The organism is Prevotella herbatica, from assembly GCF_017347605.1.
GTDB classification, from domain to species: Bacteria; Bacteroidota; Bacteroidia; order Bacteroidales; family Bacteroidaceae; genus Prevotella; species Prevotella herbatica.
Genome location: NZ_AP024484.1, coordinates 57,672 through 173,014 on the forward strand (window position 1 = coordinate 57,672; position 115,343 = coordinate 173,014).

Annotated in this window: 87 protein-coding genes and 1 pseudogene (2 of these 88 cut by a window edge); 21 read left to right on the plus strand and 67 right to left on the minus strand. The window is 37.2% G+C overall.

Annotated elements, in window-relative coordinates; genetic code table 11:
* From prwr041_RS00245 to prwr041_RS00270, 6 genes are all read left to right on the plus strand, one after another.
* On the plus strand, positions 1–279 hold the 3' portion of the coding sequence (locus tag prwr041_RS00245; protein ID WP_207154356.1) for a DUF3078 domain-containing protein. Its footprint begins 1,026 nt before the window's first position; the window shows 279 of its 1,305 coding nt (coding positions 1,027–1,305); its start codon lies off the left edge, out of view; it ends in the stop codon at positions 277–279.
* Between the two features lie 68 nt (positions 280–347).
* Positions 348–1,952 carry a CTP synthase gene (locus prwr041_RS00250; RefSeq protein WP_207154357.1) on the plus strand — a complete coding sequence of 535 codons (1,605 nt, stop codon included), beginning with the start codon at positions 348–350 and terminating at the stop codon, positions 1,950–1,952.
* Between the two features lie 3 nt (positions 1,953–1,955).
* Positions 1,956–3,893, plus strand: a complete 1,938-nt coding sequence (yidC, locus tag prwr041_RS00255; protein WP_207154358.1) for a membrane protein insertase YidC — start codon at positions 1,956–1,958, stop codon at positions 3,891–3,893.
* Between the two features lie 118 nt (positions 3,894–4,011).
* On the plus strand, positions 4,012–6,168 hold the full coding sequence (locus prwr041_RS00260; RefSeq protein WP_207154359.1) for a S9 family peptidase: 2,157 nt from the start codon (positions 4,012–4,014) through the stop codon (positions 6,166–6,168).
* A gap of 15 nt (positions 6,169–6,183) precedes the next feature.
* Entirely contained in the window at positions 6,184–7,569 is a 1,386-nt protein-coding gene (locus prwr041_RS00265; RefSeq protein WP_207154360.1) for an MFS transporter, read from the plus strand.
* Positions 7,570–7,583: 14 nt separating this feature from the next.
* Complete coding sequence (locus prwr041_RS00270) at positions 7,584–8,897, plus strand: MFS transporter (protein WP_207154361.1); 1,314 nt, start codon at positions 7,584–7,586, stop codon at positions 8,895–8,897.
* A 499-nt stretch (positions 8,898–9,396) separates the two neighbouring features.
* Here the strand turns inward: prwr041_RS00270 and prwr041_RS00275 are convergent, their stop codons facing one another.
* From prwr041_RS00275 to prwr041_RS00285, 3 genes are read right to left on the minus strand one after another with little or no spacing between them, the layout of a single operon-like run.
* The gene (locus tag prwr041_RS00275; protein WP_207154362.1) at positions 9,397–10,905 is read right to left on the minus strand and encodes a peptide MFS transporter; all 1,509 of its coding nucleotides are present in this window, start codon (positions 10,903–10,905) and stop codon (positions 9,397–9,399) included.
* A gap of 7 nt (positions 10,906–10,912) precedes the next feature.
* Positions 10,913–11,683, minus strand: coding sequence for a porin family protein (locus prwr041_RS00280; RefSeq protein WP_207154363.1), 771 nt, complete (start codon positions 11,681–11,683; stop codon positions 10,913–10,915).
* 37 nt (positions 11,684–11,720) lie between these two features.
* Positions 11,721–12,872 (minus strand): peptidoglycan-binding protein LysM, encoded by a 1,152-nt coding sequence (locus prwr041_RS00285; protein WP_207154364.1) that lies wholly within the window; start codon positions 12,870–12,872, stop codon positions 11,721–11,723.
* Positions 12,873–12,980: 108 nt separating this feature from the next.
* On the opposite strand from prwr041_RS00285, the gene prwr041_RS00290 reads away from it, so the two are divergent.
* The gene (locus tag prwr041_RS00290; RefSeq protein ID WP_207154365.1) at positions 12,981–13,679 is read left to right on the plus strand and encodes a gliding motility-associated C-terminal domain-containing protein; all 699 of its coding nucleotides are present in this window, start codon (positions 12,981–12,983) and stop codon (positions 13,677–13,679) included.
* Between the two features lie 25 nt (positions 13,680–13,704).
* Positions 13,705–16,542 (plus strand): excinuclease ABC subunit UvrA, encoded by a 2,838-nt coding sequence (gene uvrA, locus prwr041_RS00295; RefSeq protein WP_207154366.1) that lies wholly within the window; start codon positions 13,705–13,707, stop codon positions 16,540–16,542.
* A gap of 341 nt (positions 16,543–16,883) precedes the next feature.
* On the opposite strand, the gene prwr041_RS00300 is transcribed toward uvrA, so the two are convergent.
* The 27 genes and pseudogenes from prwr041_RS00300 to uxaC form a co-directional block, all read right to left on the minus strand.
* On the minus strand, positions 16,884–17,306 hold the full coding sequence (locus tag prwr041_RS00300; RefSeq protein WP_207154367.1) for a GNAT family N-acetyltransferase: 423 nt from the start codon (positions 17,304–17,306) through the stop codon (positions 16,884–16,886).
* Positions 17,307–17,387: 81 nt separating this feature from the next.
* Positions 17,388–17,915: an STM3941 family protein gene (locus prwr041_RS00305; RefSeq protein WP_207154368.1), complete on the minus strand. Its 528-nt coding sequence runs from the start codon at positions 17,913–17,915 to the stop codon at positions 17,388–17,390.
* 55 nt (positions 17,916–17,970) lie between these two features.
* Positions 17,971–18,486 (minus strand): very short patch repair endonuclease, encoded by a 516-nt coding sequence (locus prwr041_RS00310; protein WP_207154369.1) that lies wholly within the window; start codon positions 18,484–18,486, stop codon positions 17,971–17,973.
* Positions 18,483–20,855, minus strand: coding sequence for a restriction endonuclease (locus prwr041_RS00315; protein ID WP_207154370.1), 2,373 nt, complete (start codon positions 20,853–20,855; stop codon positions 18,483–18,485). The genes prwr041_RS00310 and prwr041_RS00315 overlap by 4 nt, the downstream gene beginning before the upstream one ends.
* Before the next feature lie 8 nt (positions 20,856–20,863).
* Positions 20,864–22,573 carry a hypothetical protein gene (locus tag prwr041_RS00320; protein WP_207154371.1) on the minus strand — a complete coding sequence of 570 codons (1,710 nt, stop codon included), beginning with the start codon at positions 22,571–22,573 and terminating at the stop codon, positions 20,864–20,866.
* Between the two features lie 2 nt (positions 22,574–22,575).
* Complete coding sequence (gene dcm, locus prwr041_RS00325) at positions 22,576–23,685, minus strand: DNA (cytosine-5-)-methyltransferase (protein WP_207154372.1); 1,110 nt, start codon at positions 23,683–23,685, stop codon at positions 22,576–22,578.
* Positions 23,685–23,960: a hypothetical protein gene (locus tag prwr041_RS00330; RefSeq protein WP_207154373.1), complete on the minus strand. Its 276-nt coding sequence runs from the start codon at positions 23,958–23,960 to the stop codon at positions 23,685–23,687. Before prwr041_RS00330 ends, dcm begins: the two co-directional genes overlap by 1 nt.
* A gap of 251 nt (positions 23,961–24,211) precedes the next feature.
* Positions 24,212–24,784, minus strand: a complete 573-nt coding sequence (locus prwr041_RS00335) for a hypothetical protein (protein WP_207154374.1) — start codon at positions 24,782–24,784, stop codon at positions 24,212–24,214.
* Between the two features lie 70 nt (positions 24,785–24,854).
* A complete protein-coding gene (locus prwr041_RS00340; RefSeq protein WP_207154375.1) occupies positions 24,855–26,735 on the minus strand; it encodes a hypothetical protein in 1,881 nt (626 codons plus the stop codon).
* Between the two features lie 443 nt (positions 26,736–27,178).
* Positions 27,179–27,484 carry a HigA family addiction module antitoxin gene (locus prwr041_RS00345; RefSeq protein ID WP_207154376.1) on the minus strand — a complete coding sequence of 102 codons (306 nt, stop codon included), beginning with the start codon at positions 27,482–27,484 and terminating at the stop codon, positions 27,179–27,181.
* Between the two features lie 13 nt (positions 27,485–27,497).
* Positions 27,498–27,674, minus strand: a complete 177-nt coding sequence (locus prwr041_RS13590) for a hypothetical protein (RefSeq protein WP_237072262.1) — start codon at positions 27,672–27,674, stop codon at positions 27,498–27,500.
* A 2,037-nt stretch (positions 27,675–29,711) separates the two neighbouring features.
* Complete coding sequence (locus prwr041_RS00355; RefSeq protein ID WP_207154377.1) at positions 29,712–30,950, minus strand: RNA-directed DNA polymerase; 1,239 nt, start codon at positions 30,948–30,950, stop codon at positions 29,712–29,714.
* A gap of 329 nt (positions 30,951–31,279) precedes the next feature.
* Complete coding sequence (locus tag prwr041_RS00360) at positions 31,280–31,726, minus strand: MutS N-terminal domain-containing protein (RefSeq protein WP_207154378.1); 447 nt, start codon at positions 31,724–31,726, stop codon at positions 31,280–31,282.
* Positions 31,727–31,747: 21 nt separating this feature from the next.
* Positions 31,748–32,107, minus strand: a complete 360-nt coding sequence (locus tag prwr041_RS00365) for a four helix bundle protein (RefSeq protein WP_207154379.1) — start codon at positions 32,105–32,107, stop codon at positions 31,748–31,750.
* A gap of 108 nt (positions 32,108–32,215) precedes the next feature.
* Positions 32,216–34,015, minus strand: coding sequence for a DUF4906 domain-containing protein (locus tag prwr041_RS00370; RefSeq protein ID WP_237072263.1), 1,800 nt, complete (start codon positions 34,013–34,015; stop codon positions 32,216–32,218).
* A 49-nt stretch (positions 34,016–34,064) separates the two neighbouring features.
* The gene (locus prwr041_RS00375) at positions 34,065–34,970 is read right to left on the minus strand and encodes a FimB/Mfa2 family fimbrial subunit (RefSeq protein ID WP_237072264.1); all 906 of its coding nucleotides are present in this window, start codon (positions 34,968–34,970) and stop codon (positions 34,065–34,067) included.
* 69 nt (positions 34,971–35,039) lie between these two features.
* Positions 35,040–36,209 (minus strand): hypothetical protein, encoded by a 1,170-nt coding sequence (locus prwr041_RS00380; RefSeq protein WP_237072265.1) that lies wholly within the window; start codon positions 36,207–36,209, stop codon positions 35,040–35,042.
* A 46-nt stretch (positions 36,210–36,255) separates the two neighbouring features.
* Complete coding sequence (locus prwr041_RS00385) at positions 36,256–37,725, minus strand: tetratricopeptide repeat protein (RefSeq protein ID WP_207154380.1); 1,470 nt, start codon at positions 37,723–37,725, stop codon at positions 36,256–36,258.
* A 41-nt stretch (positions 37,726–37,766) separates the two neighbouring features.
* Positions 37,767–38,366, minus strand: coding sequence for a DUF3575 domain-containing protein (locus tag prwr041_RS00390; RefSeq protein ID WP_207154381.1), 600 nt, complete (start codon positions 38,364–38,366; stop codon positions 37,767–37,769).
* 382 nt (positions 38,367–38,748) lie between these two features.
* Entirely contained in the window at positions 38,749–39,399 is a 651-nt protein-coding gene (locus prwr041_RS00395; RefSeq protein ID WP_237072350.1) for a tyrosine-type recombinase/integrase, read from the minus strand.
* Positions 39,400–39,417: 18 nt separating this feature from the next.
* A pseudogene (locus tag prwr041_RS13595) lies at positions 39,418–39,627 on the minus strand (phage integrase SAM-like domain-containing protein); the annotation flags it as partial.
* Between the two features lie 592 nt (positions 39,628–40,219).
* Positions 40,220–43,444, minus strand: coding sequence for a carbamoyl-phosphate synthase (glutamine-hydrolyzing) large subunit (gene carB / locus prwr041_RS00400; RefSeq protein ID WP_207154383.1), 3,225 nt, complete (start codon positions 43,442–43,444; stop codon positions 40,220–40,222).
* A 7-nt stretch (positions 43,445–43,451) separates the two neighbouring features.
* On the minus strand, positions 43,452–44,528 hold the full coding sequence (gene carA, locus prwr041_RS00405; protein WP_207155535.1) for a glutamine-hydrolyzing carbamoyl-phosphate synthase small subunit: 1,077 nt from the start codon (positions 44,526–44,528) through the stop codon (positions 43,452–43,454).
* A 65-nt stretch (positions 44,529–44,593) separates the two neighbouring features.
* Positions 44,594–46,474 (minus strand): amidophosphoribosyltransferase, encoded by a 1,881-nt coding sequence (locus prwr041_RS00410; RefSeq protein ID WP_207154384.1) that lies wholly within the window; start codon positions 46,472–46,474, stop codon positions 44,594–44,596.
* Between the two features lie 13 nt (positions 46,475–46,487).
* A complete protein-coding gene (gene glmS / locus prwr041_RS00415) occupies positions 46,488–48,329 on the minus strand; it encodes a glutamine--fructose-6-phosphate transaminase (isomerizing) (protein WP_207154385.1) in 1,842 nt (613 codons plus the stop codon).
* Between the two features lie 99 nt (positions 48,330–48,428).
* Positions 48,429–48,707 (minus strand): outer membrane protein assembly factor BamD, encoded by a 279-nt coding sequence (locus prwr041_RS00420; protein ID WP_207154386.1) that lies wholly within the window; start codon positions 48,705–48,707, stop codon positions 48,429–48,431.
* A 157-nt stretch (positions 48,708–48,864) separates the two neighbouring features.
* On the minus strand, positions 48,865–50,268 hold the full coding sequence (uxaC, locus tag prwr041_RS00425; protein ID WP_207154387.1) for a glucuronate isomerase: 1,404 nt from the start codon (positions 50,266–50,268) through the stop codon (positions 48,865–48,867).
* Positions 50,269–50,399: 131 nt separating this feature from the next.
* Here uxaC and prwr041_RS00430 point away from each other — a divergent pair, with 131 nt between their 5' ends.
* On the plus strand, positions 50,400–51,452 hold the full coding sequence (locus prwr041_RS00430; RefSeq protein WP_207154388.1) for an asparaginase: 1,053 nt from the start codon (positions 50,400–50,402) through the stop codon (positions 51,450–51,452).
* A gap of 4 nt (positions 51,453–51,456) precedes the next feature.
* On the opposite strand, the gene prwr041_RS00435 is transcribed toward prwr041_RS00430, so the two are convergent.
* The 12 genes from prwr041_RS00435 to mazG all read right to left on the minus strand — a co-directional run bounded on the left by prwr041_RS00435 (position 51,457) and on the right by mazG (position 60,948).
* Positions 51,457–52,344 (minus strand): AraC family transcriptional regulator, encoded by an 888-nt coding sequence (locus prwr041_RS00435; RefSeq protein ID WP_207154389.1) that lies wholly within the window; start codon positions 52,342–52,344, stop codon positions 51,457–51,459.
* 19 nt (positions 52,345–52,363) lie between these two features.
* Positions 52,364–53,251, minus strand: a complete 888-nt coding sequence (gene dapA, locus prwr041_RS00440; protein WP_207154390.1) for a 4-hydroxy-tetrahydrodipicolinate synthase — start codon at positions 53,249–53,251, stop codon at positions 52,364–52,366.
* Between the two features lie 110 nt (positions 53,252–53,361).
* Complete coding sequence (locus prwr041_RS00445; protein WP_207154391.1) at positions 53,362–54,279, minus strand: DMT family transporter; 918 nt, start codon at positions 54,277–54,279, stop codon at positions 53,362–53,364.
* 44 nt (positions 54,280–54,323) lie between these two features.
* The gene (truA, locus tag prwr041_RS00450; protein WP_207154392.1) at positions 54,324–55,055 is read right to left on the minus strand and encodes a tRNA pseudouridine(38-40) synthase TruA; all 732 of its coding nucleotides are present in this window, start codon (positions 55,053–55,055) and stop codon (positions 54,324–54,326) included.
* Positions 55,056–55,060: 5 nt separating this feature from the next.
* A complete protein-coding gene (locus tag prwr041_RS00455; RefSeq protein WP_207154393.1) occupies positions 55,061–55,501 on the minus strand; it encodes a hypothetical protein in 441 nt (146 codons plus the stop codon).
* Positions 55,502–55,518: 17 nt separating this feature from the next.
* A complete protein-coding gene (locus tag prwr041_RS00460; protein ID WP_207154394.1) occupies positions 55,519–55,902 on the minus strand; it encodes a hypothetical protein in 384 nt (127 codons plus the stop codon).
* Between the two features lie 51 nt (positions 55,903–55,953).
* Positions 55,954–56,499, minus strand: coding sequence for an RNA polymerase sigma factor (locus prwr041_RS00465; RefSeq protein WP_207154395.1), 546 nt, complete (start codon positions 56,497–56,499; stop codon positions 55,954–55,956).
* Between the two features lie 4 nt (positions 56,500–56,503).
* On the minus strand, positions 56,504–58,036 hold the full coding sequence (locus prwr041_RS00470) for a L,D-transpeptidase family protein (RefSeq protein ID WP_207154396.1): 1,533 nt from the start codon (positions 58,034–58,036) through the stop codon (positions 56,504–56,506).
* A 78-nt stretch (positions 58,037–58,114) separates the two neighbouring features.
* Positions 58,115–58,426: a T9SS type A sorting domain-containing protein gene (locus prwr041_RS00475; RefSeq protein WP_207154397.1), complete on the minus strand. Its 312-nt coding sequence runs from the start codon at positions 58,424–58,426 to the stop codon at positions 58,115–58,117.
* Between the two features lie 178 nt (positions 58,427–58,604).
* Positions 58,605–59,519, minus strand: coding sequence for a ribonuclease Z (locus prwr041_RS00480; protein WP_207154398.1), 915 nt, complete (start codon positions 59,517–59,519; stop codon positions 58,605–58,607).
* 14 nt (positions 59,520–59,533) lie between these two features.
* Positions 59,534–60,097 (minus strand): lipocalin-like domain-containing protein, encoded by a 564-nt coding sequence (locus prwr041_RS00485; protein WP_207154399.1) that lies wholly within the window; start codon positions 60,095–60,097, stop codon positions 59,534–59,536.
* 17 nt (positions 60,098–60,114) lie between these two features.
* Entirely contained in the window at positions 60,115–60,948 is an 834-nt protein-coding gene (mazG, locus tag prwr041_RS00490; protein WP_207154400.1) for a nucleoside triphosphate pyrophosphohydrolase, read from the minus strand.
* A gap of 809 nt (positions 60,949–61,757) precedes the next feature.
* Between mazG and prwr041_RS00495 the strand changes: the two genes are divergently transcribed.
* The 3 genes from prwr041_RS00495 (at position 61,758) to nudC (ending at position 64,752) form a co-directional block, all read left to right on the plus strand.
* Positions 61,758–62,090 (plus strand): RNA recognition motif domain-containing protein, encoded by a 333-nt coding sequence (locus tag prwr041_RS00495; protein WP_018464751.1) that lies wholly within the window; start codon positions 61,758–61,760, stop codon positions 62,088–62,090.
* A 136-nt stretch (positions 62,091–62,226) separates the two neighbouring features.
* Positions 62,227–63,972, plus strand: a complete 1,746-nt coding sequence (locus prwr041_RS00500) for a bifunctional metallophosphatase/5'-nucleotidase (RefSeq protein WP_207154401.1) — start codon at positions 62,227–62,229, stop codon at positions 63,970–63,972.
* A 3-nt stretch (positions 63,973–63,975) separates the two neighbouring features.
* Positions 63,976–64,752, plus strand: a complete 777-nt coding sequence (gene nudC, locus prwr041_RS00505) for an NAD(+) diphosphatase (RefSeq protein ID WP_207154402.1) — start codon at positions 63,976–63,978, stop codon at positions 64,750–64,752.
* A gap of 65 nt (positions 64,753–64,817) precedes the next feature.
* Here nudC and prwr041_RS00510 read toward each other — a convergent pair whose 3' ends face one another.
* Genes prwr041_RS00510 through prwr041_RS00520 form a run of 3 tightly spaced genes read right to left on the minus strand, consistent with a single transcriptional unit; the run spans position 64,818 to position 67,716 of the window.
* A complete protein-coding gene (locus tag prwr041_RS00510; RefSeq protein WP_207154403.1) occupies positions 64,818–65,453 on the minus strand; it encodes a trimeric intracellular cation channel family protein in 636 nt (211 codons plus the stop codon).
* Positions 65,453–66,415, minus strand: a complete 963-nt coding sequence (locus prwr041_RS00515; protein WP_207154404.1) for a D-2-hydroxyacid dehydrogenase — start codon at positions 66,413–66,415, stop codon at positions 65,453–65,455. The genes prwr041_RS00510 and prwr041_RS00515 overlap by 1 nt, the downstream gene beginning before the upstream one ends.
* Before the next feature lie 29 nt (positions 66,416–66,444).
* Positions 66,445–67,716, minus strand: coding sequence for a replication-associated recombination protein A (locus tag prwr041_RS00520; protein ID WP_207154405.1), 1,272 nt, complete (start codon positions 67,714–67,716; stop codon positions 66,445–66,447).
* 110 nt (positions 67,717–67,826) lie between these two features.
* On the opposite strand from prwr041_RS00520, the gene prwr041_RS00525 reads away from it, so the two are divergent.
* Positions 67,827–68,651 carry a hypothetical protein gene (locus prwr041_RS00525; protein ID WP_207154406.1) on the plus strand — a complete coding sequence of 275 codons (825 nt, stop codon included), beginning with the start codon at positions 67,827–67,829 and terminating at the stop codon, positions 68,649–68,651.
* Positions 68,652–69,844: 1,193 nt separating this feature from the next.
* On the opposite strand, the gene prwr041_RS00530 is transcribed toward prwr041_RS00525, so the two are convergent.
* The 4 genes from prwr041_RS00530 to prwr041_RS00545 form a co-directional block, all read right to left on the minus strand.
* Positions 69,845–71,986, minus strand: coding sequence for a peptidylprolyl isomerase (locus tag prwr041_RS00530; RefSeq protein WP_207154407.1), 2,142 nt, complete (start codon positions 71,984–71,986; stop codon positions 69,845–69,847).
* A gap of 138 nt (positions 71,987–72,124) precedes the next feature.
* The gene (locus prwr041_RS00535; RefSeq protein WP_207154408.1) at positions 72,125–73,399 is read right to left on the minus strand and encodes a hemolysin family protein; all 1,275 of its coding nucleotides are present in this window, start codon (positions 73,397–73,399) and stop codon (positions 72,125–72,127) included.
* Positions 73,400–73,402: 3 nt separating this feature from the next.
* A complete protein-coding gene (locus tag prwr041_RS00540) occupies positions 73,403–74,080 on the minus strand; it encodes an LptA/OstA family protein (RefSeq protein WP_237072266.1) in 678 nt (225 codons plus the stop codon).
* 16 nt (positions 74,081–74,096) lie between these two features.
* Positions 74,097–75,398, minus strand: a complete 1,302-nt coding sequence (locus prwr041_RS00545) for a hypothetical protein (RefSeq protein WP_207154409.1) — start codon at positions 75,396–75,398, stop codon at positions 74,097–74,099.
* A 119-nt stretch (positions 75,399–75,517) separates the two neighbouring features.
* Here prwr041_RS00545 and prwr041_RS00550 point away from each other — a divergent pair, with 119 nt between their 5' ends.
* The 3 genes from prwr041_RS00550 to secA all read left to right on the plus strand — a co-directional run bounded on the left by prwr041_RS00550 (position 75,518) and on the right by secA (position 81,534).
* On the plus strand, positions 75,518–76,693 hold the full coding sequence (locus prwr041_RS00550) for an Lnb N-terminal periplasmic domain-containing protein (protein ID WP_317194517.1): 1,176 nt from the start codon (positions 75,518–75,520) through the stop codon (positions 76,691–76,693).
* 47 nt (positions 76,694–76,740) lie between these two features.
* A complete protein-coding gene (locus prwr041_RS00555; RefSeq protein ID WP_207155537.1) occupies positions 76,741–78,078 on the plus strand; it encodes an alkaline phosphatase family protein in 1,338 nt (445 codons plus the stop codon).
* Between the two features lie 123 nt (positions 78,079–78,201).
* Positions 78,202–81,534 carry a preprotein translocase subunit SecA gene (secA, locus tag prwr041_RS00560; RefSeq protein ID WP_207154411.1) on the plus strand — a complete coding sequence of 1,111 codons (3,333 nt, stop codon included), beginning with the start codon at positions 78,202–78,204 and terminating at the stop codon, positions 81,532–81,534.
* Positions 81,535–81,640: 106 nt separating this feature from the next.
* Here secA and prwr041_RS00565 read toward each other — a convergent pair whose 3' ends face one another.
* The 3 genes from prwr041_RS00565 to aspS form a co-directional block, all read right to left on the minus strand.
* Positions 81,641–81,976 (minus strand): hypothetical protein, encoded by a 336-nt coding sequence (locus prwr041_RS00565; protein ID WP_207154412.1) that lies wholly within the window; start codon positions 81,974–81,976, stop codon positions 81,641–81,643.
* Positions 81,977–82,058: 82 nt separating this feature from the next.
* Entirely contained in the window at positions 82,059–82,340 is a 282-nt protein-coding gene (locus prwr041_RS00570; RefSeq protein ID WP_207154413.1) for a winged helix-turn-helix domain-containing protein, read from the minus strand.
* Between the two features lie 154 nt (positions 82,341–82,494).
* The gene (gene aspS, locus prwr041_RS00575; protein ID WP_207154414.1) at positions 82,495–84,252 is read right to left on the minus strand and encodes an aspartate--tRNA ligase; all 1,758 of its coding nucleotides are present in this window, start codon (positions 84,250–84,252) and stop codon (positions 82,495–82,497) included.
* Positions 84,253–84,490: 238 nt separating this feature from the next.
* Here aspS and prwr041_RS00580 point away from each other — a divergent pair, with 238 nt between their 5' ends.
* Positions 84,491–87,493, plus strand: a complete 3,003-nt coding sequence (locus prwr041_RS00580) for an AraC family transcriptional regulator (protein ID WP_207154415.1) — start codon at positions 84,491–84,493, stop codon at positions 87,491–87,493.
* A 23-nt stretch (positions 87,494–87,516) separates the two neighbouring features.
* On the opposite strand, the gene prwr041_RS00585 is transcribed toward prwr041_RS00580, so the two are convergent.
* The 3 genes from prwr041_RS00585 to prwr041_RS00595 form a co-directional block, all read right to left on the minus strand.
* Positions 87,517–89,820, minus strand: a complete 2,304-nt coding sequence (locus tag prwr041_RS00585; RefSeq protein WP_207154416.1) for an ATP-dependent helicase — start codon at positions 89,818–89,820, stop codon at positions 87,517–87,519.
* Positions 89,821–89,841: 21 nt separating this feature from the next.
* The gene (gene mtgA / locus prwr041_RS00590; RefSeq protein WP_207154417.1) at positions 89,842–90,576 is read right to left on the minus strand and encodes a monofunctional biosynthetic peptidoglycan transglycosylase; all 735 of its coding nucleotides are present in this window, start codon (positions 90,574–90,576) and stop codon (positions 89,842–89,844) included.
* 66 nt (positions 90,577–90,642) lie between these two features.
* The gene (locus prwr041_RS00595) at positions 90,643–91,320 is read right to left on the minus strand and encodes an OmpA family protein (RefSeq protein ID WP_207154418.1); all 678 of its coding nucleotides are present in this window, start codon (positions 91,318–91,320) and stop codon (positions 90,643–90,645) included.
* 236 nt (positions 91,321–91,556) lie between these two features.
* Here prwr041_RS00595 and proS point away from each other — a divergent pair, with 236 nt between their 5' ends.
* Together proS and prwr041_RS00605 are read left to right on the plus strand one after the other, a co-directional pair.
* A complete protein-coding gene (gene proS / locus prwr041_RS00600) occupies positions 91,557–93,038 on the plus strand; it encodes a proline--tRNA ligase (protein ID WP_207154419.1) in 1,482 nt (493 codons plus the stop codon).
* A gap of 212 nt (positions 93,039–93,250) precedes the next feature.
* Complete coding sequence (locus tag prwr041_RS00605) at positions 93,251–93,640, plus strand: DUF1573 domain-containing protein (protein ID WP_207154420.1); 390 nt, start codon at positions 93,251–93,253, stop codon at positions 93,638–93,640.
* Between the two features lie 364 nt (positions 93,641–94,004).
* Here prwr041_RS00605 and prwr041_RS00610 read toward each other — a convergent pair whose 3' ends face one another.
* The 5 genes from prwr041_RS00610 to prwr041_RS00630 all read right to left on the minus strand — a co-directional run bounded on the left by prwr041_RS00610 (position 94,005) and on the right by prwr041_RS00630 (position 100,431).
* Complete coding sequence (locus prwr041_RS00610) at positions 94,005–95,213, minus strand: GDP-L-fucose synthase family protein (protein ID WP_207154421.1); 1,209 nt, start codon at positions 95,211–95,213, stop codon at positions 94,005–94,007.
* A gap of 5 nt (positions 95,214–95,218) precedes the next feature.
* Complete coding sequence (gene gmd / locus prwr041_RS00615; RefSeq protein ID WP_207154422.1) at positions 95,219–96,313, minus strand: GDP-mannose 4,6-dehydratase; 1,095 nt, start codon at positions 96,311–96,313, stop codon at positions 95,219–95,221.
* A 49-nt stretch (positions 96,314–96,362) separates the two neighbouring features.
* Positions 96,363–97,436 (minus strand): mannose-1-phosphate guanylyltransferase, encoded by a 1,074-nt coding sequence (locus prwr041_RS00620; protein WP_207154423.1) that lies wholly within the window; start codon positions 97,434–97,436, stop codon positions 96,363–96,365.
* 133 nt (positions 97,437–97,569) lie between these two features.
* Complete coding sequence (xylA, locus tag prwr041_RS00625; protein ID WP_207155538.1) at positions 97,570–98,892, minus strand: xylose isomerase; 1,323 nt, start codon at positions 98,890–98,892, stop codon at positions 97,570–97,572.
* Between the two features lie 42 nt (positions 98,893–98,934).
* Positions 98,935–100,431: a xylulokinase gene (locus prwr041_RS00630; RefSeq protein WP_207154424.1), complete on the minus strand. Its 1,497-nt coding sequence runs from the start codon at positions 100,429–100,431 to the stop codon at positions 98,935–98,937.
* A 1,243-nt stretch (positions 100,432–101,674) separates the two neighbouring features.
* Between prwr041_RS00630 and prwr041_RS00635 the strand changes: the two genes are divergently transcribed.
* Positions 101,675–101,869, plus strand: coding sequence for a hypothetical protein (locus tag prwr041_RS00635; RefSeq protein WP_207154425.1), 195 nt, complete (start codon positions 101,675–101,677; stop codon positions 101,867–101,869).
* Positions 101,870–102,182: 313 nt separating this feature from the next.
* On the opposite strand, the gene prwr041_RS00640 is transcribed toward prwr041_RS00635, so the two are convergent.
* From prwr041_RS00640 to prwr041_RS00670, 7 genes are all read right to left on the minus strand, one after another.
* A complete protein-coding gene (locus tag prwr041_RS00640) occupies positions 102,183–103,499 on the minus strand; it encodes a DUF1593 domain-containing protein (RefSeq protein ID WP_237072267.1) in 1,317 nt (438 codons plus the stop codon).
* 274 nt (positions 103,500–103,773) lie between these two features.
* Positions 103,774–106,107: a TonB-dependent receptor gene (locus prwr041_RS00645; protein WP_394370825.1), complete on the minus strand. Its 2,334-nt coding sequence runs from the start codon at positions 106,105–106,107 to the stop codon at positions 103,774–103,776.
* A gap of 123 nt (positions 106,108–106,230) precedes the next feature.
* Positions 106,231–107,250: a zinc ribbon domain-containing protein gene (locus prwr041_RS00650; RefSeq protein ID WP_207154427.1), complete on the minus strand. Its 1,020-nt coding sequence runs from the start codon at positions 107,248–107,250 to the stop codon at positions 106,231–106,233.
* Complete coding sequence (locus prwr041_RS00655; RefSeq protein WP_207154428.1) at positions 107,234–109,099, minus strand: peptidase U32 family protein; 1,866 nt, start codon at positions 109,097–109,099, stop codon at positions 107,234–107,236. The genes prwr041_RS00650 and prwr041_RS00655 overlap by 17 nt, the downstream gene beginning before the upstream one ends.
* 31 nt (positions 109,100–109,130) lie before the next feature.
* A complete protein-coding gene (gene metA / locus prwr041_RS00660; RefSeq protein ID WP_207154429.1) occupies positions 109,131–110,048 on the minus strand; it encodes a homoserine O-acetyltransferase MetA in 918 nt (305 codons plus the stop codon).
* Between the two features lie 239 nt (positions 110,049–110,287).
* Positions 110,288–112,321: a M13 family metallopeptidase gene (locus prwr041_RS00665; protein ID WP_207155540.1), complete on the minus strand. Its 2,034-nt coding sequence runs from the start codon at positions 112,319–112,321 to the stop codon at positions 110,288–110,290.
* A gap of 29 nt (positions 112,322–112,350) precedes the next feature.
* Positions 112,351–114,285, minus strand: coding sequence for an ABC-F family ATP-binding cassette domain-containing protein (locus prwr041_RS00670; RefSeq protein WP_207154430.1), 1,935 nt, complete (start codon positions 114,283–114,285; stop codon positions 112,351–112,353).
* Between the two features lie 122 nt (positions 114,286–114,407).
* Between prwr041_RS00670 and prwr041_RS00675 the strand changes: the two genes are divergently transcribed.
* Positions 114,408–115,343, plus strand: partial view of a Tex family protein gene (locus prwr041_RS00675; RefSeq protein WP_207154431.1) — the start only. Its footprint extends 1,179 nt past the window's final position; only the first 936 of its 2,115 coding nucleotides appear in the window; the start codon lies at positions 114,408–114,410; the stop codon falls past the right edge of the window.

Genomic DNA, 115,343 nt, shown 5'->3' on the forward strand with positions numbered 1-115,343 from the left:
GGTCATCACACGTTAAATGACATTGGTTCTGAATGTACATTGGATTTAACATGGACATTCAGCGACATGATGAAATGGAAGACTCGCCTATACGGATACACAACATATAAACGTGCTGAAATAGAATGGGAAAACACCATAACATTCCAGTTTAACAAATATATCAGCAGTAACATATTCATATATCCACGCTTTGACGACGGAACTAAACGCGATGGTAAGTATGGGTATTGGCAATACAAGGAATATGCCAGTATTGGATTTTCATATTCTTTGTGAGAAAACGTTTGCTGATATCGGAATTTTATCGTAAATTTGCAATTTGAATTTTATAAAATTACATTATCGTGGCTGAAACAAAGTATATCTTCGTAACCGGAGGTGTGGTTTCCTCTTTAGGAAAGGGAATCATAAGTGCATCTATCGGTAAGCTTCTGCAATCCAGAGGCTACAACATTACAATTCAGAAATTTGATCCTTACATTAACATTGACCCGGGAACACTAAACCCTTATGAGCACGGAGAGTGCTACGTCACAGTAGACGGAATGGAAACAGACCTAGACTTGGGACACTACGAGCGCTTTACTGGAATTCACACCACTAAGGCAAACAGTATGACAACAGGTCGTATCTACAAGGCTGTTATTGATAAAGAACGCCGTGGAGATTATTTAGGAAAGACCATCCAAGTTGTACCTCATATTACTGACGAAATCAAGCGCAACATTAAATTGCTCGGACAGAAATACCACTATGATTACGTTATTACAGAAATTGGCGGAACAATTGGTGATATTGAAAGTGCTCCTTTCATGGAGGCTATACGACAAATGAAATGGGAACTTGGTAAGCGAGCAATAAACGTACATCTAACATACGTACCTTATTTAAAAGCAGCAGGTGAATTAAAGACTAAGCCAACACAGCACAGTGTAAAAGAACTTCAGAGCATAGGTATTCAGCCAGATATATTGGTTCTGCGCACCGAAAAGAATCTTGATGAAGGAATACGTAAAAAGGTTGCAGCATTTTGTAATGTAGACTTTGACTGTGTAGTACAAAGCGAAGATCTGCCTTCAATATATGAAGTTCCGGTAAACATGCAGAGTCAAGGACTTGATACAGCTATTCTTCGAAAGACAGGAGAGCCTATTGGTGAAACACCATCACTTGGTCCTTGGAAGGAATTCATTGAGCGTCGCAAGAATGCCAAAGATACTGTAAATATTGGTCTGGTTGGCAAATACGATCTTCAGGACGCATATAAGAGTATACGTGAAAGTTTGTCACATGCAGGAACATACAATAACTACAAAGTAAATATATCATTCATAAATTCTGAAAATATAACAGAAGAGAATGTAGCCGAAGCATTGAAAGGTCAGGACGGTATTATGATTTGTCCAGGATTCGGACAACGTGGTATTGAAGGCAAAATTATTGCAGCACATTATACACGTTGCAACGATATCCCTACCTTCGGAGTTTGTCTGGGAATGCAAATGATGGTTATTGAGTTTGCACGCAACGTACTTGGTTACCCAGACGCAAATAGTAGAGAGATGGACGAAAAGACTCCTCATAATGTTATCGACATTATGGAAGAGCAAAAGAATATATCAAATATGGGTGGAACAATGCGACTTGGAGCCTACGAATGTATTCTCAAACAAGGAAGTAGAGTATTTGACATCTACAAGAAGGAAAACATTCAGGAACGTCACCGCCATCGCTATGAGTTCAACAACGAATTCCAAACTGAATACGAAAAGAATGGAATGATGTGTGTTGGACGAAACCCAGAAAGTGATTTGGTTGAAATAGTTGAAATACCTGGATTGAAATGGTATATCGGTACACAATATCATCCTGAATATCAATCAACTGTATTGAAACCACATCCACTTTTTGTTGATTTTGTAAAAACAGCAATTGCTAATAAGAAATAATAAATGGATAAAAACAACATTATCGGTTTTCTGTGTATTGCAGCAGTTCTAATAGGATTCAGTTGGTACAACCAACCTTCCAAAGAAGAACAAAGAAAAACTTTCGTACAGGATTCCATCGCTCAAGCACATAAGCTAGAGTCAGAAAAGACAGCTAAGCTGGCTCAGACTCAAAAACAAGAAGAGGTAAAGAAAAATGTATTGGAAGATACGACAGCCTTATTTCATGCAGCCCTTCAAGGTAATGCACAAAAAGTTGTATTGAAAAACAACAAGATTGAGATTACCCTTAATACAAAAGGTGCAACTGTAGAGAAAGCAGTCATTAAGAATTATATTGGTCACGATATCAAAAAGAAAGACGGTTCTAATGACAAAAAGGATGTAACTCTTTTTGATGGCGCTGATCAGAGCTTAAACTACACGCTAACTGCCAAAGAGGCAAACATAAGTACAAGTGACTTGTATTTCCAAACTTCTGGCGTTACAGATTCTACGGTTACATTTACAGCTCAAGCCGGAGCAGGAAAGACTATTTCTTTTAAATATGTACTTGGAAAAGACTACATGCTGCACATGCAAATGAGTGCACAAGGTATGGCTGATCTTTTCGCTCCTAACACCCAGAATATGGATGTTAATTGGAAGGACAAAGCTAGACAGCAAGAGCGAGGCTTTTCTTTTGAAAACAGATATGCTACATTAACATATCACAAGACAGAAGGTGGAACAGACTACCTGAATGAAAGTAAAGAGAATGTTGACAAAAGTATAGAAGAAAAGATAGACTGGGTAGCCTTTAAAAATCAATTCTTCAGTGCAGTTATGATTGCCCAGAATGATTTTCAGGAAAATGCCCTTATGACATCTATTCCACAACAGAAGGGTTCTGGATATCTTAAACAGTATGAGGCAAAGATGAAGACATTCTTTGACCCAAGTGGTAAGACCCCTTCTAAATTTGACTTCTATTATGGTCCTAATGACTTCCGTCTTCTGCAAAAAATACAGAATGAAAGTAAGTTTAATAAAGACCTACAGCTAGAAAGACTTGTATATCTAGGATGGCCTCTATTCAGAATAATCAATAGATGGTTTACCCTTTATGTGTTCGACTTCCTTACTGGGATGAACATCAATATGGGTATTATATTGATTCTTATCACACTACTTCTGAAGCTCATAACCTATCCAATGGTAAAGAAAAGCTACATGAGTTCTGCAAAGATGAGAGTATTAAAGCCTAAGTTGGATGCGGCTACATCACAATTCAGTAAGCCAGAAGACCAGATGCAAAAACAACAGGCAATGATGGCTGAATATTCCAAATACGGTGTCAGTCCATTATCTGGCTGTCTGCCAATGCTGATACAAATGCCTATTTGGATTGCAATGTTCAACTTTGTGCCAAATGCCATACAGCTACGTGGAGAGAGTTTCTTATGGATAAAGGATTTAAGTACATTTGATCCTATATTAGAATGGAACAAAAACTTATGGCTTATCGGTGACCACTTGAGTTTAACTTGTATCCTGTTCTGTATTTCTAATGTATTATATACACTGATGACAATGCGTCAGCAAAGAGACCAGATGGTAGGTCAGCAAGCAGACCAAATGAAGATGATGCAATGGATGATGTATCTTATGCCAGTGATGTTCTTCTTCATGTTCAATGATTACAGTGCTGGTCTAAACTTCTACTACTTCATAAGTTTATTCTTCAGTGCTGCTGTTATGTGGGCTTTGCGTAAGACAACAGACGATGAAAAACTTCTGAGAATCCTTGAGAAGCGCTATAATGCAAATCAAAACAATCCTAGCAAGAAAACAAGTGGACTTGCCGCTCGTCTTCAGGCTATTCAGGAAATGCAGAAGAAACAACAAGAAGAAGTGCATAAAAAGCAGGACGACTTGAACAAAAAGAAAAAAGGACTTTAATATAAAGATAACCACAGATTCAAAAGACTGCACAGATTTTAATATATACATATATATGAAAAAATTAAAATCTGTGCTTTATATTGGAATCTGTGGTTTTTTACTTTTAATTACATCAATGAATAAAACTATTGCATTAGCAATGACAGCCACGATGCTGGCTGTATCGCCAAAAATTGATGCCCAAACAATGATTGGACCAAACAACATTAAACTAGAATCAGACCTAATGACCCCCGAAGCACTTTGGGCGATGGGAAGAATTGGTTCTTCAGAGGCATCACCTGACGGTAAACAAATTGTTTATCAAGTATCATACTACAGTGTGCAGGAAAACAAAAGCCACACAATGCTTTTCGTACAGAATGCTGACGGTAAGAACAAACGCCAACTGACGAAAGACGAAAAGAGCGAAAGCGACGCTACATGGATTGAAAGCGGAAAGAAAATCGCTTTTATTCGCAGTGGTGAAATATGGAGTATGAATGCCGACGGAAGTGAGCGCAAACAACTTTCAAATACAGATGGAAGTGTTGAGGGCTTTAAGTTCTCTCCTGACGGAAAGAGAATCGTCTATATAAAGAGCATTCCATATTATGGATCTATCAAAAAAAATCCTAATGACCTCCCTAAAGCAAGTGGACGTCTTATCACAGACATGAACTATCGCCACTGGGATCATTATGTAGAAACTATTGCACATCCTTTTGTTGCAGAAGTAACAAATGAAGGTATCAGTAATGCCAAAGACATCATGGAAGGTCAACCATACGAGTCACCTGTAGCACCATTTGGTGGTATAGAGCAGATTGCATGGAGTATGGATTCCAAAAGCATAGCATACACAAGCCGAAAAAAAGAAGGTGTTGAATATGCTATTTCAACAGACACAGACATATACCTTTACAACCTTGCTACAGGAAAGACCGTAAATATTTGCAAGCCAGAAGGCTATAAAGAGCCTAAAATTGACGCCACCAAGAGCATGAAAGACCAAGCAGTCAATCATCAGCAAGGCGACATGCATGTTGGCTATGACGTAAATCCTAAATTCTCGGCTGATGGCAAATATATTGCTTGGCAAAGTATGGCTCGTGACGGTTATGAGAGTGATCGCAATAGACTTTGCGTTATGGAAATTGCAACTGGCAAAAAGAAATATGTAACAGAAAGTTTCGATTCAAATGTTGACGATTACTGTTGGAGCAAAGATTCAAAGAATCTATATTTCATGGGAGTTTGGCATGCAACAGAAATGCTATACCAAACGAATCTTGAAGGAAAAATAATGCAAATCACTGATGGTTGGTATGATTATGGAAGCGTACAGCTAGCCAACAATAGCAATTATCTTCTAGCAAGCCGCCATTCACATCAATATGGTGATGAACTATATATTGTGAAACCTGGTAAGGAAAAGAAAGCAAAAGTAGAACAAGTAACATTTGAGAATAAGCACATCTACGATCAACTTGCATTAGGTAAGACTCAGCAGCGTTGGGTTAAAACAACTGATGGTAAAGAGATGCTAGTATGGCTGATATTACCACCACATTTTGATATCAACAAAAAATACCCTACTCTATTATTCTGCGAAGGTGGACCACAAAGTCCTGTAAGTCAGTTTTGGAGTTATCGTTGGAACCTTCAGATTATGGCTGCAAACGGTTATATAGTCGTTGCACCAAACCGCAGAGGATTACCAGGATTCGGAAGTGAATGGAACGAGGAAGTTAGCGGAGACTGGACAGGTCAATGCATGAATGATTATCTTAGTGCTATTGATGACGCAGCTGAATTGCCTTTTGTAGACAAAGATCGTCTTGGATGTGTAGGAGCTAGCTTCGGAGGTTTCTCTGTTTATTATCTTGCAAGCCATCACAACAAACGTTTCAAAGCTTTCATTGCACATGACGGAGCATTTAATCTTGAAAGCATGTACACAGATACAGAAGAAGCTTGGTTCAGCAACTGGGAATACGAAGACGCTTTCTGGAATAAAAACGCTAGCGCTAATGCAGTAAAGACATATAACAATAGCCCACACAAATTTGTTGATAAATGGGATACCCCTATTCTTGTCATTCATGGAGAAAAAGACTATCGTATCAATGCAAATCAAGGTATGGGAGCTTTCAATGCTGCAAGAATGCGCGGCATTCCAGCAGAGTTACTTTTATTCCCTGATGAAAACCACTGGGTATTGAAACCACAAAATGGTATTCTGTGGCAAAGGACATTCTTCAACTGGTTGGATAAATGGTTGAAAAAATAAAATTATAATAATATTATGGGAGAGAAAATAAGACAAATACTTAGTGATTCTTCAAGTGCACGATGGACAGCACTTCTGATAGTTTCATTTACAATGATGATGGGATATTTCATTACAGATGTGATGTCACCATTGGAAGTTTTGCTCACAAAAACCACAGCAGAAGGCGGACTAGGATGGTCTTCATCTGATTATGGATTCTTTGCAGGCTCATACAGTTATATTAACGTATTCCTATTGATGCTTTTCTTAGGAGGTATCATTTTGGATAAAATGGGAATTCGTTTTACCGGTTTGATGTCATGCAGCTTTATGGTAATCGGTGTTATCATTAAATATATTGGTGTATCGACTGATTTCGGTAATCAGCATTTCACAATAAGCGCTATAAACTTTGACATTCCGATGTCAGCGGCAGTAGCATCTTTGGGATTCTCTATATTTGGAATGGGATGTGAGATCTGTGGAATAACAGTATCAAAGATTATCACTAAATGGTTTAATGGTCATGAACTCGCGCTAGCAATGGGAATTCAGGTTGCATTGTCACGTTTAGGTACAGCCGGTGCCATGATGATATCATTACCTGTAGCTAATGCATTTCATAATAAAGTAAGTGCACCTGTACTTCTTGGTGCCGTACTACTAATTATTGGTGCACTATCTTTTCTCGTATACAATGTCATGGATAAGAAACTCAGCAAATCTGTGGAAGAAGCTGGACGCGAAGAAAGAAACTCTCCTGATGAACCTGATGAAAGCGAACAATTCCGTTTCAAGGATTTAAAATTGATATTCTCAAACCCAGGCTTCTGGTGCATAACATTACTTTGTATGTTGTTCTACAGTGGAGTGTTCCCATTCCTGAAATTTGCAACAAAACTAATGGTTGCCAATTATGGTGTTAGCGAACGTTTTGCAGGTATCCTACCAGGCCTTATCCCGTTCGGAACCATATTCCTTACTCCACTGTTCGGAACAATCTATGACAAGGTTGGTAAAGGTGCAACACTTATGCTTATTGGAAGTATAATGCTTACAATCATTCATATAATCTTTGCTCTACACATTCTTCCTTATGGATGGTTTGCTGTTATTATGATGGTTACTTTGGGAGTTGCTTTTTCACTTGTACCTTCAGCAATGTGGCCAAGTGTACCTAAGATTATTCCAATGAAGCTATTAGGAAGTGCTTATGCCATAATATTCTATATACAGAATATCGGACTTGCCTTGGTACCTGTATTGATAGGAAAAGTAAACGACTATGATCCCACATATACAACTTCAATGAGTATATTTGCAGGATTTGGTGCAGCAGCAGTTGTAGTAGCGACTATTCTCATGATAATCGACAAGAAGAAAAACTACGGATTGCAAAAAGCCAATATAAAAAAATAAATTAGACATATATTATGTGGGGAAACAACAAAACCACCAGATGGACTGTTCTGTTAATCGTAGCGATTATTATGATGATGGGATATGTATTTTGGGATGTTGTTTCCCCACTTACTACGAACCTTAAATCTCCCTTAGAACAAGGAGGCATGAATTGGACAACTGCAGAATATGGATTCTATGCAGGAAGCTACAGTATATTCAACATATTTCTTTTCATGCTATTCTTTGGTGGCATCATCCTTGACAAAATGGGAATTCGCTTCACTGGCATCCTTGCAACGGGAATGATGTTCTGTGGTGCCTTGATAAACTTTATTGCCATAAAATACATATCTGCACTAGACTATACTGATTTAAAACTAACCTTATTCGGACTTATCCCTCAACATATAAAATTACAGGTACTGATAGCAGCATTAGGATTCGGAATTTTCGGAGTCGGATGCGACATCACAGGTATCACGGTTTCTAAGGTTATTACAAAATGGTTTACAGGGCATGAACTTGCATCTGCAATGGGAATACAAGTTGCTCTTGCAAGACTTGGAACTGCCAGCGCTATAAGTTTCAGTCCTATTATTGCTATGAATTTCGGAGGTATTCAAGCATCGTTATTAGTTGGCACAATTCTTCTGTTATTTGGTTTCATTTTTTTTATTATTTATAATTTGAAATTCGACGGAATAATAAAGGAAAGAAATATTGATACTGAAGATGACAAGGAACCATATAGCATAAAATCCATTTTAACATTATTAAAAAATATTGATTTTTGGTTTATCGCCCTACTCTGTGTAAGCTTTTACAGTAGCATAAGACCTTTTCTAAAGTTTGCTACAGACATAATAGTGGAGAAATACGACATGAATGTAATAGCTGCCGGATGGATTACATCTATTCTCCCTTATGGTACAATTATTCTTACACCGCTATTCGGATATATAAACGATAAATATGGATATGCAAGAAGACTTCTCGTTGCAGGTTGTCTTATTGTAGTAGTATCATTATTGCTTCTTCTTTCACCTATTGGAGCAGGAACAGCATGGATGCCTATAATAATAATGATAATGATGGGAATCGCCTTTTCATTAGTTCCTAGCGTCCTCTGGCCCACGGTACCCAAACTTGTACCATTAAAACAACTTGGTACTGCTTATAGCATAATTTATTATATACAGAATCTAGGATTAATGCTTGTACCAATGACTGTAGGAAATATTGTTACCAATTATAATGGAAAGATTAACTACACACCAGGAATAATAATATTCATTGTCTTCGCTGTTTTCGCAACTATTGTTGCTTGCAAGATTAAGAAATAAAGATTATTACAGTTCTCTAAAAGTTTAGAAATAGCAATAACTTAACGAGTTTACGTTCCGATGTGAGGAAACCTCATCTACATTTCGAACATTAGGTCTAGCGAACGTTAAAGGTTCAATGAATTTTTCTTTTAAACACATTTTGTTTATGTAGTTCATACAGCGACAGATAAGAATAATCTTTGTGTTCTGGAAGAGTATTCTGTACATCTTTAATTCAGCTATCTATAGTCATGAACACTAAGGTTCTGCTCTCAGCGATATAGACAACCCACTAAATAATGAAAAACTTTTTTTGTGAACTTTTTAATGCCGTTTCCTACATATAATATCACTCGCCTACCCCTTATAAATAAAGGGTTAGTGACATTAGTAGCATTAAAAAACTTTTACTGTTAGATGAAAAAGTTTGCTCATGAAAGGTTAAGCGGATAGATAAAAAAAATCCCAATGACATTTTTATATCATTGGGACTATATTTTAATTTAAGAATATTATATTAGCAAACCTTCTCTAACTTCTTCATTACAGCAAAGATGAAAATGAAAGAAGCTAAACATAAAGTTACAAGCACACCCCATACGTATGTCAATGGAACAACCTTCCAAAGATATGCAGGAATCTGAACAAGGAAGTTTCCTATAGCAGTAGCACCAAACCAACATCCCATCATTACACCTTTATACTTCTCAGGAGCAACCTTACTTACAAAAGATATACCCATTGGAGAAAGCAAAAGCTCTGCAAATGTAAGTATTAAATATGTGCTTACCAACCAATTTGGAGAAACGCGCTGAGCATCTGTAAGATTGTAGCTTAAGCCTATTGATGCCATTATCATAACAACATATCCCAAACCAGCAACAAGCATACCGTAACCTATTTTGCGTGGAGCAGAAGGTTCCTTGCCCTTTGTAGCAAGCCAACCAAACAAAGCCATACTTATAGGAGTTAATGCTACAACAAAACTAGGATTAAACTGCTGGAAGATTGGTGCAGAAATTTCAACACCACTAATTGGTAATTGAGTATAATCATAGTAAAGATAACCAGCAGATGCTAGTATAATCAAAGCAGAAATCAATTTGCCACTCATTTTTTTGCTCTGGAACAAAGAGAACAAAGAATAAATTATAAAGATAACAGCTACGAGATTCGTAACACTAAACATCATTCCTTCTATACCAGTGCTACTTGTTTTTACGAAGTCACGTGCAAAGTATGTCAAAGTAAGTCCATTCTGATGGAAAGCCATCCAGAAGAAAACAACAACAGCAAATACAAGAAACAAAGCTACAAGACGAGATCTTGTATCGGCAGCATCTTCTTCTGTTTCAACTTTTTTATCTTCAACAGAAGATTCGCTCTTTGCTTTATGATTATCAACATTAGCAAATGTCCAACGGAAACCATAATAAATTGCTATAGATATAATAAGAGAAATACAAGCAACTCCAAATGCGTAATGATAGGCTGTCTGCTCAGATGCACCAAGAGACTTTTCTGCCCAATCAATAATTTTCAATGCAGCTGTTGGTGCAAACAATGCGCCTATATTTATAGCCATATAGAATATAGAGAAACCTGAATCACGCTGACCAGAATACTTTGCATCATCATAAAGGTTACCTACCATTACCTGAAGATTTCCCTTGAACAAGCTTGTTCCAATACATATCATAAGCAACGCACCTGACATAATTGTTATTGCCAATGCACCTGCACCTGCGGGTATAGCCAATAAGAAATACCCAAGAAACATAATTATAATGCCAAATGTTACACACTTACCGTAACCAATCTTATCAGCCATAGCTCCACCAACTATAGGAAGGAAATAAACTAACATAAGGAAAGTTGAATAAACTGTTCCGGCAAGTCCCTCACCCCATCCGAAGTTTGATTGCAGGAAAAGAACAAAGATAGCAAGCATAGTATAATATCCGAATCGTTCTCCGGTATTAGCCAATGCTAGGGCAAACAGCCCTTTTGGTTGATTTTCAAACATAATATTTTTATTTAGATTTTATTGTTGACTTCTTTGTTTTAGAAATATCAAATAAATAAGTAGCCTTTATAACTATATTTCCGATATTCGATTTTGAAAAATAATCACGTTTAGACGAACCATATATATTAGCCAGCCCATAGTAATAACGAGCTTCTAAAAGGATATGTCCAATTTTAGGATGACTATATTCAAGTCCACCACCAACGGCTATTCCATAATCAAACTTATTCTCAACATTCATTGAATCTTGAGCTATTACAGGATTCACTCGTGCTGTAGTGTTACGGCTACTTAATTCAAAGTTCATATCAGTACTCTCACTAATCAAATAGCCAAATTGAGGACCAAGATTTATAAAGAACTGCATACCTTTATATTCCTTTCCCCATGCTAAGTGTGCTAAAACCGGAACTTGAATATAGTTCAATGTTCGACTGTATTTTTCAGCCAATCCTGTTTTTGCATTTATTACAGGTTGATTATTAGTATCCAGAATACTTTCTTTCCATCCTATCTGAGAATAGTTTATCTCGCCCACTACAGAGCAAATAGTATTGAAATATTTTTCACTTTTATAACGCACAGATATACCGCCGGTAATTCCACCATGATATCCTTGATTAACTTTAGGTACGAAAGCCACGTTACTCATAACATATCCCCCGCTCACACCAATGGAAAATTCATCTCGGTGCTCTCCTATCTGAGCATGTGAAGGCAAGACTCCAAATAGGATTAGGAATACGCCTGACAGTATTTTTTGTTTAGTTTTCATATTTAACCAATGATACATGAAAATCACTCTCTATTTATTAATAAGCAAGACTTTCTATACTGTGATTATATAAATAATGTATCAGCATAAAACTGTTATTCACATAACCTCCTTTACCTAATTTCTCAAAACACAAAGGAGTTTGCAGTGAAGAATATACATTTTGTGATTTGCTTCCGACAAACTTGTTTCCATATTTAGCGATGCCTCTTATAAAGAACTGAGCATGATCATAACCTGTAATTGCAAAACGAGGCTGTGCTGGCTGCATTTCTTCCTTAAACCACCCTCTGTAGCTTTTCTCCAATGATGTTGTAGCTGCAGAATATTGATTATGATAAAACACAGTTGGTATATAAGTATCGTATCTACAGAAATTATTGAACTCATAATTAGCATATATAAGCCATTCTGTATAACCAAACATACTAACTACAAATCCAGGATAAAGTGATGACATTTTGTCAAGTTTTGCTATCGCAGCACTAAGTTCCTTATAATGATCAGAATTTAGAATCACAACATTATGTTTATTGCGACTAAACGCCTTAGCAAAAGACTCATCAGAAGACTTTATATTCGTGATATTATACGCTATACGTTTAGCCTCAAGCACTTTACGAAGGTTTGATGTAAAATTACTCTTTCGACTAGTAGAATCATTACAATCAATAAATACAGGATGACTGTCGCTGAAGCGTTCAATATAGGAATTAATCGCAGAGGTATTTAAACTTAAATTATCCTGATATACTTGAAATATATTCGGATTATTAACAACATCATTACCTGTTATTGAGAATGGAATTACAAGTTTGATATTATATGCCTTGCAAAATTCAGAAAGAGGCTTTACTTGTTTTGAATATAACGGTCCAAAAATCAAATCACATTTATTAGCGTAATTATTCAATAAAATTTGTTTGATATCTGCATCAATTGGTACATTCCATGCATGAACATCAATATGAAATCCTTCCAACTTCAATTGATCACATGCCATAAGAATACCACGATAATATTCAATCATCCTACGGCCGTCGCCATCTACATTATGCAGTGGTAGCATTACACCTACAGAGATAGAATTCTTACTTTTAGGACTCTCCATCTTGTTATCGGCAGCCCAAATTACATTGCTTGAAAACAACAAGACAACAAGTAGTATATTTCTGTAAAAATGTCTCATAATCTTTAAATTTTAACTTGCAAGTGCAAAAATACAAAAAATATGTCATTATACCACATCTGATGTGTTATCTTTTTAGTAACTTTGCACAAATATATATAATAGGGAATGAAAATTAAGAAATCAATAGTATTGTTATTATGCATTATTACCGTCAGCACTGCATTGGCGGACATTATTCCCATTGTATCACCGACGGTAACAATTATAGATTCTGAGGAAAAAGAAACAACAGGAAACTATGATGGTTCTGCACCTGTAACAGCTACCTTTTATGCACAGCCAGAGAATATTGATGGATGGACAACATATTACGAGTGGAGATTCACAACAGAAAATGATACGATTCCATACTTGATAAGATATGAACAGGATACAAAATATACGTTTACAAAATCTGGCACTCATAACATTGTTCTTTATGCCAAATTTACCAATGGAAGTAATGTTAAAGAAATAACATCAGACCCTTTAACTATCACATTATCAACAAGTAGACTAGAAATGCCTAATGCTTTTTCCCCAAACGGAGATGGCATTAATGATATATATAAAGCAAAAAGTAACTATCAGAGTATTATTGATTTTCATGCATATATATTTAACCGATGGGGACAAAAACTATATGAATGGAATGACATAAATGATGGTTGGAACGGAAAATACAATGGTAAAGACGTCAAAGACGGCGTATATTTTGTTTTGGTAAAAGCTACAGGTGCTGACGGAAAGAAGTACAACATCAAACGAGATGTTAATATTCTTCGTGGCTATACAGAATCGTCGGGCACAGCAAATAACGAATAATAAAAATTAATAGTATTAGCTCTTTATGGAAAGAGAAGATAAAAAGATAAATGTATGGGGAGCAAGAGTCCACAATCTTAAGAATGTAGACGTAGAGATTCCCCGCAATTCACTAACTGTCATCACTGGTCTTTCGGGTTCAGGCAAGTCTTCGCTTGCTTTCGATACTATATTTGCTGAAGGACAAAGAAGATATATTGAAACTTTCTCGGCTTACGCCCGCAATTTTCTTGGCAACATGGAAAGACCTGATGTTGACAAGATTACTGGATTAAGCCCAGTTGTCAGCATAGAACAGAAGACAACAAATAAAAATCCACGTTCTACCGTTGGTACTACGACAGAAATTTATGACTACTTAAGACTTCTATATGCACGTGCAGGCACAGCCTACAGTTACGTGACTGGCGAAAAAATGGTCAAGTACACAGAGGAAAAGGTTATTGAAATGATTACCGATAACTATTCTGAAAAAAGAATCTTTATACTTGCTCCATTAGTTAGAAACCGTAAAGGTCACTATCGCGAACTGTTTGAAAGTATGCGCAGAAAAGGTTATCTGTATATCAGAGTTGATGGTGAGATAAAGGATTTGGTCCGTGGAATGAAAACGGATAGATACAAAAACCACAGCATTGAAGTCGTAATTGACAAGATGAAAGTTGAGGATGTATCACAGGAAAGACTCACCAAGAGTATTCAGACTGCCATGAAACAAGGTGATGGACTAATCATGATCTTGGACAAAGACACAGATGAAGTTAAATATTTTTCTAAAAGGCTCATGTGTCCCACATCTGGTATATCATACAAAGACCCTGCACCAAATATATTCTCATTTAATTCCCCTGAAGGAGCATGCCCTCATTGCAAAGGTTTAGGATATGTAAATGAGATAGATCTCAAGAAAGTTATTCCCGACACGAAAATAAACATTCATGATGGTGCTATAATTCCGCTCGGTAAATACAAAAATCAAATGATATTTTGGCAGATAGATTCTATCTTGCACAAATATGATTGCAATATTAAGACTCCATTTAAGGACATTCCTCAGGAAGCTGTAGATGAAATTTTATATGGTAGTCTTGAAAATGTAAAGATTGACAAAAGCTTAGTACATACAACATCAGACTATTTCGTTAATTTTGACGGTATTATAAAATATCTTCAAACTGTAATCGAAAATGATGATTCTACATCTGGCAAGAAATGGGCAGACCAATTTCTTGCAACAACAGAGTGTCCAGTATGTAAAGGACAAAGATTAAACAAAGAGGCTCTTTCATATAAGATTTGGGATAAAAATATCACAGAAGTAGCCAGCATGGATATCAATGATCTTAAAGACTGGCTTGATCATGTTGAAGAACATCTTGAACCTCAGCAGAAAAGAATTGCAAAAGAAATTATAAAGGAAATAAAGACACGTGTGTCATTTTTATTAGAAGTCGGACTTGACTATTTATCACTAAATAGGCAAAGCGCAACTCTGTCCGGAGGCGAAAGCCAAAGAATTAGACTTGCGACTCAAATTGGTAGTCAGTTGATTAACGTACTTTACATACTTGACGAGCCTAGTATTGGTTTGCACCAACGTGATAACGACCGACTGATTAAATCTCTTAAGGAACTCCGCGACCTTGGAAACACGGTCATTGTCGTCGAACATGATGAAGACATGATGCGTGCAGCTGACTGGATTATTGATATTGGACCAGAAGCTGGAAGAAAAGGTGGTGAAGTTGTATTTCAGGGAACTCCTGAAGAAATGTTGAAGAAACACACCATAACCGCAGACTATCTAAACGGTGAGCGACAAATTGCAATTCCAGAAATAAGAAGAAAAGGCAATGGAAAGAGCATTAAGATATATGGAGCAAAGGGAAATAATCTTAAAAACGTTAATGTTGAGTTCCCACTTGGTAAACTTATCGTAGTTTCCGGTGTATCAGGATCAGGTAAGTCTACTCTTATAAATGAGACTTTGCAGCCTATCCTCTCTCATCATTTCTACAGATCTCTTAAAAAACCGATGAAGTATGATAAAATCAGCGGTATTGATAATATTGACAAGATTGTAAATGTAGATCAAAGTCCTATCGGAAGAACTCCAAGAAGCAATCCTGCAACTTATACAGGCGTATTCAGTGAAATCAGGAGTTTATTCGTAAACCTTCCTGAAGCAATGATAAGAGGTTATAAACCTGGAAGATTTTCTTTTAACGTAAAAGGTGGCAGATGTGAGGCTTGTGGTGGTAATGGATACAAGACTATAGAAATGAACTTTCTTCCTGATGTAATGATACCTTGTGAGGTTTGTCATGGTAAAAGATATAATAGAGAAACCCTTGAAGTAAGATTTAAAGGAAAATCAATTGCAGATGTTCTTGACATGACAATCAATCAGGCCGTAGATTTCTTTGAGAACGTACCTAGCATATTGCCTAAAATAAAGACGCTACAAGATGTGGGATTAGGATATATAAAACTAGGTCAAAGTTCCACTACCCTTTCAGGAGGTGAAAGCCAACGTGTTAAACTAGCCACGGAACTTGCGAAGAAAGATACAGGCAAGACGCTATACATTCTTGACGAACCAACCACCGGACTGCACTTTGAGGATATCAGAATACTTATGGATGTACTTCAAAAACTCACAGACAGAGGAAATACGGTTATCGTCATAGAACATAATATGGATGTCATTAAACTTGCAGACTATATTATTGATGTCGGTCCTGAAGGTGGCAGAAATGGAGGAACTATTCTAGCAACAGGAACACCTGAAGATATTATCAAAAGTAACAAAGGTTATACGCCGAAATTCCTGAAACAAGTACTTAAAAGTAAACATAAATAAAATTATTGTTATCCGATAAAACTTTTTGAATAATAACAAAAAAGGCTGAATTCATTTCTGAGTTCAGCCTTTTTTGTGCTATCTTTGCCTTTACCACAAAATAAATCTAACACATGGGCAAAAGTATACATTTTATTATTACTTGTTTTATCGGATATCAATAATTCAAAACATTAAACAGAAAGCATTTATATTAAGTATATAAAACTTTTAGTTTAATAAATTGTATTAGCATTTTATGGAGTGATATCTTAAAGACTTAAGATGACATACATTACATATTGACATATCATCTTAAGTTTTTATCGTATTATTCCATTGTTATGTAAGTCGTTATTTTACTATTTTATAAAACCTTTATCTTTCATCTTTTCAGCATCAACAAATAAAGCCATACCAGTTTTCATCTTCCTGAAGCCTTCCTTTTCATAAAACTTTTCTTTTCCAGGAGAAGCATATAAAATAAAACTACAGTTAGGTATATTCCCAACTATACTACGGACAATTGTTTTACCAATTCCTTTACCTTGGTAACTTGGCAGAACAGCTACATCATATATAGCGGCTTGATACTCGCCATCAGATATTGCTCTTCCAAAGCCTACCAGATTATCTGCATCGAACACAAAAACAACAGTATGACTATTATTAAATGCCCGTTGATGTATTTCAGCTGTGCGGTTAGCCATCCCAGCCTTTTGTAGGATGTCTACCACCACATTCCAATCTATATTTGTAGTATCAAGTTGTATTCTCAAATTCATAAGTTGCAATTATTGTTTTATACCTTTAAGGGTATATTATACTAGTTATACATGATAAACATACCCTATGTGATATAATGTTTATTCTTTATATTTTCTAAGTTGCTCTGTAAGTATTGCATAAATCTCTTTAGGCTTCATAGACATATTAGATACATTAATACTTCCCACAGTGCCTGTCAAGCCAACATTAAACTTTATGAGTTTCTGTTTCACTATACCTGATTTTTCTACAAGCTTACTATAACCAGATTTTGTATATATGATCCTTATTTGCTTGTTATGTTTATAACTATAAAGTTGGAAATTCTCAACATCTTCAAACATCAAGTCTACGTGTTTGTTCTTAAATAAAGAATACGTTCTGATGCGGTCTTCACAAATTTCGAATACTGGAATATGGTAAATATAAGAATAGAAAATATACATGATCATAAACAATCCAACAATGAAAAGAACGATTCCGGCTACGCCCATAAATATATCATGAAAATATGACCAGCTTTTACCAATAGCCATTATAAATGCCACGACCCCTAACAACACACATAGAAATGAAATCAATATCATCTTCCATGTATAAAAAATCTTATATGTTTTATTCTCCATCTGATTATTTTATCAATTTAGGTTATAAATAAAAATGTTTACTATTCAAGCTGTTCTATTCCTTATAGCCATTCGGTTCGGGTTCTGCAGCAATATCAATACCAGTTTCCCCTTTATCTAAGTTATAAGTTGCAGCAATGTGCATGCTGAATCTATCGCCAGATTTGAGAAGTAAAGAGTGATTTATCCAATATACAACTTCTCGCATTGATTGTTCTAGCTTATCTTTCTTCAGTTGACATTCCCAAACAGTTATGACGTTCCAACCCATGCCAAGCAGTTTCTGCTTATCTTCATCATCCCGTTGTTTGTTGCGTTCAATCTTGTTTCTCCAAAACTCAGCGTTTGTTTTAGGATATGTTATGTGACCATGTCCGTGCCAGAAACAGCCGTGAACAAAAATGCATATACTATATTTTCTCAACACAATATCTGGAGTTCCTGGTAATCGTTTCACATTCTTACGATACCTATAACCATGACTCCAAAGCCAATGCCTCACAATCAGCTCAGGCTTTGTATCCTTGGAACGGATTCGTGACATGTTATATGAACGTGAAGAAGCTATCATGGTTTAAACTCTAACAGTTCACTGCCCGTAGCAAAGATAGGTTCACCTTTAATATATGCATTAGCTGTATCTTGACTACGAGATAGAATCAATTTGTTTATATCTATTTTTCCAAAAGAAACCTCATCATCAAAACGGAATACAAAATATTCCCCCTTTGGTCCTCCATGATTAGATGGATATAAAGCCTTCTCCATTCTTTCCTGTGACATTATCGCATAATCATGAATTCGGAAAACATGATAATTATTTTCTGCCTCGTGATTTTCTTCATAGAGTATAGCAAATTTAGGTCTTAACTTTCTTATATGGCTTTTTTTCTGTGCACCATTTCTTCCAGAATCAAGACGAACATTATATATCAAAGTTCCTTTATCGTTCTTGCCTGTTATCCAATCCCAATGCTCCTGATCATGATACATTCCCACAACAAAATAATCATTAATATATCTCTCAATATGATACTCAGCCAACCATTCTTGAGGAACATTAGTATAAGGGTGATCAATTTGGTATTGTTGCACTTTCTTTTCAAGACTCTTTTGAGGATTATCACCCAACGTAACTTCATCAATTATAAAAAACTCACTTAACAATTTATAAGCATCATTTTCTGTTGGATTGGTATTCGTTTCCGTGCTAAGAGCAAGCGCATATAGATTATTATCAACATACGGACGATATAATTTACCTTGCAATTCCTTGAAATGCTCCTTTATAAACTCTTCTCCAGCTATCGGATTTCCTTTACTCTTCATTGCGTAGAATTTATACTTATTCTGAAGAACATTTCTTATTTCATCGCGAAACAGTTGTCTAACTTTACTTCTCCACGTACTTTTTTCAGAACTCTTATTTCGAGAATACAAGTAAATCACATATAAGAAATTTACATCATAGTGAGATAGAATAAGCGTGTCTCTATCAAATAGTCTATCCTCAAACTGACTTGATACATCTGTACTATGTTCCTTTTCCTTTCCGTTTAAATGTATCTTGATATTGTCTTTCTCAACATAAGAATGATCTTTGTTTACATAAGCAGATATGAAGAAATTTGGTATCACGTTATATCCTTCAGTCAACGGATCACTATCATCATTACGTAGACGAATCTGTTTATACCTTTCTTCTTCGTCATATTCATTCTTATTAGCAAACAGATCAATGTTCCACTGAATCACATTTCGGGCATAAGTATATTGCTTATAAATAGACTTTTTACCTAGATTGTGCCCATTTTTATAATATTTAGAATCACCAATATAATAAATATCTTTTTGATCATCGTCATCGCTTTTTACCAAATCATCATAAATATACATATGGTCAACAAGTTTTCCATCATATTGTTCCTTCAATCCCTTAGGAATGTCTGTATCACCAATCAAATCATCTATCATAGCTTCAAACACGTGCTCGAAGCTCTTTGCCAACAAGTACTCATGTTGGTTCATGTTTACATTAATCTTATAGGCATATTCAAAAAAGGCATAGCATAAATCCCACAACTGTAATGTCTTGTCTGAGAAATATTTATATCTTATTTGGCGCAGCCTTACTTTACCCAATCCCCTAAGATACAAGTTGAACTGTTTGCCAATAAGCAAATCATAGTTGCAGTTTATATGAGCTTTAAATCCATAATTGTCATTAAGATAATAGAGTATGCTAAAGAAGATTACAAACAATTCTTCTTCAAAGTTTATCTTACGCTTTTTATTTACAGGGTTCAGATATACAACATCATTGCCCTGAACCACACATTGCGATTTTGATATAGTTCTAGTCCAGTTTATCTTATTATGGCCACTATGCAGATTTTTAATTGTATATATAAAGAAGTTTTGGTTTTCGTTGTTAAACCTTATTAGCGACAATATTATGTCAAGAAAGGTACTTGCTTCATGTCTACGTCCTCTACCTTCTTGTGGTAAAGTCTTGTAATAAATAGCCTTACTATCTCTGTTATTTTGTCTATAAACATTTAACGAACGATACATCCATACAGAAAACTCATAAATGAACTTTCGATAATCTTTTGGCAGGTACTTCTCTTGCCCTTGTGGCGATATTATATCCTCAGGTGTAACCCATCTTTCGTTTCCATTTTCGTCAATTACCGTAGGTATATTCGCAATAATTTCTATTTTAGTTTTTTTGCCATCTTCAGTTGTTATCTCTTTATCCTCCAACAACACTTTTGGCAAAATAAAGACACAGTCCTTGATTTCCGGTATAGGATTATAGAAGTAGCCCACATAGCTTACGCTGATATATTTATCAACGTCCTGCAATGTGCAGATGCCTTTAAGTTCATTCTGTACACATGCTGCTGCATAGTGGTGTTCTTCAAATATAATCCGCATAGTGTATGTTATTTATTCTCGTCAGACTTCCAACCGAGAACGTTATCAATAAATTGCGACATTATGCCTACATTTACTTCGTTATCATCATTATAAAAGTCAGGAAATGTTAGATCAGCTTGTACAGACTTTCCTTCATCTGTTTTTGTAAATTTAAATAATTCACTGTTGTCAAATCCATATTCCTTAAACACGTCATTCCAAAGATAGAATAAAACTTTACCGACGAAAGTTTCTGCTGTGATTATTGTTGGCTCTGCGTCTGTTTCACTAGCTTTTTTGCTAGCCTTACAGAAGAAATACCCCAACTGTTTATCAGCCGAGGAAGTCATATTGTTTATCACTTCATTTATACTTTGTATAAATTCATACCAATCATAGGATTTATCATCAGCCTCTATTGTCCAGTTTTTCTTAGCGTCTTTAATCTTTACATATTTCCATGCCCATCGACGTTTAAAGGCTGAGTCTATCGGGAACAAGCTCTGATCTGATGTATTCATTGTTGCCCATATATGGAGATTAGGAGGAAGTACTAACTTCTCACCATTCCTAATTTCATCGCTAGTAGCAATAATTTCACCATGATCATTTACAACATCAGACACCTGTAACCCTTTACCAAATCCGAGTTCATTATCTTCTTTCAAAAATTTTTGAATATCGCTATCTGGAACTATTTCATAACTTGAGAATCCGTTTCTGTTACGGTCAAGTAGTTGGAATACATCACCGAATATTTGCGCACAGTTACCACGATTAATTTCCTCTATCACAAGATAAAATGGTTTTGGAGATTCTCCACTTTCTTTTGCTTCCGCCATTAACTTCCATGCTTTTAGATATGCTTTTATAAATGCTTGCGGAACAAACTTATATGTTATGACTTCTTCTGTTAGTGGTTTTCCGCTCTCATCTTTCAGTCTAACCGTTTCTTTTTGATTCAATCCATATCTTGGACGAGGTTCTATTATCGGCTTATAAGCTCCAACAAAAGTTGAATAGTCACTATCTGGATGAAAGATTGTGCGAATATTTTTACTATTAACTATTTTTGTTTTTATTCCAAATGACTTACCTGTACCAGGTGCACCATAATAAATTTGCTGAAGAGGCTGATTAGGGGCAGTATAATGCTCTAAAATTTTACTATTTGTATTAGTATCGTGTAGTAATTTCGCACAATTTGGTTTTTTGGCTAAGAAAGCACAAATATCTGCCAGATAACCAGAAGTAGCATTAACAAGACTTGCAAAATATATTATAGGTGAAACAAAAAAGTCATTTCTATCAATAGTCTTACCACCGCCCCACCAAGAATAATCGGTAATAAATTTATTCATAAATTCCTTCTCTTCTTGTAACAAATCTAATGAATCTAGTTTCTTCATTTCAGCATCTGATAGAGATAAACTATTATGACCTTTTAAAGCGTCTTTTGAGTACAGGGATAATGCGATATCTCTATATTTCTCCAATTCAATATAGTATTCCGTAAAGAATGAAGCTATATAAAACCATTGATTTGGAATATACATATCAAGATTACTTGTTGAATGAATCTTGACACTATATTTATAATAAGTTATAACATTATTATCTATACTTTCAACTTCACTTTTAAAGCTGGTTGGAATCTCAATGTCTTTACTATCAAAATTTTCTTGATAGTCTTTAACCAGTCTATCTTTCAATAAGTTTAAATTAATTAGTGCCATAGCTATTTATCTAAAAGTTGTTTTTTAATTTCATGAGCAAGCCGTTTAACAACAGGAATTGCAACACTATTACCAAATTGACGATACGCCTCTTTCTTTGAAACTACAATTTTATATTCTGGATTAGTTTCATTATAATTGAGGTTATTCTCTTGCTCTGGGTGAAGCCAACCATTACCTATAATTCTGTAGCCTTGTAACCTACCAGCTTCAACCGGAGTTAAAGTTCGAGGGTTTAAACCTTGGTCAGATTGATCGATTAATATTTCGCTTCCGTCTTTCCAATATCTAGCAGAAATCGTGCTCGCGTAAACACTATCAGCTGTATATAAAGAATAACCGAAACCTTTACCATTAGCTTTATTTCTCTTTTTTCGTTCTTGATGCCCGATCCACATTCTGTCTGAAATTGTAAATGTTCTAGTTACCTCTTCTGGTTCAAAAACATCTGAGACTTTAGTCGGTATTGCATGCTCTACCAAGTATTTGCGATCTTTCTCAAAAATTGTTTTACCATTAATATCAATTCCAAATGGAAATTTAAAATCGTCAACATGAATCAAATTTGGATACCAAGCAATTATAAATAAACGCTCCCTATTTTGAGGTACTCCAAAATATTTCGCATTAATAACATCATATTTATACTTATATCCAAGTTCTTCCAATGTTTCTAAAATAACTTTAAAAGTATTTCCATTGTCATGTGTTCTCAATCCTCTAACGTTTTCTAAATATAAAACTTTAGGGGGAACCCCACATTCTTTTTTGTTTTTTATTATATTTGCAATATTAAAAAACAATGTACCCCGTGTATCTTCAAAACCTTTTCTTAATCCAGCCACAGAAAAAGGCTGACAAGGAAATCCCCCACAACAGACGTCAAAATCAGGAATTTCTTCTGGGCAAGCACTTGTTATATCATTATTGAAGTATTTATTATCAGCAGCAAATAAATTTGGGCTATCAAATTTATAGTTTGCTTCATAACTTTCACGTGCATTTTTATCTATTTCACTAGCGAAAACACATTCACCTCCAACACTTTGCATGGCTTGATGAAAGCCACCAATTCCTGCAAAAAGGTCAATGTACTTAAATTTCTTTCTCATTAATTAAAACCTCCAAGACTTAATGCTTCAACAAGATATTCTCCCATAACTTCATAAATATCAACTTCTTCTGATTCGCAAACTCTAAAGCATTGTTCCATAAGGTTATTACGCTTTACAGCTTCTGCTTCAGAATATGTTGGTTTATGCGTCTCGTAGCTGATGTAATTTCTAAAGTCTTCATCTGAATTGAAATTAAGATGTTCTGTGTTTACCAAATAATTGGCAAAATCTTTAACGTCTTGAATTGTTGTTATATTCTTAGGTAAGTTCATAATTTTTAATGTAACGTATTTAGGGTGTAAAGTTATGAAAAAAAAATGAGATTTACATAATTTTGACCACAAAAATCATACAAGTTTTCAATATTAAACGTGATACTTACTCAAGATTTAGTAGACTTGTTGAAGAACTTCTAAAAATTCGCAGATTAGTCCAAATTTTGTAAGCAATGACTATTAAGCAGTTACATTATTTACACTCTGAATATTTATTATCATTGCCGTATTTGGTTGATGAATGTAAATCATTTACATCCTATAAAGCAAGTAATTACACAGCTTATTAAAGAAATTAGGATTGCAATCCATGTATAACGAATAGATGTTCTAAATCTCCTCTGTTCTTCTGTTTTAAAATCTTTTGAATAATCTATCAGTGAATTAGTAACAATACAGTAACTATTAAATAATACCCATAAACAAGTATTTGGGAAAACATCATAAATACGATTTTCCTCATATTCGTCATCACTAGATGCTTTTATTTTATGCTTCTTCCCCTTTGCATAATAATCTACTATAGAATTAAAGTTCAAAAAAATAAAGCCTTCTTGTTTAAGAAAAATCAATAGAACAATCGCTTCGTATATTTCTGATTGAAAGTTCCTGCCTTTGTAAGTCTTATATTGGACGCACACACTACTGTAGTCTTCTTTAGCTAAATAAGTGTCTTCAAAAGAATTTGGTAAATATTGATCCATAAAGTTTATATCGTATAAAGACATAATTATATCGCCAATAGTTACTTCGCTATCTGGAACGCATTTTGTTACGATTTCAGTAACTAATCTTTTTTCATTTTTTGTTAATTCACGCATTATAATTTATCATTTAAGTTATATCAAAAAGTATAGTATAGTATACTAGTAGTAGCCTACTTCAAAAACTTTATTTGCCATACTTTCTAAAGGCTGAAATAGTCTGATATATCCCATAACTAACAAATATCTTTGAAACAAAGAATAAAGTATCACCAAGTGCATTTAATTTAATGCCTTCATGTTTTATTATGCCATCTTTTATTATATCATTAAATTTGTCTTTAAAATCTATTAAATAAAACATATGTAGATAGTATTTCCACACCTCACCGAAACTCTCTGATCCATTCCACCCCCATACAAATAAAGGCGTTGACTTTACTCCCCAGGTATTAATCAATGCGAAAAAAAGCCACGCTGTGACGCATGTAAATAGCACACCTTGTCCCCAACTCATACCAAAAGAATTACTAATACGATTGAGATACAACAAAGTGTATTCTCTAACTTTCTCTAGTGATTTAATTGGTAACAAAGATAACAAAAGCAAAATTGGCAAAAAACAGATACCGATTGTATTATAGAACCAATTTCTTGTAAACCAGCGGAATATATTAGTAATAAATTTATATTTAAAATCAAGATGTTCCGAGTAATACTTCATTTCTTTTGCTTTATAAAACAAAAGATTAACAATATCGTTTCTCTGAAAATACTCATTTTTAATTTTAGCAATGCTCTCCCTAGAATCATATTCAGTTTCAACGTTTTCGATATTTATATCACCTATGAGAGTCGATTTGTCTAATTTAATTCTATCTAGTTTTGAATCTTGTATCGTTACAGTGCCTAATATATTTGCATAACTAAAATCTAACGTACCGGCTCTTTTGATAGATTCTTCATTATTTATATTTCTTATTAATATAAAGGCATCCTTTGTTATTAACGAATTAGAAAAAGAAATTTCATTTGACAATTTAATAGGCTGGCCATTTATGCCACCAGAATCAGAATCAATAAACAAAAGACTCTTAATTGTTGAAAAAGAAAAATCCAATTTAGATATTGTATCATAATAATTTAGTGAAATAGTTACATTATCATCAAAGTGACAATTTCGCATGCATATATCTCCAATCATAACATTATTAATATTCAACTCTTTATGAAAATGTGACCCAAAAAAGTTTATGTGCGAAAACAGATTATAGTTATTTAAGTAATCATTTCTATAAAGGCGTTCATTGCTAGGTAACTGTAGATCACTAGATACTATTACTCTACCTTTAAATATTGAACTAGAGAAATCATAGTAATATTTATTATAGTCAAAAAATGAACAATGCATAAAACAAACATCGCCTTCATAAACGTTACCCGTAAAGCAAATTTTCCTAGCATCTTTCCAATCTTCACGAGAAAAAGTAACTGTTTTTTTAAACGTATTGCCTACAAACATTATATTACATATATCGACTGGTAAATTGTAATCATTATCTACATTTTGATTAATATCATTTTTTTCAAAACGTACATCTTCAAAAAAGATTGAATTTTGTATATATGACAAACCCAGAAACTTAGTTCCACTAAAAGTTACATATTTAAGGAATTTAGTATTCCAAAATTGCATTAAATATATGATAGAATCTGCAAAACTTATTTTATACTTTATTTCAAATTGTATTTGGTCTTTTACTGATATGCCACCTCGCTTATCAGGGATTAAATCACTTTCTTTTCCTAAATTGATTATTCCTTCAATTTTACCACATAAATTCCCAATCCAAAAAGGAACAGGATGTAGTCTATCATCTAAAGAAATTATAAGCCTTGCGAAATTAATTATTGGTTCCGCATTAGGATGCTTTTCCTTCTGTTCTTTAAACCTCTTATTAACTATCCAATATAACTTTTCATAAGTATCAATGTAATCTCGTTCTATGCCATCTTTTAATTTGATTTTCTTTATGTTAGGCTGAACTTGCAACTTTCCTTCTTCCATTTTATCTTTTTATTTTATAGTGATAATTTCAAACTAGATATTTGTTCAATTAAGCATTGTATGAGTTTCGGGTATATCCCTTACATCTCATATATATTACAATTCACGTATTTCAGAATAAATTCATCGATATTAGATCTTGTATTTTTCAATGTCCTTTACCAAATATGATTATTTTCGCAAAATTACAAAAAAAATCAATACATGATATAAAAGTTAGGACTAAATTATTCCGCTGGTGTTTTTCTCTGCGTAACGCTATGAGAAACAAAGCTGCTCCATAGCCCACGCTAGCCGTTTCTCTGCGAAATAATGCAGCCTGCTGCATTCATCTGCGACCTCTGCGCTATCTGCGAGAGAATAGGCCGTTCACTCAAATAAGCTACAACTGTCTTTCTCTACGAGATCAGCGGGAGATCTACCATTCTTATAGGTTATTCACTTTATAATACAGCACAAATCTTTCTGATATTATCAAGTCGTTCAGACAATTTGTTGCTTCTACAAGATAATGCCATATTATAACGAGTCTGCATATTAATAAGCATCTCTGGATTAATACCTAGCGAAGCCTCTACTATCAGAGCGAAGTCTGTAGTTACAGGGCGTTTGCCATTTAATATTTCATTGAGCATAGTGTAAGAAACTCCTATCAGCTCAGAATAATATTTCTGACTGATTCCCCTACTCTCAAGTTCTTCTTTGAGCACATCTCCAGGGTGAGTTGGTAATCTCTTTATCTCGTTCATAGTAAATCTATTTTTAATAATGATTCGTTAAATCAGTCAATTCACATACCGTTATTTGTTGCTCTCCATCCTTGATTCGTGTTCGGAATTCCAAGCGATATTTGCCATCAACTCTTATAGAGCATTCTTCACTGTTTTCCAACGATTCGAAGTTTAAAGAATTAAGTACGAAAAGATCTTCTATGCGCATAGCGCCAATAAGTGTATCCACTCGCTTCTGATATTTCTTAACTACCTGCGGCTAAAATCTAAACTTTTTATTTTTGCACTTGCCTTCTTCATAGAGTTCGCGCAAATAATCTTTTTCATATACTATTAACATGTTTTCGGTATCTTTACGCTGCAAATATAATATAATGGCTACAATAATTCACTAAATAAGTGAATTAATTAAAGTTATTTAAGACACCTTTCTCACTCATTTTTTATTCTCAGTGCAGCCTCTCACCGATTCACACAGATGTCTCGTCTCTGCGTAAATCTGCGCTATCTGCGAGAGAATAATCACACAAGAAGACTCAAGCTATTGCACAATGAAAACCCAATGTCTCTCGCAGATCTCGCAGATTACGCAGATAAAACCAAAAACAACATTAACTACAATATGTCTTTCTCTGCGAAATAATGCAGCTTGCTGCATTCCTCTGCGACCTCTGCGTTATCTGCGAGAGAATAGGCCGTTCACTCAAATGCACACTGTTGCATTTACTCTGCGTGAGACAACATCATTCCATCTGCGGGGACCAAACAAAACAATAAAGAGGGATGTGCTTTAGCACATCCCTCTGTTGTTATCCTGCAATCCATACCGTGCAGCTAAGTAGCGCTGTGAGCGCTGCGATTAACCATATTAAGTTGGAATTTCGATATAACTTTATCAAAATTAGCACACGATCCTCCACAAATTTAGTTCTTTACGATAGTAAAATTATGAAACCAATTGAGTCATGAGTATCTAAAATATTTTTTAATTTTTAATTTTCTGATGCCGTTTCCTACATGATTTCACCAAACGCATTGTTATCCAATACGTTAGCTAATGTATATAAGTCCGTTCTTATACATTTTAGGGAGTGATTAGGGCCTAATCACTCTGTTGTCCTACATGCTTTGCAGAGTAATAAGGCCCTTATTACTCAAAGGCGCACCGAAATTGGTGATTTTATTCTCGCTACACTTCATACATTTTGACTATAATAGGAATTGATTATAAACATTTGAAGTTATAAATTCTGAAACACTATACACATTTTTAAGCTGTTACTAATAATCAGTATAGTTGCATGAAATTCTTTACTGAAAAGATTGGCACATCAAAATGCTATACAAATCCATTTATTTTAAAATTTTATTTACAAATAGATGTAAAATTTCTAGCTTTACAATTCGAAAGAAAGGCATTACTGTGATTTACTTTACAGCCAAATACACAACTTAATGGTGGGACAAAAAAAGCGATTTTGGTATTATGCTTTGATCAAATTCCATCGTTTTAGGTACAAATACGTGCTAATAATGTAGGAATCATGTAGGAAAGATGTAGGAAAAGGCACTAATATACATGGGTTAATATTCTGATTAGTAATTGTTTAAGTAAAAAATGTAGGTAGTGTAGGTTATTTTTCTTTTTTTCTGGAATCTTTTTCTATTTAGGGGGTAATGCTCTCCATAAATATCCCTTTATTTTAAGTCATTTTACACGTACTCTATTAAAAATAAATCTTTTAATTACGTTGATTTTATTGACGCTTTTTACTTATATTTTTATTCCATAAATCTCAAGTAAACTTGGCTCTGCTCTCACTTGCTTGCTCTTCCATTATCCTAAACTGTAATATAAACTGCCATTTATCTCGCAGATTTACGCAGACAAACCCCAAAACTACACCAACCACTAACAGTCTTTCTCTGCGAAATAATGCAGCTTGCTGCATTCCTCTTCGTTATCTGCGGGAGATACGGCCGTTCACTCAAATAAATCCAACTGTATTTCTCTACGGGAAGCCACTACGAAAAAAGCATCTACAGCAATCCGCGGGCTCTTTACAAAAAGAGCCCCCACACTCGCGTGTGAAGGCTCTCCAATACATCCCCACTGGGATATACTCTTCTTAGACTAAGTAGACTTAGAAGAAATGAATAGAATTAACTATTCATGTAATTATTTATAGTGATAATTGTTTAGACGTCCTTCGATTCTCACGAACCTACTCTTCACATGAACGAGTCACCAGGGACATCGTAGAATTGAGTTTTCTTTCTTTAATACGGCTTTTTCTAGGTGTCCTTGTATATACATTACATTCCACCACTCCTTGCCGATATTCTTTATCAACTTCCTGCGCTGATTATACGCCGAATATTGACGCAGCATTCCTAAATAAGAATTTAAAACTGCTATATATTGTTCTGCATGTTCTTTCGCAAAATTCTCATTACTTTCAGCAAGCTTATTCCACATGATGAGCTTATCAAAGGCAAAACCTAACGAACGATTATGGATATATAATCTACCTGGCATGATGCGACCACCAATAAAGTTAACACCTTTTGTATAATGCTGCAAATACATTTTTTTAGGATGCAATTCCATGCCACGTTCTGAAAGCCATGAGTAAATACGCTGTTTGATTTCTAACAATCTGTCTTCACTTCTATCTATCAGAACCATATCGTCAACATAGCGTCCATAATGTTTTATGCCCCAGTCTTCTGTTATCAAATGATCAAGTGGATCAAGTGTAAATGCTGCTGATAATTGGCTTGTTAGCCTACCTATTGGAAGTCCATGTTTGCCATCACTATTAAAGAGACTCTTATCCGGAGGAAGGTCTTTCCATTTACTTCTAGGACATCTACGCACACAATGCTGCTCCGGATTATCCAGCAATATAGATCGTAGCATAAACAATAATGCTGGCAAATCTTTTTCATGATAGTTATCTATGATGAATTTTTCCATGTTACGATGTACCATCTGCTTAGGAAGACTCATAAAAAAAGAACGAATATCAAGTTTCATTATATAGCAATCCTGAGTATAGTTTGCTGAGCATTCACGTATATGTTGATAAATACGATTTATACCATAAAGTGTACCCTTATCTTTCCTTGTTGCATAATTGTCTTCAATAAACTGTTTCTCAAGTAATGGCTCTATCTTGCTTGCAATCATGTGGTCTACAACACGACTTTCAAAAGACGGAGCAAAAACTTCTCTTAATACAGGATGAGTAACTATAAATACGATAGAGCGCAGGGGACGATATGTGCCGGCATTTATTGCCTTCCATAAGTCCACACACTTTCGCTCATAATCGTATTCAAAGGCAAGTGCATTATACGAACCGCGTTTATGGCGTCTACAGTCAAAGTAGGCGGTAAATACGTCCTCTAGACATATACCTCCTTCTTCTCCTGGAGCAAAGAGATCCTGCTCTCCAGTTCCATATTGATTTTGATTCATACTTTGCATTATTATTTATTTTTATTCGTTTTGCTGTTATCAGGTTTTTCTGCAAAAGCCAGAACTGCCCGGACATAATGACCATTGTTCTTATTGTCGTAGGTTACGTTGACGTTCGAAGGATTGAAGTTAACTAGTACGGCGTTGTTACTATTATACTCTGAAGCACACCAATTGTATGTTATCTGTTATGACATTACTAGCCATGCTGTGCTCTGACAGCTACGCCAGTCGATAACCCTTTTTCATTAAAACCGGTTCCCTCCGCTAAGTCATGACCGAGCGGACACTCACCAACAAAATCATTCTTGCCACTATATACTAATTTATTAACTCACCATTGACTTTAACACTGATATGAAGTGCATCGCATTCATAGGAGACGAATTCATCAAATCAAAACTCTTTATGGCATCAACTAATGGATAATTGATTGACACCGTTTCTTTTATTTCTTTTTCTTTATCGTCTACTACCATATTTTCATCAGCAGAGGCATCAACTCCCGTAAAGATAATGACCCCTTCTGCCTCTTCTGATATTTTTCCACCGGCTGATGTTATCATGCTTATAGCTTTTTGTATACCCGATATAGGGAAACCTGCAACCAGCACATCACCACCACGACGGTGTTTACGTTTTATTTTATAATGCATTAGCCTAGATATGGCATAAGCTGCTGCATCGTATGCGTGATAAAACATACCTACTTTTACTAAGTATAGATATTTATTATCACCACTCTTTTGTTTTTCTATTAGCTCTAGTTCTTTCATGTATCGTTGTTAATTTTATTACTATTTTCTGTTAGCGCACTTTTCGTTGTATACTTTCCAACTAGTTGCCTGCTTTCCTATTTGCTGAAGCAACAGGGCTATCACAGCATACTGGCGTTCGGTTATAACATGTTGCTCTACACTAATGCGATAAAGCATTGTTATTAGATTATACTTATCTAGAAAATCAGACAGTATACTTATTTTTTCGTAACTGCTGTTTGCTCTATATATCAGGGACAACATATCTAGATTTATATTCACCATTTTTTCGCCAACCGTATAGCGGTAAAAGCGTGGATAACATTTTGTTTTCTCTATTGTTAAACTCAATAACTTCATTGTATCACGATAGATCGGTAATTCATGAGATAATGCCATAAAGGATTAATTTTTAAAAGTTGCGACCGCCACAGGCGGTTTTTTAAGTTGCGGTAGACACATAATATATATTTTTTAAAATAGATAAATTATTAAATAGATAAATAGTTAAAAAGCCAGAACTGCCCGGACATAATGACCATAGTTCTTACAGCCGCAGGGAACGATGACGTACGAAGGATTGAAGTAAACTAGTACGGCGCCGCTACTATCACACTCTGAAGCACACCAATAGTAATTACCATGATTCAATGCTGTGCCAGATGCTGTTGTTAATTTCGTATCAAAGGTTGAATAATAAACACCACTTGGCAAACCTGATATCATATATGTACCTATACCATTAGGACTTGTACGCATGCCTTTTATAGTTGTCTTTTGAGGATCTGTCCATGTACAAAGATTCTCCATTATATCCCACCAGTCACCAGCACTGGGAAGATACCATTTTCTACCAACCAAAGAACCGCTATGCGTAGTACCATCGCTGTAGTTATTACAATAATACCATGCAGGATTACTACTGCTACCAACATAGCTGCTATTGGCACTTAATGCATCATAACCGCTGCTTACATCATTAAAACATGTCTTAAAATCCTGACAGTAAGGGTGAACGGTCTGGTTTGGATAAGGTGAACTATAAGAATTTGACCAAGCACAAGTACTACCACTATATGCATCTTTCAACGCAAGTGCCCTACCATGACGGCAACCGGCATCATATTGAGCTTGAGTAACCTCACTCGAAAAGATGATACCAACCGTTTGACCTGACTTGAAAGTTGTGCCGTTTGTACCGTCACTATAAAGATAGTTACCTATAGGGGCATCACCCATATACATATTACTTCTACCGCTTGCTGTTGTTGCAGTATAGGTTACTCTTGCATCTCCATTGCCACCACTTGCACCAAGAGTTATATTGCACTGATAGTTCAAATTGCGGTAGACATTAAAATTAGTTAAATCGCTTAATGGAGTGGCTACATTTGTTACGCCTCCGAGATAGATTCTATAGGTGGATGTCCAGTTGCTACCCTTAGCATTAACAAGAAGGTAACTAGCTGAAGTGGGAGCATTACTGCTGTTGCGGAGTGCCTCTGAGGTGGCATTACTGTTGCTACCGCACAGGTTCTCGTATACATAGTAGGTCTTGGACAACGCGGTAGTCTGGCTCAAACCGCTCACGGCAGTAAAGTTACCATAGCTGCCTGTTCCTGCTGGAGGAGGACCGACTACAGTAGAGGCTGATGCGGGCACATGGCTGTCTGTGATATAACTGCTAAGAGGGACATTGCAGAGCTGATAACCTGTAATCGTTACACCGCTTGCAGGAGTTATCGTGAAGCTGAACTTGCTGCACTGATGGTATAAAGGGATGGCAAACTGATTGGCTCCACCTGTTGTGATATTGGCAGATGCCTTACCTATCATTAGAGCTCCCGTACTGCCGGCTGTACTGCCGCTACTCTCCAAAGCATCGGCACTGGCCAGCGTAGTGTACATCGTATTGAGTTTAGAAATGGTATTCACACCTGCAAAGTAACTCGAAGAACCTGTATTGGCAATGGCATAGATAGTGCATCCAGTCGCTGAACGCGTTGTCACAGGAACAGAAACGGAGGTAGCTGCAACGGATGACACATACTTGCTGCCGATTAGGGAATTGGTATTGTCGAAGACAAGAACTGTGATATCGCTCACAGTATTCTCGTTGGCTGAAGTGATGGCGCGTGTCTGATTTCCGTCATTGATGCAGAACGTCAGCTTTACCGTTGTTGTGTCTTCACTAACCTGTGGAGCAGACGGGAGTTCCTCCCAAGCACAGGATGCAAGGAAAAGACACAGGCACATCAGCACGAATGAGACTGAAAGAGAATATATGGTGTGAATAGAATTCTTCATTGTTATACTATACATTGATTGTTACCGTACTCTTATTTCAACTAGCAGACTAGTAAAACACTGTTCCGCTGTTGACTTCACTCCAGGGCATCACTCTAAGGTTTACACCCATCACGCCCACATCAACGACGATTGCCTTGTCGTCTTCAGGCGAAAGGGTTATCGGGGCGCCATAAGAGTCCGTGGTGCGCTTAAATATCGGATTGTCGTTCTTGTAAAGGGTGAAGGTAACACTATCACCCTCGGCGGTAGGCATGGCATTGATAATATCCGTGGAGAATACCCCGTTGCTGTCGAAGCCGCCATGAGGCTCATAGACCACGCTGTCACCCTTGATACTGCCGTCGAAGGCAAGAGCACTGCGGAAGCCTTCTAGCTTTACGGTGTAGTTACCTGCTCCCATCTGACTGAGAAGGTTGCGGATCACGACGTGGATGCGCACGTTCTTATTCATCATGACAAGGGTGGCAAAGCTGGAGTCGCGAAGTGCATCGCCGGGACTGTAGCTGAAACCGCCGTAGCAGATATAGCTCATCGGAGTGATCTCGGTGATGGTGCCTGAGGTCCTTGTCGCAGAGCGGGACTCACCATAGTTGCGGAGTCTTGCGCAGACGCTGCCAAGGGAATCTCCCAAGACTGGAGGAACGAGCTGAACGCTGTCACTACTGCCTAACCCCACAGCAACAAGACGCATGGTCTGGCGGTTGTCGAAGCAGAGATAGTAGCGACCGTCAGGCTCTCTGGAAACCTCATGGGAGTAGCGCCCCTCTATAAACATATAGGCATGCACGCTGCCTGCCACGGAATCAGGCAACACCTCGCCTGTCCTCGTGGTTAGGCGAACGCCAACATTGTACTGCACACGAAGGCTCTCGTCGTCGTTGATGCAGCTACACATTAGGGGCGAAAGCATAGCCAGAAGGATGCAGGTGATAAGTATATGCCTAATTTTCATTGGACGTTAGTTTGATTGTTGTTATTTGATTACTGTTATTCGTATTACTATTACTTTGAATATACGGCTTTAGTTGAACACATTAGTCTGTGAGGCATTTGTAAAATCCTTCACTGTGATGTTAGCCGTTGCGTTCTCAGGGTCTATAGGAACAGTAGGATCAGAAGAACCCTTACCCTGAATGGTGACATTGACGATATAATTCATGTTTGGATAGACCTGCTTCACTGTTCCTCCATCGGCAGCACTTCCGTTAGCAGAATTATAGTTGATGTTCACAGGATAGTAGACAGGAACTGCACTAGTGCCGTCTGCAGCGAACAGCCCCTTTATCACAAGACGGGTCGGAGTGGTGGCATTGTTAGGCATTGTATAAAGGAACAATATCTTACTAGTATTTTCCCAGTTAGATGTCGCCGCACCAGTTACACCACTCAGCGTAGTATTTTTGGCTGAAAAAGCACTAAGGTCAGTACCTGTGCCAAGATATGATCTGAAATTGGAAGAAACATCGCTCTGCCCCTGACAGAGATTGGTGTATGTGGCAAAGGTAGAATAGCTGCTTGCTGGATAGAAGTCAAGGGCATCTGGAACATTCGACATGAAAACCTCGGTAGGCTTGAATGTTGCATTCTTGTAGGCACCTGCCGCACTGAAGTTCACACTGAGTGAGTTCAGAGTTACCTTGGCTACCATGTGATATACGTCTACATTTGCCTCATAGGAACTAGTCGCAGCATCCTTCAAAGTAATAGTTCCTGTACCGAACATAGGAAGTTTACTACTGGCAACGGTTGTTGCAGCATCGCTTCCTCCCCCCAGAGCATCATCGATACCAAGCGTTCTATTCTTAAAATCAGCCGCATTCTTGACTCCCGTGAAGGTTCCCGACTTAGCATTCACTGCCACTAGGACGATGTCCTCATCGGCAAGCTGACTGGTCGTGATCTTAGGAGTAGTAGAACCTGGCACCTCTTGAATGGTCTTTACGGCATTACCCGTATTCTTGTCGAAGATACCGATAGTAACACTGTTGATGGTGTTCTCTGCTGCTGTACCGGGATCGGTATAGACGGCGGCACGGGTACCGGCAGGTTTCAAATTCAGCGTTAAGGTCTGAGTACCCGTTGAAGGCTTCTCTGTTGTAGGAAGTTCTTCACTTGAGCATGATGTAAATAAGCCCTGCGTGGCTATGGTTGCCAATGCGAAGAAGGCTAGTATTGCTGGTTTTGTTCTCATAATTATAAATCAATTTAATTATTAATATTATTTTTATTCCTTTTCGTTATTTCATCTTCATCAGTTCGCTCAAAGCTTTGTCTGCCTGAGTAACTCCGGCTGCCTTTGCCATCTTTAGGTAAACCTCTGCCTTATCGCGGTTGCCCTCGCTAAGATAAAGAAGTCCCATATTGCAGTAGGCTCTTGAATCAGTCTCCCAGCGCTTAAGATACTTATGCGCAAGGGTTACATCGTTACGTGTGAGAGCCACACCGGCTGCATTGATGTTTGCCTCGGGATTATCAGGGAAGAGACGCGCGGTCAGGTCCACGATATCGTTATATTCACGAGAACCCTTCTTGTAGAATGCCGCTGTAGCATAGAGTTCACCCAGCGTCATCGTGGCTGGATTTGAACCAAGATGCTGCATAGCAGAGTTGCTGTCGAAACCATCGTGACGGAAGGTCAGCGTATATTTGATGCGATAGACTTTCGGGAAGATAAACTTCACCATATACTCATAGGGCATACCGTGACCGATGTTCTGAATTTCACGCTCACGACCGTTGACTACGTCGATGCTCTTGATGATGTCTACAACGGCTTCACGAAGATTCATGCCGCTACCTGCTACAAGTGAAGAGATACTGTCCCAGTCCTCAGCAAGCCAGCCTACGGTAAGGTCGTTACGATTGGTGAGCTTCTGCTTCATCAAGTACTTCTTCAAATCAAGAGAACGCTCCATTGCCTCACTCTCGTTGCGGCGGTAGTTGCCGATAGGAGCACCGAAACCGTTGATGCGAAGACCTACGAGGCTCGTACCGTAACGCTGCAATTCACTTTTCACGTCAGTGGCGATGGTATTGAACACGGTGCGGTTGAATCTGCTGCCGCTGAGTTTGGCAAGAGACTTGTTGCCGAAGATCTGAATCTCACCGCTGCGGTGGAACTTATCTATATCGGATCCCTGAGGCTGAAGGAACTGTACATAGTCCATCAGATTATAATAGTGAACATTAGGATCGGGATTGTCGTTGCTCATGTCGTGGAGGTAGATGTTCTTCAGCACAAGGTCCTCGTAGACATGGCCGCGGTGACCTGTGCAGTTAAGTTCCTCGCTCTCTACATACATGCGGCACTCCTGCATCCAGTCCTTATAAGGAACTGTAGTGTCGTAAATGAAGTAGCGCTTGGCGGCATGGCTGTCCTTGACAACGATGGGCATGTTGCGGCGATTGTCGGAAAGGACCTCTGTGCGATGGGCATCACGCTCACGCTCACGACCGTTGATGACCACTGAGGAAAGCACTGAGACCGCGCTGTCTGTCTTCAGCACAGGAGTGAAGACGAGCGACTCACAGCTTCCCACGACACTGCTGTCATAGCTTACCTTCATGCGTACACGGAGAAGGTCACCCTGACGGGTGAAGTTCTCGGAGTTGACGTAGATCTGTCCGCCGTAGACAGTCTGGGCGGATGCTGCGGATACCGTTCCGCTAAAGGCAAGAAGAAAGAATGCAGATTGTAATAGTTTCATTTCTCTATAAATATTATTTCATTGTTATTATCTTATTATTATCACTTAATGATATACACCAGCGATACGGAAAGGGATACCGGACCGACATAATCCCTACCCTTTGTATATTCAAGGTAGCCATAGGTTCCCTCACGGTAATGGCGGTAGCGCAGATGGAGATAGCCCGCAGAAAGGGATGTATCTATGCCCCAGTGAGGAGAGAGTATTCGATGGAAGCCGAAAGTGAGTCCGGCACCGTTGAAGTTGCCCTCAGCACGGTGACTGGTAAGGCGGAATATGGGAATGCGGTTTAGGTTGAAGCCTCCATGAATGCCGAAGACTCCTATATAGGGACCACGGAAGGACTTGCGGAACCAATGACGGGCTTCATACTGAACAGACCAGTTCTTCCATTTACGGTCGCTGCCGTAGGATATCGGGCAGTAGGTAGAAGAAACACTCAGGGTAAGGGTACTGTCAAGGCGGACCTCAGTACCCAGGGATGGAATACATAATGCATCATAGAGCAGATTGGATTTCAGCGCTACAGACTGCGCATGAAGGCGCAATGACGAAAGTAATACCAATAAAACCAAAAATGACTTTAATATAATATCACTTACTCTACACTTCGTACTATGAAATTTTAATTTGCTCATCCAATATATCTATTCTATAATTACACGTTCCGTTACTTTGCAAGTAACAGAAAGGATTCGGGAATAGTATAGAATAAAAATAGGCAAAAGGATAACTTACCGGCGGATAATGGATTCCGGCGGATATCAATATGTATATTGAATTATATTTAAAATGTGTTTATATTAAACGTGTTTAGGTTATCTATATCCCGTTGGTTATTTTTTTTAGCGTTTTTAGGTTAATAAATGCAAATTTATATGTAACTTGAGGAATTAATGACTACATTTGCCAAGTTATTAATCCTTTCTGTTACTTGCAAAGTAACAGATATCTTTTATTCTTTATTTTGATGTTAATAGATGCCGTTTTAAGCTTTAAAAACAGCATTTTATCTGTTGTTTATTTTACATTCAGACATTTGCAGACCTTGCTGTTTGCCTTACCTATTTCAGCTGCATCAAAACCTTTGAGATATATCTGTGTTGTCCTGATATCGGAATGACCGAGAGCTGAACTGATCACCTCAACTGGCACATGATGGCGGAGGGCATTTGTTGCCCACGAATGGCGGAAGGTGTAGGAGGATATATGAACAGTTACGCCCAAGGTATCTGCAAGGCGCTTTAGACCAGCATTGAAATTGCGAAGCAATGACTGATAGTGCCTGTAGCCGGACTCAGTACTGAGATCTATATTTGATAGGTGGAGATGCTTGATGAGGTTGCAACTATCCCTATTTATTGGAATATTAACACTGTTTCCTGTCTTTTGGCGGTTGTATTTCAACACACCATCAACAACGGAATTAAGGCTTAAATGCTGCAGGTCGACAAAGGGCATACCACAAAGTCGATACATGGCTGCAGCCATTAGCTGCACCCGTTTCAGAGCTAGACTTTTCACCTCACCAGTCAGGATCTCCTTCAAATTAGATTCGTCGAGTGCCTTCTTGTGGTTTCTATCAATGCCCGTGAACACGTCATGAAACAGGTTGAACACAAATCGGGCAAGACCTGCCATCACCGCCTTGTTGTAGATGGCACGGAGCATACGCATATAGGTAGAAATGGTGTTGAAGGAATGGGAAGTACGGATAAGGTATTTCTCATAAAGTTTCAGGGCTTGGGTAGTGATGTCGCCGAACCGGATGGTGTCGTGTCCGAGATACTCACTGAAAGAGTGAGCGGCACAACCATAAAGGTGGGCAGTAGAAAAGCTCCCGCAGCTTTTTTGTTCGTTGATACATGTCTGGGTAAAAGAAGAGAATGTTACTTTCATAAAAATAATAATAATTTAAAAAATGAATTACAAATATACAAATCAAAAATCAATAAAAAGAAAGTACAATCTCATTTACAATTTAATAACAGACGAAACATTATTATTTAAGTACGGATTATATATATTGTTCAAAATAATAGACAGATTGTGAGTTCACGCTAATTCACACAGATCTATTTTACTGTATATATTTGCAGTATCTGCTAAAGCAGATGTATATTCCCACAGATCTCATTCTTTGCATGTACAAACGGCATTGTCTCCCACAGATTGAATTTATCAACGTAAACGGCATTATCTCTCGCAGATAACGCTGAGGTCGCAGATAAACAGCAAACAGCTTGCACTTCACGAGCTATAACCTCTGCGAAATAATGCAGCCTGCTGCATTCATCTGCGATGATCTGCACCATCTGCGAGAGAATAACACGCAAGAGGACTCAATCTATTGCACAAAGAAACCCCAATGTCTCTCGCTGTTATTGGATTAATCAGTGCTATTAGATTATTAAAAGATATTGAAAAAAAAATAAGCATAGTTATTGGATTTCTCCGATAACTATGCTTAATATGATTTATGGGTTATGATTTAATATTCACCCCATGCCTTGATATCAATATCATCAAGGGACAGTGTGCAGAATGCATTGATAAAGGCACTCGCAAGACGACTGTTGGTGATCAATGGCACGTTTAAGTCGATTGCAGCACGACGAATCTTATATCCGTTTGTTAGCTCATGAGCAGTAAGATCCTTTGGAATGTTTACTACCATGTCTATCTTCTTCTCGTGAAGCATGTCTATAGCCTGTGGATGTTGTCCTTCCTCAGAAGGCCAATATACACGTGTATTAGCTATACCGTTTTCCTCTAGGTACTTGCTTGTTCCACCCGTAGCAAACAATTCATAACCATTGGCTACAAGTTGTTTAGCGGCATCAAGCATCTCAGCCTTCTGCTTTGCACTACCTGTTGACAAAAGGATGGTCTTCTTTGGTATGCGATGACCTACAGACAACATACTTGTAAGCAATGCTGTGTTAGTATCGTCACCAATACATCCAACCTCTCCCGTAGAACTCATGTCTACACCAAGTACTGGGTCAGCCTTCTGCAAGCGGTTGAAAGAGAACTGGCTGGCCTTGATACCAACATAGTCGAGATCGAACAAGTTTTTCTTGAGTTTCTCAACAGGAAGTCCAAGCATTACCCTTGTAGCAAGTTCGATAAGATTTATCTTCAACACCTTACTTACGAATGGGAATGAACGACTGGCACGCAGATTACACTCAATAACAAGTATCTCATTTTCGCGAGCCATATACTGGATATTGAAAGGACCGTTGATGTGAAGGTTCTTTGCAATCTGACGGCTCACACGCTTGATGCGTCTTACTGTCTCAACATAAATTTTCTGTGGTGGGAACTGAATTGTAGCATCACCAGAGTGTACACCGGCAAACTCGATATGTTCACTGATGGCATAAGCCATAATCTCACCGTCTTTGGCAACAGCATCCATCTCAATCTCCTTTGCATGCTCGATGAACTTAGATACCACAACTGGATGATCCTCACCCACGTTAGCAGCAAGCTGAAGGAAGCGTTTGAGTTCCTCCTCATTTGAACATACATTCATGGCTGCACCAGAAAGTACATAAGAAGGACGAACGAGAACTGGGAAACCGACACGGTCTACAAAAGCATCAATATCATCCATGCTTGTGAGGGCACTCCATTCTGGCTGATTGATACCATTCTCTGTAAGCATGGCTGAGAACTTAGCACGGTCTTCAGCACCATCAATATTCTGGGCTGTAGTACCAAGGATAGGAACATTCTGCTCATCAAGTTTGATAGCCAAGTTATTTGGTATCTGACCACCTGTACTTACGATTACACCATGAGGACATTCGAAATCAATGATATCCATGACACGCTCGAAGGTGAGTTCGTCAAAATAAAGACGATCACACATATCATAGTCTGTAGATACTGTCTCTGGATTATAGTTTATCATGACAGAGCGCCAGCCTTCCTTGCGAATCGTGTTAAGAGCCTGAACACCACACCAGTCGAACTCTACCGAACTACCGATGCGATAAGCACCCGAACCAAGAACGATGACAGAACGCTTGTCTTTTTCAAACTCTATATCACTCTTGACACCACTATAAGTGACATACAAATAATTAGTCTGTGCAGGATATTCGGCAGCCAAGGTATCAATCTGCTTAACAACAGGGATGATTCCATAAGTCTTACGCTTGTTGCGCACGATGATAGCAGCCTTATGCATGTTACCGATTTCGGTTTCAAGACCTATAGCACGAGCTATCTGGAAATCAGTAAATCCATAGACCTTTGCTGTACGCAGAAGATCCTTATCAATCGTATTGATGTTGGCATTCTTAAGATTATCATCAATGTCGATGATATGCTTGAGTTTCTGAAGGAACCATTTGTCAATCTTAGTAAGATCATGAATCTGGTCGACAGTGTATCCCTTGTGCATAGCCTTAGAGATAACGAACACACGTTTATCAGTTGGCTCGCATAGAGCAGCATCAATATCATCAATCTTTAATTCTTTATTGCCAACAAATCCGTGCATGCCCTGCCCGATCATACGAAGTCCCTTCTGGATAGCCTCTTCAAAATTACGACCAATTGCCATAACCTCTCCAACAGACTTCATACTAGAACCTAGTTCCTTGTCAACTCCACGGAACTTAGAAAGGTCCCAACGAGGAATCTTGCAGACTACATAGTCGAGAGCAGGCTCAAAGAATGCACTTGTGGTCTTTGTTACAGAGTTTTTCAACTCAAACAGACCATATCCCATTCCAAGTTTGGCTGCAACGAAAGCGAGAGGATAACCAGTAGCCTTTGAAGCCAAAGCAGAAGAACGAGACAAACGGGCATTAACCTCGATGACACGATAGTCTTCGCTCTTAGGGTCGAAAGCATATTGCACATTACACTCACCAACGATACCAATGTGGCGTACAATCTTTATTGAAAGGGCACGCAACTTATGATATTCGCTGTTTGTAAGTGTCTGAGAAGGAGCGATAACGATACTCTCACCGGTATGAATACCAAGTGGGTCGAAGTTTTCCATATTACATACCGTAATACAGTTATCGTAACGGTCGCGCACAACCTCATATTCTATTTCTTTCCAGCCTTTCAAACTCTTCTCTACCAAAACCTGTGGAGAGAAAGCGAAAGCCTTTTCGCAGATAACATTCAATTCAGCCTCGTTGTCAGCAAATCCAGAACCAAGACCTCCAAGTGCATAAGCAGCACGCACGATGACAGGATAGCCCAGATCAGCAGCAGCCTTGCGAGCCTTGACGATATCATCACAAGCCTCACTCTTGATTGTCTTAACATCAATCTCGTTGAGCTGATTAACAAACAGTTCACGGTCTTCTGTATTCATAATGGCAGCAACTGGCGTACCAAGAACACGGACATTATATTTTTCCAATATACCAGAACGGTCCAACTCAACACCGCAGTTAAGAGCAGTCTGACCACCGAATGAAAGAAGAATACCATCAGGCTTTTCCTTCTGAATTACTCGCTCAACAAAATAAGGTTGAACAGGAAGGAAGTAAATCTGATCAGCCACTCCCTCGGAAGTCTGAACAGTAGCAATATTAGGATTGATAAGTACGGTTTTGATGCCTTCCTCACGAAGAGCCTTTAAAGCCTGTGAACCAGAATAATCAAACTCACCTGCTTCACCAATTTTCAACGCACCTGAACCTAGCAGCAATACTTTCTTTATATTTTCGTCTTTCATTATAGCTTTACTTTAAAGTTTCTACAAATTTGTCGAACATGAACTCTGTATCAACAGGACCTGAACAAGCCTCTGGATGGAACTGACTTGTGAACCAAGGATTAGTGTTGTGGCAGATACCCTCATTAGAACCATCATTCATATTAACGAACAACTCTTTCCAATCACTTCCCAGAGTCTTAGCGTTGACAGCATAACCATGATTCTGACTTGTGATATAGCACTTCTCTGTACCAACAAGACGAACAGGCTGGTTATGACCACGATGACCATATTTAAGTTTATATATCTCAGCACCGGCAGCCTTTGCCAATAACTGATTACCCATACAGATACCGCAGATAGGTTTGGTACTGTTGTTCATCTGCTTGCGGATTATTTCTACAGCATCAGAGCAAACATCAGGATCACCAGGACCGTTGGCAAGGAAAAGTCCATCATATTGCATATCAGTGTAGTCATAGTTCCAAGGAACTCTTATAACCTCAACACCACGCTTGATCATGCTTCTGATGATATTAGCCTTCACACCGCAATCAACAAGAACGACTTTCTTTCCGGCACCTTCGTTGTATCTGATAACTTCTTTGCAAGAAACTCTATCAACAAAATTCACACCTTCATAATCAGCTTCTGGTATATTGTCAGGTTCATCATCAAAGATAATCTTACCCATCATCACACCATGCTCACGCAAAACCTTAGTGAGTTCCCTTGTATCAATGCCAGTAATGCCTGGAACATGTTCACGTTTAAGCCAATCAGCAAGACTCTCAACAGCATTCCAATGACTATACTGCTCACTATAATCATTAACGATTATAGCTGAAGCATAAATCTTATCGCTCTCCATGAAAGTAGGAATGCCATTGCTCTCGATAGTGAAAGGAGGCACACCGTAATTTCCTACAAGCGGATAAGTCAGCGTCATAAGCTGTCCGGCATAAGAAGGGTCGGTAAGACTCTCCGGATAGCCCATCATGGCTGTGTTGAAAACGACCTCACCGGCAACTGGCGCATCATAGCCAAAGCTCTTGCCGTGAAATTTTGTTCCGTCACTTAAGACCAAAGTTACGTTCTTCATCATTCTATAATATATATAACTTTAAATATTCTTTTTCAATCATCGTATCTATTTAAACAAGCTTATTATTTCTCTACACTTTCAACATAGTTTACAAAAGCCTGATTACAGAGTTTTGTTCCACCAGGTGTTGGGAAATGTCCTGTGAAATACCAATCACCCTTATGGTTTGGTATAGCCTTGTGCAATCCCTCTATGCTCTGGTAGACAATCTCGATAGGAGTTGTAACACCCTCTGGGCGAAGTATCTCGACAATCTTATTATTTATTTCCTCTATCGTAAATGGTTTGTAGATATTACGAACCACATTAACCATATTTTCTTTTGGTTTTTTGAGTTCATCCTTGCACTCATTATAAGTATCACGAATAACATTATCCATTCCACGATCCTTAAGCAAAGCTATTGTTGCTCTGAACACACAGAACTCCTCCAAGCGAGGCATGTCGATTCCGTAATAATCAGGATAGCGTATTTGCGGAGCACTACTGACAACAACCATTTTCTTTGGATGCAGACGATCTAAAATTCTAAGAATACTCTTTTTAAGAGTTGTTCCACGAACAATGCTATCGTCGATAATCACGAGATTATCCTCATTAGGCGTAATACTATCATAGGTGATATCATATACATGGCTCGCAAGGTCGTTACGGCTATTGCCTTCGGTGATGAAAGTACGCAGTTTGATATCTTTCCACGCAATCTTCTCAGACCTAACGTAATCATTCAGAATGTCTTCTAATTCTTCGTGAGTAGGAGCATGTCCGAGACTCTCTATCTTCTTTATCTTCTCGTCGTTAAGATATCTCTTAAATCCATTGAGCATGCCATAGTAAGCAACTTCTGCTGTATTTGGAATATAAGAGAACACTGTGTGAGCAGTATCATAATTAACAGCCTTAAGAATAGGCTCTGTGAGTTGCTCACCCAACTTTTTACGTTCATTGTATATATCACAGTCAGAACCTCTACTGAAATAAATTCTTTCAAAAGAACATGCAGAATCACCTTTTGGCTGAAGAATCTGCTCAACAGTGCATTCGCCATCTCTCTTAACGAGAAGAGCAGCACCAGGGGCAAGTTCTTTGATATCGGCACTATCAAGATCGAAAGTAGTCTGAAGAACAGGGCGCTCACTCGCAAGGACAACAATTTCATCATTCTTATAATAGAATGCAGGACGTATTCCCCAAGGATCACGCATGGAGAACATCTCTCCACTACCAGTAACGCCACAAACAACGTAACCGCCATCAAAGTCGGTCATTGTTTTTTTCAAGACGTTACTCATCTTGACATTATCTTCTATGAATTTTGTGATATCGGTATTAGTTAGTCCTTTAGTTTTAGCAATTTCAAAATTTCGTTCAACTTCTCTATCCAAACGATGTCCCATCAACTCGAGCATTATATAGGTATCACTATATACCCGTGGGCATTGTCCCTGAAGAGTGAGCTTATCAAAAATTTCATCGACATTAGTCATATTGAAATTACCACAGAAGCATAAATTTTTGGCTCTCCAGTTGTTTCTTCTTAAGAAAGGATGGACATAAGTTATTCCACTCTTTCCTGTAGTACTGTATCTGAGGTGTCCCATGTATAACTCTCCCGCGAAAGGAAGGTTCGCCTTAGCGAATTCCACATTAGACACATCATCAGAAGCGATGTTAGCATAATCCTTATGAACATTGTCGAAGATCTCAGTAATGGCGTTAGAGCCTTCAGCCCGTTCACGGAACATATATTCGTTCCCAGGCTGAGTATTGAGTTTCACGCATGCCATTCCTGCTCCCTCCTGACCTCTATTGTGCTGTTTTTCCATCATCAAATAGAGTTTATTCAGGGGATACATCCAAGTGCCATACTTCTCCTGATAATATTCAAGTGGTTTGAGCAGACGAATTAAAGCTACACCACAGTCTTCCTTTATTTCTTCCATATTATATTTTATTCTATTCTACAGTGACTGATTTAGCAAGATTTCTTGGTTGGTCTACATTCTTATCCTTGCAGACAGCAATATGATATGCAAGGAGTTGAAGTGGGATTGTTGCCAGCAACGGTTCCAGACATTCAAGCGTCTTAGGTAATTCGATCACCTCATCGGCAATGCGGCTGATGGTTTCATCTCCCTTAGTAACAAGGGCTATCACCCTACCCTTACGAGCCTTGATTTCCTGAATGTTACTGAGTACCTTCTCATACATTGCATTATGTGTAGCAATAACGACTACCGGCATATCTGAATCTACAAGCGCAATAGGACCATGTTTCATTTCTGCGGCAGGATAGCCTTCAGCATGTATATAGCTGATTTCCTTCAGTTTCAGAGCACCTTCCAAAGCAACAGGATAACTGTAGCCGCGACCAAGATAAATAACGTTGTGGGCATAAGTGAAGATGCGACTTAAATCAGCTATTTTATCGTTTTGTTCAAGCACCTCTTTCATCTTATCAGGAATCAAAGACAACTCCTTCACTACGTCATTATATGTTTGATCATCAATAGTGCCCTTCTCTTTAGCTAATGCTAGCGATAACATGACCAACACGATAACCTGACCAGTAAACGCCTTTGTTGAAGCTACACCAATCTCAGGACCAACATGGATGTAACTACCTGTATCTGTGGCTCTAGGAATGCTTGAACCAACAGCGTTGCATATACCATATATCAATGCTCCAGAACGCTTTGCCAACTCTATAGCAGCCAAAGTATCGGCTGTCTCGCCACTCTGTGACATCGCTATAACTAGGTCGTCCTTGGTGACAACAGGATTTCTATATCTGAACTCACTTGCATATTCAACATCTACAGGAATACGGCAGAATGTCTCAATTAGTTGCTTACCAATAAGTCCTGCATGCCAACTTGTTCCGCAGGCTACAATAATGATTCTCTTAGCAGCAAGTAATCTTTCTTTATAATCAATTACAGCACTCAGCGTAACTTTATCAACATCTGCATTTATACGTCCACGCATACAATTCTTCAAACATTCAGGCTGCTCAAAAATCTCTTTAAGCATGAAGTGTGGATAACCACATTTCTCTATCTGTCCAAGATTCATGTCGATAGTATGTACCAAAGGATTAAGTTCGCGATTGAGAATATTTACGACCTTAAGCTCTTCACCAAGACGCATCACAGCAATACTGCCATCTTCAAGATAAACAACCTTATCAGTGAATTCAATGATAGGACTTGCATCTGAACCAAGGAAGAATTCATTTTCGCCAATACCGACGACTAGCGGACTCTGCTTGCGGGCAGCAATAATTTGATTAGGTTCGCGCTTGTCAAGCAATGCTATTGCATAAGCACCTATGACCTGATGCAAAGCAACCTGAACGGCAGTAAGTGTATCAAGGTTTTTCTTGACCTGAACATACTCTATCAACTGAACCAACACTTCGGTATCGGTATCAGAACGGAACTTCACACCTTTAGCGATCAGATTATTCTTGATCTCAGCATAGTTCTCGATAATGCCATTATGAATAATGGCAAGATTCTTTGATTCAGAGTAGTGAGGATGGGCATTAACAGATGATGGTTCACCATGAGTAGCCCAACGAGTATGAGCAATACCTACATGGCCACTGATGTTTTTGGCTTCACAAAAAGACTCAAGGTCAGCAACCTTTCCCTTTGTCTTGTAAACATTAAGATCATCATTATTTATGAGTGCCACACCAGCACTATCATATCCTCTATATTCGAGTCTTTTTAATCCTTTGATTAAAATTGGATAAGCATCTCTGCTACCAATATATCCTACAATACCACACATAAATTATTTGTATCTAATATTATTTTTAAATTTATATATTAAAAAAAAAAGATGAAACCGAATAAATCAATTGTCATCCTTATTTTCAAATCATTGTAACTAACTACTAATAACCTTTCCCTGCATAAAATTCATATTGTCGATATCGGCATGCGAGGCGGTTTGTATCAAACCATCTTTCTTGATGCCTTTACCTATAAAAATATATTGTGAAAAGTAATTGTCTATCTGTTTTAGATTGCCGACGTGGAAATAAGATATTGCTAAAGACTTTTGACAATCGGTAACAACAACATCAGCCACTTTTTTGCTATCAGAGCAACTGCTCATTAGCAAAACAATTGCCATAATAAATAGTGAAATGAGTGATTTCTTCATATCAACAACTCGGTAATCGTTAAAACCTTTGCAAATTTAGCTCTAATATTTGGAAATGGCAAATATTTGAGCTTTTAAATTAATGACTGATTTAAAATATTATTTTTTTCACTCTTAGATACAAAAAAACGGGAGAAAGAATCTCCCGTTTTGGTATTTAATAGAACTTGAAATAGTTTCGAGCGTTATTATAAGAAATGTCCTCAACCATGCGAGCCAAAGTTTCTTTATCATTTGGAAGAAGTCCCTTCTCAACATCGTTTCCAAGCAGATTACATAATAATCTACGGAAATATTCGTGGCGTGGATAGCTCAAGAATGAGCGGCTATCTGTAAGCATACCTACAAAACGACTAAGCAAGCCCAATACAGAAAGTGCGTTCATCTGCTTTGTCATACCATCAAGCTGATCATTGAACCACCAACCTGAACCAAACTGGATCTTACCAGGACATGAACCGTCTTGGAAGTTACCAAGCATTGTTGCGATAACCTCATTTGCACAAGGATTAAGACAATATATAATTGTACGTGTAAGCTTGCCATTTAGATTCAACTCATTAAGGAAATGACTCATTGCATGAGCTGTTGTAAATTCACCGATAGAATCAAAACCTGTATCAGCACCAAGCTTATTATACATAGATGTATTGTTATCACGGATAGCACCATAATGATATTGCTGAGTCCAGTCAGCAGCATAGTCCATCTCTGCACAAATCTTCAAGAACGCATGCTTGTACTGGCGTATCTCCATAGCGCTAAGTTGCTGGCCACGAAGAGATTTCTCAAATATAGTTTCAATCTGACTGTCTGTGTATGGTTCATCATAGAATTCCTCAATACCATGATCTGAAAGTTTGCATCCATTCTCAGTAAAGAAGTCATGACGCTTCTGAAGAGCATCGACCATATCAGCAAACTTATTAATTGCAACACCGCTAACCTGAGCAAGAGTATTTACGTAATCAGCAAAATCAGGCTTTTCGATATTCATAGCCTTGTCAGGACGCCATGCAGGAATCATCTTGATTTCAAACCCGCTCTCACGTGTCTGCTTGTGATAACGCAAGTCATCAACAGGATCATCAGTTGTGCATACACATTCTACATTGTAATGACGCATCAAGCCACGAGCACTATACTCTGGCAATTTCAACTTTTCATTGCACTCATCATAAATCTCACGAGCAGTAGCAGGACTTAATATTTTGTCAATACCAAAAGCTGTCTTGAGTTCAAGATGTGTCCAATGATAAAGAGGATTACGGAATGTATAAGGTACAGTTTCTGCCCATTTTTCAAATTTCTCCCAGTCACTAGTATCCTCACCAGTGCAGTATTTTTCATCTACACCATTTGTACGCATAGCACGCCATTTGTAATGGTCGCCACCAAGCCAAAGTTCTGTAATACTGCGGAATTTGTGATCATTAGCAACCATCTCAGGATTAAGATGACAATGGTAGTCAATAATTGGCATTTTAGCCGCATGATTGTGGAAAAGCTCCTGTGCTGTTTCTGTCTCCAACAGGAAATTTTCATCCATAAACTGTTTCATAATCGATTTTTATATTTGATTTATTTGTTTTCTAGATATTGTTTTCTATGCAAATATAGTGTATTTTTTTGGAACTACGAGAAATTTAAACTATATTTGCATTGTTTTTTACGTAAACGATGTCGTACATTATGGATAATAACAATAATAAGAATCATACGGGAAAAGTTCTCCTCATCTATACAGGTGGCACAATTGGCATGGGAAGAAACACTTTAACAAAAGCATTAGAGCCATTGAATTTCAATCATTTAATAAGCAATATGCCAGAGTTTAAATACCTATCTGTCGGCATAGATGTTTATCAGTTTGAAGAGCCAATCGATTCCAGCGACATGAATCCCAGACTATGGGCTCATCTTGTTAGAACTATCAGTACAAAATATGATGAATACGACGGTTTCGTTATACTTCATGGAACAGATACCATGGCCTACACGGCATCTGCACTTTCATTCATGTTGGAAAATCTTACCAAGCCTGTAATTCTCACTGGTAGTCAGCTACCAATAGGACAAATGCGGACAGACGGAAAGGAAAACCTCGTGACAAGTATAGAATTGGCATCAGCACAAAACAAAGAGGGTAATGCTCTTATTCCTGAAGTTTGCATTTATTTTAGTGGCAGACTACTAAGAGGAAATCGATCTACAAAACAAAACGCAGATGGATTTAATGCCTTCGACTCATTTAACTACCCTCACCTATGCGAAGCCGGTGTAAAATTCACATTTGCAAAGCATCACATGCTGAAACCTGACTATTCAAAAACAATGATTCCACATTTTGACATGAACCCAAACGTCATGGTTTTTTCATTATTTCCAGGTATTCAGGCTAATATCTTCGGACACGTTCTTGATGCCCCTGAATTGAAAGGTGTGGTAATGCGTAGTTTCGGAAGTGGAAATGCGCCACAACAGCCATGGCTTATGCGACTACTAAAGGATGCATCAGAAAGAGGTGTTACGATTGTAAACATAAGCCAGTGCGGTGCAGGATTTGTGGAAATGAGCAGATACGACAATGGATATCAGTTAAAGGACACTGGAGTAATAAGTGGACACGACAGTACTGTTGAAGCTGCCGTTACAAAACTTATGTATCTACATGGACAATATGATGATACAGAGCAAATAAGAGAATTGATGTGCAAATCTCTTGCAGGAGAAATAAGTATCTGATAAATTATACTATCACACGTGTCTTGTGATAGTTTTCACGGAACTCGGAAGGAGAACACTCCTTTTTCTTTTTAAAGATACGATTGAAATTGCTCAGATTATTAAAACCACAATTAAAACTTATCTCAGATATACTTCGAGCTGTATCGACAAGCATTCGTGAAGCATATCCCAAACGAATATCAATAATATATTCACTAAGATTACGTCCTGTGTGTAGCTTAAAGAACCTACTAAAAGCACTAGGACTCATGCCAGCCATATCAGCAAGTGTGGAAAGACGAATCTCATCCATATAATTCTTACTGATGTAATTCTTTACCTTTAAAATTCTACGACTATCATCTTCTACAACAATTTTTGCAAAACTTGAAGATGCCAAAGTCCTAGCTCCTTCGCATTTTGACAACTCATATAGAACAGTCATAAACTGCATTACTGCATAAAATCCATCCTTAATCTGACTAAGAGTATCAAGTTGTGTATATACTTTCATGATTGCACTTAAAGGAAAGCAAAGTCCCTTCTTTGCTTCGATCATCATCTTGCGCATGCTCATAAAAGGATTACGACCGAAGATATTCTCATTGGTCATATTAAAATCGAACTGTATCGTAACCTCACGAATATCATCACTTGTACATTCGTGCTGCTCCCATACATGCTCCAAATCAGGACTTGTAATCAAGACTAAATCATAATCACCAATGACCTCAGAAGAGTCGCCAACAATTCTTTTCACACCCTTTGCACGCTCAACAAAATTTAATTCATAAACTTCATGACTGTGTATTGGATATGTAAACTCCTTCTTATGTCGATCTGCTATATAAAGCACATCCTTACCCATAAGAGGTGTTATCTCATGAATGACTCTTCTTTCTTCACTCATATATTTGATTTTAGTTATTCTAAATACGCAAATCCTTGAGTATTTCAGACATTTTCTGCTTTGTCTTAATTGTAGTTGGAACAAGTGGCAATCGCAACTCATTCTCAATCATTCCCATATCATTGAGCAAAGCCTTACATCCAGCTGGATTACCGTCTACAAACAGCAGTGAATATAATTCGGTAAACATGTGATGGATTTTACGTGCTGGTTCGTATTCGCCTTTGAATTCAAGCCTTATCATTCTACTGAATTCCTTAGGAAGAGCATTACCGATAACAGAAATAACACCGGCAGCTCCGCTCGCTATCATTGAAAATGTCAAAGCATCATCACCGCTGATAACATCAAAATTATCAGGTTTGTTCTTGATTATTTCATCAACCTGTTCTAGACTTCCGCTAGCTTCCTTAACACCAACAACATTAGGGAAATCTTTTGCTATTCTGACAGTGGTTGCAGCAGTCATGTTGACACCTGTTCTACCAGGAACGTTATAAAGAACTATCGGCAGAGGACTAACCTCGGCAATAGCTTTAAAATGCTGATACAAACCTTCTTGTGATGGTTTGTTGTAATAAGGGCAAATGCTCAATATTCCATCAATACCACTCCAGTCTGTTGTTTTTATTTCGTCAACAACAGCAGCAGTATTGTTACCACCACAATATTTAAGAATAGGAATACGGCCGTTTACTATTTGCTTTATGAAAACAGTTATTTCATCTCTTTCAGCTTTAGTAAGGCATGGAGCCTCTCCTGTTGTAGCCAAAATGCATAGAAAATCAGCTCCATTATCAAGCTGAAATTCCACAAGACGCTTAAGTGATTTATAATCCACCTCTCCGTCTGTCGTGAAAGGAGTTATCAGGGCTATGCCTAAGCCCTTAAAGATGTTACGTGCCATATTACTATTAATTAACTTTCGATCTTGTGCACAAAGTTACATGTTTTACATCAATTTGCAAAAGAAATTTATGAAATAATTTCAAAAAGGCATTATTTGCAATTTTTATTCTACTTTGATCCTATGTATAGGAATATCATACCAAGAAGAACAAGGGCAAGATCGAAAGCTTTAGCCTTAAGATTCTTTTCATGAAACAAAGCCGCACCAAACAAGAAACTTACGATAACACTACCACGCCGTACCATACTCACGATTGATATCATTGCACCTGGCATGCTCAACGCATAGAAATAAACGAAATCAGCCGCACTCAAAAATAATGATATAAATATAACAGACCAATCCCAATGGAATGGGGTTGTTTTCTTATGACTAGGCCACCAGAGAAAGATTAGCATTGCACCCATCATTGCCATTTGATAAATATTATACCAGCTCTGAACGAGCATACGATCTAAGCCTACTCCACCATCTGCAGGACTAGCCATAAGATATTTATCATATAGTCCACTCACAGCTCCTAACATAGCCGCTAAGACTAGAAAATAGATCCACTTATCGTGTTTAAAGTCTATGCCTTCCTTTTTACCACTTTTACTGAGCATAACAAAAGACATCACTGCCAAAGCTACACCTATCCATTGCCAAAGATTTAACCGTTCTCCAAAAACAAGTAAAGCACCGACAAGAACCATTACAGGTCGAGTTGCATTGATAGGACCAACGATTGTCAGTGGTAAATGCTTCATCGCAAAATATCCGAATATCCAACTAGAAAGAACGATACAACTTTTAAGAATTATATACCGATGAACTTCCCAACCACCTTGAGTTACATAAAAAAGACTTCCATCAAGAATGTGTGTTGACGAAGAAAGGATTATAAACGGAATAAAAATCAGGGACGAAAACAATGTATTCAAAAACAAAACCGGAATAACAGCGTTATCATGAAGTGCTTTCTTCTTAAATGAATCGTAAAAACCCAGCAAAGCTGCTGACAAAAATGCTAATATTAACCACATGTACTAAAATATAAATTATGTATTATGCACCAAGCATATACCTTCTAATATTCAATATCCTCTAAAAACAATGCATTACCAGGCATACTCTCACCTGCATCACTTCTATTTCCATTATCAAGAATATCTTTAAACTCGTCAAGCGTAATCTTATGACGCCCCAGTAATATCAACGTGCCAACGGTCGCTCTGACCATATTTCTTAAAAACCTATTGGCTGTTATCGTAAAATACCAAGAATACTCTGATGTCTGAACCCACTTGCATTCTTTAACATGACAAATTGTTGTCTTATTATCAGCTCCTGTCTTACAGAAAGCAGCAAAATCCTCATGTTCTACGATTATCTGGGCAGCAGCATTCATTAAATCAAAATCCAACTCATAATGAGTTTCTAAAGAATAATGGCGCAAGAAAGGATCCTTTCTTACATGCAGATAATAATGATACGTACGCCATTTTGCTGAAAAGCGTGCGTGCATTTCATTGTCAACAGGTTCAACTTTATAGACACCGATATCACGAGGAAGAAGACGATTTAACCTAAACGCCAATTGAGCACCATCGATTACTTTATCATAATCAAAATGAGCAACCATCATTCTTGCATGTACACCAGTATCAGTACGACCAGCACCAACTACCTCTATATTCTGTCTCAATATCTTTGAGAGAGAATCCTGTAACCTTTCCTGAACAGAAATTCCATTAGGCTGAATCTGCCAACCATGGTATCCTGTACCGTCATAGCTAAAATATATGAAATATCTCTGCATCAATATTAATTCTTTGGTGCAAAAGCCTCCTTAAAAGCCTGTCTGTGAAATTTATCCTCAGCCTTTAATATTTCAAGCACTTTGCCTGCAGGTAATATCTTAAAAAAACTATTATGATATTTCTGCTGTATCTTCTTTATTTCAATATCTATAGAGTCTATTCTGCGAATAGCCTTCTCTGACATAACATTATCATTAATATCTGTATGACGGAGACGTCGCATTTCATTAAAATACGCTCTTATCTTACTCTGCATCTCCCTGTAAACAGGAAAAAACCGTTCTGCTTCCTGTGGTGTAAGCCCAGCCTTTGTTGTTATAAATTGTTCCAATGAAGCCTCGAAACGTTCAGGGTCAAACTTGGGGCGAGAATTTTCAGGAGTATCAGCCATAGCTGGAATAGCCAAAAACATCACTGATAAAAATACCATTACATAATACTTCATAATAAACACCTTTTTATTTACTTATTATCCACCAAAGAGGCATAAATATCCTCATTATCCATCATTGTGTAATCAGCCATTTGATCAAAGCTAGCCTTACTTTGGTCTAAATTCTCTTTTTGTGGCATAGATGCTCTATCATATGAGTTAATCACATTGAATTTCCCAATATAGGTATAAATACCAATCGTTAATGTTACGGCAATAACTGCAGCGGCAATACCACCACGCAAACGCGAACTCCATAGTTTTGGACGCAATTCTACAATTCCGGTTTTATGGGATTTGTCTGGCAACTTAGTCATTAGCTGTCTGGTAAAGTCTTCAAAATAGCCATCAGGCACTTTAAAAGGTTCAACTTTACCAAATCGCTTTATTAGCTTTTCCTCATCTTTATCCATAATTTGCGTTTTTGTTATATTACATGTTTGACGAATCGTTATACGGAAAGTTTAATCGTGAAGTTTAAAAAATTCCGCTATTTTCTTAACCGCCAAATGATAACTAGCTTTCAATGCGCCTTCACTGGTACCTAGAATTTGACTCATCTCACTATATTTCATTTCATCATAATACCTTAAACAGAACACAGAACGCTGTACATCTGGCAAATGTGATATTGCCTCCTGTAGATGCGCTTGTATTTTGTCTCCATCAAAATATTCATCAGCAAGCAGCTTTGATGCTAATCCTTCATTCTGATCTGTACTAATATTATTGTTATTCTTTTGCGAGCGAATGAAATCAAGGCTTTCATTGATAGCTATACGATAAAGCCAAGTATATAGACTTGCCTTATTCTGAAAGTTATCAATCTTATTCCAAGCCTTTATAAATGTGTTTTGTAGAATATCATTAGCATCATCATGATCTGCAACGATATGCCGAATTTTCCAATAAAGGGGTTGACTGTAGTGTTCTACAATCATTGAAAAAGCTTGCCTACAGGTTTGCTCATTCTTCAGTTCCTTTAATATTTCGCTTTCGTTGTATTTCATTTTGTTAATGCCCCAGATAATTTTTCAATGTGGAGAAAATAACTTTATCATAACCATAAACGTCACTGAATGATTTGATATTGCCTTCTATGTCTGGATAAAGAGTAAAATAAGTGATAAACAACGGAATTTTAGGAGTCACATTAACCGTACTTATTATGCGAGAATGATTCAAGGTATCTTTCTTTAGTCCAGAGTTATCATTTCTTTTATCTTCAGTTGAAACGATACTCTCTCCTCCAATTTGAGCAGTCATCGAATATTTTATCTTACTTGTAATGGCTTCGTTCTTATCATTCAACATAAATACCGCAAGAGAAAAAGGTTTCTGAACACGTACACAACCATGACTGACGCCACGATCTTCCTGCGAGAAAACTCCATGTTGATCGGTATCATGAATAAACACACTAAAACTATTATTGAATCTAAAGATTATTCTTCCTAAAGAATTACCAACACCACCTGCCTGTACAACAAGATAATCACTGCTATTCAGCATTTCTTTAGTAACTTTATCAAAACTTATCTTCTTACCAGTTTTTCGTTCCCTAACAAAGAATCGATGACTTTCAAAATAAGAACGGTTTCCTATGCGATTTATAATACTCTTTTTTATAATGCTGCGCGGAACTATCCATTGCGGATTAATATCCATACGCATTATTGCACTAGTAAGCAATGGTGTCTTCGTTTCAAAAGAACCACACCCTATTCTCATTTCAAGATATTTCTTACCGTCAACAGCCCTCAAGTGAAATGAAGGAATATTAACTAACACATACTTATCATGCAAATCAGGATAGTCTTTTAATCTCCAACGACATCTTTCCATATTGCATAATATTTTGATTCTCTGAGATTTAGAATGAGTATCCTTCAGCTTTTCATAAAATGTCCAATACAATTTATTCTTTGGCTGAATATCTTTCAAAAATTCTGCAACACTATCAACCCCAATCTTTCTCATAGCTGTTGCATAAAATACCCTATTAGGTTTTTCCATTGGTATATCAAACAACTTACGATATGTAACAACGGTAGAATCTCCATCATACGGATCTAATCTATTCAATTCATATGAGGGATTGAAATATCCAAACCGCTGACCTATAACATAACGTAGATAAGCCTTTGTTAGATTATACTCCAATCTTGCCATAACCCTATTTATAGAATTATGCGATGTGTCAAAATCAAGTTCGCGAGCTCTTTTTAAATCACGCTCTATCTGCCCATATCTGAACTTATTCCTGCTAAATCCCATTTCATTAACCCTGCGGATATAGTTAAGAAGAATATCAGCACGATTATCTACACCACTACGGTCTATCCACAAGAAGCCACCTTTATTTGAGTAATATCCCTTAAGATGAGTATCAGCAGCCATGGAATCATTGTCTGCATTTATCATCACATCAAGGTATGCTCTAATCCGATGTGAATTAAGTGCATAAGCTGAAGTGCCCAACTTATCAAAGTCAGACAAAGTCAAATTAATATTTGGATTTGTGGTTTTCTCTCTACATGAAAACATGCAAAAGATAATAATTACCGAAAGAAAAAGGCACAATTTTATCTTGAATACTCTCAAAACTCAGTTATTATATAAATATTATTTTACTGAAATCTTTTTCACTAACTTCCCCACCTTAACGATATAGCATCCTCGTGGCAAGTCCAGACTAAACCGTTTATCAGTACTATCTATGTTTTCTGTAACCACCAAGATTCCAGTAACATTGAATATTTGCAATTTAAGTCCTTCACCACCAGTGACTCGCAAGTTATTCTGCGCAAAATAGATATTTATATCATTAAACTCAGCGATCTGCTCTATTTGACTTGTATTACTTGCCAGCAATGGAGTTGACAAAGCACTGAATGCTATTAACAAGATAAATATATAATACCAATGTTTTGCCATTTTGTTTTTTGAAATTGATTCCGTATTAAAAAATAATACATGCAATGTCTCTCACGCTTTTTATCACATAATTAAAACATAGTGCATACATTAATATCCAGACAAAGGTAATCTTTTTACAGACACAGTACAACAACTCAAATAGGAAAATATTACTATCTTAACAATATTTAGGATATCAAACATCAAAGACCATTCCCTCATTTGTAAGGAAACTATTTGCAAATATACTTTTTGCCTCATCAAGTAAACAGCTTTCATCCTCATAACGAGCGCTAAAATGTCCAAGAAGCAATTTTCCAACTCCTGCAGCTTTAGCTACATGAGCAGCTTGCTCTGCAGTTGAATGATAATACAAATTAGCACGACTTTCATTATCTTTTGCATAAGTACTTTCATGATAAAGCATATCTACATTCTCCAAACTCTTATAAAGATTTGGAATATACTTTGTATCACTACAATAAGCGTAAGAACGTGCCTTATCAGCTGGCTTTGTCAATTTTTCATTTGGAATTATTTTTCCATCTTGATCAGTCCAATCTGCTCCCTCTTTAATGTTGTTAATTTGGCTTATTGGTATATTATAGCAGTTCATCATCTCCCTGTCTATATGCCTGCTACCCTCTTTTTCTCGGAACAAATAGCCACAAGTTGGTACACGATGTTGCAAAGGAATAGTCTCAACAATAAGGCTCCTATCTTCATAAACAACAGCCTTCTTAGTTGTATCGACTGAATGAAACTCAACTTTAAATTCAAGTCCTTGACAAAAAAAGTTTATCTGATTTTGAAGTATCTCGCCTAGTTCTGCAGGTGCATAAACATGGAGTGTAGCCACACGACCAAGCATACCAAAAGTACTTATCATACCAATAAGTCCAAAGCAGTGGTCACCGTGCAAATGAGAGATGAACACTGCCTGAATTTTGGTGAATCTTATTTTACTTCTACGCAACTGCATTTGTGTTCCCTCACCACAATCAATCATAAACAGTTTACCTCTTATCTCGACAACTTGTGATGAAGCATAATGTCTCATTGTCGGCAAGGCTGATCCACAGCCTAATATATGGATTTTAAATGGTTGCATATTTACGATCCAACTTATTTCAGACGCTTATAGACAAAGATACCATCTTTATTCTCAAGATAAAGAGAGTCAGCACCCAGATTATTTATAGCAAAAGTATCTTTATTAAGCAACAACTTACCATTCCATATTTTCCATTCTGTCCAAGGATTTGTCTCAGCCTTCACATGGCTCTTTACAATTCCACCTTCCAATATTTCGAAATTGCGGTCTATACTTGTCCAGTTTCCTTGAAGAGTTGTTATGTTTAAAACTATCGTTGCATAATTGTCGTTATCCACTTTATGTCCGATAACAGCCAATCTATCACCAACTAAAAGCCCTCCGAGAACACTGGCGGAGTCTGCTCCCTCATCCATAAGAATATAGTTAATCGTGTCTCCACCATCAGTAATAAGTTCAAGACTGTGCATAGCAGTACCTTCGCCACACACACCATAAACAGTAGTATCAGCTGCAGCTTTACACACAACAGTGTCTTTATCGTTTAACTGCGCGCTTTTCTTTCCTTTACTATTGCATCCTATCATTGAAAGGATAGCTATCATCATAAAAGAAACATAAAATATTTTTTTCATATCATCAATAATATTTATTATCTATCAAATTTTTTAGCCTCGTTCCAAAGTTTATCCATATCTTCCAGAGTAAGGTCTTTCAAATCCTTTCCCATTTCCTTGCATTTGCTTTCAACATATCCAAAACGATTTATAAACTTTTGGTTAGTCAATTCCAATGCATTATCGGGATTTAGATGATATAGGCGTGCTGCATTAATTATGCTAAAAATGAAATCTCCCAATTCGCGTGTAGAATTTTCTACATCCTCCTTGTTTAATTCAACTTCCAACTCACCAAATTCTTCACGCACCTTATCCCAAACATCTTCCTTATGTTTCCAGTCAAAACCTACATTACGGGCCTTATCTTGTATTCTGTAAGCCTTTATTAAAGAAGGTAGAGCTGCCGGAACACCAGAAAGTACTGTTTTATTTCCATCTTTTTCTTTTTGCTTCATCTGCTCCCATGTCATTTCCACCTCAGAAGAATCAATCGGAGCTTCAGCTAATTCTGATTTCGGATCACCTTCCCACCCTGTCCAATCAATAAAAGAATGACGAAACATTAGTTTATGTCTAAGCTTGTCGCAAACATCAGTAATGTCAAAACTTTCTTTTTCTTCCCCCAACAATGCATAAAACACAACATGTTCCATTACATCGCCAAGTTCTTTACATATTTCCTTATCATCACATTTCATCAATGCGTCACAAAGTTCATATACCTCCTCTATAGTATTAGGTCGCAGACTTTCATTAGTTTGTTTCCTATCCCATGGACATTCGTTTCTCAATCTGTCCTGTACGTCAAGCAGGCGACCAAAAGCCTGCATCTTTTCTTCTTTTGTATGATGTTTAAATGAATTCATAGCACAAATATATGAATAATAAATTAAATCGCAAAACTTTCTATCGACAACTTTGTTAAGAGGCACTTTACACATAATTATATAGAGAATGTTACATGAATCTGTATTTTTTATATTATCAGGAAAATGGGGTTAATATAATAATGTCAAAAGCCCTTTATTTATTTGAGGGTGAACTAATAACATTAAGTGATATCATCAGATAATAAGGGACTTTAAATTTTAAAACTCGCAGCTTTATAGCTTTATTAAAAAAAAGCCGCATTGTATCCCAACTTATGTAAACAGATAATCTATACTAAGTGGTTATATAAAGCAACTAAAAAAACATGATTATAAAAGCTGAGAAACAAATTAATAAGAAATACTATCATTCAGAATAACAAGAAAAACTGTCATATTTTAGTTTAAATGTGTACTTTTTGCCCAATAATGCAAAATTAATATAATTTTTAGTGTTTTTCTTTGCTACAAATTTTGATATTTAAAAAAAAGAATGTAACTTTGACCCCATAAACAACACGAGTTTATATTAGATATTATTTGAGTGTGAGTTTTTCGCTATTTCATATTGCGGTTAATTCTATTCCGAATCGACATCATTATTCGCTCCGATGTTAATAGAGAATTAGCGGTCTATTATGATAAAAAATCTATTTCCCGTCTTTTCTCGAAAACAACAGCCACAAGCTGTTACCAAATATTGATATAGTGATTGTAAACTTCACATATTGATATATAACAAAAAAAGAGAAGGTACATGCGTCATTGGCGTTGTATCAATAATTAATTAATATAAAGAAAAGAAAATGAACATTTATGTTTCACATTTGAGCTGGAACACCACGAGTGAAAGCTTATCGGATTTATTTACAAAGTTTGGCGAAGTTACGTCTGCTAAAATCGTTACAGACAGAGAGACTGGCCGCTCACGTGGTTTCGGCTTCGTTGAAATGGCTAATGATGAAGAAGGTCAAGCAGCTATAGATGCCCTTAATGAGACTGATTTCGACGGAAGAACTATCGGTGTTAACGTTGCACGTCCTAAAGAAGACCGTCCTGAGCGTCGTTCTTTTGGTAACAACCGCGGTGGTGGTTTTGGTGGTAATAACGATGGTGGTTACAACCGCAGAAGATATTAAATTCATCAGATAGATAACTATCTGCAAGTCGAATAGGAGAAAAAATATTATGTTTTTTCTCCTATTTTTGTTTTATGTGTTTTACGTTTAATGAAAAAAAATGTGCTAACTTTGCAAAATATAAAACAACAGATTTATGAGAAATATAACTCTTGCTATTATCGCATTATTAATGTGTGGCAGCGCTTTTGCTAAGCAAAAGACCATCAGCCTCAAAATTATCGAAACAAGTGACGTTCACGGCAGCTTTTTCCCTTACGACTTTGCCAACCGACAGCCTAAGCCAGGTTCAATGGCACGTGTCAGCAGTTATGTTAAAAGACAACGCAATGCTGGAAACGTTGTATTGCTAGACAATGGAGATATCTTGCAGGGACAACCAACAAGCTATTTCTATAATTATGTAGCTACCAACGACAGTAACATTGCTGCCAATGTGATAAACTATATGAAATATGATGCAGAAACTTTGGGAAACCACGATATAGAACCTGGACACGCTGTTTATGACAAATGGATAAAAGAGGTGAAATGTCCAATGATAGCCTGTAATGTTATAAACGTTAAGACAGGAAAACCATACGTTAAGCCATATACTATAATCTACCGCAACGGAGTTAAGATCGCTGTAATGGGAATGCTAACTCCTGCAATACCAAATTGGCTTACGAAGAATCTTTGGCAAGGTCTAAGATTTGAGAACATGGTGACAGCCGCAAAAAAATGGATGAGAATTATCAAGCAAACAGAACATCCAGACTTAATAATAGGTCTTTTCCATAGTGGAAAGTCTGGCGGAATAACTACGCCTGAATATGAAGAAGACGCAAGTATAAAAGTTGCGACTCAGGTGCCAGGATTCGATGTAGTGATGTTTGGACATGATCATACTCGAGACAACGAGATGATAAAGAATGTATCTGGGAAAAATGTTCTTTGTATTGATCCTGCTAACAATGCTCTTACTGTAGCAGAAGCTCAAATAGAACTTACATACAGAAACGGAAAAATTATAAGTAAGAGTATCACGGGAAATCTTGTTGACGTAACAAAGGAAGATGTAGACTCAGCATACATGGACCACTTCAAGCCACAGATTGAAAAGGTAAATAACTATGTTGACAGAGTAATTGGAAACTTTAACAACACAATATCAACACGTGACTGTTATTTTGGTTCATCTGCGTTTAATGACTTCATACTAAATCTTCAGCTTCAAATCACTAATGCCGATGTGGCCTTCAATGCCCCGCTCCAGTTTGATGCATCTATAAAAGCAGGACCAGTAAGAGTTGCAGATATGTTCAATCTCTATAAATTTGAAAACCAACTCTATGTAATGAGAATGACTGGTGAAGAAATAAGGAAGCATCTTGAAATGAGCTATGACTTGTGGGTAAACACTATGAAGAGTGCTAATGATCATCTATTATTATTGTCAGATACTCGTGGAGACGCACAAAGACTTGGTTTCAAGAATTTCACATTCAATTTTGATTCAGCCGCAGGCATTGATTATGTAGTTGATGTAACCAAACCCGATGGTGAGAAGGTGAAAATTATGTGCATGAGCAACGGTAAACATTTCGATGAGAAGAAATGGTATAAAGTAGCACTTAACAGTTACCGCGGAAACGGTGGTGGAGAATTGCTCACTAAGGGTGCTGGCATACCTAAAGACAGTTTAGACAGCAGAATTATTTATCGTAGTCCACGTGATCAACGCTATTACCTGATGCAGGAAATAGAAAAAATGGGAACTGTTTATGCAAAGCCAAACAATAATTGGAAATTTATTCCTGAAGAATGGACTGTTCCAGCTGCAAAACGTGACAGCATAATTCTGTTTGGACATAAAGCAGACGCTAAAGATGAGAAATAAAAGATGAAGAAACTTTGGTTTATTTTCTGTAAAGATGAAATTGTGCTAGAAAAGCATGATGATGGAACCTACTCTATTCCAGAAAGCGAAGAATCACCGATTGCAACCAAAGAATGGACTCACGTGATAAACGTAACTTTTGCAGGTGAAGACGATGTGAAAACTTTCTATATTGACAGTCCTATCACAAACAACGAAAAATTTGAAATGTGTGGACTTAGGAAGAGCTTTTATAAACTTTCGAAACCATTCTATGATAAAGCTGGTAAATGTCACGAATTGCTTTATTGGGATCAAAACACCAAATTCTGTGGTGTATGCGGAGCCCCAATGAAGATGCATACTGATATTAGCAAGCGATGCACTAATTGTGGTAAAGAGGTGTGGCCATCTTTGGCTACTGCGATTATTGTACTTATTCATAAGGGGGACGAAGTGTTATTGGTTAACGCAAAAACTTTCAGAGGAGAATTTTACGGACTTGTTTCTGGATTTGTTGAGACTGGTGAAACTTTAGAGGAAGCTGTAAACAGAGAAGTTCTTGAGGAAACAGGACTCACTATCAACAACATAAAGTATTTTGGAAGTCAACCATGGCCATACCCTAGCGGATTGATGGTTGGATACAATGCCGATTATGTTGAAGGCGAACTTCATTTACAGCGCGAAGAACTAGCTAACGGTCGATGGTTCAAAAAAGACAATCTGCCAACAATACCAGAAAAGTTAAGTATTGCACGCATGATTATCGATGATTGGTTGCAAAATAATTCAAAGTAAAAAATACATCTACAAGAAAAGGGCAGTATAATCAATACTGCCCTTTTACATTTAATGTATATTTATTATTGTTCATTCCTAAGTGTTGGAAGCGATATATGAAATTTAACTGCAACAAATCGTATTATACATATCACAAGAAAAGTTGCAATTGCAGTAAGTCCCACATTAATGCCTAGCGTCATCATGAGCCAATACACCAATCCACCGGCAACACTAGCCATAGCATAAATATCTTTCTGAAAAACAATAGGTTCTTTGTTTAGCAATACATCACGAATTATGCCACCTGCAGCACCCGTTATGCAACCCATAACTATTGCTACCCAAAAAGGGTAGTCAAATTGAAGCGTCTTCTGAATTCCTGCTATCGTAAAGAGTGCAAGTCCCAACGTATCAAATATCAACCACACATTTTCAAGTCTATTTAACGACTTAGCAAAAAGAATATAAACAAGTAATGCTATCACGGAACATATTACATAAATAGTTGAGGTCATCCAAAAAGGAGTAGCCCCAAGCATAACGTCGCGAATTGTTCCACCACCGATTGCAACCACAAAGCCACACACAAAACCGCCAAACCAATCAAAATGCTTGGCAGCGGCCATTCTTATTCCAGAAATAGCAAAAGTAAAAGTTCCTACAAACTCTATTATCTGCTGCACGGTGCGTGCAACTTCAGGATTAGGACCTATCATTATTTTGTTTTATTTACAATATTATTAGGACTTCCGTCAATATATGACTTCAAGTTTTCCTCCAATATATTCATAAGTCTTGTGCGTGCCTCAATGGTAGCCCAAGCTACATGTGGAGTTATAAATGCATTTGGCTGAGCAAATAAAGGATTGTCTGCCAATGGAGGTTCTTCACACATCACGTCAGCACCATATCCACCAAGCTGTCCACTATTTAAAGCTTCTGCAACATCCTGTTCATTCACTAATTGTCCACGACCTGTGTTAATGAGCAAGGCTCCATGCTTCATTTTTTTAAGAGACTCTTTGTTTATAAGTTCTCTTGTTTCTGAAGTTAAAGGACAGTGAAGTGTTAGTATGTCACTCACAGAAAGAAGCCCATCTATAGTTGTCTTCTGTATACCAACAGGAAGATCACTAGAGCTTTTACTAGTAAAAGCATACACATCCATACCGAAGTCTTGGGCAATACGTGCAACCTTACTACCGATACTTCCTAATCCAAGAATACCGATGGTCTTTCCACTTATTTCCATTAGCGGAGTATCCCAATAGCAAAAATCAGGATTGTTACTCCAGCGTCCCTTTCGATTAAGATCGGCATAATGCTCCACTCGGTTTACCATATTAAGGATGTGGGCAAATGTCATCTGTGCGACACTGTCCGTACTGTATGCTGGAATGTTTGAAACCAATATGCCACGTCTGCTTGCCGCCTCAATATCTACAACATTGTAACCAGTGGCAAGAACTCCTATATATTTCAATTTTGGCAACTGCCCCATTATTTCATCTGTAATATTTACCTTATTAATAAGGATAACATCTGCTTCTTTGGCTCTAGACACAACATCTTCCTGTGAAGTTCGATCATAAAGCTTTAATTCTCCAAGTTTGCTTATTGCACCCCAACTCAAATCGCCAGGATTTAATCCATATCCATCTAATTCTACTATTTTCATTTTTTCAATATATAAATGTAAACTACATCTTATTTAAATCTATCATCCCAGCATTGATTCATCCAATTGTTGAGTTTTTCTTCAGCCGGACTATGTTGCCCTTTCCAGAAACTATCATCCTTCAAATCATCAGGAAGATACTGCTGTTCTGTGAAATGCCCAGGATAATCATGAGGGTATTTATAACCATCATGATAACCTAGTTCTGCCATAAGTTTCGTAGGTGCATTGCGCAAATGCAAAGGCACAGGCAAATTACCAGTCTGCCTAACTTTTGCCAAAGCAGCATCCACACCAAGGTAGGCAGAATTACTCTTCTGGCTTGTAGCAAGATAGACTGTTGCCTCGGCAAGCGGAATACGTCCTTCAGGCCAACCTATTTTCATAACAGCATCAAAAGCGGCATTGGCAAGAAGAAGTGCATTAGGATTTGCTAGCCCAACATCCTCAGCTGCACTTATCACAAGTCTTCTAGCAATAAACTGCGGATCTTCTCCTCCCTCTATCATTCTTGCTAACCAATACAATGCTGCATCAGGGTCACTACCACGAATACTTTTTATAAAAGCCGATATAATATCGTAGTGCATCTCTCCATCCTTATCATAAGCAAGCGGATTAGATTGCAATCTGCTCTCTACAAGAGCATCAGTAATATCAATATCTGTATCATCGCCCGACTCCACCACAAGCTCTAAAATATTAAGAAGTTTACGAGCATCACCTCCACTGTATCTAAGTAGAGCCCCACTCTCTGTAAGCTTTATTTTTCGCTTGCAAAGTTCAACATCATTATTGATTGCCTTATGTACGAGATTCACCAAATCATCTTTTTCAAGCGGTTTTAATACATACATCTGGCAACGAGAAAGCAAAGGACGGATAACCTCAAACGATGGATTTTCGGTAGTAGCCCCAATTAATGTAACTATTCCACGCTCCACTGCACCAAGAAGAGAATCCTGCTGCGACTTACTGAAACGATGTATCTCATCAATAAATAATATAGGAGAAGCAGAGCTGAAGAACCTTCCGTTTTTGGCCTTTTCAATAACCTCACGTACATCCTTAACCCCACTTGTTACCGCACTAAGGGTGTAAAATGGCGTATCAAGTTTGTGGGCTATAATCTGCGCAAGAGTAGTTTTACCTACTCCAGGCGGTCCCCATAATATAAACGATGATATCCTTCCGGAGTCTATCATCTTGCGCAAAACAGCGCCCTCTCCTACTAAATGCTTTTGTCCAACATAGTCGTCAAGAGAGCGTGGACGCATTCTTTCTGCTAATGGTTCACTCATAATTATATGCAAAAATAAGGAATTAGTTGAATATAACAAAAAAATATAGGCTAAAAATTTGTGAATATGATTCAAAGTATTTACTTTTGCAGCAAAGATAAATTACACTTATGAAACAGCAAAAAGTTCTAACTTTCAAGACTCTAAATAAGAGCAACGTTTGGGATATACAGGAGAATGATGTCTATAGGATGTGGGAAGCTGCAGAAAAAGAAGCAGACCTAAAGGATAATGTGCGCAGATATACTGACATTATCAGAAGCGCATTCGAAATTGAAGAAATTAAAACAGATAATCCAATTGTTATTTCAAAATATGAAGAACGCGGATTTAGAATAGGTTACGTAAAGGTTGACGAAAATACAAAAATGAAATGGGCTATAAAAAAACGCCCAATAATGAGAGTCACTGACCTGACCTATGAAAACATTCGCCACATTTCAGCAACAAAGCTCCTAGAAGTCATCGACCGTAACTTCGGCGGTGGCTGGGATAGCCTTTCACAAAGCATTCAAGATATTATTGAAAGCGGTTTTGATATCAGCACTACTACATTGCCAAAAGACAGACTTAAGAAAGTCGGCGGAATGTATGATAAAAAAACGAAAGACGGATTTGAAGTGCTTGAAATTCCAAAAGGCAATTGGGTTGAAGCTATTTTTGCTAAAGAAAAACCTGAGTTTGAAAAGCCTAAGACCAAGTTTGATTCAGAAGAAGATCTTGAAAAGGAAGAAGACGAGTTAGAAATTGAAGAAGAAAGAGAAAACGAAGATGAGGATGTTGTAGTTGAAGACCATTATAATGATCCTGACGAAGAAGATGATCTCTTTGATGAGGATAAACTTACAGAAGAGAGTTATCGCACGACTTACGATGCTGATCCAGAAGGACTCGATCTTGAGGCAACAGAAGTAACTGATGATGAAGATTTTTAAATAAAAATTATATAACCAAAAAGAGTTCATTTAACGATGAACTCTTTTTTTGTGTCATGATTTTAAGCCATGTCCAATATATGATTAATATTTAGTTTTACGTATGATAATCTAAATATTTGGAGCTTAGATTTCTACATGACCATTTAAATTTTCAATATTTTGGGTGCTTTCCCTACATTTTTTGGTATTTGTAGCTATGTTATCTATTTCTACTTATATAATGTACGTGCAGGCACACGCATACATTGGGTTTTGAAAAATATAAGCGTCGAAATGTCAACTTACTGAATATCAATATTTTATCGACTAAATTCTCTAAATAAAGTGACAGTGATTTGACGGTCTAATTTCAAGTTTTGCATGCGTTTCTATATAGGAATAGTTACGTTTCTATATAGAAACGCAAACTTTTCTACGATGTTTTACCTCCTATTGCTCCGTAAAAAGCAGTGCATTTCATCGTAAAACGGACTGCAAAACATAGTAAAACGCATCAAATTACTTCGCAAAGTGCAATGTAATATAAGGGAAAATTTCACCCATATTTTACCGACGAATAACCATCACTTCATTCTACCCGAAAAGAGTTCTAATAAATTGATACTCAATGGATAGATACTTCGACACTTGGTTTTACGAAAAAGTCAGAGTGCGCGTGCGCACACACGTGTCAATATATAGCATTAGTAATTAAAACTTTGGCTAACCATCTAACCTAATTCCCATTGCATGGACTAAAATTTTGCAGTATCTTTGCAGAGAATTCAGCGGAATTCGGCAGAACATTTAAACAAGCTTGAAAATTCTGATTCTGTTTACTGTATGCATTTACACATCCTCTGTCCCGCTGATGCAGTCAACAGTTCTTTGACAAATTTACTCATACATTCCCCCCTTAAGCAACACAAAATAACGTAGCCTAATGTAGCTCAATCCTGCAAACTACGTTTTTGTCAAGGCCTCTGTTTATGATCTTTTTGAAGATATCGTAGTTTCGTTGCAAAATATAGAAAGGCATGGTAGACAGCCTAAATCTACTTAATTCAATAATCAGGAACAAATTAATATAGCATAATCAAAAACACCGCTTATAGAAAACACTATGCTTTATTCAACTAATGGTCTAACTATAAAAAAAAGCCCCATCTGAAACAAATCAGATGGGGCTAAACTGTGAATTCTCCTATAATTTAGAAGAATAAATATCTGTTGTCTACAACGTTTGCCTTAATATAAAGCTCGTTCATGAAGTTTCCAGCATACTGCATTGTCTTCTGACGAAGTTTCTGTTCCATTGTCTTATCATCGAACTTAGCAGCACGATTAACTCTGTTTACAACCTGGAATACATAAACACCGGCATTACCCTTTACAGGCTTACTAGAGAACTTACCTTTTGCAGTAGCAGCAACAGCGCCACTAACAGCAGGTTCACTTGCACCAGTCAAAGAAACAAATACAGGAGCGGCGAAAGTAACCTGACTTACAGTAGCAACACGTGCACCTTTAGCCTTAGCAGCACCTATATTCTTTACACCATTTGCCTTAGCCATAAGCATCTCTGCCTTCTTATCCTTCATTACTTCAGCCTTAACCATCTCCTTTACACGAGGATCGTCAAGTGAGCGATAACCGATTTCATGAATCTTTGTTAAGGCGACGATAAGCAGATGATCATTATCACCACACTCATACATTGGAGAAATAGCACCTTCCTTAGCATCAAACAACCACTTCAAAGCCTCACGTGTTCCGTGAATATTTGCAAGATAGTGAGTTGATGTTGTTACATCTGAAGCTTCTTGAACTCTATAACCATATTTTGCAGCATTATTAAGAATATCGCCAGCATTCTGATTTGCACTAACAAAAGAAGCAAATTTATTATATGCAGAGCTATAAGAATCTCTTGAGAATTCAATATTCTTTTTGATTACGGCAGCTGTATACTTATCAGTCATTCCCTTGCGGTCAAGAACCTGAAGAATGATATTACCTTGAGTAAGAGCAATATTCTTGGTCTCGTTGGCAGCCATCGTATTAAGACTATTGATATAATTCTTTGTATCATTGTCCATAGAAGGAGCACTCTGATACTGCTGAGTAGTCATCCAAGTCTTCTGACCTTCCTGACGATACTTCTTAGCGATAGCTTCAAAATCAGCACCACTCTTTAAAGCTGTATAAACTGAATCAGCTGTCTTGTGGGCTGCTGCTGGAGTTACACCACCAATCTGAATCTGTCTGTACTGAATAGAATCAGGAAGCTGCTGTTTAGCTATAAGACGAACAATATTAAGAGAGTTGTCAGCTTTATCCTCAAATACACCTGTTGTTTGGCCAACAGTCATAGTTGCTAGTTTAGCTGCGATATCAGATGGGAACGCTGTTTTGCCAACAGGAATACCCAAATAATTGATAGAAGAAGTACTCTTGCGAACTACAACGGCAGGATCTGTAGCTGTAGCCAAATCCTTAGCATAACCAGCAAACTGATTCTGCAAAGCCATACGATCTGCAGCAGAGGCCTTAACCTGAACATCAACATACTTGATATCACGGCTCTCAACATACTGTTGGAAACGAGGTTTCAATTCATTGTATTTAGCCTTCAAATCATCATCTGTAATCTTAACCTTATCGTCCTGAATAGTACTATAAGAGAAAGCAGCAAGCTGAATCTGACTTTCCTCATTTTCATCTTTGAAAGCCATCTTTGCCTCAACAGGATTAGAAAGGAAACAATGAGAAAGAAGACCTTGATACTTCTGAGCAAGAGTCTGCTGACGAAGTGTCTTCTCTATGAAAGTCCAATACTTGTAGATTGTCTCATACTGCTGTACAGCCTGTGGGTTTGTATTCTTCTGAGAATCATACTCAGCAAGGAACTTCTGCAATGCATTTGCATCGAAACGTCCAGTCTGCTGATTTACGAAAGGAGTTTGAAGAAGCATTGGGTTTGTACCCTCTTTAAGAATATTCTGCATTTCTGCATCAGTAACCTTAAGTCCAAGCTTCTTAGCTTCATTCTCTACAATTTTTGACTGAACGTAAGTATTCCAAACCATGTCTTTAACCTGATTCAGTTGTTCGTCGTTAAGAGACTGCGTGCCTTGTTGCATCTTAATAACATCGCTGTACTCATCAACGAGTTTCTGGAAGTCGTTAACATTAACTTTTTCTCCCAAAACTTCACCAACTTGCTGGCGGTCGTTGTTACGAGAAGACTCACAAGAACGGAAAGCCTCTTCGGCGATGAATGCAAAAAGACCGAAACCGATGATACACATCAGTATGACGCCTTTGCTTCTAATTTTTCCTAATGCTGCCATTACTTTAAATTTGTTTTTATTTTTAGTTATTTTATATTCTTTACTTTATACTCAAAGTGCCTACAAAAATAACAATAAAATAGCAAACGACCCAATTTTTCATGTAAAATTTGTAGATTAAGGTGCTTTTTCACAGTGTTATCTATTGATATTCAATTTAACGAGTTCAATCTTTGTCATTGTACCCTTTACGATTTTAAAAGAGAATTCCCCTATTTTTATCACTTCATTAAGTTTTGGGAAGCTCTGATAATGATATAGAATGAAACCGCCGACAGTTTTGTATTCCTCACTTTCGGGTATTTTTAAGTCAAACATCTCGTTAACTTTCTCAATTTCAAGCCTTGCAGAAAGCATGTATTCGCTTTCAGCTATCTTTTGTGCAATATATTTATTGCTATCATGTTCGTCCTCTATATCTCCGAAAATTTCTTCCACAATATCTTCAAGTGACACAATACCACTTGTTCCACCAAATTCATCAACGACAATTCCAAGACTTCTCTTATCATGAAGGAAAATTTTCATCAACTTTCGGGCAGTCATTGTTTCTGGCACAAATGGCATTTTACATATTGATGTATGCCAATCAGCCGTGGTATTACGAAACATTTCAGACGAATGTATGTAACCTTCAATATGGTCTATATCATCATGATAGACAATAATTTTACTATTGCCACTCTCAATGAATTTCTGCATCAAATCTTCTTTAGAACTATCGTATTCCACGGCATTTATTTCTGTTCGCGGAATCATGCAATCTCTGACCTTAGTATCCGAGAATTCCAATGCATTCTGAAATATCTTTACCTCGTCTTCAACATCATCCTCATTCTTTGCATTATCTATACTTGACTGAACAAGGTAATCAAGATCAACCTTAGAAAATTCATCTCCACCCTGCTCTTTTTTAAGTTTTACTCCCAAAACATGCAAAATAGTTTTTGACAAAAATGTAGTAAAACGACTTATAGGCCAAAGCAAGACATAAAACAAATAAGCTAAAGGTGAAAAGAATTTCAACGATCTGTTTGGATTACTTTTAAAAAGAGTCTTTGGAAGAAACTCTCCTGTGAACAAAACTATAAGAGTTGACAATACAGTATCAGCAGTAACTGTGAAAGTTGCATCCATTCCATAAAATATCGTTGTATTAAATAGCTTGGCAATCATTATACCATACACAACTAGAACAATATTATTGCCGACAAGCATTGTACTGACAAAGTCGTTTGGATGCCTATAAAACAAGTCTATAATACGAGTAGATAGATCATTTTTCTCCTTATCCATCTCAAACAACATTCGATTGCCCGATACGAAGGCGATCTCCATGCCTGAGAAGAATGCAGATAAGAGCATCGTTATAAATATGCTCAATATTAGCAATATGTCTACATTTTCTGCCATTATTTAATGCATCAAAGGTATTGACGTATTTCTACGCTGCGGTGTTGCAAGCGGATGCTGTGCCTTCATTATTGAATCCTGTGCTTTACGCGCAGAATCAGTGTTGGCTCCAGGTGTCGCACTTCCATCATTACTGAAATCATTTTTCTCGAATGATCCTCTTGTATTTGTAACTATATATTTCGTCATTTTCTCGTCACTACGGAAGAAACTTCCCTGCAGGGTACGTTCCTTTGTTATGAGTTTAGAGAATACGTAAGAATAAAGTTCGTGTTTGTTTTCATCCCAGAAAAGCTGCTGACTTGAAAAGCGAATTCCATCTTTAGTCAATATTCTAACTCGTGAACGGAGTTCCCATAGTTTTATCTGATCATAATAATAAGCTGTATCACACTGAATATAAGACTGAACATGAAATTTTGCATCAAACTGTTCCAGAAAAACGCCCTTCTTAAATAACCAACGTGACGGATGAAGATTTGTATTTATCTCCCACTCCTCGGTTATAATTCTATATTTTGCAACTCCCGAATCAGAAATAAGAGTGTTGACTCCATAACTTGTCATAACAGCTACAGAATCACGTGCATGAATAGCCGGTGCTGTATGCTCATGCTGCTCCTCGCATGAAACGAAGAACAGCAATGCCGACAATAATATAATTGATGATATTGATTTCAATTGTGTGTATGGAATTTTACTGAACCTTCCACTTAGCAAACCAACGCTCGTTAAAGGTTAATCCTATATTAATACGAAACGTATTTTCCTTTATGAGTCCAACAGCTTCCTGTCTTGTCCAAGAACCACTAATATTTAGATAAGAACGATTGTTCCATCCATTAATAATAGGAATTCCAAAACCAGCACTCACTCCGTATTCTTTAGGACCGTCCTTTCCGTTAATCTTATAATAAGGTGTAGCATAAGATGCACCAATATTGTATCTTACATGATCCATAAAATGGCGTCCATTTTCATTTGGACAGTAAGTTGCTCCAACAATAAATTTTTGACGATTCTTGTAAACACCATTAACTAGTTCATAGTTTTGCTTACCATCAGATGACAGTGTTGACATAGGATAACCAATACCACTATATTTCATAAGAGAATAATCTAAGCCTAACTTAAGTTTATTAGCATGATTATACATTAAGCCTGCTCCGTATGTAGAAGGTATTGAAAGTCCGTTAGAAATTGATATTGCTGTAGTATCAGACACACCAGTACTAGAATTTCGAGATATAATCTGGCATTTCGGATCAGCACTTATCTTATGACCATAACCATAAGTAAGACCTAGAGTTAAATTATCATTGTGGTTTATCTTGGCTGTGTATTGCAAGCCTAAGTCTAGTTTATAATTATTAACTGTGGCAGTATAATATTTAGAAAGGGTATTAATATAAGCATTGCTATATGAATTAATAACAGAACGATCGTTGCTTCCCCACAGATAACCAATATTAAAACCAAAAGACAAGCCCTTTAGAGGTTCCCAGCCAGCACCAAGATATACCTGATGAAGACCACCTGTTCCACTATATGTGTTTGTATATGTTGTTGGGCTTGAAGATGCATCTAGTTTACCCGTAGAAGAATAATTGTAACCAACATTAGTATAAGGCAAAACACCAAAGCTAACGCCTAAACGCTTTGCAAGATGAAATCCTGCAACAACATAGTCAAGATCCGCATTGCTAGCATTTTTCTTAACTCCATTTTCTTGGAAATTCGTTACTTGTCCAGAGAATCCCACATCAAAAATGAAAGACAAGGAATCTATTGACGCATATGAAGCTGGGTTAAGAGTATTTATCTGATTATGCTCATGAAAACCTAAGCCCAGCCCGTTCATACTTCGGCTGAACCCAGTTCCATTATCAGATAAAACACCAAGACCATACTGGCTATATGGTGAATTCGTGCCACTTTGGGCTAAAGCTGTTGATGAAAATAAAGCCATCAAAGCAGCGCACAATATTAGTTTTTTCATATTTTTCTAAATAATCGCTTGCAAAATTATCAAAAAAAATAGAAATAAATGCACGTTAAGTCAGAAATATAAGTTATTTTTGCATCGTGAAACGTTTTAAATATATTTTTATAAGCTCATTGGTTGTTTTTTTACTGTCTTTAACAAGTAATGTTAAGGCACAGCAATATTTTAATAACAACAAAAACGACTCTATACAAATAAGTCTATTGACTTGTGGACCTGGTGAGGAAGTTTATTCTCTCTACGGACACACAGCTATAAGGTTTCATGACTTAAAGAATAATCAAGATCTAGTGATTAACTATGGTATGTTTTCTTTTAGTCAAAAATTTTTTATTCTTCGTTTCGTATTCGGACTTACAGATTATGAAATGGGCATAATGCCTTTTGACGCTTTCATGGAAGAATATAGTAACGAAGGAAGATGGGTAAAAGAGCAGATTTTAAATATTCCGTTGCAAGACAAAATGAGAATTGCAATGGCAATAGATAAGAATAACTTGCCAGAAAACAGAACTTACAGATACAACTATTTTTATGATAATTGTACTACTAGAGCTCGTGATATTTTAATCAACAACATTAGCGAGAAAGTAGAAACACAAGAAAATCAGAAAGTTAACAGTTCATACCGCAAAGAAATTCACAAATGGAACGGAGAACACTGTTGGGCACGTTGGGGAAACGATTTGTTACTTGGAGTGAATGCAGATAGAAGTATTGACGGAAAAGAGCAACAATTTCTTCCAGATAATCTTAGCAACGACTGGGAAACTGCAAAAATAAAATATCCAGATGGAAAAGTTTACCGTTTTATTAGCAAAGAACATTATCTAATCGATAAGAACGCATCTTCTGCTGATAATAATGCTATAGACTCAAACATTTTTAATCCATATTCACTTATCGGTATAATCATTGTGATTATGCTACTAACAAGTTGGAAAAAGACTAAATATCCTGTTCTATATAAAATAGTAATGTGGGGTGTATGGCTTATAACAGGACTATGTGGAATAATAATTACGGCAATGATATTCAGCCAGCACCCAACGGTGAGTCTGAATTTACAGATATTACTTCTTAATCCTCTCAACTTAGGAATGCTTGTTCCTGCACTAGCCCACAATAAAAAGTATAATTTGACAATACTGACATGTTTGGTATTATTCATTCTAGGAGGGATTATTCAGAGCTATGCTGACGGTTTGGAATATTTGGCATTTATTTTGCTCATTGTATCCCAACGTGATTTATTATTACAATTATTTAAAAACAAGAAACAACTATAGTGAACAGATATTTAGCCATACTACTAGCAGCGCTCACATCAGCAGAAATGCAGGCTTTCCAGCTTGCACCACGCCTTGTGGTCAATATTACAATTGACCAATTACGCTCCGACTATGTGGAGGCTTTTTCACCACTATTCAATCAAGATGGCTTTCGTAAACTTATGCAAGAAGGTAAAGTTTACGAAACGGCATCATATCCATTCAAACCAGTTACACAACCATCGGCAATAGCAACAATAGCAACCGGATCAATTCCATATTACCACGGAATAGTTTCACCGCAGTGGCTTGACAGAAATACACTAAGGCCGATATATTGTGTTGATGACAATCGATACGGAGATTCACCTGCAAACCTGAAGACATCAACAGTAAGCGATGAAATGAAGATTTCATCAGCAGGTTCAAGCATTGTCTACAGTATTGCTGCCGACAAAAGTTCTGCCATACTGTCAGCAGGTCATGCAGCTGACAACGCAATTTGGTTTGACGGCATAAGAAGAAAATGGCAGACCAGTCCATATTATGGTGCATCCCCAAGATGGCTAAACAATGGCATATTTTCACACGACATAAACAACGATGACATTGCAACAAAAGCGAGTGAAATTGTCAACAAGACCTCAATGGGAACTGACAATATCACTGATATGCTTTCAATAACCTTATCGGCAACATCATCTGATGGCGCAGTAGGTAATTGGCAAAACAGGATGCAAAGTGTGTATACAAAACTGGATAACACACTTGGTAACCTTGTTAAATCGATTGAGAAGACTGTAGGCAAGGAACATGTAATATTTGTTATTACAAGCACTGGAGCCGAAACCGACGAAGACAACAATTATGCTTTATACAGAGTTCCTACAGGAACATTCTATATAAACAGAACAGCTAATCTTCTAAATGTTTATATTAGCGCAATTTATGGTCAAGGAAATTATGTAGAAGCTGTATTCGGCAATCAGATATTTCTTAATCATAAACTAATAGAACAGAAACGTCTGAGCCTTCATGATGTTGAAAATAGATGCAAAGAAATAATTTCCCAAAGTGCAGGAGTCTCTAATGTATACACTAGTGAGCAACTACTTGCCGGAGGAAATGATGACATAAAGAAAATACGCAATGCATTCAGCCCAAACATAAGCGGAGACATTGTCGTAGATGTGACACCAGGCTGGAAACTTCTAAACGAAAATACACAAGAAACATATACTAGTCGTCTGGCTGTTATTCCATTCCCTATCATTATATACGGAATGGGCATAAAAGCCGAGCGCATTACAACACCCGTGACGGTAGACAGAATTGCACCTACCATTGCAAAAAGTATTCGCATCAGAGCACCAAACGCTTGTGAAAGCACACCTTTATTCTGACAAATTCAGAATAAAGGATAATGGATCGTATCCAAAGTTTTCATAAATAATATGCATATTACTGATTAATTTTAGTAATTTTGCACAGAATATATCATAAAAAATAATAAAACAAAATAGAATATGAATTTCAACAAATTTTTAAAGTCATTGTTTGGCGATAAATCTGTTCGTGATATGAAGCTCATTCAACCTCTAGTTGAGAAGGTGAAAGAGGGCTATCCTGAAATACAGAAACTGACAAACGACGAATTGCGTGCTAAGACAAAAGAACTACAGCACTACGTACAGAATTCTGCAGCAGAACAGGTAAAACAAATTACCGAACTAAAAGACAAGATTGAAGAAACTCCTATTGATCAACGTGAAGATATCTTCAATCAGATAGATAAGTTGGAAAACGAGGTTCTTGAAATATACGAGAAGGCATTAAACGAAGTTATGCCTACAGCTTTCAACATCATTAAAGATACAGCACGTCGTTTCTCTGAGAACGGTGATACAGTTGTTACTGCTACTGATTTTGACCGTGAGCTTGCATCAAATCCAGCAAATGATTTCGTTACAATTGACGGAGATAAGGCTATATACCATAATGAATGGACTGCCGGTGGCACGAAAATCAAATGGAACATGGTACACTATGATGTACAGTTGTTTGGTGGTATAGCACTTCATCAAGGTAAGATTGCCGAAATGGCAACTGGTGAAGGTAAAACTCTTGTTGCTACCCTACCAGTATTCTTGAACGCACTTACAGGTAATGGTGTACACATGGTCACAGTAAATGATTATCTTGCTAAACGTGACTCTGAATGGATGGGGCCTCTTTACATGTTCAACGGTCTTTCTGTTGACTGTATCGACAAACACCAGCCAAATTCAGAAGCTCGTCGTAAGGCTTATCAAGCAGACATCACTTTTGGAACGAACAATGAGTTTGGTTTCGACTACCTTCGCGACAATATGGCATTAAACCCAAGCGACCTTGTACAGCGCAAGCATAATTATGCAATCGTGGATGAGGTTGACTCTGTCCTTATTGATGACGCCCGTACACCTCTTATTATATCAGGTCCAATTCCAAAGGGTGACGATCAGATGTTTGAAGAGTATCAGCCACTTGTTGAGAAACTTTATGAGGTACAACGCAAACAGGCCACAGAACTTCTTGCAGAAGCAAAGCAAAAGATTACTGATGGACAGAATAAAAATGACAAGCAACTTCTTGAAGAAGGTTTCCTTGCCCTTTACAGATCATATAAGGCTCTCCCTAAGAATAAGCCACTTATCAAGTATCTTTCAGAAGATGGTATAAAAGCAGGAATGCTTAGAACCGAGGAAACATACATGGCAAATAACAACCGTGAAATGCCAAAGGCTATTGCACCTTTGTTTTTCGTTGTTGATGAAAAGCTTAATAGTGCAGATCTTACTGATAAGGGTACTGAATGGCTTGCAAAGCAGACTGGTAACGAATACCTATTTGTATTACCTGATATAACTTCACAACTTTCTGCACTTGAGAATGAAAATTCTTTATCTGACCAAGATCGTGTTGACAAGAAAGATGAACTTATGGCACACTATGGCGTACAGAGTGAACGTGTTCATACTCTTCAGCAACTTCTTAAGGCCTACACAATGTTCAATAAAGACGACGAATACGTTGTTATGGACGGCGAGGTTAAGATTGTAGATGAGCAGACTGGCCGTATAATGGATGGTAGACGTTGGAGCGATGGACTTCATCAGGCTATAGAGGCTAAGGAGCACGTTAAGGTTGAAGCTGCTACACAGACATTCGCAACTATCACATTGCAGAACTACTTCCGCATGTACCACAAACTTTCTGGTATGACTGGTACAGCAAGTACTGAAGCAGGTGAATTATGGGATATTTACAAACTCGATGTAGTTGTGATTCCAACAAACCGCCCAATATCACGTCATGACCTTCAAGACAGAGTTTACAAGACAGCACGTGAGAAATATGCTGCCGTAATCGACGAAATTGAAGAGATGAGAAATGCAGGACGCCCAGTTCTAGTTGGTACAACATCTGTTGAAATCAGTGAATTATTAAGCAAAATGCTTAATATGCGTAAGATTCCTCACAACGTGCTTAATGCAAAACTCCACCAAAAGGAGGCTCAAATTATTGCAGAGGCAGGTCATTCAGAAAAAGGACTTGGCGCTGTAACGATCGCTACGAACATGGCAGGTCGTGGTACCGATATTAAACTTTCTGAAGAAGTTAAGGCTGCTGGTGGTCTTGCCATTATTGGTACAGAACGTCACGAAAGCCGTCGTGTAGACCGTCAGTTGCGTGGTCGTGCAGGTCGTCAAGGAGACCCAGGTTCATCAGTATTCTATGTAAGTCTTGAAGACAAACTAATGCGTCTTTTTGCATCAGAGCGAATCGCCAAAGTTATGGACAGACTTGGATTTGAAGACGGAGAACGTATTGAAAGTCCAATGATTTCAAAGAGCATTGAACGTGCACAGAAGAAGGTAGAAGAAAACAACTTCGGTATTCGTAAGCATCTTCTTGAATATGATGATGTTATGAACAAGCAGCGTACTGTAATCTACGAGAAACGTCGTCATGCTCTCATGGGTGAACGTATCGGAATGGATATTACTAATGTTATTTGGGACCGTGTTGTCAGCATTGTTGATAAGAACGATTACGAAGGAGCCAAAGAAGAATTCATGAAGATTCTTGCTATGGAAATTCCTTTCGATCAAGATGAATTTGAAAATAGCACAAAAGATACACTTGAAGAACGTGCATTCCAAGATGCTATGGCTACATTCAAACGCCACACTGAAAAAATTCAGGCAGATGCCTACCCTGTTATAAAGCAGGTTCAGGAAACTCAAGGTCAAATGTTTGAACGCATACTTGTTCCTATTACTGACGGAAAAAATATGTATCAGATACCTTGCAACCTGAAGAATGCATATAATACAGAAGGTACAAGTGTTGTTAAGGAATTTGAGAAGACAGTAATGCTTAGAATTATTGATGATAACTGGAAAGAAAATCTGAGACAGCTTGATGAACTACGCCACAGTGTTCAGAATGCTTCATACGAACAGAAAGACCCTTTATTGATCTTTAAACTCGAAAGCGTTAAACTTTGGGACAGTATGATAGAAGACATGAACAATCGTATATCTAGCGTATTAATGCGTTGTCAAATGCCTGTTGTACAAAATGAAGTTCATGAAGCAGCTCCAGAACAACATGCACAAAGATATGTCGAACAGAAGGCAGACTCTTTAGAAGACGAAATGCGTGCAGCACAGAATGCAGCTAATCGAGATACACGCGAAGGTGCAGAAGTAAATCATACCCCGTATGTTGCTGACAAGATGCCACGTCCTAACGATCCATGTCCATGTGGTTCAGGCAAAAAATTTAAGAATTGCCACGGACGCAATATTTAATATAATTATAATTCAATAAAAAAAGGCATGAATGGTTTCATTCATGCCTTTTTTAGTTTATCACTCAAAATTTTATCAGAACGATTCGATTATGATCTATCATATATCAAAACAAACTTAAAGATTGATCTGTATCTATTTTTTTTTCTTCTTCTAACTCTTCATCAATATTTCTACCAAAATGCAATATCAATTGCTGTCCTTCGCTTACATTCGTATTGATACGATAGATTCCACGAGCATCGGTACGTTCAATAACAGAGTTTGGATTTTTTGAATTACGCATAAGATATTGCCTAACATAAATATAAACGTCATCAAAGTTGACAACGTTAAACAAATTGTTACAAGCATTTTGAACATGCAATGCCAATTTCTTCACAGCAATTCCTTCATCACCAGCTTCTAACAAAAAGCGCAATATCTCTTGATCGTAATTCATTTCGTTATTAATAAACAAAAAAGAAGGGGGCTGATAAATAAAATTTCAGCCCCCTTCCTTTATAAATATCCTACTTGGAATATTATGCAAGTGTAATCAAGTTGTTCTCGTCCTTAACCTTACCCTCTTTGAAGAGCCAGCCAATACCGAGATAAGCTTCTTCTGCGCTAATGTTTGCATCTTTCGCAATTTCAGCAATGCTTAGCGCCTTACCAGCTGCGGCAAGTGCCTGATAAACATCACCTGCGCGAAAGCCTACGCTCTCTGCATTTACATACAATACCGCATTCTCTGCTACTGTCTTTTTTGCAGCTGTCGCTTTCTTTGCTGTTGCAGCTTTTGTTGTTGCTTTCTTTTCTGCCATAATTTAATAAATAATTAAATTTATATCAAATTAAATACATGTCGTTAAATTTGATGCTACAAAATTACTTAATAATTTTCAATCTGCACAGTTTATTTCTATAAAACTTACATTTTAGCATTTAGCAACTTGATTTTCTTGACTTAAGTCAACCTTATGCCTTCAAATCGAGCTTTATCTGAAGTTCATCAAGTTGCTTAGCATCTACTTCACCAGGAGCATCAAGCATTACATCACGACCACTATTGTTCTTAGGGAAAGCAATACAGTCACGAATTGAATCAAGACCAGCTAAGATACTAACGAATCTATCTAAACCGAAAGCAAGACCTGCATGAGGAGGTGCTCCATACTTAAATGCATTCATTAAGAAGCCAAACTGAGCCTCAGCACGTTCTGGTGTAAAGCCAAGAACCTCAAACATTCTCTCCTGTAGTTTAGTGTCATGAATTCTTAAAGAACCACCACCAACTTCTATACCATTACATACAAAGTCATAAGCCTTTGCACGTACCTGCTCAGGATGTTCATCCAACAAAGGAATATCATCAGGATTAGGCATAGTAAACGGATGATGAGTTGCCATTAGTCTCTGTTCCTCTTCACTCCACTCGAATAGAGGGAAGTCAACAATCCAAAGACACTTAAACACGTTCTTGTCTTTAAGTCCAAGAAGGTCACCCATCTCCAAACGAAGAGAGCACAACTGAACACGTGTCTTATTAGCATTGTCACCACTCAAGATTAGAACAAGATCACCATCCTTGGCTCCCATTACAGTCTTAATCTCGTTAAGTTCTTCTACTGAATAGAACTTATCAATGCTACTCTTTATGCTACCGTCAGAGTTATATTTAATAAATACAAGTCCTTTTGCACCAACCTGAGGTTTCTTTACGAAATCAGTAAGTTCGTTCAACTGCTTACGACTATAGTCAGCACAACCGGGAACACAAATACCACCAATATATTTAGCTTCATTGAAAACAGAGAAGTCACCCTTTCCTGTAAAAGCATCCTTAAGTTCTACAAATTCCATTCCAAATCTGATATCAGGCTTGTCACTACCATAACGACGCATAGCATCATGCCAAGTCATCTGTTCTAGTTTTGGAATTTCAACACCACGGATTTCCTTAAACAAATTACGGGCCATTTCCTCAAACAAGTTGATAACATCATCTTGATCAACAAAGCTCATTTCACAGTCAATCTGTGTAAACTCTGGTTGACGATCAGCACGTAAGTCCTCGTCACGGAAACACTTTGCAATTTGGAAATAACGATCAAAACCAGCAACCATTAAAAGCTGTTTCAATGTCTGTGGACTTTGTGGAAGAGCATAGAACTGTCCTGGGTTCATACGACTAGGAACAACAAAGTCGCGAGCTCCCTCAGGAGTACTACCTATAAGAATAGGAGTCTCAACCTCCATAAAATTCTGGCTGTCCAAGAAATTACGTATAAGGATTGTCATACGATGGCGCAATTCCATGTTCTTACGTACAACTGCACGTCTAAGATCAAGATAACGATATCTCATTCGAATATCATCACCACCATCTGTATTATCTTCTATAGTAAAAGGAGGGGTCAGACTTGGTGAAAGCACATTTAATTCTTTAACAAGAATCTCTATATCACCAGTTTCTATCTTTGAGTTTTTACTCTGACGTTCACTGACAACACCTTTGATTTGAATGCAATATTCACGACCCAATTTGTTAGCTTCATCACAAAGAGTTTTATTATCTGTCTCGTTAAAAACTAACTGAGTTATACCATATCGATCACGTAGATCGACAAATGTCATACCACCCATTTTTCTTGAGCGCTGCACCCAACCGGCAAGAGTAACATCCTTGCCAGTGTCAGAGAGTCTTAGCTCTCCACATGTGTTACTTCTATACATAATATGTATGTTTATTATTCTTTTCTGACTTGCAAAGTTACAATTTTTTTATGGTATTACATAATATTAATATATCGTTTTACTATAAAAAGATGTTAACACGCCATTGGATGACATTATAACAGACAAATGAAGCTATAAAATGTGACAAACATACTAATATATAAAAAGAATAGCTTGGATAATGTCATTATTTTTTGTAATTTAGCAAACAATTAACAGATGTAACTATTTTACGATGAAAAAAACACTCTTATTGATACTTTTCCTTTCAACATTTGTCAGCAATATCAATGCGCAACAGATGCAAGCGCGCCTTGACCATTATTCAACAACAGATGGCCTTACCAGTAATTCCATCAGCGATATCATACAAGACAAATTCGGTTATATATGGATTGCAACTTGGAATGGTTTAAGTAGATTTGATGGATATAATTTTCAAAACTACGCTACAGGCAAAGCTAGCGGTATAAAGAATCTACACAACAGAATACTTGATTTGCAAACAGACCTTCAAGGAAATATATGGATGATTATGTATGACAACAGAGTATTTGTACTCAATCGCCATACAGATTGCATAACGAATGCGTTTAAGGGGATTGAAGATTGCGATAACATGAAAATATACGATACACTAACCGAAAATAAATATAAAATCAGCAATGCTTCAACAATGTCACCAGATGGTAATGTATATATTATAATACCCAAGAAAGGAATTTATCAAATTTATGTCAAAAGAAGTGTACATTCTATCAAAAAAATTATTGATGACAGAAAACAAATTTACAACATGACATGTGATGCAGACGGCAACTTATGGCTTGGGACAAGAAAAGGGCTGATTATGGTTGACAAAAGAACAGGCAGAACAATTGGTAAATTAATGGTTCCAGGTGAACATTACAACACGATGGGATTTGTAGGCTCAGACTTATATCTAGGTACTCAAAGCGGTAAAATAATAATACGTGATACTAAAAAATGTAAAAGCAGATATCTTGATATTAAGAATACAGACCACTCTCCTATTACGGCTCTGCATGTTGACTCTAAAGGACTAGTATGGTTTACCACTAACAAACAAGGAATATCAATGCTTAACACTAAAACAAAAGAAGTAAAAGCCTTTACACAGAAAGTAAACATACCGGAGAATGACATAAATGGATGCACTATTTTTGAAACTGGCGATGTTTTATGGGCAAGAATGAATCATGGAGGCTTTGGAGTATACGACAGAGTAACTGGACAGATGAATTATTTCTATAACAGTCCAAAAGACACTTGGAATCTGAGCAATACCGTAACTACATATATGGCATTGAACGAAGGAGTGGTATGGATGTCAACTATAAGACGCGGACTAGAGAAGCTGTCTATTGTTAACAAAAGGATTAAACTTGTGGTTCCAATACCTGAAAGTAACAAATACGGCATTAATGAAATAAGAGCTATTATTTATGACAAAAAATCTAATCGAATACTTATTTCTAACAAAGCAGGTGAAGTATACAAACTACGAAGTGAAGATTTGAATCTTGCGAGTAAAGCTCCTATCTTTAAGATAAGAGGCAGAATATATGGTATGATGGAAGACCATCTTGGTAATATATGGATAAGTACTAAGGGAAATGGGCTATATATACTTAAATATGGACAAAGTTCGCCTATAAAAGTAAATTATCCTTTCACATCTCAAAATATATACAATACGAAAGAAGACAAGTATGGCAATATATGGCTTGCTACATATAACGGAGGCGTAAATGTACTAAAGAACAATGGTAATGGGCATTATACGCTTATTACCCCCAAGTACATAAAAGGCTATGGCAAAGACCAATTCTTAAAAGTTAGAACGATTGAAATCGATAATGAAGGTGTTGTCTGGGCCGGAACTTCTGATGGAATAATACTTCTTAAATTTAATAATTCAAAAAAGGCCTTTGAAGCTTACACGTTGAAACAAACAAAAAACACAGATGAACAAATGGCTAACAATGATATTGTTGAGATTAAAAAATCACCAAATGGAGATATGTGGATAGCCACAAACGGAGGAGGTCTAATAAAATCTATAGGTAAGGACAAAGAAAACAGATGGCGGTTTCAGAACTTTGGACTTTCAAACGGTTTGCCAAGTGAAGAACTACGCGGAATAACCTTTACAAAAGAAGGACAAGTATGGTTTTCATGTGACCAAATAATCTGTTCATACGATCCACAAAAACAATTGTTCACAACATTCTCCATCCAAGATGGTGTTGGAGATATAGCATGTTCTGAATGCTCAGCTTACACGTTGCCCGATAACAGAATGTTGTTTGGTACTTTAAATGGATACTATATTGTCAACAAGAAGTTGCTAACTACGACAAGTGGTTCTGACTTTAAACTTGCAATAACAGACTTTTACGTTAATGATAAATTGATGACTCCACGCAGTAGTAAAACTTATGATTATTATATACCTGATAGTGCCGAAGTGGAATTGCCATCACGTTCAAGTGTATTTGCAATAAAATTTGCATCGCTGAATTATCAGTTACAACATCGTGTTCACTACATGTACATGCTTGAGAATTATGATGACCAATGGATAAATGCCAACGACACAAGAACAGTAAGTTATAGTGATATACCTGCTGGTGAATACACTTTTAGGGTAAAGGCTTTTCTGCTTGAAAACCCGAACAAATATGACGAACGAAAGATAAAAATAATTGTTCCTCCGTATGCTTTTGTGTCAACAACTGCATTATGGGTATATCTGATTTTATTCATTGTAGGCTTGTTAGGTGCCATATTATGGAGAAAGAATATAAACGATAATGCAACAAACAATATGAGGGTATTGAAAGTTGGCCCTGAAAAAATTGCATTTCAGAATAATGAAGATTTTAATTTTGTAAAGAGTCTACAAGACTGGCTAGAATTGCACTATGCAGATCCCAACATAAAGATTGGAGATATTGTACACAAAACTAATATGTCTCGCACGGCTTTTTATACTCAACTAAAGACGTTGACGGGCATGTCACCGAAAGAGTTCGTTAGCGAATTCAGATTGAAGAAAGCATGTATGTATCTAGAAAATGACTCCTGCACTATTGCTGAAGTTGCATATCGCACAGGATTCAATGATCCAGTATATTTCACTCGTTTATTTAAACAGAAAAAAGGAAAAACTCCTACTCAATTTAGGGAAAATAAAATGAATGAAAAAGAATGAAAGGCAGCTCGCTTTTCATTCTTCTAACTCAAAATTGTGAACCGGGCGAATTTAAGAAGAAGCATTTTTGTTCCTGTATTTTTGAAACTTACTGTAGCTTTAAGATTTTCACCCTCTCCTTCCAATTTATCAACTGTACCGACACCAAACCTCTGATGCTCAATAACACTACCTATATGCAGACCTTTAGGAAGTTCCATTGGCTTAACTGTAGGCTCAATTTGTTTTTTCAATGGCTGCAGAGTCGTCCGCTGAATATTATCTTCGGCATTTTGTGGTTTATTTGATATACTTCTGAAAGTATCTATCTTACGAGTCTGCCTTGGGCGTTCAAATATGTTAAGTCCACCAAAATCTGAACTTTCATCTTCAACATCAATGTATTTTGGATCAATATCTTTCAAAAACCTACTAGGAGTATCAAATTCCATCTTACCATATCTCCACCTATTTTTAGCACTTGTAAGAATGCAATGCTTTTCTGCACGAGTTATTGCCACGTAAAACAATCTGCGCTCCTCTTCAAGTTCCCTCATGCTAGTAAGACTCATCTGACTTGGAAAAATATTTTCTTCCATTCCAACGATGAATACAGTCGGGAATTCAAGTCCTTTTGCTGCATGAATAGTCATCAAACTAACACGACTACCTTCTCCGTCATCACTATCCAAATCTGTAAGAAGAGCAACTTCCTGTATAAAATCTATCAGTCCGAGATGTTCCACATCGCCTTCTTCCATTCGTATATCTACGAAATCTTTAAGTCCATTGGCAAATTCAGATAAGTTTTCCTGACGAGAAAGACTTTCAGGATCTTTAGAACCGAATATATCGGCATGCATTCCACTTTGTTGTATAATATCAATACCAAGATCTGAGGCATTATCTATACTCAAGCGAGCTATAAAACCATTTATCAGTTCTGCAAAGTTTGAAAGTTTCGTTATCGCTCCGTTATTCACAGAAAGTCCATACTTAACAGGATGACAAATAACTTCCCAAAAACTAATTGCATTTTGCTGTGCACATGATGCAATTTTTGTTATTGTTGTGTTTCCTATTCCCCTTGCAGGATAATTGATAATTCTCTTTATTGCTTCCTCATCATCTGGATTTACAATAACACGAAAATAAGCCAGAATATCTTTTATCTCCTTTCGCTGATAAAAGCTCAGTCCACCAAATATACGATAAGGTATTCCCTGTTTACGCATTTCTTCCTCAAAGCTTCTGCTTTGCGAATTAGTACGATACAATATAGCGATATCACTATATTCACAACAGTCATTACGTTTAATTCGTTTAATGTCTCGGCAGACTACGGCAGCTTCTTCCTTATCACTGTAAACAGGCTTATAAAGTAATTTTTCGCCTTCTTCATTATCGCTGAACACATCTTTATGAATCTGGCGTTGATTATGACTTATAAGACTATTTGCAGCCTGAACTATTCGCTGTGTTGAACGATAATTCTGTTCTAGTTTAAATAATTTACTTTCAGGATATATCTTCTGGAAATCAAGTATATTATCTATATTAGCTCCACGAAATCCATAAATACTCTGTGCATCATCCCCTACAACGCAAACATGTCTATTATCTTGTGTAAGTTGCTGCACAATACATTGCTGGACATAGTTCGTATCCTGATACTCGTCTACAAGAACATACTTAAAACGCTCTGAATATTTTTTTCTTATATCCTCATGTTCCTTAAACAATCGCCAAGTCATTACAAGTAGATCGTCAAAATCCATTGCGTTAGCATTTTGGCAACGCTGTTGATAAGCCAAGTATATTTTATAAATTTCAGGTTGTTTTGAATTTCTGTCACGTTCTAGCACTTCTCTATCATTAGCATATTGTTCAGCCATCACTAAATGATTTTTAGCCATGCTAATATGCGAATGAACGCTTGCTGGTTTATATGTCTTATCATCCAACCCCATTTCTTTTACAATACTCTTTATGAGCGATCTACTATCAGCTTCGTCATATATTGTAAAAGCAGAATTATATCCAATCTTTTCAGCTTCAAAGCGCAATATACGTGAGAAGATGCTATGAAAAGTTCCCATATACAAACTACGAGCTCTCTCAAGCCCAACAAGTCCGCCGATACGAATTTTCATCTCTGCAGCTGCCTTATTTGTAAAGGTCAAAGCCAATATATTCCATGGCGTATAGTTCAAGTCATCAAGCAGATAAGCTATCTTATATGTCAACACACGTGTTTTACCTGATCCTGCGCCGGCTATCACCAGCTGCGGACCAGAACAAAATTCCACTGCGGCACGCTGTCCGCTATTTAATTCATCAAGGAGCATTATATAAATATAGAAACTTTTTTATCTAGAGTAAACACCACCGGCGGAAGTTGAAGGATTATAGTCCTCACCCTCTTTAGGAAAACTTGGAATAAACCTCATGCTACTCAATATTTGTCTTTGGCGTTTACGCATGTAACGTCCAGGATTCTTACTGCTGAACTTACGAGGATTAGGCAATGTCGCTGCAATAAGCGCACAATCAGAACGACTCAGATCCTCTGCCTTTTTACCGAAATTATATTCAGCAACTGCATCTGCGCCATATATACCATCCCCCATCTCAATAGAATTAAGATATACTTCCATTATGCGCTGCTTGCTCCATAATAATTCTGTAAGGGCTGTGAAATAAACTTCAAATCCCTTGCGCACCCATGAACGACCTGGCCACAAAAATACATTTTTAGCAGTTTGTTGACTAATAGTACTTGCTCCCAATTTGCGTTTTCCTCCCTGAATATTTCTTTTAGCAGCTTTTTCAATAGCATCATAATCAAAACCATGATGCAACAAGAAGCGTTGATCTTCACTAGCCATTACAGCAACAGGAAGATGATCAGATATCTCATCAATCGGAACCCAATGGTGATGAAGCGTAATACTCTGACCTTCGGCTACTTGCTGAAAACATCTGATAAACATTAAGGGCGTGAAATAAACGGGAATAAAACGAAGCACAACTACAGCCAAAATGGTTGAAGCAAAAAACAAGGATACTCCCCATCTAACGATTTTCCAGACTTTAGTTTTCATTTACTAAAAAAATAGGGGCACACCAAAACAGTATGCTCCCCAATATTAAAATTTGTTTAACTTAATTTATTCTGAAAGAGTTCCGTTATTTGCTGCGTTTACCATGGCAGGACTAGCATACAGATAAACTTCGACTCTACGGTTTTGCTGACGTCCAGCAGCAGTTGTATTGTCAGCAACAGGAGAAGAACTTCCCTTACCTTCTACTTTCTGGAACTGATAAGGTGATACACCACAGCTCTTAAGATAATTTACAACACTCTGTGCACGACTATTACTCAATGGAATATTGATACCATCATTACCTGTGTTATCAGTATGACCATAGATATCTACATGACAATCTGAATTATTCTTTAAAACAGAAGAAAATTTAGAAAGGTCATTCTTTGAACCTGAATTCAAAATTGCTTTGTTTGTTGCAAACAGAATACCACTATCAAATGTTACCTTAACAGCCTTCAGACCGTTAGCATCCGTAACCTCTTCAACCTTTGCATTATTAACCTTTGCAGCCTCAGCAGCAACTTTATCCATATGATGTCCTATAACAGCACCAGTACCTGCGCCTACGGCACCCCCGATAGCGGCACCTACAGCAGCATTACCTGCTATCTTTCCAATGATTGCACCTAAAACAGTACCACCACCTGCTCCAATGAGAGCACCTGTGCCTTGTTTTGTAGCGCAACTAAAAACTGTTAGGAAACAAAGTCCTAATGTGGCGATCTTTATTTTTTTCATAATCACTAATAATTTATGTTACACGTATCTGACTGCAAAGATAAAGTAAATGAGTGGAAAATCAAAATAAAACATGTTTAAATTTTATATTACCGAGCGCAGCTTATATCATTCAATATTCACATAAGTTTGTGAGTAAGAATAAAATAAATAATGTTTTTTTTAATTTGTACACGATGGTTACCAACATTTTTTTGTAATTTTGCAAACAAATTAAAATATAAGAACTTAATATAATGGCAAAAGAACTTAAAGAACTTACCAAGCGAGCTGACAACTATAGCCAGTGGTATAACGACTTGGTATCAAAGGCAGACCTAGCTGAACAGGCACCTGTCCGTGGTTGTATGGTAATTAAGCCATACGGTTTCGCTATTTGGGAAAAGATGAAGGAGCAACTTGACAAAGAATTCAAGAAAACAGGTGTGCAAAATGCATACTTTCCTCTCCTAATTCCAAAGAGTTTCCTTAGTAAAGAAGCTGAACACGTAAAAGGATTTGCCAAGGAATGTGCTGTAGTAACTCATTACAGACTTAAATCAAGTGAAGATGGAAAAACTGTTGTTGTTGATCCAGCTGCTAAACTTGATGAAGAACTGATAATCCGTCCTACTTCTGAAACTATTATATGGAATACATATAGGGGATGGATACATTCTTGGAGGGATCTTCCTCTAATGTGCAACCAGTGGTGTAACGTTATGCGCTGGGAAATGCGCACACGTCCTTTCCTTCGCACATCAGAATTCCTTTGGCAAGAAGGTCATACTGCACATGCAACTCGCGTAGAGGCAGAAGCAGAAGCACAGAAAATGCTAAAGGTATATGCAGACTTTGCAGAAAATTGGATGGCTGTACCTGTACTACAAGGTGTTAAGAGCGAAACTGAACGTTTTGCCGGAGCACTTGACACTTACACTATTGAGGCCATGATGCAGGATGGTAAAGCTTTACAAAGCGGAACAAGTCACTTCCTTGGGCAAAATTTCGCAAAGAGTTTTGATGTTACATTCCTAAACAAAGAAAACAAGCCAGAATATGTATGGGCAACATCATGGGGAGTAAGCACACGCCTTATGGGTGCACTCATTATGGTTCACAGCGATGACAACGGACTTGTTCTTCCTCCAAAGCTAGCTCCTATCGAGGTAGTAATAGTACCTATTTTCAAGGGTGACGAACAGCACAATGCTATTTCTACTAAATTGCAACCTGTAATAGACAAACTACAGGAACTTGGAATAAGCGTTAAATATGATGATTCTGACAACAAGAGACCAGGATTCAAGTTTGCTGACTATGAACTGAAAGGTGTTCCTGTACGTCTAGTAATGGGTGGACGTGATTTAGAAAACAACACAATAGAAATCATGCGACGTGACACTTTGGAAAAAGAGAACGTCAGCTTTGATGGAATTGTTGAGCGAGTTAAGGACCTGCTTGATAATATTCAGAATAACATGTTTGAGAAAGCAAGAAAATATCGTGATGCTCACGTTTACGAATGTGACAACTATGATGAATTCAAGGAACGTGTTAAAGACGGAGGTTTCTATCTATGTCACTGGGATGGCACAGAAGAAACTGAAGCTAAGATTAAAGAAGACACTCAGGCTACTATAAGATGTGTCCCATTTGCTTACGAGCAAACCGAAGGCATTGATATGGTATCAGGCAAGCCTGCAAAATGTCGTGTAATTATAGCAAGAAGTTACTAATAATAGTAATTAAAGAATAGATAATTAAATCCCTTCTCTTTATTGATGAAGGGATTTTTTTATGATTTAACTATACATAACTATGTATTATCAAAACATCATAATTTATCAAACGTTTAATATTTTATAAAAAACTGATTTTATCATATAAGTATCCAAAATCTTTATTACTTTTGCGATAACATTAATAACATTTACAAAAATTAGAGACAATGAAAAAGATTATTACAATAGCAATGATGCTGATGGCATTTTTTACAATGGCTTCTGCACAGAAAGAAGCTGACATCAGATTTGACAAAGTGACGGTTGATCTTGGAGCTTTTTCGGAAAAAGATCCTGTTCAAAAAACAACATTCACTTTTACAAATGTTGGTGATGGTCCTCTTGTAATCAATCAAGCTGTTGCAAGTTGTGGATGCACTGTTCCTTCTTACCCAAAAGCACCAATAATGCCCGGACAAAAAGGTGAAATAAAGGTCACTTATAATGGTGCTGGCAAATTTCCTGGTAAATTCAAAAAGAGCATTACTATACGTACTAACGGCAAGACAGAAATGACACGCCTTTATATAGAAGGTGTTATGAACGAAGCTAAATAAAGCTTATTATTTTAGAATTTACATTTACACTATAAGTAAAAAACTTTATAACGTTGTCATCTGACTTTAAAACGTTATAAAGTTTTTTTTATGCCTTTTTGTAATTACAGATAATATAATCTGAATATTAGATATATCTCTTTATTGTGTTCATCATATACTAAACTATTGATAACCATTATGCACAAAGAGTTAGAGACATTAGTGACATCAAAGAAATCTTATAGAAGCCTACTTCCGCAAACATAAATAGCGGAATTGAAAGCTATCAAATAAAAAGAATAAGAACAAAAAAAAAGAGGCAGTTAATAGCCTCTTTAATAGATAATGAACGTAAAAACGAACATCGTATGTTTTAAATTGATTACTTCTTCAATGAATCTCTATACCATTCATAAAGACGTTCTACACCATCTTCAATCTCAACTTTATGAGTCCAACCGAGACGATGAAGTTTATCAACATCTATCAACTTACGCGGAGTACCATTTGGCTTGCTGTCATCCCAGATAACATCGCCTTCAAAACCGACAGTCCTTACAACAATGTTTGCTAGTTCCTTTATGGTTAGTTCCTTACCTGTACCAACATTGATATGACAGTTACGAATTTCACCTAACTTAGGCAATGCTCCACCACGACCTTCACTGTTGTTTCTATCTACAGCACCATTGATCTTTGCACCATAGAATACACTTGAATATTTCTCAATACCAATTATATCTTTGAAGTCAACATTTAACAACACGTGAACGCTGGCATCAGCCATATCCTCACTCCACAAAAATTCACGAAGCGGACTTCCATCACCCCAAAGAGTGACCTTATTGTCTTCTATACCATAAAAAGCAAGAGCCTTAAGAATGCGTTCTTTCTCGTTCTTTCCGTCAACATTACCTTCTCCTATTATTGCGCATAACTTGTCGGTTGGATTTATAGGACGCTTGTCCATATCCACACGAATCTCATCCCAGTTATTGTCATGAATAAGCTTAGCCAAGTAAATCTTACGCATCATAGCTGGCATGACATGACTATTCTCCAAATGGAAATTGTCATTAGGACCATAAAGGTTGGTAGGCATAACAGCAATATAGTTTGTACCATACTGCAAGTTATAACTCTCACACATTTTAAGTCCGGCAATCTTTGCTATTGCATACTCTTCATTAGTATATTCTAACGGAGAAGTAAGCAAAGCTTCTTCCTTCATTGGCTGCGGAGCATTTTTAGGATATATGCAAGTACTACCCAAAAACAACAGTTTCTTCACTCCATGTGAATATGCATTGCTTATTACATTACACTGAATCTTCATGTTCTGCATAATGAAATCTGCACGATAAAGAGAGTTGGCAATGATTCCACCAACAAATGCTGCCGCAAGGACCACAGCATCTGGGCGCTCTTCATCAAAGAATTTCTTTACAGCATACTGATCGGTCAGGTCAAGTTCATGATGACCACGACCAATCAGATTATTATAACCTCTTGATTTAAGGTTATTCCAAATTGCCGATCCTACAAGTCCATGATGACCGGCAACATATATCTTACTATTCTTATCTAACATAATTATTATTTCACAATACCTTTCTCAAGATATTCTGCCAAATTAGTTCTCACACGTTCTGCAGCTCCATCAGAAGCGATCTTTGCCATATCACTGTCTACCATGATATTTACAAGTTCCTCAAAACTTGTTCTACTTGGATTCCAGCCAAGTTCTGCCTTAGCCTTTGTTGGGTCACCCCAAAGATTGACAACATCAGTTGGACGATAAAAGTCTGGGCTAACCTCGATAACTACTTTTCCAGTAGCCTTATCAATTCCCTTCTCATCCATTCCTTCGCCTTTGAATTCAAGTTCTATACCAACACGCTTGAAAGCATGATAGCAGAATTCACGCACACTATGCTGAACACCTGTAGCAATAACAAAGTCCTCTGGCTTCTTGTGCTGAAGAATAAGCCACATACATTCTACATAATCCTTTGCGTATCCCCAGTCACGAAGTGAACTCAAGTTACCAAGGAATAATTTTTCCTGCTTACCCTGCTTAATTCGAGCAACGGCAAGAGTTATCTTTCTCGTTACGAAAGTTTCTCCTCTGCGCTCACTCTCATGATTAAACAATATACCTGAGCAGCAAAACATGTTATAAGCCTCACGATATTCTCTTACAATCCAGAAGCCATATTGCTTAGCTACAGCATAAGGGCTATATGGATGGAATGGTGTGTTCTCATTCTGAGGAACTTCTTCAACCTTTCCATACAACTCAGACGTAGATGCCTGATAAATTCTACATGTATCTGTCATGCCCAACTGGCGCACAGCCTCCAAAACACGCAATACACCAACTGCATCAACATCAGCAGTGAATTCAGGAGAGTCAAAACTTACCTGAACATGACTCTGTGCAGCAAGATTATATATTTCTGTTGGGTTAACTTTTCCAATAACCCCCAACATACTCATTGAATCACCAAGGTCAGCATAATGAAGATGGAAATTTTGTTTCCCCTCCAAATGTGCGATACGTTCGCGGTAATCTACTGATGAACGACGAATTGTACCATGTACATCATAACCCTTATCAAGCAAAAATTCTGCAAGATAAGAACCATCTTGTCCAGTAATACCGGTAATTAAAGCAACTTTCTTTTCCATGAATTATTTATATTCTTTTACGCCTTTATTATAAATAAAGTTTAATTGTTTATTTCTCCTGATCTTCGGCAAACTGCTTGATACGTTGTTCCTCGCTAAGTTTGCAAATCAACAACTTGCCATCATCTTCTGCCACAATATATCCATCCAGTCCCTGAATGACCACTTTTTTCTCTTTCAGCGCATGAACAATAGTATTATGGGTATCAAACAAAGACACATTGTCACCAATAACACTATTTCCATAAAGGTCCTTACGATTTTGCATAAGCAGACTTCCCCATGTTCCAAGATCACTCCATCCAAAATTAGCCGGACAAACAAAAATTTCTTCAGCTTTTTCCATTATGGCATAGTCTACAGAAATATTATCGCACTCACAATAATACTTATCTATCACTTCCTGCTCTTGTGGAGTACCATAAATGCTAAGCATGCTTTCAAACAACTTAGCCATTGAAGGCTGATAAACTCTGAAAGCATTCACAATTGTGCTGACATTCCAGATGAAAATACCAGCATTCCAAAAATAATTATTCTTACGAATATACAGTTCTGCCGTATTCAAATCTGGTTTTTCACGGAAAGAATCAACGCGAAAAATCTCTTTGTTGCGAGAAGAATGTACAGACAGATCTGCTTGTATATAGCCATACCCTGTCTCTGGTCTGCTAGGTTTCATACCAAGGGTAACAATAGAATCGGTCTCGCCTGTAAATTTCATGCAAGACTTCACTACTCGCGCAAACTCTGCTGTATCTGTAACAATATGATCACTTGGGCTGACAACAATATTAGCTTTAGGATCTACAGACTTTATCTTCCAACTAACATAAGCTATACATGGGGCAGTATTTCTGCGACATGGTTCAAGAAGGATATTTTTTAATGGAACCTCAGGCAGTTGCTCGTGGCATTTATCTAAATATTTCTTGTTAGTAACAATCCATACATTTTCTGGAGCACAAATATCTTTGAAACGATCCATTGTTAGCTGAAGCAACGACTTGCCTACTCCAAGAACATCAATAAATTGCTTGGGGCATTCCTGAGTGCTCATAGGCCAGAATCTACTCCCAACTCCACCAGCCATTATAACTAAATGGTTATTATTATCTGCCATATCTATATTATAGTTTTTTAAAGATGCTTCAAAGTTAAACATTTTTTTCCTATATACAAAGAAAGGGCAGATAAAATCTGCCCTTTCCTATAATAAACCGAGTTGAAACCTTAACATCTCGGTATATAATCAATTATTTAGCATACAAAGCAACAATTGTTTCATAGAGTTCCTGTTTGCCAGAAGTCTGCTTTGGCTCTTCAACCTTCTTACCATATTCGTAAACCTGCTCAAGAGTGAGTTTACCATCTTCGAAGTCTTTGCCAATACCATTATCAAAACTAGCATAACGATTCTTCTTCATCTTAGGAAGTTCGCTCTCCTCCAAGATTGCTGCTGCATTCTCCAAAGCACGAGCCATAGCATCCATGCCACTGATGTGAGCAATAAAGATATCCTCTTGATCAGTTGAGTTACGACGAAGTTTAGCATCGAAGTTTGTACCACCATTGCCAAGACCACCATTACGGATAATCTCCAACATAGCCTGTGTCAACTCATAATTGTCTATTGGGAACTGGTCTGTATCCCATCCGTTCTGAGCATCACCACGGTTAGCATCGATAGAACCGAGCATACCATTGTCAACAGCAACTGCAAGTTCATGCTCAAAAGTATGGCCAGCAAGAGTTGCATGGTTTACTTCGATATTTACCTTGAAGTCCTTGTCAAGATTGTGAGCTTTCAAGAAACCAATAACAGTCTCTGTATCTACATCATACTGATGCTTTGTTGGCTCCATTGGCTTTGGCTCAATAAGGAATGTACCTTTAAATCCTTTAGAACGAGCGTAGTCACGAGCTGCAGTAAGCATCTGTGCCATATGATTTTTCTCACGCTTCTGATCTGTGTTAAGAAGACTCATATAACCTTCACGACCACCCCAGAATACATAATTTGTACCACCCAACTTGATAGTTGCATCCATGGCATTCTTTATCTGTACGATAGCACGTGCAACAACATCAAAATCAGGGTTTGTAGAAGCACCGTTCATGTAACGCTTGTTACTGAAAACGTTTGCAGTACCCCAAAGTAGATGCTTGTCAGGATTTTGAGCAAGCTTCTCTTTCAGGTAATCTGTTACAGCTACCATGCGAGCCTCATACTCTTTAATATCCTCGCCTTCGTCTACCAAATCAACATCATGGAAGCAGAAATAGTTGATACCCAACTTGTCCATAATCTCGAAACCAGCATCTGCCTTATCTTTAGCACGCTGTACAGCGTCAGCAGCTTTATCCCATTCATAAGAACGAGTCTGGCCACCAAACTGATCACCACTTGCTCCACCTAGTGTATGCCACCAAGCCATAGCAAACTTCAACCAATCCTTCATTTTCTTACCCATTACAATCTTCTCTGGATCATAATAGTGAAATGCCATAGGGTTTTTACTTTTTGTTCCTTCAAAAGGAATCTTACCAATTTGTGGAAAATACTCTTTTGCCATAATTTTAAATATTTAGGTCTTTAAATTAAATTTATATTAGGTTTATCATTTATTTATAGATGCAACCAATTCTTCCTTCCATTCTGCATAAGCATTAAGATATGCATCACGTTTTGTTTCATCAGGCTCGATAACAGCAAGCTTCTTCAATGTTGAAAAAGCCTCAACATTATCTTTATATATACCAGCACCCATACCAGCACCTTTAGCTGCACCAACACTGCCATCAGTATCATATAGCTCGATAGTAGCACCACTGACTCCAGCAAGTGTATCTCTAAACATAGGGCTAAGGAACATGTTTGCCTTGCCTGCATGAATCTTGTTAATATTCATTCCCATGTGCTGCATAACCTCCATACCATAACAGAAACTGAACACAATACCTTCTTGTGCAGCACGAACAATATGAGACTGATTATGTTTATTGAAACTTAATCCATGAACAGAACATCCTATCTCTTTATTTTCAAGCACTCTCTCTGCACCGTTTCCAAATGGTATAATCTTAACGCCATCGCTACCAATAGGGGCTGTCAACGCTAGGTCATTCATTTCGTTATAACCAATATTAGGAGTGATATTTCTTTTAACCCAAGCATTCAATATACCTGTACCATTGATACAAAGCAATACACCAAGGCGATCAAGTTCTGTTGTATAATTGGCATGTGCGAACGTATTAACACGACTTTTTGGATCATAGTTTACATCACCTAGCACACCATATACGACACCAGAAGTTCCTGCAGTACTTGCGATTTCACCTGGATTAAATACATTTAGGCTGACAGCATTATTTGGCTGGTCACCAGCACGATAACTGATAGGTGTACCCTCTTTGAGTCCAAGTTCCTTAGCAGCTTCAAGTGAAACTTCTCCCTGAACAGAGAATGTTGGTACAATATCAGCAAGCATACTCTCGTCAAAGCCATAGTAATCAAGTAAGAACTTAGCAGGCTTCTTAGCTTTGAAGTCCCACATCATTCCTTCTGACAAGCCACTTATTGTAGTACAAATATCACCACACAACTTCATGGCTATATAGTCACCAGGTAACATTATCTTGTCTATCTTTGCAAACAATTCAGGTTCATTATCTTTAACCCATGCTAATTTAGCAGCGGTAAAATTACCTGGAGAGTTCAGCAAATGACCAAGACATTTTTCTGCACCAAGCTCTTTGAAAGCACGTTCACCATAAGGAACAGCACGAGAGTCACACCAAATAATACTTGGGCGCAACACTTCTTTGTTTTTATCAACACATACAAGACCATGCATCTGGTAAGAAATACCAATAGCAAGAATATCCTCGCCTTTAGCATTGGTCTCTGACATTATCTTTTTAAGGGATAATTTAGCATTGTCCCACCACATTTGCGGATCCTGCTCAGCCCATCCAGCTTTTACAGCGATAATAGGTGCTTCTTTTTCTGGGTAAAAAGCAGTCGCAGATATTTCACCTGTTTCAACATCTACAAGAGATGCTTTAACAGAGCTACTACCTACATCAAAGCCTAATAAATATCTTTTATTCATGTTATTAAAATTTCAATAGTTATATCATGTATATATATAAAACGAATAGAAATCAAATTCCCCCACATTAAAACAATAAATATTTTATTTTTTTGTTATCAGTCACTTTTAGTGATGTTAATATAATGTCTAAGGCTTCATGAAATTCAAATTTGCATCACTAATATGAACAAGGATTATCAAAATAGGCTTTACTTATACAATCGTTATTTTTCATCTTTCGCAGTGCACAAAGTTAACAAATAATTTAAGATAAATCATTATTCTATTTTAGAGTACTACTTAATCAAAAAACAGAAACATGACAAAACAGTTTATTATTACTGTCCAGACAAAAACGCCAAGCTAGTCTGTATTTAATTAAAAATCAATTAGTTATATTATATTTTCAAATGAACAGATTTAAATATGTATAATCATTAACATTTTAAAGTGGTATCAGTAACTATTTAATTTTTAAATATAATTTTACACTAGTGTCCATTTAAAATGATTTGCTTTTAGTGTAACATATTAAAAATAAATGTTTAAAGCCTGGATTTCTAAGTGACGATTTGAATTCAGTACGTTTAGGGGAGTCTTACCTGCGTTTTTAGTGTTTTTTAGCTACGGAGCTACGGAAACTCTGGCAAAGCCCATATACAGAGGCTTTGACAATACATAGCTAAGGCTATTTAGCTTCGATGAGCTACGTCTTAGCTACGTCATCCATTTCTGCTTATATAATGTACGTGCAGGTACGCGCGCACCTAGGGTTTTGAAAAATATAAGTGTCGAAGTGTTAACATAATGAATATCAATATTTTATCGACGAATTTGACAAATAAAAGTGACGGTAAATTGACGGTCTAATTTCAAGTTTTGTCTGCGTTTCTATATAGAAACGTAACTCTTTCTATATAGAAACGCAAACTTTTCTACGATGTTTTAGCTCCTATTTCTTCGTAAAACGCACTGCAATTTGCGAAGAAACGCACTGCAAAACATCAAAGAAAGCATCAAATTACTTCATAAAGTACAATGCAATACGATGAAAAGTTTCCCCCGTATTTTACCGACGAACAACCGACACTTTATTCGATCCCAAAAGGGTCCTAATAAATTGATGCTCAATGGATAGACACTTCGACACTTATTTTTCTGAAAAACCCAGACTGTGCGTGTATACGCACGCACGTGTATTACGATGTGTAGCACCCAGTAATTAAAACTTTGGCTAACAGGCTAACCTAAATTTGATTGTATGGACAAAAATTTTGTAGTATCTTTGCCGAGAATTCAGTGGAATTCAGCAGAACATTTAGACAAGCTTGAAAATTCTGTTCTCGTTTACTGTACTTATGCACACATCCTAAGTTCCTCAGATGCAGACAACGGTTCTTTGACAAATTCACTAACAGAATACATTCCATACTTAAAACCACACCAGTTGACGTAGCTAGAACGTAGCTTAACGTAGTTAAATCCTGCAAGCTACGTCAAACTATCCCCAATGTTTACAGGCTTTGTAAGAGTTGCCGTAGCTTCGTAGCTAAAAAACACTAAAAACGCAGGTAAGACTCCCCTAAACGTATTGAAATCAAATCGTCCCATAGAAATCCAGGTTTTAAACATTATTTTTTATACGTTACACTAAAAGCAAATCATTTTAAATAGACATAAGTATCAATTTATATCACACACACATTTCTATCGTAATTATATATTTATGGGAGACTAATGAAATATTATAATACAGGAAATACAACTCATTATGGTAAAACGTTCAATATGATTCGCTTGTAAGATGTCAACGATGGGACACCATTGTCAACCACTCTAAGAATAATATGTATGGTATGGTTAGCAGCATCCTTTGGAACAATGACGTTACACACATTGTGCATGGAAGTGTTTAACACTATGTTCCCATTATATGTGGAAGGCTCTTTATAATAGGTCCAATCATAGGTCAACTTGTTATGATCGGGATCATAAGATTTCGCAGCATTTAGCACAACTATTTGCCCTGCGTTTACTTTCAACTCTAGGATTTCTTTCCCTTTATTATTACCCATTACTACAACAGGATGATGATTAGCATCCTTAAAGTTGGAGCATACAGTCCACTGCATCCTAGCAGCAAAGTCATTGTAGATGTCATCCTTCCATCTTAGTATGGCATTTGCGCCTTCGGAAGCAGAAGGTATCATGTAGTAAGGAGCATATTGTGTTTCATCGAGGCCATTTTTCTTTACCCAATCCATTCCTGGTATGTTTGCTATACGTACTGTAGCAAATCTTCCTCCCCACCCTCCATATTCTGGATGTTCAGGAACATTCAACCCGTTATTTAAACAATACATAAATGACGGAGAGTCTCCTTCTATTGCCCAAATTCTATTTGGATAAAGAGTGCCTAATAAACCTACATTTTGAACATTATCATTTGTCCACTTGTCAGATGGTGCCCAACCATATATTTTCTTGTTTCGAATATAAATAATATTAGGGAAATTCTTTACGATCCAAGCTCCGGCATCGTCTTGTCCTAAAACATCATACACTCGAATCTTGCGAACAAACTCATCAACCTGATTCTTTGTTCTTGTATGACTGACTTTCCAAAGCGCTTGTGCAAGAGTACTAAGTCCTGACCATGCTGATATCCATACCGGTCGTGGGTCGTCTCTATCTATGATTTTAATAATCCATTCTGAGCCTTCACTATCTTTACCTGTACCAACACCATGCATTGCGGCTTCTGGCTGTCCTTGCTTAACGATAGACCGAAGATATGCAGCAGAAGGATATGCGGCACTATGCACTTTTAAATTAGGCAAAACAGCTTCGTAACTATTAATCATGTTGTTGATGAGTTTGATTGCTCCCTGACCGTATGGCACCCAAGCATGTTGAGAGATAAAGCCCTCTAACTCAACTTGGTCTAATGAAACAAATAAATGCACTAATGATTGTGTATCATCAGGGTCTGAACCACCAATGTCTGACATGACAATCATTCTCGTTTGGGCAGAAAGGCATAGATTACTTAATAACAGTAATAATATAATTCCATATTTTTTCATTGCATCAGTCTATTGTATTATCTATTCAGGTTGTATAATGATTACAAACTTAAAGTATTTTTTTTAGATGGTTTATGCCTTTATGCCATAAAAAGCTATCATTAACCTAGAATTACCAATATTAACAATAGTGCATTATAATACACTTAGATAAAAACAGAATAGCAAAAATGAATAGATGTGATTGTTGTAAAGAATCTATAAGGTAAAGAAAATAAAAAACCGTCCAACAGAATCATCCATTGGGCGGTTTACTCTAACAGTTATATATTTCTTAAAAATGCAATCTTACATCAACACCACATTGGAATGGATTTCCCAATTGGGCGAAAGTATAGTTTACTCCTGTAGCTGCTGTCTGCACAGCAAAGGTATTATATTTTGTGTCTGTCAAATTACGTCCCCAAAAACTAATGAGCACCTTTCCAAAGTCTGCATCGGCATGAGCACCTAACACAGCATATAACTTTTGAGAATAAGTATTTGCCTCATCCCAATAAGTCTTACCCTGAGCATTAACATTAGCACCAAGAGTTATACTTTTAAGTTTACCACACGACATGTCAAAACGATAATCTGCGTACCCACCAATAGTATGCATTGGAACAAAAGGAACATGATTACCAGAATAATCAACCGCCTTAGCACCTTCACCATCAATATAATCCTTGAAAGCAGCATGTGTCAAACCATAGCTTACGCCCCAAGTCAAATGATCATTGAAGGCATTACCACGAAGACAAGCCTCAATACCACAGCTATAACTCTTGCCAGCATTAGTCATCATACGACCAAATCCGTAATTTCCAGCCATAACAGAAAGTTGTTGATTACTAATCTGCATGTAATAGGCTGAAAAATCAAAGTGGATGGAATTATTAAATAAGTTCATATGAGTTCCAACCTCATAGTTCCAGCTTGTCTCAGGCTTATATGAGATTGTCTTTGATATATTATCATAATATTGAGCATCATGCTGTAATACCATGTTTCCATGTGCAGACTGAGCACTTGCAGAAAGTTCTGTCTGAAGCACGTCTGAGAACATCTGCATATTGAAACCACCAGCACGATATCCCTTGCTAACAGTAGCATAAACGTTGCTGCCATCATCGCTAAAGCGATAGTTTAAACCAAACTTTGGCAATAACTGGTCGAAATCATTATGATTCTTATTATTAAGATATGTAGAAACAAGTGCGTCTACATGCTGTCCCATTACATCCTCTGATAGCTTTACAGATGCGCTTGTAGCATAGTCGATAGCAACATGAGAATAATCATAGCGCAAACCCAATGTGGCAGTAAGACGTTTTGTTATATCAAAAGCAGACTCATGATAAAAAGCTAAGTTTGTCGTTGGTGTGTGGAACAATCCAGGAACAGTAGACATCGTCATATCGATTTTGCATCCACCCATACGCTGAATAAGCGCAGCAGCAGCCTGCTCTCCCATACGTTTAGCCATTGCCTGAAGCATGCCATTGTAGGCATAAGCAGTGATACTACTAGACAACATCTTATTCATATCATCGTCAAAATATACAGGAGAATCTGTCTTCAACCACTGTGAAGAGAAATATGTGCCAAAAGCCCAATGCCAGAAACCACCTACAGCATGGTTACCTTTAAGGGCAAACTCCTGAGTGATAGCATTCTGGAACTGACGCTGTTCCAAGTGCATATAATCTTGAGGAAGGTAATCTTGATCCATAAGCATGTTATCACGAAGATACTGATAACTTGTAGTACTTGTAAAATCAAAATAATTAGCTTTGAAACCAACAGTAAATGCGGTATTCAACATATTACGACGATACCCAGACTGCCTGTTGGTATTTGGCATCGCAGTAGAACCAGTTTTAGCATCTAGCATTCCATAAGGGAAACCATTCTGATTTACATATTGATAATCAGCAAGAAAGTTAAGACTTATTCTGTCGGTTGGCTCAGCAACTAATCTTAAACGACCACCTGCTTCATCATACTTATCTGCATGTTCACCAGAATAAGTATTACGGAAAAATCCATTTTGTCCATTATAGAAACCAGCCAAAGACATACCAAACTTATCGCTGAACTTTGAATAATTGGCAAACTCAACATTGCGATAAAAGCGTGAGCCAATACCAAGGTTAACGTCTGTACCCTGATAATTAAGAGGATTCTTCGTATAAAGTCTAACAAGTCCACCTTCAGTATTCTGTCCAAGTGTTCCCTGTGGACCACGCAATACATCTACACGATCAAGCTGATAGGTATGGAAATTAAATGCACTCTTGCTTATAAGTGGCATCCCGTCAAGATAGAATCCAACTGCCGGACTATTTACTCTACTACCAATACCACGCATATACATAGAAGAAGTGATGCGCGAGCCATAATTTGGCATAGCAAAAGAAGGAACAAATACAGACAACTCGCGAATATCGCGAACGCCTAAGCTATATATTTCCTTACTTGAAAATACACTACTGCTTAAAGATTGCTGACGAAGTCTTTGAAATTCTTTCGGCTGACTGATAACAACAACCTCATCCAAGTCATGGACACGTGAAGAGTCAAGAAGACTGATATTGGCAAAAGGATTGCGCAATGTTCCTGCCATTGAACTACCAAGAGAAGCCGCGGCAAAAATAATTGCCAAAGATACATTCTTATTCATATTCCGTAATAATAATTTACGGATGCAAAGTTAGTGATTTAAATAATATTATGAAATCCTTATTTATTATGAATTTTCGGCACCACAAACAGGACAATGCCCTTTATGACGCATAGATGCTCCGCAATTTCCACATATATACGTTGTACGATTAGTAGAAATGAATCTATATAATGCAAAAAAGACATAAGCTACTAAGAATATATATCCTATATAATATAAGGTTGTGATACTAAACAATATATAATTTACAGCACATACCCCTGCCAAACCACCAAGATAAAGCACTGCTTCTGAGAATGGTAGTTTATGAAGTGTGTCGTCAACGGCCGCTATTGCAACAATAAGAATAGCCCATACTGAGACCAAGAATATAGACAACAAAGGAGCTACTGAATATGGATTCAATGTAGGGTGAAAATAAAAATGACGCCAGACATCTGGGACAAAATTCTGAATACTGGCATAAAAAGTAGCAGAACATGCAACGATGATAGCCAAGAGAGTTGGATAAAAGGAATCTATATCCCGGAAATGTACTATCTTGGCGTTTTTACGCATAATAGTACGAATCATATAACTGAATGATATCAATGCCAATACAACAAGGAATATCAACAAGTGGGCATCTGAGAATGTTGAAATGAATTGTGAGATGGGATCGTCGGGAACCACTTTTGGTAATAATATTGACTCACGTTGCCAACCGAATGTAGACTGGTCACGTGCTACCTGTACCCATACAGAATCAATTGAATCTGTAGGTATAATTCTTATATCAGCAACAACTAGATGATCGTGCTTGTGCAAATATATTGTGTCTGTAGGCAGATATGCTGAAACTTCCTCTGGCTGCTGCCTAATAAGGGCTAGAGAATCAGATTTAACAATAAAATTATAATTCTTGGTATAGTAATGATTACTTTCAAAAGACAAAGAATCTTTCTGCTTTGCACTATATATTACCATAGCGCCATGAGTTACAGGCTTGTGATGATAACAAGAAGAAAACAGCAGGAGAACTGTGACCAGCAAGCTCACCAACCAAAAATTATTATTGTTAATCTTTTTATTCAGCATAGACATTCATCTGACATTCAACACAATTAAATTCCAATCTGAACTTTCTACCATCATATAGGCGAAGATATAAAGGTTCGCTCCATAGAGGCTTTTGTCCACCACGTTTCACACAATATCCAAAAGTATAACGTAGACAATGCCTGCACTGCATGATGAGAGGTTGCTTTACCGGTGAAAGCTCGTAGGCTGGTTGATATTTAATCAATCCCTTATTCTCATAAAAATCACGTGCAAATTCATTTGATATATTATATAGGTATGGATGTTTGCCATACTCTTTTGGGAATGTATTTTCTTTAATTGAACTTTCAGGCAAAGAGTGATGTTCAACATTTGTTGTGACAACTCCTATTTCTGCAAGTTTTTCGATAGCATCACGACGCAAATCAGACAAAAGACTTGATGGAATGAAATACTGATCAGCACCTGCAGCAATGATTATATCAGAACAATGATAAACTGTATTTCCCAATTTACCAAGTTGTCTTACAATATTATCATGTTGTGGCTTATTTGCTATCTGATGTTCAAACACGATCGTTGATGTTGCTGAGAAGTTCAATTCATCATTGAATATCTTTAAAGAAAAGCCTCCATCAATAGCCTCAAAAAACATTTTAATAGCTATCTTTCTCTCTGCAGTATCACCAGTCAACAGCTTGTTAAAAGCTACATCATTGTTACGATAAAGAACTGTTCCTGGTTTTAAATGCTCAGGCATCTTGAATGGGAATAATCTATTGCCAACAGCTTTATTAACACGAAAGCCTTCTAATTCGTGTTCGCTATTGATAAAGCACAATCCATCACCATTTGCAAACATGGCTGTGCCAGCAACATTAAATGAATTAGAACTTATTTCTTTCACCTTACCAACGTACTCACCCATAGCCTTAGGCGTATCGAAACTAGCGATATCAGGTTGGCGACCATTAAGGAAATAGGTTGTAAAACCTCTATTGAATGTCTTTTTAAGATTAGGCTCAAATGTATATTCAACATGTCCGAAAGAGGCACGACGATAAACAGCAGGATGCTTCTTGATGATTTTATCGAGCTGCAAACTATAAGCTGTTACAACATTCTTAACATAATCAACATCCTTCAGTCTACCTTCTATCTTGAAAGAACAAGCTCCACTTTCAGCTAGCAGTTCCAAATTATCAATCTGGCACATATCTCGCAATGACAACAAGTGACGCTGATGTTCTATCTCATGGTCTTCTGAATCTACAAGATCAAATTTCATGCGACAGAATTGGGCACACTCTCCTCTATTGGCACTACGATTAAAACAATATTGAGAAGCATAACATACGCCTGAATAACTAACACAAAGGGCACCATGAACAAATACTTCCAATTCAATGTTTGGAACATTCTGATGTATTGCGGCGATTTCTTCAGCAGACAATTCACGTGCAAGTACTGCACGCTTGAAACCTAGTTCACGAAGATATTCAACTTTATCAGAACTGCGATTATCTGTCTGTGTAGAAGCATGAAGTTCTATGCTAAAGCCATCTTTTTCTTTCAGTTCTTCAACAAGTTTCAAAACACCCATATCCTGAACAAGCAAAGCATCAACTCCGATTTCGTTTAACTGTAAAAGAAGCTTGCGTGTGTCATCAATTTCGTTATCATATATAATCGTATTTACAGTTACATACACTTTTGCACCAAACTTATGAGCATAGTCGCACAACGTTTTTATGTCTTCAACAGAATTTCCAGCAGCGGCACGTGCGCTAAAACGTGATGCTCCTATGTACACAGCATCAGCACCATGACTGATTGCAGCCATTCCACATTCAATATTCTTTGCCGGAGCTAATAATTCAAGTGAACGCATTATATCTAATTTCTTAATTTACAGTTACTGATTAACGAATATCATCAATATTATATGGAGTCTCCTGATATACATAGTAGTTAATCCAATTGCTATATAAAAGGTTAGCATGCGCACGCCAAGTAACAAGAGGATCATTGTCAGGATTGTTATCTCTGTAATAATTAAAAGGTAATTCTACATCATCCCTTGTGCCAAGATCTCGCTTATACTCTTTATCAAGAGTATCAGGAGCATATTCAAGATGTCCAGTGATGAAGAATTCTCTGCCACCACGTGCCATGACCATACTAACACCACTATCAGGAGATTCAGCGATTATCTTTAAATCATCAATCTTCTCAATATCGTTACGATGAACTTCAGTGTGACGACTCTGTGGCATATTGAATAAATCGTCAAAGCCACGGAATATTGGCAATGTTGGTTCTAAAGGATATTGTCCAAAGATTCCAAACATTTTCTTTGCTAATGAATATTTTGGTATGTCGTAGAAATGATAAAGTGCAGCCATTGCACCCCAACAAAGATACATTGTACTAGTGACATGCGTACGCGCCCAATCAAAAATATTTGTTATCTCGGGCCAATATTGAACATCTTCATAATTCATTGTCTCTATCGGAGCACCTGTGATTATCATTCCGTCAAACTTATGCCTTTTAAGTTCATCAAAATCCTTATAAAACATCATCATGTGCTCAATAGGTGTGTTCTTTGGAGTATGACTTTTCAGTTTCATAAAATATATTTCAACCTGTAAAGGCGTGTTTGAAAGCAAGCGTACCAAATCTGTTTCTGTGGTTATCTTCAAGGGCATAAGATTTAATACAACGATTCTCAACGGACGAATTTCCTGACTATGAGCCCTTGTTTCGTCCATTACAAATATATTTTCTTTCTTAAGTATTTCAATAGCTGGTAATTTATCCGGCAATCTTAACGGCATAGTTTATCCTTTCACTTATAAAATTATATGCAAAGATAACGCAAATTGAATACAATACAAAAAGAATTCATTCTTTTTTATTGTTGAGATGCAGCTTATCTTATCTAAGGATAACGCAAATTGAATACAATACAAAAAGAATTCATTCTCTCTTATCTTTAAAAGGTTGCTTATCTTTATACAAAAAAAGGTGCTGGAAACATGTTCCAGCACCAATTATAATTATTAAAAATAATATTTTACCAAAGCTGCAAACGCTCACTTTCTGGCAAATACATCTTATCACCCTTCTTAATGTTCCATGCCTTATAGAAAGCTGCAACATGAGGAAGAGCTCCGTTTACACGCCATTCACCAAGAGAATGAGGATCACGCTTTACACGATTGCGAATTTCTTTTTCTGTAATGTTCTGTCCCCAAACACCAGCATAAGCAAGGAAGAAACGCTGAGCAGGAGTGAAACCATCCTTATCTTTCAAAGCCTTATTTGCAGTAGCCTTCATTAATGCATTGTAAGCAACCATCAAACCTCCGTGGTCTGCAAGGTTCTCACCTAATGTAAACTTACCATTAGAATGTAGTCCAGGAAGAACTTCTATTCCATCAAAATAGTCTGCATACATCTTAGCACGGCTATCAAAGCCCTTTGCATCACTGGCAGTCCACCAATCCTTCATATTACCATCAGAATCATATTGACGACCCTGATCATCAAATCCGTGAGTCATCTCATGTCCAATGACAACACCGATAGCACCATAATTGAATGCTGCATCAGCCTTAGGATCAAAGAAAGGATACTGAAGAATACCAGCTGGGAAACAAATCTCGTTTGTTGTAGGGTTGTAATAAGCATTAACAGTCTGAGGCGTCATAAACCACTCATCCTTATCAACAGGCTTACCAGCTTTGTCAGCAATGCGCTTATCATGAGCAAACTTACGACATGCCATTACATTTTCGTAGTAACTCTTAGATGGATCTATAGTAAGTTTGCTATAATCAGTCCACTTGTTAGGATAACCTATCTTAACATAGAATTTGTCTAACTTTTTATGTGCATTTGCTTTAGTTGTATCGCTCATCCATGTCTGAGCGTCAATACGCTCTCCAAGACTTAGCTGAAGATTCTTTACGAGCTCAGTCATCATCTTCTTAGAAGACTCTGGGAAGAAACGCTTTGAATACATACGACCGAGAGCCTCGCCCATCTGTGCTTCTACCTGATTTGTAGCACGCTTCCAAAGAGGATAATCCTCTTTACGGCCACTCATTGCCTTACCAAAGAAATCGAAGTTTGCTTCACGGATTTCATCAGAAAGATAGCTAGCACTATTCTGAATAACATCCCACTCCATAAGAGCCTTGATCTCGTCGGCTGTCTGCAATGACATCAACTTGTCAAGACCTGTCATAAATGCAGGCTGACCAACAACCATTGACTGAATGTATTCACTCTTTATACCCTCAGCATTAGAAAGTTGCTCCAAAGGAATATTAGGATAATCAGACTTAAATTCAGCAAGAGTCATCTTATTGTAATTAGCCTGAGGATCACGAAGTTCTGTCATGCTCTTAGAAATAAGAGCAACCAATGTCTCCTGACGGAAAATATCAGCACTCTTTGCCAGAGCAGCAGCCTCGTCAAAGCCATATAGCTTAAAGAGACGTGCAATGTGCTTTTTATAAGCTTCACGAATAGCAACTGTAGCAGAATCATTATTTACGTAATAATCTTTCTGTCCTAAAGTAAGACCACCCTGAGAAATAGACAATATGTTGTTTTTTACATCTTTCTCATCTGCACTGAAATATGAACCAAACTGAATACCATATCCCTGTGCAGCATATTTAATTTGCAAAGCGCGCAAATCATTAACTGTCTTCGCAGCTTCGATTTCATCTAGCATCGATTTTACAGGAGCGATTCCAGCTTTGTTACGTGCAGCTACATCAAGAGACTGCTTGTAGAAATCAGATAGCTTCTGCTCAATTGACCCCTTTTTGAACTTCTTTTTCTGAAGATCACTAAGGATACTGTTAATACGCTTGTTGTTGTCTTCCTGCAACTGATCAAAACTACCAAAACGGCTATATGCAGCTGGCAGCGGATTGTTTTTCTGCCAACCACCAGTAGCAAACTGGTAGAAATTGTCCTGAGGACGAACAGACTTGTCGAAGTTTTTCTCCACAAGTCCCGAATTATTCTGTGCTACACCAACCATTGGTGCTGCAGCAAACATCATAATCGGAAATAAACTTTTCATTTTCATCATCTAAATAGTTTATGTTTATAATATTACTATTTCTGTAATTCACTTAAAGCATCGGATAAAATGAACCATTCTTCATTTTCCTTATCTAAAGAATCCTTTATTGACTTGTATTCTGTTACAAGTTTCATATTCGTAGAATTCTTAGGATTCATCAATAAAGTATCAAGTTCTTTTATTCTAGTCTCCATCGTTGCAATTTTTGTCTCGCAGTCTTTGACTTTCTTTTCTGCCTTCTTCAGCTTTTTCTGCTGCTCTTTATGTTCTGCATAAGACATTTTACTAGCAGGAGATTCAACTGTTTTGCTAGAAGCATCAAATTGAACGGTGGCATTAGTTATTGCCTCATGTATTGTTTCTGCATTATGTGCATGAAGGTAATCATAGATACCACCAAGATGCTCGATGACTTTACCACCACCAAACTCATAAACTTTATCAACAAGTCCATCAAGAAATTCACGGTCATGACTTACGATAATAGCAGTTCCGTCAAACGCTTTTATAGCTTCTTTCAAGACATCTTTTGATGGCAAATCCAAATGGTTTGTAGGTTCATCAAGAATAAGAAGATTTACAGGTTCCAATAATAGTTTTATCATAGCCAAGCGACTACGCTCACCACCACTTAAGACCTTTACCTTTTTATCTGAAATTTCACCACCAAACATGAATGCACCTAACAAATCATTGATTCTAAGACGCATATCACCTGTAGCAACTTCATCTATCGTATCATATATGCTAAGGCTCTCATCAAGTAACTGTGCCTGATTCTGAGCGAAATATCCAATTTGTATGTTATGTCCAACTTTCAGTTTTCCTGTATATGAAATTTGATTCATGATACATTTTACGAGAGTTGATTTGCCTTCACCGTTCTTACCTACAAATGCAATTTTTTCACCACGTTTTATTGTAAGATTCACATCTGAGAAAATAGTATGATCTCCATAATCCTTCCTCAAATCCTCACATATAACAGGATAATCACCACTTCTGAGGCATGGAGGGAACTTTAGATGCATTCTACTATTGTCGACATCATCAACTTCAATAGGCACAATTTTTTCGAGTTGTCTTATTCTCTGTTGTACCTGCACAGCTTTGGATGCCTGGTATCTGAATCTATCTACAAAAGATTTAATATCAGCCATTTCTCTTTGCTGATTTTCATAAGCACGCAACTGCTGTTCACGACGTTCTGCACGTAACACAAGATACTGATTGTACTTAACTCTATAATCCTCAACGTGTCTACATGTTAATTCCAACGTGCGATTGGTAACGTTATTTATAAAAGCTCTATCATGACTGACCAAGAGAACAGCACTTGAACTTTGCGTAAGAAATTGTTCTAACCATTGAATACTCTCAATATCCAAATGGTTAGTAGGTTCATCCAAAAGAAGAACATCTGGTTTCTGAAGTAATATCTTAGCTAATTCTATACGCATACGCCAACCTCCAGAGAATTCTTTTGTTGGGCGTTCAAAATCCTCGCGAGAAAAACCAAGTCCGAGAAGAGTCTTTTCTATCTCTGCCTCGTAACTTTCACCACCAAGCATCGTATAACGTTCATGTTCCTGACTGAATTTATCAACCAAATCTGCATAAGAATCGCTTTCATAGTCTGTGCGATCAGTCATTTCTTGCTGCATTTTTTCAAGACGCAGCTTCAGTTTGGTATTATTTGCAAAAGCCTTTCTTGTCTCCTCTTTAACAGTTGTATCATCCTGAAGTTTCATTACCTGTGGGAGATATCCTATAGTAGAATCATTGGGGATAGCTATATTACCAGCTGTAGGTTTCTGTAAACCACATAATATCTTAAGCATGGTTGACTTTCCCGCACCATTTTTACCTACTAGTGCTATGCGATCACGATCATTCACAACAAAACTAACATCCGTGAACAATGGCTTCACGCCAAACTCAACCTTTAAACCTTCTACTGAAATCATTTCAATTTTACTATTTTATTATTGTTTACAAAGGTAGACATTATCAATAATATTACAAAATTAATTCTATAAATTTAATAAAAGTATTATCTTTGCATACCAAGTATAAACTAAAAAGTAATATGACTAACGTAAATGATATAATATCAAAGAATTTGAATATCCCTATTACAGGAGTTTCAAATACTATAATGTTACTTGATGACGGATGTACAATCCCTTTCATTTCAAGGTATAGAAAAGAGCGTACAGGATCTTTGGATGAAGTACAAATTACAGATATAAGTGTAATGTATGATAAACTGAAAGAGCTTATCAAAAGAAAAGAAACTGTAGTCAAAACTATCGAAGAGCAAGGTAAGCTGACATCAGAACTATCAAAAAAGATAGATGAATGTTGGAATGCTAATGAGCTGGAAGACATATACTTACCATATAAGCCAAAAAGAAGAACTAGAGCACAAATTGCAAGAGAAAATGGCCTTGAACCACTTTCGGTTATAATAATGATGCATCGTGAGCAAAGCCCACAAAAAGTGGCAGAAAGATTTGTAAAGAACAATATAAAAAGTGTAGAAGAAGCACTAGAAGGAGCTAAAGATATTATTGCAGAAACTATAAGCGAAGATGAACAAGCGAGACAATCTGTAAGAAAGTTTTTTAAACGAGATGCTATGATTGTCTCTAAAGTTGTAAAGAACAAGAGCACAGACGAACAAGCACAAAAATTTTCTGACTACTTCGATTTTCAAGAACCATTAAAGCGTTGCAGCAGTCATAGATTACTAGCTATGAGAAGAGGTGAAAACGAAGGAATCCTGCGCATTAGCATTGACACCGACGAAGATGAGTGTATAGATAATATAAAGAGACACTACATTCATGGATATGGCAAATGTCAACAACTTGTTGACGAAGCTATCAACGACTCTTTTAAAAGATTGATAAAGCCCTCTATTGAAACAGAGTTTGCAAATTTAAGTAAGGAATTAGCCGACGATGAGGCCATAAAAGTATTCGCTGAGAATCTGAGACAATTACTCTTGGCTGCGCCTTTA

What these genes read in the sequence shown, in the direction of transcription:
- yidC (WP_207154358.1), top strand. Translation starts at nt 1,956, where the DNA reads ATGGATAAAAACAACATTATCGGTTTTCTGTGTATTGCAGCAGTTCTA.
- prwr041_RS00260 (WP_207154359.1), top strand. Translation starts at nt 4,012, where the DNA reads ATGAATAAAACTATTGCATTAGCAATGACAGCCACGATGCTGGCTGTA.
- prwr041_RS00265 (WP_207154360.1), top strand. Translation starts at nt 6,184, where the DNA reads ATGGGAGAGAAAATAAGACAAATACTTAGTGATTCTTCAAGTGCACGA.
- prwr041_RS00270 (WP_207154361.1), top strand. Translation starts at nt 7,584, where the DNA reads ATGTGGGGAAACAACAAAACCACCAGATGGACTGTTCTGTTAATCGTA.
- prwr041_RS00275 (WP_207154362.1), bottom strand. Translation starts at nt 10,905, where the DNA reads ATGTTTGAAAATCAACCAAAAGGGCTGTTTGCCCTAGCATTGGCTAAT.
- prwr041_RS00280 (WP_207154363.1), bottom strand. Translation starts at nt 11,683, where the DNA reads ATGAAAACTAAACAAAAAATACTGTCAGGCGTATTCCTAATCCTATTT.
- prwr041_RS00285 (WP_207154364.1), bottom strand. Translation starts at nt 12,872, where the DNA reads ATGAGACATTTTTACAGAAATATACTACTTGTTGTCTTGTTGTTTTCA.
- prwr041_RS00290 (WP_207154365.1), top strand. Translation starts at nt 12,981, where the DNA reads ATGAAAATTAAGAAATCAATAGTATTGTTATTATGCATTATTACCGTC.
- uvrA (WP_207154366.1), top strand. Translation starts at nt 13,705, where the DNA reads ATGGAAAGAGAAGATAAAAAGATAAATGTATGGGGAGCAAGAGTCCAC.
- prwr041_RS00300 (WP_207154367.1), bottom strand. Translation starts at nt 17,306, where the DNA reads ATGAATTTGAGAATACAACTTGATACTACAAATATAGATTGGAATGTG.
- prwr041_RS00305 (WP_207154368.1), bottom strand. Translation starts at nt 17,915, where the DNA reads ATGGAGAATAAAACATATAAGATTTTTTATACATGGAAGATGATATTG.
- prwr041_RS00310 (WP_207154369.1), bottom strand. Translation starts at nt 18,486, where the DNA reads ATGATAGCTTCTTCACGTTCATATAACATGTCACGAATCCGTTCCAAG.
- prwr041_RS00315 (WP_207154370.1), bottom strand. Translation starts at nt 20,855, where the DNA reads ATGCGGATTATATTTGAAGAACACCACTATGCAGCAGCATGTGTACAG.
- prwr041_RS00320 (WP_207154371.1), bottom strand. Translation starts at nt 22,573, where the DNA reads ATGGCACTAATTAATTTAAACTTATTGAAAGATAGACTGGTTAAAGAC.
- dcm (WP_207154372.1), bottom strand. Translation starts at nt 23,685, where the DNA reads ATGAGAAAGAAATTTAAGTACATTGACCTTTTTGCAGGAATTGGTGGC.
- prwr041_RS00330 (WP_207154373.1), bottom strand. Translation starts at nt 23,960, where the DNA reads ATGAACTTACCTAAGAATATAACAACAATTCAAGACGTTAAAGATTTT.
- prwr041_RS00335 (WP_207154374.1), bottom strand. Translation starts at nt 24,784, where the DNA reads ATGCGTGAATTAACAAAAAATGAAAAAAGATTAGTTACTGAAATCGTA.
- prwr041_RS00340 (WP_207154375.1), bottom strand. Translation starts at nt 26,735, where the DNA reads ATGGAAGAAGGAAAGTTGCAAGTTCAGCCTAACATAAAGAAAATCAAA.
- prwr041_RS00345 (WP_207154376.1), bottom strand. Translation starts at nt 27,484, where the DNA reads ATGAACGAGATAAAGAGATTACCAACTCACCCTGGAGATGTGCTCAAA.
- prwr041_RS13590 (WP_237072262.1), bottom strand. Translation starts at nt 27,674, where the DNA reads ATGCGCATAGAAGATCTTTTCGTACTTAATTCTTTAAACTTCGAATCG.
- prwr041_RS00355 (WP_207154377.1), bottom strand. Translation starts at nt 30,950, where the DNA reads ATGAATCAAAATCAATATGGAACTGGAGAGCAGGATCTCTTTGCTCCA.
- prwr041_RS00360 (WP_207154378.1), bottom strand. Translation starts at nt 31,726, where the DNA reads ATGAAAGAACTAGAGCTAATAGAAAAACAAAAGAGTGGTGATAATAAA.
- prwr041_RS00365 (WP_207154379.1), bottom strand. Translation starts at nt 32,107, where the DNA reads ATGGCATTATCTCATGAATTACCGATCTATCGTGATACAATGAAGTTA.
- prwr041_RS00370 (WP_237072263.1), bottom strand. Translation starts at nt 34,015, where the DNA reads ATGAAGAATTCTATTCACACCATATATTCTCTTTCAGTCTCATTCGTG.
- prwr041_RS00375 (WP_237072264.1), bottom strand. Translation starts at nt 34,970, where the DNA reads ATGAAAATTAGGCATATACTTATCACCTGCATCCTTCTGGCTATGCTT.
- prwr041_RS00380 (WP_237072265.1), bottom strand. Translation starts at nt 36,209, where the DNA reads ATGAGAACAAAACCAGCAATACTAGCCTTCTTCGCATTGGCAACCATA.
- prwr041_RS00385 (WP_207154380.1), bottom strand. Translation starts at nt 37,725, where the DNA reads ATGAAACTATTACAATCTGCATTCTTTCTTCTTGCCTTTAGCGGAACG.
- prwr041_RS00390 (WP_207154381.1), bottom strand. Translation starts at nt 38,366, where the DNA reads ATGAGCAAATTAAAATTTCATAGTACGAAGTGTAGAGTAAGTGATATT.
- prwr041_RS00395 (WP_237072350.1), bottom strand. Translation starts at nt 39,399, where the DNA reads ATGCTCCGTGCCATCTACAACAAGGCGGTGATGGCAGGTCTTGCCCGA.
- carB (WP_207154383.1), bottom strand. Translation starts at nt 43,444, where the DNA reads ATGAAAGACGAAAATATAAAGAAAGTATTGCTGCTAGGTTCAGGTGCG.
- carA (WP_207155535.1), bottom strand. Translation starts at nt 44,528, where the DNA reads ATGAAGAACGTAACTTTGGTCTTAAGTGACGGAACAAAATTTCACGGC.
- prwr041_RS00410 (WP_207154384.1), bottom strand. Translation starts at nt 46,474, where the DNA reads ATGGAAGAAATAAAGGAAGACTGTGGTGTAGCTTTAATTCGTCTGCTC.
- glmS (WP_207154385.1), bottom strand. Translation starts at nt 48,329, where the DNA reads ATGTGTGGTATTGTAGGATATATTGGTAGCAGAGATGCTTATCCAATT.
- prwr041_RS00420 (WP_207154386.1), bottom strand. Translation starts at nt 48,707, where the DNA reads ATGAAGAAATCACTCATTTCACTATTTATTATGGCAATTGTTTTGCTA.
- uxaC (WP_207154387.1), bottom strand. Translation starts at nt 50,268, where the DNA reads ATGAAACAGTTTATGGATGAAAATTTCCTGTTGGAGACAGAAACAGCA.
- prwr041_RS00430 (WP_207154388.1), top strand. Translation starts at nt 50,400, where the DNA reads ATGGATAATAACAATAATAAGAATCATACGGGAAAAGTTCTCCTCATC.
- prwr041_RS00435 (WP_207154389.1), bottom strand. Translation starts at nt 52,344, where the DNA reads ATGAGTGAAGAAAGAAGAGTCATTCATGAGATAACACCTCTTATGGGT.
- dapA (WP_207154390.1), bottom strand. Translation starts at nt 53,251, where the DNA reads ATGGCACGTAACATCTTTAAGGGCTTAGGCATAGCCCTGATAACTCCT.
- prwr041_RS00445 (WP_207154391.1), bottom strand. Translation starts at nt 54,279, where the DNA reads ATGTGGTTAATATTAGCATTTTTGTCAGCAGCTTTGCTGGGTTTTTAC.
- truA (WP_207154392.1), bottom strand. Translation starts at nt 55,055, where the DNA reads ATGCAGAGATATTTCATATATTTTAGCTATGACGGTACAGGATACCAT.
- prwr041_RS00455 (WP_207154393.1), bottom strand. Translation starts at nt 55,501, where the DNA reads ATGAAGTATTATGTAATGGTATTTTTATCAGTGATGTTTTTGGCTATT.
- prwr041_RS00460 (WP_207154394.1), bottom strand. Translation starts at nt 55,902, where the DNA reads ATGGATAAAGATGAGGAAAAGCTAATAAAGCGATTTGGTAAAGTTGAA.
- prwr041_RS00465 (WP_207154395.1), bottom strand. Translation starts at nt 56,499, where the DNA reads ATGAAATACAACGAAAGCGAAATATTAAAGGAACTGAAGAATGAGCAA.
- prwr041_RS00470 (WP_207154396.1), bottom strand. Translation starts at nt 58,036, where the DNA reads ATGTTTTCATGTAGAGAGAAAACCACAAATCCAAATATTAATTTGACT.
- prwr041_RS00475 (WP_207154397.1), bottom strand. Translation starts at nt 58,426, where the DNA reads ATGGCAAAACATTGGTATTATATATTTATCTTGTTAATAGCATTCAGT.
- prwr041_RS00480 (WP_207154398.1), bottom strand. Translation starts at nt 59,519, where the DNA reads ATGCAACCATTTAAAATCCATATATTAGGCTGTGGATCAGCCTTGCCG.
- prwr041_RS00485 (WP_207154399.1), bottom strand. Translation starts at nt 60,097, where the DNA reads ATGAAAAAAATATTTTATGTTTCTTTTATGATGATAGCTATCCTTTCA.
- mazG (WP_207154400.1), bottom strand. Translation starts at nt 60,948, where the DNA reads ATGAATTCATTTAAACATCATACAAAAGAAGAAAAGATGCAGGCTTTT.
- prwr041_RS00495 (WP_018464751.1), top strand. Translation starts at nt 61,758, where the DNA reads ATGAACATTTATGTTTCACATTTGAGCTGGAACACCACGAGTGAAAGC.
- prwr041_RS00500 (WP_207154401.1), top strand. Translation starts at nt 62,227, where the DNA reads ATGAGAAATATAACTCTTGCTATTATCGCATTATTAATGTGTGGCAGC.
- nudC (WP_207154402.1), top strand. Translation starts at nt 63,976, where the DNA reads ATGAAGAAACTTTGGTTTATTTTCTGTAAAGATGAAATTGTGCTAGAA.
- prwr041_RS00510 (WP_207154403.1), bottom strand. Translation starts at nt 65,453, where the DNA reads ATGATAGGTCCTAATCCTGAAGTTGCACGCACCGTGCAGCAGATAATA.
- prwr041_RS00515 (WP_207154404.1), bottom strand. Translation starts at nt 66,415, where the DNA reads ATGAAAATAGTAGAATTAGATGGATATGGATTAAATCCTGGCGATTTG.
- prwr041_RS00520 (WP_207154405.1), bottom strand. Translation starts at nt 67,716, where the DNA reads ATGAGTGAACCATTAGCAGAAAGAATGCGTCCACGCTCTCTTGACGAC.
- prwr041_RS00525 (WP_207154406.1), top strand. Translation starts at nt 67,827, where the DNA reads ATGAAACAGCAAAAAGTTCTAACTTTCAAGACTCTAAATAAGAGCAAC.
- prwr041_RS00530 (WP_207154407.1), bottom strand. Translation starts at nt 71,986, where the DNA reads ATGGCAGCATTAGGAAAAATTAGAAGCAAAGGCGTCATACTGATGTGT.
- prwr041_RS00535 (WP_207154408.1), bottom strand. Translation starts at nt 73,399, where the DNA reads ATGGCAGAAAATGTAGACATATTGCTAATATTGAGCATATTTATAACG.
- prwr041_RS00545 (WP_207154409.1), bottom strand. Translation starts at nt 75,398, where the DNA reads ATGAAAAAACTAATATTGTGCGCTGCTTTGATGGCTTTATTTTCATCA.
- prwr041_RS00555 (WP_207155537.1), top strand. Translation starts at nt 76,741, where the DNA reads ATGCAGGCTTTCCAGCTTGCACCACGCCTTGTGGTCAATATTACAATT.
- secA (WP_207154411.1), top strand. Translation starts at nt 78,202, where the DNA reads ATGAATTTCAACAAATTTTTAAAGTCATTGTTTGGCGATAAATCTGTT.
- prwr041_RS00565 (WP_207154412.1), bottom strand. Translation starts at nt 81,976, where the DNA reads ATGAATTACGATCAAGAGATATTGCGCTTTTTGTTAGAAGCTGGTGAT.
- prwr041_RS00570 (WP_207154413.1), bottom strand. Translation starts at nt 82,340, where the DNA reads ATGGCAGAAAAGAAAGCAACAACAAAAGCTGCAACAGCAAAGAAAGCG.
- aspS (WP_207154414.1), bottom strand. Translation starts at nt 84,252, where the DNA reads ATGTATAGAAGTAACACATGTGGAGAGCTAAGACTCTCTGACACTGGC.
- prwr041_RS00580 (WP_207154415.1), top strand. Translation starts at nt 84,491, where the DNA reads ATGAAAAAAACACTCTTATTGATACTTTTCCTTTCAACATTTGTCAGC.
- prwr041_RS00585 (WP_207154416.1), bottom strand. Translation starts at nt 89,820, where the DNA reads ATGCTCCTTGATGAATTAAATAGCGGACAGCGTGCCGCAGTGGAATTT.
- mtgA (WP_207154417.1), bottom strand. Translation starts at nt 90,576, where the DNA reads ATGAAAACTAAAGTCTGGAAAATCGTTAGATGGGGAGTATCCTTGTTT.
- prwr041_RS00595 (WP_207154418.1), bottom strand. Translation starts at nt 91,320, where the DNA reads ATGAAAAAAATAAAGATCGCCACATTAGGACTTTGTTTCCTAACAGTT.
- proS (WP_207154419.1), top strand. Translation starts at nt 91,557, where the DNA reads ATGGCAAAAGAACTTAAAGAACTTACCAAGCGAGCTGACAACTATAGC.
- prwr041_RS00605 (WP_207154420.1), top strand. Translation starts at nt 93,251, where the DNA reads ATGAAAAAGATTATTACAATAGCAATGATGCTGATGGCATTTTTTACA.
- prwr041_RS00610 (WP_207154421.1), bottom strand. Translation starts at nt 95,213, where the DNA reads ATGTTAGATAAGAATAGTAAGATATATGTTGCCGGTCATCATGGACTT.
- gmd (WP_207154422.1), bottom strand. Translation starts at nt 96,313, where the DNA reads ATGGAAAAGAAAGTTGCTTTAATTACCGGTATTACTGGACAAGATGGT.
- prwr041_RS00620 (WP_207154423.1), bottom strand. Translation starts at nt 97,436, where the DNA reads ATGGCAGATAATAATAACCATTTAGTTATAATGGCTGGTGGAGTTGGG.
- prwr041_RS00630 (WP_207154424.1), bottom strand. Translation starts at nt 100,431, where the DNA reads ATGAATAAAAGATATTTATTAGGCTTTGATGTAGGTAGTAGCTCTGTT.
- prwr041_RS00635 (WP_207154425.1), top strand. Translation starts at nt 101,675, where the DNA reads ATGGACAAAAATTTTGTAGTATCTTTGCCGAGAATTCAGTGGAATTCA.
- prwr041_RS00640 (WP_237072267.1), bottom strand. Translation starts at nt 103,499, where the DNA reads ATGAAAAAATATGGAATTATATTATTACTGTTATTAAGTAATCTATGC.
- prwr041_RS00645 (WP_394370825.1), bottom strand. Translation starts at nt 106,107, where the DNA reads ATGGCAGGAACATTGCGCAATCCTTTTGCCAATATCAGTCTTCTTGAC.
- prwr041_RS00650 (WP_207154427.1), bottom strand. Translation starts at nt 107,250, where the DNA reads ATGTCTATGCTGAATAAAAAGATTAACAATAATAATTTTTGGTTGGTG.
- prwr041_RS00655 (WP_207154428.1), bottom strand. Translation starts at nt 109,099, where the DNA reads ATGCGTTCACTTGAATTATTAGCTCCGGCAAAGAATATTGAATGTGGA.
- metA (WP_207154429.1), bottom strand. Translation starts at nt 110,048, where the DNA reads ATGCCGTTAAGATTGCCGGATAAATTACCAGCTATTGAAATACTTAAG.
- prwr041_RS00665 (WP_207155540.1), bottom strand. Translation starts at nt 112,321, where the DNA reads ATGAAAATGAAAAGTTTATTTCCGATTATGATGTTTGCTGCAGCACCA.
- prwr041_RS00670 (WP_207154430.1), bottom strand. Translation starts at nt 114,285, where the DNA reads ATGATTTCAGTAGAAGGTTTAAAGGTTGAGTTTGGCGTGAAGCCATTG.